Raw genomic sequence first — 87,686 nt, forward strand, 5'->3', positions numbered from 1 at the left:
CGCCTCCGGTTGCCGACCCCGCGGTCTGCCTGGATATTGAGGCTCGTGGGAGCTGGGTCGGGCACCGAAGAACCCACCCTGCCGGTGGCCTCGGTCGCCCGCCGGCTCGGGGTCGCGCCGTCCACCCTCCGAACCTGGGACCGCCGCTACGGGCTCGGCCCGAGCAGGCACACCGACGGCCGCCACCGCCGCTACGGCACCTCCGACATCGGCCGGCTCGAACTGATGCAGCGCGCGTTGCTGAGCGGCGCGTCGACGGCCGAGGCGGCGCGCTACGCGCTGGAGCAGATGCCGCGCTCGGGGCCGCCGCAGCCGGCGGAGCCATCGGAGCCCACCGACTCCTCGGCGGCCGACGACGGCCTGGAAGTCCGCTCCCGGCTGGCCCGTCGGCTGAGCACGGCCGCGCTGGCCATGGACGTCGGCGCGGTCCAGCGCATGCTCGCGGACACGATCGACGAGCTGGGCGTCCTCCCGGCGTGGACGGGCGTGATCGAGCCGGTCCTGTCGGCACTGGGGGCGCGCTGGCGCGGCGCGAGCGCGGGCGCGGAGGTCGAGTACCTGCTGGCGGAGTGCGTGTTCGCCGCGCTGGTCCGCGCGACGCCGGTGCTCGACGAGCCGCGCAACACGCGCCCGGTGCTGCTGGGCTGCGTCCCGGAGGAGCGGGACAGCATGCCGATGTACGCGCTGGCGGCATCGCTGGCCGGCCGGCGCATCGGGGCGCAGCTGTTCGGGGTCCCGCTGCCGGCGGAGGTGCTGGCGGTGGCGGTCCGCCGAAGCGCGCCGGCGGCGGTGGTGCTGTGGGCGCACCGGCGGGGGGTGGCGGACACGCGGCTGTTCGCGCGGGTGTCGCGGGGGCGGCAGCGGAGCCGGTTGTTCGCGTGCGGGCCGGGCTGGGACCCGGCGGGGTTGCCGGACAAGGTGGAGTTGCTGACGGACCTGCCGGGCGCGGCGGACCGCATCGAGCACGTCCTGGTCGGCGCACGGCAGTAACTGGGGACGGCGGTTGTCCACAGCCCGGGGCCCGATGTGGACAACTGCGGCACCCGGAGCCGTTGTCCGCCGGTTTTGTCCGGCCTCGCCGATAGACTGGACCGGGGTCAGCCCCCAGGGATGGGTGGGGCGTGGTCGTCCGGGGCGGTGTGCGGGGCCGTCGGCGGTGACCACGACATCGGCGAGGTCGAGGTGTCGCCCCGGAGGCTGCAGCGAGCTGATTTGCCGGTCCCGGCGGATGGTCTGCCAGCCGCTGTGTTCGTGCTGGCCAGCGGCCGACCGCGGAGTCGAGGTCGTCGCCTTCGAAGCCGGAGAGCTTCCGCCGCTGCGGTCGGCGCCAAACCGATCCCAGCGAATGCCGCGCTCCCTGATCGAGGCTGGTGAAGCCAGCCGGGTCAGCGCGCGACTTTGCCGGAGTCCTGAGGGACGGGTGGGGCGTGGTCGTCCGGGGCGGCAGGCGCGACCCCGGCCACGTCGATCATGTTTCTGTCGGTGGGACCCGCTAGAAAGAACGCGTGCACGAACCCGCCCTGAGGGCCGCCGCGTTCGGGAGTGATCCGCTGCCCGATCCCGCCGTCACGCGCGGGCCCGGCACCCCGCGGGAACGGCTGCTCTCGGCCATCGTGCTGGGCGCCCAGGGCCGGTACGCCGCCGCGGCCGCCCTCCTCGACCCTCTCCGGCGCGCCACCGACCCCGTCCTGGCCTCCCTCGCCGCCAGCACCCTCGCTGCCCACCGGCGGCAGCTGGGCGGCCACCGCCAGGCCCGCGCCCTCGACGGCGAGGCCTTCGCCAAGGCCGCCTCCCTGCGCACCGAGCCCGACCCCGACGGCCTCGACGCCGTCGGCGCGCGGGCCGATGCCCTGCTCGGCCTGGCCGCCGACAACCTCGCGCTGGGGCGCCAGCGGGCCGCGCGGAGGCTGGCCGCCCGGGCCGCGGGCCAGCACGCCGGGTGGCGGGCCTGCGTCCGCGGGGGCTGGGTCGGCGCGGAGATCGAACTCGCCGCAGGTCAGGGCGCCGCCGCCGTGCCGCACGCCGAACGGGCTTTCGAAACCGCCGTCGCGCGGGGTGCGCGGCGGCACGCCGTGAAATCCGGGATTGTGCTGGCCGTCGCACTGGGGGCCGCCGGTCGTCCCGATCACCGGAAGATTTCGGACGGTCTTGTCGGAAACGCAATGGCGACCGCCGAGGAATGCGAACTGCTTTCACTTTTGTGGCCGGCCGCGCTCGTCATGGCCGATCTGCGCCCAGGACACGCCGAGGAGTATCGATTCAGAGTGGCAGAGGTGTTGCACGCAGTGTTACGAAGCGCAGATCCTTGCGGGAGGAGGATCGCGGGGGAATCGCCATGGGTGCCCGCCCCGGGTGGTTGAGCCGTCGGAATGGGCTGTTCCGGCATCCGGGCTAAGAAACTTCAAAAAAAGCCACCGGATCGTGTCAAGGTTCGGGCTAAAGCGTCCGATAGGGGAAGTGGAATGTCACCCGGCTGCAGGAAGGAAACCCCGTGACGACGGTCTTGATCTGCGACGACCGACGCAGTGTCCGTGAAGGGCTCACCCGAGTGATGTCCGCGGTCCCTGGGGTCAGTCGCATCGACTGCGTAGCGCACGGTGACGAGCTGCTGGCCCGGTACTCCCGTCAGCCCGTCGACGTCGTGCTGGTCGGGACGCAACGCGCGGTCCCGACGGGTGTCGAAGCCACCCGGCGGCTCGTCTCGGCCAACCCCCAGGCGAACGTCATCGTCTTCGGCGCCCCGGACGACGCGGGCAGCATCGCCGCCGCGATCGCCGGCGGTGCCCGCGGCTACCTCCGCTGGGACGCGTCCCGGCCGGAGCTGGTCGCCGCGCTGGCCCACACCCTGGCGAGCACCTCGGTGCCCGCGCCCCGTCAGCCGTCCGACCCGGGCGTCCAGCTGACCGAGCGCGAGCTTCAGGTGCTCCGCGGGATGAGCCAGGGCAAGAGCAACGGCCAGATCGGCCGCGAGCTCTACCTGTCCGAGGACACGGTGAAGACCCACGCCCGGCGGCTGTTCCGCAAGCTCGGCGTGCGCGACCGCGCGCAGGCCGTGGCCCACGGCTTCCGCCGCGGCCTGGTCAGCTGACCCGTCGCTCTCCCCGTTCCTGACACGGCCGGTTTACAGGTGACGACGGGCCAGGGCGCACCGCCCTGGCCCGTACCTCTGTGGTCCCCATCACACTCCGGCGCCCCTTCGGGCAGCCCCCGGGGCGGATCCCCGCTCCGGTCACCGTCCCTCCGACGGATCTCGTACCCGTGACGCCGCTCGCTCGTTGAATCGGCGAAGATGACCGCGGGTCAGCACGATAATCCGTATTTCCGCGCCTCACGGGGCCGCGGCACGCCCGGGAGCACCGCGCGCGCCGCCCCGCCGGGGGCCGCAGGTACGGTAGCGGTCTCCGGTGCGCGGTGGAGGCGACCACGGGCCGGGTTCTTTGCACACCTACACGTAACACTGGGACTGTTGTCTGCGATGGCCAATGTGGGGGATGGACTGGATGAGCCGGTCGCCGCTGCTGTCGAGGGAGATCCCCAGGCAGTGGAGCGGCTGCTGGCTGCTATCCGTCCACTGGTAGTGCGGTATTGCCGCGCCCGGGTTGGCAGGCAGGAGCGATCGTTCGCTTCGGCGGACGACGTTGCGCAGGAGGTGTGTCTCGCGGTGCTAACGGCATTGCCCTCGTACCGCGATCAAGGCCGCCCTTTCCTGGCGTTCGTCTACGGGATCGCCCAGCACAAGGTGGCCGACGCGCACCGCGCGGCGGCGCGCAACCGAGCCGAGCCGGTGGCCGAGATCCCCGACGAGGTCGAAGGCGGGGTCGGCCCCGAGCAGCGGGCGCTGCAAGGTGAGCTGAACGAGCGGATGTCCCAGTTGTTGCAGGTGCTGCCGGACAAGCAGCGGGAGATCGTGGTGCTGCGCGTGGTCGTCGGCCTGTCGGCGGAGGAGACCGCGGACGCGGTCGGCTCCACGCCCGGCGCCGTCCGCGTCGCCCAGCACCGCGCCCTCGCGCGGCTGAGAAAGGTCCTGGCCGCGGAGGAGGTGATCTGAGTGACCGGTCACGAGAAGGGTTACGAGCCCGACGACGTGTTCGGTAGTGGCTTGTCCTCGTCGGAGGCGGAGTTCGCCGCCGATCTGTCGGCCGTCCAAGCGGACGACGCGCTGCTCGACGCCCTCGGCGGGTCCGACCCGGCGCTGGCCGACGGTCTCGGCGACCAGGAGCTCAACGCGTTGCTGGTGGCGTGGCGAAGAGACATCGACAGCGAGCCACTGGCCGAGCTGGTCGACGTCGACACGGCAGTGCGGACCGTCACCACCGCGAACCTCGCGAAGCAGCACGCCTCGAGCGGACGCCGCCGCAGGCTGCTCGTCCCGGTCGCCGTCGCCGCCGCCGTGCTGGCGATCGCGTTCACCGGCACCGGGCTGGCCGCGCGCTCCGCGCAACCGGGCGACACCCTCTGGGGCCTCGCGAAGGTCCTGTACTCCGATCACACGCGCTCGGTCGAGGCCGCCGCGAACGCGAAGCTCGACCTCGAGAAGGCGAACCTGGCCATCGCCGGCGGCAACCTCGACGCCGCGCGCCAGGCCCTCGACGCGGCGCAGGCCGCGCTGTCGCAGGTCAGCGACGAGGACAACCGCGACCAGCTAATGGAGCAGCACCGGCAGCTCGCCGCCCAGCTCCAGAACCCGGACGCACCGGTGCAGGGCCCGACCCAGACCACCCCGACGCAGGTGCCGCCGGGTGCCACGTCGGTGCAGGTCCCGCCGGCCGGCTCGGCGACGTCCATCCCGGGCAGCGGCAGCGGCACCACCAGCCTGCCGGGCACCGCGACGCCGACCCCGACGCCCCCGCCGCCGACCACCACCCCGCAGCCGCCGACCACCGAGGTCCCGCCGACCACGACGGCCGCGAGCGGCAACGACCCGGGCACGAACACCGGGCGCAGCGAGTCCTCCGTCGGCGGTCAGAGCGTCGGCGAAGGCCAGTAGGAACGCAGCGAAAGGCCCTGGTGAGGAAACTCACCAGGGCCTTTTTTCAGTGGTTCAGTAGGCGCTTTCGTTGGCCGTCACGCCGTCGGCGAAGCCCCGGCAGTAGTCCCAGCTCACGTAGTCGCCGGGGTTCGGGTCGTAGGCCGGCTCGTGCGGGCGCATCCGCCCGTCGGCCAGCAGCTGCTCCAGGCTGGCCCGCAGCAGGTGCCAGTCGTGGTAGTGCGGTTCGTCGCACTCACCGCAGTCGACGACGATCCCGCGGACCCCGCGGGGCTCGAGGAGCGCCTGGTAGACGGCCAGATCGGAGAGGTCGGCCAGCAGCTCGGTGCGTTCGGAGTCACTGATCGGCTCGTCCAGCCGGTCCTCGGGGTCTCCGAAAGCGCGGGCCGGGTCGTCCGGGTCGTCCGCGAACGGGTCTGGAGGCAGGACATCGTGCGCCACGGCCTGCACGCTACCGGGCGCTCCCGGCGGCTCGCCCACCACCCGGGGCGGGGGTGCGCGCCGGATATCATGAGGAGAAGGCTCCGAGTCGCCAGTTGATCTTGATCGAACACAGCGACCCCGCTCATCCCGCGCCAGGAAGGCCCTTCACCCGCTATGACCAGCGACGGCATCACCGCCCCCGTTCCGGCCAAGTTCGCCATGCTCGGCCTGACCTTCGACGACGTGCTGCTGCTGCCGGCGGAATCGGACGTGGTTCCCAGCGCGGTCGACACGAGCACCCGGCTGACCCGGAACATCACGCTCGGCATCCCGCTCGTGTCCGCCGCGATGGACACCGTCACCGAGGCGCGGATGGCGATCGCCATGGCCCGCCAGGGCGGCATCGGCGTTCTCCAGCGCAACCTGCCGATCGACGAGCAGGCCGCCGCGGTCGAGGTGGTCAAGCGGTCCGAGGCGGGCATGGTCACCGATCCGGTCACCTGCTCGCCCGACGCCACGCTGGCCGAGGTCGACGCGCTGTGCGCCAAGTTCCGCATCTCCGGTGTCCCGGTCACCGACGCGTCCGGCGCGCTGGTGGGCATCATCACCAACCGCGACATGCGGTTCGAGGTCGACCACAGCCGCCCGGTGTCCGAGGTCATGACGAAGGCGCCGCTGGTCACCGCGCAGGTGGGCGTCTCGGCGGACGCCGCGCTGGGCCTGCTGCGCCGGCACAAGATCGAGAAGCTGCCGATCGTCGACGGCGCGGGCAAGCTGCGCGGGCTGATCACGGTCAAGGACTTCGTGAAGACCGAGCAGTACCCGAAGGCGACGAAGGACCCGGACGGCCGGCTCATCGTCGGTGCCGCGGTCGGCGTCGGCCCGGACGGCCACAAGCGCGCGATGGCGCTGGCCGACGCCGGCGTGGACGTCCTGATGGTCGACACCGCGCACGGGCACTCCCGCGCGGTCGTCGACACGGTCTCGCTGCTGAAGAAGGAGCTCGGCGAGTCGGTCGACATCGTCGGCGGCAACGTCGCCACCCGCGCGGGCGCGCAGGCGCTGGTCGACGCGGGCGCCGACGGCGTCAAGGTCGGCGTCGGCCCGGGCTCGATCTGCACCACCCGGATCGTCGCGGGCGTCGGCGTCCCTCAGATCTCCGCGATCTACGAGGCCGACCAGGCGTGCCGCCCGGCCGGCGTCCCGGTGATCGGCGACGGCGGCATCCAGTACTCCGGCGACATCGCGAAGGCGATCGCGTCCGGCGCGTCGACGGTGATGCTGGGCAGCCTGCTGGCCGGCACCGCCGAGTCGCCCGGCGACCTGATCCTGGTCAACGGCAAGCAGTTCAAGGTCTACCGCGGCATGGGCTCGCTCGGCGCGATGCAGTCGCGGGGCCAGGCGAAGTCGTACTCGAAGGACCGCTACGCCCAGGACGACGTGCTGAGCGAGGACAAGCTGGTCCCCGAGGGCATCGAGGGCCGGATCCCGTTCCGGGGGCCGCTGGCCAACGTCGTGCACCAGCTCGTCGGCGGCCTGCGCTCGGGCATGGGCTACGCGGGCGCGAACACGATCGCGGAGCTGCAGGAGGCCCAGCTGGTCCGGATCACCGCGGCCGGCCTCAAGGAGAGCCACCCGCACGACATCACGATGACCGTCGAGGCACCGAACTACACCACTCGCTGACCCATCGCGGCGGAACCCGCACCCCGGACCCGTCCGAAGTGCGGGTTTCCCGCTGAGTCACCGTGACCTAGCGTGCTTACGGTAATCGGTCTATCGCCTTGCGTGCCCGTTGTGGTGTGCACTGAAGGGCATGACGGTCGGCCGCTTCACGCAGGTGCTGCGCAAGGTCTTCTTCACGGCCGTCGCGCTCGTGTCGCTGTTCCTCGGCGGCGTCGTCTGCCTGATGTGCCAGGTACTGGCCGGCCGCGACGCGCCCACCTACCGCGCCGAGGGGCACGTCGTGTCCCACGAGCGGGGTGCGCTCCCGGTCGGCGGCGACGAGGACGCCGTCAGCCACACCATCGCGGTCGACGCGGGGAACCGGCTCTACCGGATCACGGCCGTCGGCCCCGGCCTCGACCTGCCCGCCGGGCAGCCGGTGGCGCTCGACGTCTCGACCGCGGACGGCGGCATCGCCTACCTCCTCGCCGGCGGCGCGGTGATCGACCTGCGGCCGGGCGTGGTGCGGCCGGTACTGCTGATCTGCGCGGCCCTGCTCGCGCTGGGCGCCGTGTACTTCGGCGCGGTCCGGCTGAACGTGTACCCACCGGTGGCGACCTGGCTGGCCCTCGCCCTGGGCGCCCTGCTGGCGCCGGTCGCCGTGTTCGTGCGGGTGTAGCCGTGGCCGCGAGACTCGTCGTTTCGGCGGTGAGCGCGGCCGTCGGCGGGGCCGCGCTGGCGTTCGGGACGTTCGGGGTCCTCGACGCGGGTGGACCGGCGGAGCGGGAAGAAGCCACCGTCGAGACCCGTGGCCAGCACGAGTCGAGCTCGACCGGCCACCAGTACGACCTCGCCCTCCGCACGGCGTCCGGCGAGCGCTTCGAAGTCAGCTCCGCCGACGCGGGCCTCGACCTGGAGCCGGGGTCGCCGGTCCGGCTGGAGATCTCCGAGGTCGGGCGATCGGTGCAGGCCGTGGAGGCCGCCGGCCACCGGGTGGAGACCGGGAATTCGCCCGTCGGCCTCGGCGTCGCCGCGGCGCTGGTCGCGGTCGTGCCGCTGCTCTTCGCGCTGATCTGCGCCGCGACGGCGGACCGGCCCGCGCGGGCCGCGCTGAGCGCGGCGGCCGGGTTCCTGGTGGGCGCCCTGCCCGTGGTCCTGCTGGTCTGACCCCCGTGCGTAAGTCACCCACGCGGACTAGCGACAATGGGGCACGGCAGATTGTCGTCGTCGGAGGAGGCTTCACGTGCGGGACCTGGTCGAGATCGGGATGGGCCGCACCGCGCGGCGGGCGTATGACCTCGACGACGTCGAGATCGTGCCGTCGCGGCGGACCCGGTCGTCGTCGGTGGTGTCCACCTCGTGGCAGATCGACGCCTACCGCTTCGACCTGCCGCTCGTCACGCACCCGACGGACGCGATCGTCTCGCCCGGCACCGCGGTCGCCGTCGGCGAGCTGGGTGGCCTGGGCGTGCTCAACGCCGAGGGCCTCTGGGCGCGGCACGCGAACGTCGAGGACGCCATCTTCCAGCTGGTCCGCGCGGCCGAGGACCTCGAGGACCCGACCGCGGTCGGCCGCGTGCTGCAGGAGCTGCACGCCGCGCCGATCCGGCTCGACCTGCTGTCCGAGGCCATCAAGACCGTCCGCGAGTCCGGCGTCACCGTCGCCGCGCGCGTCAGCCCGCAGCACGCCGCCGAGCTGACCCCGGACCTGATCGCGGCCGGCGTCGAGATCCTCGTCGTGCAGGGCACGATCATCTCCGCCGAGCACGTCCAGCGCGACGCCGAGCCGCTGAACCTCAAGGAGTTCATCGGCCGCCTCGACGTCCCCGTCATCGCCGGCGGTGTCAGCGACTACCGCACGGCGATGCACCTCATGCGCACCGGCGCGGCCGGGGTCATCGTCGGCCACGGCTACACGCCGGGCGTGACGAGCACCGACCGCGTGCTCGGCATCGGCGTCCCGATGGCCACGGCCATCATCGACGCCGCGGCCGCCCGCCGCGACTACCTCGACGAGACGGGCGGCCGGTACGTCCACGTCCTCGCCGACGGTGGCATGACCACCTCGGGCGACATCGCCAAGGCCATCGCGTGCGGCGCGGACGCCGTCATGCTCGGCTCCCCGCTGGCCGCCGCGTCGGACGCGCCCGGGCAGGGCCTGTACTGGACGGCGGCGGCCGCGCACCCGTCGCTGCCGCGCTCGCGCGTGGCGGCCGGGCCGGACTACGCCGTCGACCTCAAGACCCTGCTGTTCGGGCCGTCGTCCGACGCGGAAGGCGTCGTGAACCTCTTCGGGGCGCTTCGCCGGGCGATGGCGAAGACGGGCTACTCGGACCTCAAGGAGTTCCAGCGGGTGGGCCTCACCGTCCGGCGGTGAGGTGGTCGAGGAACGCGGCGAACGCGGTCGCGGAGTAGACGAGGATCGGGCGGGGCACCGGCTGCTTGGTGTCCCGCACCCCGACGACGCCGGGACCGGCGCCGATCTCGACGCAGGCGTTCTCCTCGAAGTGGCTGTGGCTCGACTTGCGCCAACCGGTGAGCTGCTGGGGGATCATCGTGGTCCCTCCCGGAAATCGTGTCCCGCCGACGGGTCTCGCCGACGTGAACATCGAGCACTTCGATAATTACCCACGATCATCTCCGGCGATGCGCCAAAACGGGTGACTGGTCGGTAACTTACCTCTGGTCAGAACCTGGACCCCGGGTTACGCTCAAGGTGTGACTGCCAGTAACACCACCACCAGTGCGGGTGGCCCCGACTACGACGTCGTCGTGGTGGGGTCGGGGTTCGGCGGCAGCGTCGCGGCGCTGCGGCTCACCGAGAAGGGCTACCGGGTAGCCGTCGTCGAGGCCGGGCGGAGGTTCGCCGACGACGAGTTCGCGAAGACGTCGTGGGACCTCAAGCGCTACCTGTGGGCACCGCAGGTCGGCTGCTACGGGATCCAGCGCATCCACATGCTCAACGACGTCATGGTGCTGGCGGGCGCGGGTGTCGGCGGCGGTTCGCTCGTCTACGCGAACACGCTGTACCGGCCGCTGAAGCCGTTCTACCGCGACCGGCAGTGGTCGCACATCACCGACTGGGAAGCCGAGCTCGCGCCGCACTACGACCAGGCGAGCCGGATGCTGGGCGTCGTCACGAACCCGACGATCACGCCGTCGGACGTCGTGATGCGCGACGTCGCGAAGGACATGGGCGTCGCCGATTCGTTCCACCCGACCCCGGTCGGCGTGTACTTCGGCAAGCCGGGGGAGAAGGCGCAGGACCCGTACTTCGGCGGGGCCGGGCCCGAGCGCGTCGGCTGCACCGAGTGCGGCTCCTGCATGACCGGCTGCCGCGTCGGGGCGAAGAACACACTGGTCAAGAACTACCTGTACCTGGCCGAGCAGGACGGCGCGAAGGTCATCCCGCTGACGACCGTGACGTCGGTGAAGCCGATCGACGGCGGCTACGAGGTCTCCCTCAAGAAGACCGGGACGACGTCGAAGCGGTTCCGGACCACGATCACGGCCGAGAAGGTCGTCTTCGCCGCGGGCACCTGGGGCACGCAGAACCTGCTGCACAAGATGAAGGACACCGGCACGCTGCCCAAGCTGTCGCGCCGGCTGGGCGAGCTGACCCGGACGAACTCCGAGGCGATCATCGGCGCGGCCCGGACCGAGGTCGACGAGAGCCGCAACTTCAGCCGCGGGGTCGCGATCACGTCGTCGATCCACCCGGACGAGAACACCCACATCGAGCCGGTGCGCTACGGCAAGGGCAGCAACGCGATGAGCCTGCTGCAGACGATCGCGACCGACGGCGCCTCGCCGGTCCCGCGGTGGCGGCAGGCGGTCACGTTCATGCTCAAGCACCCGGTCCAGGCGGCGAAGCTGCTCAACGGCTACCGCTGGAGCGAGCGCACGGTGATCCTGCTGGTGATGCAGAGCCTGGACAACTCGATCACGACGTACACGCGGCCCGGGCTGTTCGGCCGCCGCAAGTACACGTCGAAGCAGGGCCACGGCGAGCCGAACCCGAGCTTCATCCCGGCGGGTCACGAGGCCAACGAGCGCACGGCCGAGCGCATCGGCGGCATCGCGGGCGGCACGTGGGGCGAGATCTTCGACATCCCGCTGACGGCCCACTTCATCGGCGGCGTCCCGATCGGCGCGACGGCGGAGGAGGGCGTGATCGACCCGTACCACCGGGTGTTCGGCTACCCGGGCCTGTCGGTGGTGGACGGCGCGGCGATCACGGCCAACCTGGGCGTGAACCCGTCGCTGACGATCACGGCCCAGGCCGAGCGGGCGTTCTCGTTCTGGCCGAACAAGGGCGAGCCGGACCAGCGCCCGGCACAGGAGGCGTCGTACGTCCGGCTGGAGCCGGTGGCGCCGAAGAACCCGGCGGTCCCCGCGGACGCCCCGGCGGCGCTGCGGCGGTCCTAAGATCGGGGCCGTGACGACGGCATCGGAGAAGGCGCACGCGCTGCTCGACGGGGTACGGAAGCTCGACGACGAATGGGCTCGGGTCATCGGTGGCCTCGGAGAGCCCGAACTGCGCGCCCCCAGCGCGTTGCCCGGGTGGTCGCGCGCCCACGTCCTCGCGCACCTCGCCCGCAACGCCGATGGGCTGCAGAACCTGCTGACCTGGGCGAACACCGGGGTCGAGACCCCGATGTACGCCAGCCCCGAAGCCCGGGACGCCGACATCGAAGCCGGGGCCCAGCGGGGCGCGGCCGACATCCTCGCCGACTTCGTCGCCTCGGCCGGGCGGTTCGAGCAGTACGCCGCGGGGATGCCCGACGACGCCTGGGGCCGGGAAGCCCGCAACCGGCAGGGCCAGCCCGTGACCGGAGCCGTCGTGGTGCGGATGCGGCTGTCCGAGCTGACCATCCACCTCGCCGACCTCGACCGGGGCTACGACCTCGACCGCGTGCTCGGCCTGCTCGGGCCGCTCGCCGACGACGTCGTGCGGCACGCGATCAGCTCCCGGGCCGCGCACCTCCCGGCGTTGCGCCTGGTCGCCGAGGGAACCGGGGAGTGGACGATGGGGGCCGCGCCCGGCGCCACCGTCCGCGGCACCGGCGGGCAGCTGCTGGCCTGGCTCAGCGGCCGCTCCGGCGGCGAGGCCCTCGACGGAGACGTCCCGCGGATTCCCGCCTGGGGCTGAACTGACCGCGCCTGACCGCCGTGTACCGATCGGGGGCGCGGAGGCTCGTGTCCGGCCCTAAACTGGGCGTCCCCGGCAGCGAGGAGTCCGATGTGGACAGGGTGAACCGCAGGGCGTTCCTCCGGATCACGGGCGTCTCGGCTGCGGGTGCCGTCGCCGCCGCCTGCGGGCCGGGCGGTCCCACGGAGCCCGCCGCTTCGACGAGTGCTCAGCCGCCGGCGACGTCCGGGCCGCCCACGACACGGCTGCCCACCGGCCCGCCGAACTGGGACGACCTGCGCGGCAAGCTGACCGGCGCCCTCCTGCGCCCGGGCACCGACGGCTACGCCACCGCCAAGCGCGCGTTCAACCCGCTCTTCGACGGCAACAACCCGGTCGCCGTGGCGACGGCGGCCAACGCCAAGGACGTGCAGACCTGCGTCCAGGCCGCCGCCGGGCGGCTCACGCTCGCCGCGCGCAGCGGCGGCCACAGCTACGCCGGCTACTCCGTCCCCGAGAGCGGCCTGGTCATCGACGTCTCCGCGATGAACAAGGTGGAGGTCCAGGGCAGCCAGGCCGTCATCGGCGCGGGCGCGAAGCTGAAGGACGTCTACGCCGGCCTGGCGGCGGCCGGGCGCGCGCTGCCCGCCGGCTCCTGCCCGACGGTCGGGATCGCCGGGCTGACCCTCGGCGGCGGCATCGGCGTGCTGTCCCGCAAGTACGGCCTGACCTGCGACCACCTGAGCTCCGCGCAGGTCGTCACGGCCGACGGGAAGCTGCTGACGGCGTCCGCGAGCTCCGAGCCCGACCTGTTCTGGGCGCTGCGCGGTGGGGGCGGCGGCAACTTCGGCATCGTCACCGAGTTCACCTTCGACACCGATCCCGCGCCGAACCTGACGGTGTTCTCGCTGCACTTCCCGGCCGGTTCGGCGACCGGCGTGCTCGGCGCGTGGCAGCAGTGGATCGCCGCGATGCCGCCGGAGCTGTGGGCGAACATCGTCCTCTCCGGTGGCTCGCCGGTGCAGTGCCGCGTCGGCGGCTGCTACGTCGGCGCCCCCTCCGGGCTCAACACCCTGCTCAACAACCTCACCGCCAACGCCGGCGCGCGGCCGACCCAGCGCACGGTGAAGGCCCTCGACTACCTCGGCGCGATGAACTACTTCTCCGGCAGCTCGGCCCGGCAGTCGTTCGTCGCGTCGTCGCGGATCATCACCACCCCGGTCGACCCGGCGAAGGTCGTCGCGCTCGCCGACGGCCGCGCGGGCATGGACCTGCTCATCGACGGCCTCGGCGGCAAGGTGGCCGAGCCGGCGAAGGACGCGACGGCGTTCTGGCACCGCGACGCGCTGGCGAGCGTCCAGATCTACGCGCCCGCGACGGCGAAAAGCCGCGCGAAGGTCGAGCAGTCGGTCGCCGACGTCGTCGCGGGCCTGGCGGCGGCCGGTGCGGGCGGCGGGTACGTCAACTACATCGACCCCACCCTGCCCGACTGGAAAGCCGCCTACTACGGCGACAACGCGAAACGGCTCGGGGACGTCGCGAGGAAGTACGACCCCTACAACGTCTTCCGGTTCGGGCAGGGCCTGGTCGCCTAGAGGTCGATGCCGGTGAAGACCGTGACGCGTTCCTCCGTCAGGTCGTGCATCGCCGCGAGGACGCCTTCGCGGCCGACGCCGGAGCCCTTCACGCCGCCGTAGGGCATCTGGTCGGCGCGGTAGGACGGGACGTCGCCGATGATCACCCCGCCCACCTCCAGCTCGGCCGACGCGTGGAAGGCCAGCTGGACGTCGGTGGTGAAGACGCCGGCCTGCAGGCCGTACGCGGACTCGTTGACCGCGCGGAAGGCGTCGTCCACACCGTCCACAACGGACACCGCGAGCACCGGCCCGAAGATCTCCTCGGCCCACGCCTTGGTGTCCGGCGGGACGTCGGTGAGCAGCGTCGGGGCGACGGTCGCGCCCTCGCGCGTGCCGCCGGTGAGCACCTTCGCGCCCGCCGCGACGGCCTCGTCGATCCACGCCACGATCCGCTCGGCCGCGGCTTCGTCGACCACCGGGCCGACGTCGGTGTTGCGGTCGTACGGGTCGCCCGTCCGCTGCGCCTCGACGGCTTCCACGAGCGCGGGCACGAACTCGTCCGCGACGGCGGAGTCCACGATCACCCGTTGCACGGCGATGCAGGACTGGCCGGCCTGGTAGTTGCCGAAGGTGGCGATGCGGTGCGCGGCACCTTCGGGGTCGGGCCAGTCGCGCAGGACGACGGCCGCCGCGTTGCCGCCGAGCTCGAGCACGACGTGCTTGCGCGGTGCGGCGTCCTTCAGCGACCAGCCGACCGGTCCCGAGCCGGTGAACGAGACGACGGGCAGCCGGGGGTCGGCGACGAGCTTCCGCGTCTCCTCGTTCCCCAGCGGCAGCACGGAAAACGCGCCTTCCGGCAGGTCCGTCTCGGCCAGGATCTCACCGAGGATCAGCGCCGACAACGGCGTCCGCGGCGCGGGCTTGACGATGATCGGCGCGCCGATCGCCAGCGACGGCGCCACCTTGTGCGCCACCAGGTTGAGCGGGAAGTTGAACGGCGCGATGCCGAGCACCGGCCCGCGCGGGACACGGCGGGTGAGCGCCAGCCGCGCCTCGCCCGCCGGGTCGGTGTCGAGGCGCTGGACGTCGCCGCTGAACCGGCGGGCCTCCTCGGCGGCGATCCGGAACACCGACACCGCGCGCTTCACCTCGGCCTCGGCCCACTTCAGCGGCTTGCCGTTCTCGGCCGTGATGACCTCGGCGATCTCCTCGGCACGGGCGGCGAGCACGCGGGAGACGTGCTCGAGCGCACCGGCGCGGACGTGTGCCGGGGTGCCGCGGAACTCGCGAGCGACCGAAACGGCGGCGGTGACCGCGCGTTCGACCTGCTCCGGCCCCGGCACGGCGACCGTCGCGACCTCGCTGCCGTCGTACGGGTGGTGCACGACGAGGGTGGTGGCGCCCGGCTCCGGGCGGCCGGCGATCCAGGCGGGGCGCGGCTCGGGGGTGATCATGTCCATGCCCACCAACGTAATCCGGGTGGGAACCCTCGAAAGAACATCCCCACCCGGACGGGTCACGGCTTGATGAGCACCTTCAGCGCCTCGCGGTCCGCCATCGCGCGGTAGCCGTCCGGCACGCCCTCGACGTCGATCGTGCGGTCGAAGACGCGACCCGGCCGGACCCTGCCGTCGAGGACGTCCGGCAGCAGCTCCGGGATGTAGTGCCGCGCGGGGGCGACCCCGCCGGTGACGGTGACGTTGCGGCGGAACACGCCCACACCGATCGGGCCGTCTTCGTACTGCGGGAGGCCGACCCGGCTGACCGCGCCGCCCGCGCGCACGGCTCCGACGCCCATCTCGAAGGCGCCCAGCGTGCCGACGCACTCGAGGACGGCGTGCGTGCCCTGGCCGTTCGTCAGCTCGCGCACCTTCTCGACGCCCTCTTCGCCGCGCTCGGCGACGACGTCGGTCGCGCCGAACTCGCGCCCGAGGTCGGTGCGCACCTGGTGCCGTCCCATCAGGATGATCCGCGCGGCCCCCAGCCGCTTCGCCGCGAGGACGGCGGAAAGGCCGACTGCGCCGTCGCCGATGACGGTGACGTTCTGGCCTTCGGTGACCCGGGCCTTCACGGCCGCGTGGTGGCCGGTGGAGAAGACGTCCGAGAGCGTCAGCAGGGACGCGAGCAGGTCGGCGTCCTCGGTGTGCGGGACCTTGACGAGGGTGCCGTCGGCCTGCGGGACGCGCACGGCCTCGCCTTGGCCGCCGTCGACGCCCTTCGCGCCCCAGCCGCCGCCGTGCAGGCAGGACGTCTGGAGCCCTTCGCGGCAGAACTCGCAGGTGTTGTCCGACCAGACGAAGGGGGCGATGGCGAGGTCGCCCTTCTTCAGCGTGGTGACGTCGGCGCCGGTCTCCTCGACGATCCCGAGGAACTCGTGCCCGATCCGGCGCCCGTGCTCGCGCGGCGGCATGTCGGCGTACGGCCAGAGGTCGCTGCCGCAGATGCACGACCGCACGACCCGCAGGACGACGTCGGTCGGCTCCACCAGCTTCGGGTCCGGGACGGTCTCGACCCGCACGTCGCCGGCGCCGTAGATGACTGTCGCTCGCATGCTGGGGCCTTCCCGTGGAGGTTCGTGACAAACGTCGGGGGTGCGACGGCGGTGGCGCGCCTAGATTTTCGTCCATGACCACGCGCACCGCATCCCGCAACCCGTTCGCGGCCCTCGCCCCGGTGGCCCGCCGGCCGTACCTGACCGCGGCGGTCTTCGTGGTGACGCTGGCGTGCGGGATCGCGCAACTGGTGCACCCGCCGCTGTACGACGCGATGCACCGCGACGCGGCCCGCATCGACGCGGGCGAGTGGTACCGCCTGGTGACGGGCATGTTCTTCCAGGACGGCCGGGCCTTCGGGCTGACGTCGAACCTGGTCTGGCTGGCGGTCTTCGGCACGCTCGCCGAGCGGGTGTTCGGCCGCGCCCGCTGGCTCGTCCTGTACTTCGGCTGCGGCCTGTTCGGCCAGGTCATGAGCTACCTGTGGCTCAACCCGGTCGGGGCGGGCAACTCGATGTGCGTGGCGGGGTTGATCGGGGGGCTCGCCGCGGTGGTGATGGTGGCTTCGCGCCGTTATGCCGTGGCGCTGCCGGTGCAGTTCCGGGTCATCGCCTTCGCGGCGCCGGTGCTGGCCGTGGTCGACACGCTGTTCCACGACAACCACGGCCTGCCCCTGCTGCTGGGCCTGGCGCTGGGCTTCCTGCTCCTCCCGCGAGCCGGTCAGTCGGGGTAGTGGCCGCCGAGCCGGCACCAGTGCGCGACCAGGTGCGGCTGCGGCGGCGCCGCGAGGAGGGCCGCGAGATCCGCTTCGGCCTGGCGGGCCGCTTCCTCGGTGCGTTCCCAGCCTCCGTCGTCGACGCCGTCGCCCTGTTCCGCGGCGGCGATCCGGTCGCAGCGCAGCTCGTCGGCCTTGCCCAGGTCCTCGGTGTGCCGGGCGTCGAGGACGATCCCGCTGCCCGACCGCGCGCCGTAGCGGACGGCGATCCGCAGCAGGTCGTTGCTGAACTCGCGGGTTTCGGCGCGCACCCACGACAGCCGTTCCCAGTCGGGCGGTGGCTGGTCGTCGGCGCGCGTGACCACGTACCCGGGCACGTCGCACCAGGTCAGCGCGCCTTGCGGGCGGAGTCGGTAGAGCATGCGCGGGTCCCCCTCGAACGGCGTCCTCGACACCCGGTGAATCGGACCGGCGGTGACTCCGCGTTACAGATCACCGGTTGCGGTAGAGGTCGCGCAGCAGCAGGACTTCGGCGCAGTGGTGGATCATCTCGCGGTGGATGTGCAGCACCAGCGTCGCCATCGGGTACTCCGCGTACGGACCCTCGGCCGGGCCGCACGGCCGCGCCAGCGCCTCTTCGTCGAGGGACTTCACCCCTTCGACCCACCGCGCGTAGTACTCGTCGAGCAGCGACATCGCCTCGGCGGCCGTGCCCGGGTACGGGTAGTCGTCGTAGGTCATCGGCGGGCCGCCGAAGTGCGACGCCGCCCGCATCCCCAGCACCCCGACGAGGATGTGGCCGAGCCGCCACGCGATCGTCGTGACCGGCGGCGGAACCGGCTCGGGGAAGGCGAAGTCGATGGTGAACGGGCCCGTGCCGGGCTCGTCGTCCGACCGGCGCGGCCGCACGGTCCAGCAGTCCGGCACGGGCTGCCAGAGGTACTCGTCGTCGGTGAGGCCCTCGAGCTTCGGGCGCGTGTGGACGTTCCAGTGGAAGTCGAGCTGGTCGGTCAGTTCCTTGGTCCAGTTCACAGCCATACCGGGGACCGTAGGCCCGATCGCGGACAGGGACGGCCCTGAATCCCGGGTGACCGGGCCCACCTGGGACGATGGAGGGGAATCCCGCTTCTCGCCAGGAGGTCGCCAGGTGCCCAACCCCACCGGTCCGGTTCTCGTCGTGGACTTCGGGGCGCAGTACGCGCAGCTGATCGCCCGGCGCGTCCGCGAGGCGCAGATCTACTCCGAGGTCGTCCCGCACAGCGCGTCGACCGAAGAGATCCTCGCGAAGAACCCCGCGGCCATCATCCTTTCGGGCGGCCCGTCGAGCGTGTACGCCGAAGGCGCCCCCGGCATGGACCCGAAGCTCACCGAAGCGGGCGTGCCGATCTTCGGCATCTGCTACGGCCACCAGCTGCTGGCCAGCGCGCTCGGCGGCGTCGTCGAGCCGACCGGCGTGCGCGAGTTCGGCCGCACCGAGGTCCGCGTCACCGGCGACGGCGGCGTCCTGCACGCCGGCCTGCCCGCCCACCAGCCCGCGTGGATGAGCCACAACGACAGCGTCACCAAGGCCCCGGAGGGTTCGGTCGTCACTGCGTCCTCCGACGGCGCCGAGGTCGCCGGCTTCGAGGACGTCGAGCGGCGCTTCGCGGGCGTCCAGTACCACCCGGAGGTCGCGCACTCGCCGCACGGCCAGGAGGTGCTGCGCCGGTTCCTGCACGACATCGCGGGCATCAAGCCGCAGTGGACGACGTCGTCGATCGTCGAGGAGCAGGTCCAGCGGATCAGCGACCAGATCGGCGACGGCCGCGCGATCTGCGGCCTGTCCGGTGGCGTCGACTCCGCCGTCGCGGCCGCTCTGGTCCAGCGCGCCATCGGCGACCGGCTCACCTGCGTGTTCGTCGACCACGGCCTGCTGCGGGCGGGGGAGCGCACCCAGGTCGAGCGCGACTTCGTCGCCGCCACGGGCGTCAACCTGGTGACCGTGGACGCGCGCGAGCGCTTCCTCGACGCGCTCGCCGGCGTCACCGACCCGGAGCAGAAGCGCAAGATCATCGGCCGCGAGTTCATCCGCGTCTTCGAGCAGGCCGAGCGCGACCTGAAGGCCCAGGGCGACTACAAGTTCCTGGTCCAGGGCACGCTGTACCCGGACGTCGTCGAGTCCGGCGGCGGCGAGGGCACGGCCAACATCAAGAGCCACCACAACGTCGGCGGCCTGCCGGAGGACCTCGAGTTCGAGCTGGTCGAGCCGCTGCGGCTGCTGTTCAAGGACGAGGTCCGCCGGGTCGGCCTGGAGCTGGGCCTGCCCGAGACGATCGTGCAGCGCCAGCCGTTCCCCGGCCCCGGCCTGGGCATCCGGATCATCGGCGCGGTCGACCAGGAGCGTCTCGACACTCTGCGCGCGGCGGACCTGATCGCCCGCGAGGAGCTGACGGCGGCGGGGCTGGACCGCAGCATCTGGCAGTGCCCGGTGGTGCTGCTGGCGGACGTCCGCAGCGTCGGCGTCCAGGGTGACGGCCGGACGTACGGGCACCCGGTGGTGCTGCGGCCGGTGTCGTCGGAGGACGCGATGACCGCGGACTGGACGCGCCTGCCCTACGACGTCCTCGAGCGGATCTCCACGCGGATCACCAACGAGGTCGCGGAGGTCAACCGGGTGGTCCTGGACGTGACGTCCAAGCCGCCGGGCACCATCGAGTGGGAGTGAGTCCACTGTAGACAAGGCTCGAGGCCCCGGCGTGGGATCCGGGGCCTCGAGGGATTTCGGTGCTAGCGGCGGCGTTTGCCGAAAGACGCGCCGAGGAGCAGCAGCCCCACGAGCACCGCGCCGCCGGCGACCACCCACCGGAAGTCGAACTGCGGCAGCCAGCTCGCGCCGTCCGAGAGGACGTAGGCGGAGATCAGCAGCGTCGCGATCCCGACGATCAGGGTGAAGACGTCCACGCCGCGCTTCGCGGGCTGGGTCTCCGCCGGGTTGTCGTAGGCGTAGGGGTTCTGGTCAGCCACGGCGCACCTCCACGTTGCCCACGCTGTTCTTGACGTGCAGGGTGATCTGCTGGCCACCCGGGCCGTCGGTGCCGTAGTCGACGCCGGTCAGCGCGTCCTGGCTGATGCCGTCGGTCTCGTGGCCGAAGCACTCGGCGTTGCCGGCCCCGGTGCGGCAGTCGTAGGTGACGTCCGCGTTGTCCGGCACGACGACCGTGGTGTTGCCCGCACCGTTGACCACGCTGGTGGTGATCGGCGAGCCGGCGGGCAGCTCGGTCAGGTCGAGGTCGATGTCGCCCGCGGCGTGCTGGTAGAGCGGCTTCACGTCGGTCACCGCCTGCGGGGTCTCCCGGAGGTTGCCCGCACCGCCGCGGAAGTCGAAGTTCTCGAACGGCACGGTCGTCAGCACCATCCCGGCGATCGCCAGCGGCACGGCGAGCCCGATCAGGCCGCGCCCGCCACGGGCGAACGCGCCGGTGACCAGGCCGATCCCGACGACACCGAGCACCAGGCCGATGATGTGCTGCGCGGAGAACCAGCTCGCGCCGTTGAGGTTGGCGAGCACGCCACCGCCGGCGGTCAGCACGGCGAGCGCAAAGGTCGCCGAGCCCACCTTGGAGTTGCGGCGCCGTTCCGGCCGCTGGTAGGTCGGCGGCGCGGGAGGAGGCGGCGGCTGCGTGGACGGCGCGTCGGGCAGGTCCCAGCCGGCCGGATCGGCGGCGAGCGGGTCCCAGCCCGCCTTGGCCTCGGGGGCGGCCGTGGCCGTGTCGGTCATGGTGAAGGCTCCGTTCCCGGTGAAAGCTTGGGTCCGCGGGACGACCGGCGCGGGCCGGTTCTCCTGGCCGCGGTTGCGGTGCAGCAGGTAGAGCGCGATGGCGATGAGCGCGAAGCTGATGAGGGCCCCGCCGTCGAACCACGAGCCGCTGAAGGCGCCCCCGACGCTGATGACGGTGAGCACGCAGAGCACGACGGCGAAGGCGGGCGACACCGACGACCGGCCGCGCCCGATCAGGCTCTCGAAGCCGGAGACCTCGTCGCTCTCGCCCGGCAGGAACAGCCACCCCAGCAGGTAGAAGGGAACGCCGAAGCCCCCGAAGATCGTGGCCACCACCAGGGCGACCCGCACGACGACGGGGTCGATCCCGTACCGGTACCCGATGGCCGCGGCAACCCCGGCGACCTTCCGCCCGGCATGCGGCCGCCGGGGCCGGCTGACCCAGAAGTCCTTGACGGTCTCCTCGAAGCCGTTCAACGGACTCGGCTTCGGTGCCCGCGTCTCACTCGCACCACTCATACCGAAGAGCATGCGCGATCCGCGGCCGGCGAACATCCGGGATGGTCCCTGAGGTTTCCCGGAGGCGCGGGCCCCCGGGACCGGATCAGGGGCTTCCCTGATGGAAGCCCACGCCCGCGCGTGTGACCATGGACCACGTGCAAGAAGCCCTCGACCACGTCACCACCGACCAGGTGACCGTCCCGGAGAAGCCCAAGATGTTTCGGCGCCGGTCCGGGCGGGCGATCGCCGGGGTCGCCGGTGGGCTCGCCGACCACCTCGGCGTCCCGGTCGTCTGGGTGCGGACCGCCTTCGCGCTGCTCGCCGCCCTCAACGGGGCCGGCCTGCTCGCCTACGGCCTGCTCTGGGTGTTCGTCCAGCAGCAGACCGAAGAAACCGCGAAGGCGCCGACGTCGAAGGAGCGTCAGCAGGCGTTCGGCCTGATCGCGCTGGGTGTCGGCCTCGCCGTCGCCAGCGGGACGCTCACCGGGTTCATCAGCGGCTGGGTCGCCGTGCCGCTCGCCGTCGCCATGATCGGTCTCGCGGTCGTCTGGCGGGAGGCCGACGAGTCGCAGCGGCGCCGCTGGCGGGTCGGGGCCAAGGACGGCTTCGCGGGCGCCTTCCTCGGCGGGGGCGGCTGGTCGGCCGCGATCCGGATCGTCGCCGGCGTCGCGCTCGTGATCACCGGCATCACTGTCGTCGTGCTGCGCAGCGGCACCCTCGACCAGGTCCAGTTCGCCCTGATCGCCGTCCTCGCGACGCTGATCGGGGTCGCCGTGCTGACCATCCCGTTCTGGCTGCGCCTGGTCCGTGACCTGTCCGACGAGCGCAAGGCCCGCATCCGCACCGACGAACGCGCCGAGATCGCCGCCCACCTGCACGACTCGGTCCTGCAGACGCTGGCCCTCATCCAGAAGCAGAGCGAACAGCCCCGCGAGGTCGCCCGGCTGGCGCGCAGCCAGGAACGCGAGCTGCGCGGCTGGCTCTACGGCCCGAACGGCTACGGCAAGCCCGTCGAGACCGCCGAGGAAGCGACCGGCCAGCTGTCCGAAGCCCTCGCGACGGCGTGCGGCGAGGTCGAGGACACCTTCGCGATCTCCGTCGGCCAGGTCGTCGTCGGCGACGCCGAGCTGGACGACTCGCTGGTGGCGCTGGTCCAGGCCGCCCGGGAGGCGATCGTCAACGCGGCCAAGCACGCGGGCGTCGAGGAGGTCAGCGTCTTCGCCGAGGTCGAGCCGACGTCGGTGACGGTGTTCGTCCGCGACCGCGGCAAGGGCTTCGACCCCGACCTCGTCCCGGACGACCGCCACGGCCTGGCCGACTCGATCCGCGGCCGGATGACCCGCCACGGCGGCACGTGCAAGGTCCGCACCGCGCCGGGGGAGGGCACCGAAGTGCAGCTCGCCATGCCGGTGAAAGCGGGCAAGGGGGCAGCGTGAGGCCGCTATGCTCGACGACGTGACTGACACCCAGCGCGAACCGGTCAAGGTGTTCCTCGTCGACGACCACGCGCTGTTCCGCGCGGGCGTGCGCACCGAGCTCGACTCGATCACCGACGAGGTCCGCGTGGTCGGCGAGGCCGGCTCGGTGGCCGAAGCGGTGGCCGGGATCGCCCGGACCAAGCCCCAGGTGGTGCTGCTCGACGTCCACATGCCCGACGGCGGCGGCGCCGAGGTCCTGCGCCGGGTGCGCCCGGAGCTGCCGGACGTGGTGTTCCTCGCGCTGTCGGTGTCCGACGCGGCAGAGGACGTCATCGCGGTCATCCGCGCGGGTGCGCGCGGGTACGTGACGAAGACGATCTCGTCGAAGGAGCTGGTCCGCGCGGTGGTCCGGGTGGCCGACGGCGACGCGGTGTTCTCCCCGCGGCTGGCCGGGTTCGTCCTGGACGCGTTCGCCGACCGCCCCGGTTCGGCGCCGATCAACGACCCGGAGCTGGACCTGCTGACGCCCCGGGAGCGGGACGTCCTGCGGTTGCTGGCGCGGGGCTACGCGTACAAGGAAATCGCGTCCGAGCTGTTCATCTCGGTGAAGACGGTCGAGACGCACGTGTCGAGCGTCCTGCGGAAGACCCAGCTCTCGAACCGCTACGAGCTCTCGCGCTGGGCCTCCGACCGCCGCCTCGTCTAGTCCGCCAGAGGAGCAAGCGGCCGCGCGCGCCCGGCGGTGTCGTCACCAAGCCCATCCGCCTGGTCACCGGGCACTTCCGCGGCCACTCGCTCCGGCCTCTGGAGGCGGGTCAGCGCGACCCCGGCGAGGACGACGACCATCCCCGCGATCACCCTCAGGTTCAGCTGCTCGCCCAGGAACACCGCGCCGAGCAGCACCGAAACCACCGGCAGCAGGTACCCGACCACCGAAGCCGCCACCGCGCCTTCGCTCGCCAGCAGCTGGTAGTTCAGCGCGAACGCGATCCCCGTCGACCCGATCCCCAGCACGAGCACGGCCAGCAGCGGCCCGGGCGAGACGTGCACCGGCGTCAGCCCGCCCACCGGCAGCGCCAGCACCAGCATCCCGCTGGCCAGCAGCATCTGCCCGGCCGAGACCGCGTACGGCGAGGACGTCGGGGACGACAGGTACTTGCCTTCGTAGACGAACGCGAAGCCGTAGCTCGCCGCCGCCGCGAGGCACGCCAGCGCGCCCCAGCTGAGCAGGCCCGACGCCTGCCACGGCGCGAAGATCAGCAGGATCCCGCCGAGACCCACCAAGAGCCCGGCCAGCCGCGTCCCCGTCATCCGCGACGACGTCCCCATCAGCGGCGCCGCCAGCAGCACCCACAGCGGCGTCGTCGAGTTCAGCACCCCGGTGATGCCCGAGTCGACCGTCGTCTCGCCGATCGCGAACAGCAGGAACGGCAGCGCGTTGTGGAAGAACGCCGCGACGGCCAGGTGCCCCCACATCCGCCGGTCGCGCGGCAGCCGGGCGCGCTGCAGCCGGCACAGCACCAGCAGCATCGCCGCGCCGAGCACGAGCCGCGCCAGCACCAGCTGCACCGGCGAGAACATCCCCAGCCCCAGCTTGATCCAGAAGAAGCTCGAACCCCACATCAACGCCAGCGCGCCGATCCTCAGCAGGGTCTTCGTTTCGCCCACCCCAGTCCTCCTTCTCCGATCAAGCGTCAGCTTCGCGCCACGAAGACGTAAGGACAAGCGAAAATAACTGCAGGGACGCTTAAGCCCAGCTGTACGATCGGAGCATGCTCGACGTCCGCCGCATGCAGGTCCTCCGCGCCGTCATCACCAGCGGGTCGATCACCGCCGCGGCCCGCAACCTCGGCTACACGCCGTCCGCGATCAGCCAGCAGCTCTCGGCCCTGGAACGCGAAGCCGGCACCGAACTGCTCGAACGCGTCGGCCGCGGCGTCCGGCCGACGCCGGCGGGCGCGCTGCTGTCCGAGCACGCCGAGAAGCTGAGCACCGAGCTCGCGAAGGCCGAGGCGGCGCTGACCGAGCTCAAGGAGGGCCGCACCGGCCGCGTCGCCATCCGCTACTTCGCGACGGCGGGCGCGTCACTGGTCCCGCCCGCCATCGCCGCCGTCCGCCGCGAGCACCCCGGCGTCCGCCTCGACCTCAAGCTGGTCGAGCCGGACGACCCGATGGCCGACGTCGAAGCGGGCGACGCCGACGTCGCGATCACCGTCTTCCCGCGCAAGAAGCCGCCCGGCAAGGGCGTCGAGCTGGTGCACCTGCTCGACGACCCGTACCGCGCGGTGCTGCCGAAGACCCACCCGCTGGCCCGCAAGCGCGTGCTCGACCTGACGGAGTTCGCCGAAGAGCCGTGGGTCGGCGTCGACGGCCTGCCCGGCATCTGCCGCGACATCCTCGACGGCGCCTGCGCGTCGGCCGGGTTCTCGCCGAACGTGGTGGTCGAGTCCGAGGACTACCAGACGGCGCAGGGGTTCGTCGCCGCCGGCATCGGCGTCGGGCTCATCCCCGAGCTGGGGCTCGGCGCCCAGCACCCCGGCGTGGTCGTCCGCAAGATCCGCAACCCGGAGCCGGTCCGCGCAATCCACGCGGCGGTCGCGTCCCGCGCCTGGGGCCAGCCGGCCGTGCGCACGTTCCTGGAGGCCATGCGCGCGGCGACCGCCAAGGTGGCCTAGACGAAAAACAGCTCCGAGACGAGGATGCCGACCAGCACCGCCGCGAGGATCGCGGCCACGGTGATCAGCGTCTTCTTCGACACCGGCAGGTTCCACGTCCCGGCCTGCGGCTGGGGCGGCGGTCCCGGCACGTACTGCGTCGCCGGCGGGACCGGCTGCATCCGCTGGGTCGCCTCCGCCGCGGAGTAGCCGGGCGCGGCGACCGGGATCTGCTGCTGGAACTGCGGTCCCGACGGCGGCATCGGCGGTCCCGCGGGCGCCGCCGCCGGGTTGAACGGCGGGGCCGGCGGCGGCTGGAGCCCGGGTGCGGTCGGCGGGATGAACGCCGTCTCGCGGCCCTCGGTGATCGCGCTCAGCGAACGGACGGTGTCGGCCATGGTCGGCCGCGTCGTCGGGTCGGCGCGCAGCATCTTGCGCAGCGCCGCCGTCAGCACGCCCGCGTTCTGCGCCGGGCGCTCGGACGACTGCCCGTCCTCGCCGAACGGCGGCACGCCCTCCACGGACGTGTACAGCGTCGCGCCGAGGGAGAAGACGTCGGCCGCCGGCGTCGGGGGCAGCCCCCGCGCGACCTCGGGCGCCACGTACGCCGCGTGCGGCCCGCCGCCGCTGATGCCGATGTCGGTGAGCTTGACGCCGCCGTCGTCGGCCAGCAGCACCGTGCCCGGCTCGAGCGTGCGATGCACGAACCCGGCCGCGTGGATCGCGGTGAGCGCGTTGCCGAGCTGGATGCCCAGGTGGGCGGCCTGGTCGGGGGTGAGCCTGCCGTGCTCGGCGAGGAACGTCGCCATGCTGCGCGACGGGATGTACTCCATCACCAGCCAGACGTCCTGGCCGTCGGGCAGCACGTCGAACACCTTGATCGCGCACGGGTGCTCGATCCGGGCGGCGTCCTTGCCCTCCTGCATGGCGGCGGCGCGCGCCTGCTCGGCGCGGTCGCCCGCCCCGACCGGGAGGTACATCCGCTTCATCGCGACGGTGCGGAACAGCCGCGTGTCGAACGCCAGCCACACGATGCCCGCGCGGCCACGGCCGATCGGCTGGTCCAGCCGGAACCGGCCGCCGACGATGGTGCCTTCGGAACTCAACACAAACCTCGGAGCATCAGGAGTTGGTGCCACCAGTCGTGGTGGTTGTCGGCGGAGGAGGAGGGGGCTGGCTGCTCGACGTTTCCTCCGAGGTCGTCGGTTTGGGTGTCGTCGTGCGCGGAGTGGTCGTCTTCTCCGGCTCGGTCGTCCGCGGCGTCGTCGTGCGCTTCGCCGAGGTCGTCTCCGACGGGGACGTCAGATCCACCGTGGTGGTCGGCTCCTCCGTCGTCGACGGCAGCGACTCCGACGTCGCGACCGGCGCGGGCTTGCTGCTCGACACGGGCGCCGCGGGCGCCTCCGGGTTGTTCGGGCTCAGCAGCCAGACGGCGAGCGCGACCAGGCCCACGACCACGACGCCGCCGATGATCGCCGGGCGCTTCCACGCGCCGGGCTTCTCGTCGTCGTCATCGACCGGGCTGGCCTGCGGACGCCGCGGCGGGGGCGGCGGGGCCGGCTCGTCTTCGTAGTCGTCGTACGGGTCGTCCGCGTACGGACCCTGCTCGTGCGGGGGCACCGGCACCGCGCGGGTAGCGGCCAGGCCCGGCGGGACACCGCCGGCGTACTGCTGGCGTTCGTCGGGGTAGCGGTCGTACCCGTCGTAGTCGTCCTCCGGGTAGCCGGTGGCCTCCGGGTAGTCGTCCTCGTCGTAGTACGGCACGGCCTGCGTCGGCGCCTGGCCGCCGTCGAGCAGGCTGCCGGAGTGGCCCGCCGGGACCTCGTCGAACATCTGCGTGGCGTTCGGGTCGGCGACGGCGGCAGCACCGAGCACGCCCGCCGAGGGGGCCATCATCGTCTCGTCCGCCGGGGCGCCGAGCGGCGTCTCGCCGCGCGCGACGGCCGCGAGCAGCTCCTCGCACTCCTCGGCGGTCGGCCGGTGCTGGACGTCCGGGTGCAGCAGCACCGCCAGCACGCTCGCCAGCGGCCCGGACTGGCGCGGTGGGATGATCTGCCCGGCCGCGACCGCGTGCAGCAGGCTCAGCGTGTTCTCCGACAGCCCGAACGGCGGCTGGCCCTCGCAGGCCGCGTACAGCGTCGAGCCGAGCGAGAAGACGTCGGACTCCGGGCCGGGGTCGCCGCCGATGGCGACCTCGGGGGCCAGGTAGGCGGGGGTGCCGGCGATCATCCCGGTCTTGGTGACCGTGACGTCGTCCTTGGCGCGGGAAATGCCGAAGTCGGTGATCTTCACGGTGCCGTTGCCGGCGAGCAGGATGTTGCCCGGCTTGATGTCGCGGTGCACGATGCCGACCGCGTGCGCCTCGCGCAGCGCCGCGGCGACCTGGGCGCCGATGCGCGCGACCTCGGTCGGCGGCAGCGTGCGGCGTTCCTGCAGCACGGCGGCCAGGCTGGTGGAGTTGAGGTACTCCATGATCAGGCACGGCTGCCCGTTGTCGTCGGTGACGACGTCGAACACCGAGATCGCGTTCGGGTGGTGCAGGCGGGCGGCGATCCGGCCCTCGCGCATCGTCCGCTGGCGCGCGTCCTCGGCGTCGTGCTCGTCCAGGTGCGGCTGGAGGAGCAGCTGCTTGATGGCGACCGTGCGGCCCAGGACCTCGTCGTGCGCCTGCCAGACGGCCCCCATCGCGCCCGTGCCGATCCGGCCGACGATGCGGTACCGACCGGCGACCAGACGACCCTCGTCGCTCACGCGACCTCCCTTTGGGCTCCCACTTCACCAGGGCGTGAGGATCGGTGCCTGGTGACGCGGCCACGCGCACGCCGCTTCGCTGGAGCGTATGCACATGTCGTGGGCTGTGTGCCGGCTTCACTGAGACCGGCCCGTGACAAGGCTAGGCGCTCACTCTGCGCACACGAATCCGGTACGGGCACTTGAACCACGGGTGAAGGGGTGATCGCCGAGGGCTACATGTACTGGGCCGAGACGAGCTCGGCTTCGGTGATCAGCCCGCCGGTGTCGGCCACCCGGAACAGCTGGGTCACGCGGACCAGCGCGCCGTCCGGCCGGTGCAGCGTCGCCACCGCGAGGATCGAGCCGTCCGGCTTGATCTGCGTGTCGGCCTCCTGGACGTCGATGGCGTCCATCGAGCTCCACGTGCGGACCAGCTCGCCGGCCGCGCCGTCGGCCAGCGTCGGGCTCAGCAGTGCCAGAGCGCCCGTCGAGTCCTTCGCGATGGCGGCGTAGAAGTCCTTGACGGCCTGGATCTTCCGGGCGGCGCTGCGCGCGTCGGCGGCCGTGTCCGGCACCGCCTGCGCGGTGGCGGGCGCGGCTTCGGTGTGCGGGCTCCCGCCGGTCGACTCCGACGCCGACGGCGCGCCACCGGAGTGCGCGCCCGGCGCGGGGGTGCTGGGCTGCTCCGGCGCGCCGCCACCGGCCTGGTGCTGCGGGACGGCGAGGCCGCCGAGCTCCGCGGCACCGCTGAAGCCGGCGGGCGTGGACTGGCCGCCTTCGGAGACCGCGCGGTGCGCGCTGGTCAGCATCGGCGCGGCGACCACCGCGCCGGCGACGAGCGCACCGGCGGCGACGAGCCCGGCCAGCTTGGCGCGGCGGACGAACCGGCTCTCGGGATCGCCGTCGTCCTCGGCCCGCTCCGGCTCGCGGACGGGTTCCGGGCGCGGCGGCAGGAACTTCTGCGGATCGCGGAAGACCTGCTCGAGATAGTCGCGGTCGGCGTCGCCGACGCCGTCGAGTATCTCGGCCGGGATCACGTCCTCGACGCGGACGGCGTTGGGTACCTCACGCCGTGTGCGCTGCCGATCAAGCACGAATGTCCTCGCTCTGGGGTTCCGGGGACGGCCACTCGGCCGTTCGGCCGGGTTTCCGTTGGTCCGGTTGGCCGACTCGTGGCCGGTTCCGGATCCGCTGTCGTCAGGTAACCCTGTGCGGACGGGCACCACCAGGCTCTGTCGCCGGAATGCCGTCGCGATACGACGAGCGGCAGCATATGTCACCCACCCGGACCAGGGGTAACCGTTCGGCGCACCGCACGTGCATCGGAACGGGCGAGCCGCACGTGCAGGCTTCGTTACTGGCCGTCAGCCGCGATCTTGTCGCCGTCCCCGAACGTCAGAGTGCGGTTTTCGATCGTCTTGGAACCGTCGGTGTGGGTGATCTCGACGGTGTTGACGGTGACGCCGCGCTGCTGGTCGATGCTGATCTTGCGGACCTCGAAGTACGCGATGCCGGCGTAGCGCTCGGCGAGGGCCTGCGGGCCCTGGTCGTGCAGCTCGCCGGTGGTCACCGCGGCCGCCGCGGCGGGGTCGGTCGTGACGGTGTTGAAGAACTTCTCCGTGTTGTCGCCCATGGTCTGGGCGTCCGGCGGGAAGGAGTACCACCACGGCGGCTTGACCGGGGTTTCGCGCTGGGCGGGCGTGACCGGGGGCTTCTGCGGCCGCGCGCTCGGCGTGGCGGTGCCGGTCGTCCCCGGCACGGCGCTGCTGTCGTCGGCGGGCGGCGGGACGGCGCCGTCGACGGGGCCGGCGCCACCGCCGCTGGTCCGCCCGGCCGGCTGGTCCGGCCGGGACGAGGTGTCCGGGCCCGCCGCGGAACCGCCCTCCCGGGACGTCGGCGCGGCTTCGCCGGTGGGGTCGATGACGGTGGGCGCACCCTGGTAGCCCGGCCACGCGCCCTGCACGGCCTGGTCCACCGGCGGTTTCCCGACCAGGTAGGACCCGGCGAACAGGAGCCCGACGACCACGGCCCCGGACGCGCCGGTGGCGAACCACGCCGCCTTCTTCCACGTCTTGGGCGGGGTCACGGACGCGGGCACCGAGCCGATGGTGAAGCCGCCGAGCCCGTCCAACGGGGGCGCTGCGTAGATGCGGACGTCGTCGTCCTCCGGCTCGACGTGGCGCGGCTGCGGGGAGGCCAGCGAGACGCGGGTGCGCCGGGCGGCCTGGTCGGCGCGGGACTCGGCGACGGGCTCGAGGTCGTCGTCGAGGGGGAGGTCGCCGTGCGCCGCGGGGAAGAGCGGGGGCGCGGGCCGCCGGTCGCGCGGCTGGGGCAGCGACGGCGGGGTCAGCGTGCCGGACACCGGCTGCTCGAAGGGCAGGGACCCGGAAACGTGGTCGGGGAGCGTGCCGGAGACCGGCCGCTCGAAAGACGCGGGCCGGGGGAGCGGTCCGGACCTCGCGAAGGAGCCGGACATCGGCTGCGGCAGGGGGACCCCGCCCGGCCTCGGCGGCGCGAGGGGGAGCGACCCGGACACGGGCGGGTCGACCGGCGCGTGGCCGGCCGCGTGCCGCCGTCCCGCGCGGTTGGGGGGCAGCGGCGGCGTCCAGCTTTCCGTGCCGCCGAGCCGGTGCCGCCCGGGATGCGCGGGCGCGCCGCCGCGTCCGTGGAACTCCGTGCCGTGGGTCATGTCGGTTCGACCACCCGGCCGCCGGGGTCTGATGCCGTTGGGGGGCAACGGAACCCGAAAGGAGCATCCTCACGCGCGGAATCCTGCGCAGATGCACGCGCATGCGAGACTGGGCGCGCGGGGCCAGTGCCCCCGCGCGTCCTCCGGGCTCCGCCCGACCCGAACGCAAGGGTCCTCACGGCGTCAACCCTAGGAGCATCCGGCGTAGAAAGTCCCGCCCAAACCTGCAAGTTGCACAGGTTTCACTCGGTCGGGCGCGACCGATCGGGGGAGGGTGACGCTGCGGAGTTTCACCGAGCGCCATCGACCCTGCTCGGGGGAATTCAGCCTCCCGTGCGGTAACGGTCGCGCGTGGACTGCAGCGCCTTCGTCGCCACGACACCGCTACCGGCCGCGACGAGGATCGCCACGATGTCGAGCGTCGGTCCCCCGGCCGTGAGCAACCAGGCGAACAGCGAAGCGGCGGTGGTACCGCCGGCAACGGCCCACCGGCTGCGGACGTACTGCGCGACCGGCGCGCCGCCGGCCCGCTTACCCGCCGCGTTGTTCAGCAGCGCCAGATACCCCACATGGCCCAGCGCGGCCAGCACGCTCGCGAGCGCGACGATGACGGCGATGAGGTTAACGAGCCAGTCCATGGCTCCAGTCTGCCCGCACCGGGGGCGCGGGTGCCTCCGGGAAGACCCGGAATTCGGGCAACCGTTACCGGCCGAGCCTGCCCCGGCCGAGGTTGAGCAGTGCCATGGCGAGCTGGCGGCCTTCCGGACCCAGCTCGCGGTAGCGCGCGAGCACGTCCATCTCGCGGTTGTAGACGATCCGCGTGCCGCCGGCGGCCATCCGCGCGGCCCCGATCGTCTTGGACACCTCGATCCGGCGCTTCACCAGCCGCAGGATCTCCTTGTCCAGCCAGTCGATCTCCTCCCGGAGCGACGCGATGTCGTCCCCGGCGGGCGTGTGCTCGGCGGGCTGGCCGTCGGCGTTCGTCGCTTGTGCGTTCATCGGGACCTCTCCCTCGGTGCCCGGACCCGGCCCCTGGGACGGCGACAGCCCCGGGTCCGTGGACTCCGGGGCTGGCGGTGATGGCGGTTCGGGCACTACGCGATCACGGGAGCCGGAGTCCGGGTCCCGTAAAAAAATCGCTCTGCGTGGTGCCGCATGGGCTCAGTATGGCACAGGCGCGCCGGGGCGCTCCCGGAACGAGCGCACCCGCGCATGAACGAAGACGCTCACCGCGAGCCAGAACAGCGGGAAAGCGGGCCAGAAGAACCCGGCGCCCAGCACCGCCCAGCGGACGATCACCAGCACGGCGACCGCCACCACGACGGCGAGGTGCAGGCGCAGCGCCGGGTGCCGCCGCAGCGCGGCACGGGTGAGCGGGAAGCCGGGCCGGGGCGGCGCGGGCCGCGGCAGGTCGGTGGTGAGCGCGGCCAGCTCGTCGGTGAACTTGGCGGCGTAGACACGGGTGAGGCGCTCTTCGACCTCTTCGAGGGTGAGCCGGCCTTCGGCGCCGGCGGTCTGGACGGTGGCGGCGACGCGGTCACGATCGGCGTCGGCGGCGCGGATGCGGTGGTCTTCCATGTCCACCGATGCTCCGCGCGGACGGGCCGCACCGCGTCGGACGGCAGGCGACACCTCCCGCTACGCCCGGCGCGGTACCCGGGACCGCCCGCCCCGGCACGCTTCTGCCGCCCTCCCACCCGCCCGGGGTAGCGTGGACAGACGATGGACACCCTCTTCGATCTCCCCGCCGAGACCCCCGCGCGCAAGCCCGCTTCCGGCGGGCAGGCCGATCTGCTCGACGACCTGAACCCCGCTCAGCGCGAAGCCGTCACCCACGCCGGTGGCCCGCTGCTGGTGGTGGCGGGCGCGGGATCGGGCAAGACCCGGGTGCTGACCCGCCGCATCGCCTACCTGCTCGGCCAGCGCCGCGTGCACCCCGGCGAAATCATGGCGATCACGTTCACCAACAAGGCCGCCGCGGAGATGCGCGAGCGCGTCGCGGCGCTCGTCGGGCGGCGCGCGAACGCCATGTGGGTGTCGACGTTCCACTCGATGTGCGTGCGGATCCTGCGCCGCGAGGCCAAGACCCTCGGCATGTCGTCGAACTTCTCCATCTACGACTCCGACGACACCAAGCGGCTCATCACGCTCGTGGCGCGGGACCTCGACATCGACCCGAAGCGCTACGCGGCCCGCACGCTCGCGGTGCACATCTCGAACCTCAAGAACGAGCTGACCGACCCGGAGACCGCGGCGGCGAACGCGGCCAACGACCTGGAGCGGCGCGTCGCCGAGGTCTACGTCGAGTACCAGCGGCGGCTTTCGCTGGCCAACGCCTTCGACTTCGACGACCTCATCATGCGCACGGTGTCGCTGCTGCAGGCGTTCCCGGACGTCGCCGAGTACTACCGGCGGCGGTTCCGCCACGTGCTGGTCGACGAGTACCAGGACACGAACCACGCCCAGTACACGCTGGTGCGCGAGCTGGCCGGGACCGCGCCGAACGAAGCGGGCGTCGAGCCGGCCGAGCTGTGCGTCGTGGGTGACGCGGACCAGTCGATCTACGCCTTCCGCGGCGCGACGATCCGCAACATCGAGGAGTTCGAGCGGGACTTCCCCAACGCCCACACCATCCTGCTGGAGCAGAACTACCGCTCCACGCAGACGATCCTGTCCGCGGCCAACGCCGTGATCGAGCGGAACCCGAACCGCCGCGCCAAAAGGCTGTGGACGGATTCGGGCGACGGCGAGAAGATCGTCGGCTACGTCGCGGACAACGACCACGACGAGGCCGCGTTCGTCGCGGGCGAAATCGACGCGCTGGCGGAGAAGGGCGAGGCCGACTACTCCGACGTCGCCGTCTTCTACCGCACCAACAACCAGTCCCGCGTCTTCGAAGAGATCTTCATCCGGCTCGGCCTGCCGTACAAGGTCGTCGGCGGCGTGCGGTTCTACGAGCGGCGCGAAGTCCGCGACATGATCGCGTACCTGCGCGTGCTGGCGAACCCGGAGGACACGGTCAGCCTGCGGCGCGTGCTGAACGTGCCCAAGCGCGGCATCGGCGACCGCGCCGAAGCCGTCGTGGCGACGCACGCCGAGCGCGAGCGGATCTCGTTCGCGCAGGCGCTGCGGGACGCCGTCGACGGCAAGGTGGCGCTGCTGAACCCGCGCTCGGTCAAGGCGATCGGCGGGTTCGTGGCGCTGCTCGACGAGCTGGGCACGCTGGTTTCCGAAGGCGCCGAGGTGCACGACGTCCTCGAAGCCGTGCTGGACAAGACCGGCTACCGCGTCGAGCTCGAAGAGTCCGACGACCCGCAGGACCACACGCGCGTGGAGAACCTCGACGAGCTCGTCACGGTCGCGCGCGAGTTCACCGAGATCACCGCCGAGGTCGTCGCGGACGAGAACGCCGAGCTGGTCGTGGAACCCGGTGTCCCGGCACCGGGTTCGCTGCCCGCGTTCCTCGAGCGCGTGTCACTGGTGGCGGACGCCGACTCGGTGCCTTCGCCCGACGGCGGCGAAGAAGGCGACGGCGGCGCGGGCGTGGTCACGCTGATGACCGTGCACACCGCGAAGGGCCTGGAGTACCCGGTGGTGTTCTGCACCGGTTGGGAGGACGGCGTTTTCCCGCACATGCGCGCGCTGGGCGACCCGACCGAGCTGGCCGAGGAACGGCGGCTCGCGTACGTCGCGATCACGCGGGCGCGGCAGCGGCTGTACGTCTCGCGCGCGATCACGCGCTCGGCGTGGGGCCAGCCTTCGATGAACCCGGCTTCGCGGTTCCTGGACGAGCTGCCGGGCGACCTCGTCGACTGGCGGCGGCTGGAGCCCTCCAGCGCGGGCTTCGGGTTCGGTTCCGGTTCGCGTGGCGGCGGGACGCCGCGGGCGGCGACCACGTGGGGCGGCAGGCGGACGTCGTCGCCGTCGTCCTCGGGCACGCCGTCGTTCGGCAAGGGCTGGAAGGACACGGTGGCGCTGAAGCTGGACGTCGGCGACCGCGTCAGCCACGACAAGTACGGCCTGGGCACGGTGATCTCGTGCGACGGCGTCGGCCCGCGCGCCACGGCGACGATCGACTTCGGCGCGGCCGGCAAGGTCCGCCTGATGCTGATCGGCAGCGTGCCGATGGTGAAGCTGTAACACCCGTCCGAGTGAACCCGGCCCCGATCCCGCCGATCGCCCCCGAAATCGTCGTACCCCGCCGGTAGAACGGACCCCGTCATCGAACACGAGTTCGACGGAGGGGGAGACCGGTGTGGACGCGGTGCTGTTTGGCCTGCTGGCCGAAGGGGTACAGAAATACCTGCGAGGAGTCCTGGGGTCGAGGGTTCCGGATCGGGGTCCGGGCCTTTCGGGGGCTTCAGGAAATCCTTCGCGCGCGGGAGCGGAGGCGTGCCGGCTGGCCGCCGCCTGGCGAGCGCTGCTCAGGCAGCACGAGCTGGGAGCCGACGGCCGATGTGTCACCTGCGGCCGGGGACGCCGCTGGACGACGCGTCGTGCCGCGCGTGTCCGCTCCGCGGGGGCGCGGTGCCTTGGGGCTGGGTGCCGGTGCGCAGACCCGCGGAGCTGTGCACGGTGTGGCAGGTCGCGGTCGCGTACTTCATCCGGCGGTTGCCGGGCGGCCAGCGGTAGCCGATTCCGGGCGCTCAGGGCGTTTCTCGCGGCTTCGGCGGGGTTTCGCGTGTTCTCGGGTACCCGCGGGGTGCCGGAGGGGCCTGTGGCGGTTGCGGCCCGTTCTCGTCGGGCGGTGGCCTGGACCATTGACCGCTGTCCGGCGTTCCGGTGTGGGCTCACGGCTTTGCGGCGCGTCGTCGCTCGGTGCGCCGGTGTTCTTCGCGGGGTGCCGTCCGGAGCGGGCGTTCGCCCGGCTGAGGGGCGTCGTCGACCCTCAGGGTCTGGCTCTGCAGCGGGCTTTCCGCGGTTCTTCGGGGCGTGTGGGGCGGACGGATCAGATCACGATGCCGCGGGCGGCGAGCCACGGGCGCGGGTCGATCTTCTTCGTGCCGTTCTGCCAGACCTCGAAGTGCAGGTGCGGGCCGGTGCTCTGGCCGCGGTTGCCGATCTCGGCGATCTGCTGGCCGCACTTGACCTTCTGGCCCTCCTTGACGGAGAAGCTGTTCATGTGGCCGTAGACCTGGATCGTCCCGTCGTCGAGCTGGATCCGGACCCAGAGGCCGAAGCCGCTGGCCGGGCCGGCCTCGATCACGGTGCCGTCGGAGGCGGCGTAGATCGGGGTGCCGATCGAGTTGGCGATGTCGATGCCGAGGTGGCTCGTGCCCCACCGGGCACCGAAGCCCGAGGTGAAGGTCCCGTGGGCCGGGAGGCAGGTCTTGGGGCGAGCGGCTTCTTCGGCGGCCTTGCGGGCGGCGTCGGCTTCGCGCTGCTCACGGGCCTGGGTGACGGAGGCGCTGTCGGAGAGCTTCGCGGCCTCGGCGGAGGCGTCGACGGCGTGTCCGGTCGGCAGGAGCTCGGGGGCGCCCCCGGAGCCCGCACCTCCCGCGGTGAGCGATGCGCTGGCGTCCTGGCTGTTGGCCAGGGGGGTGACGGCGGTGTTCGAGTCGGTGACCGTCTTGAGGGTCGAGCCCGCAGCGGCGGCGGCGAACGCACCAGCCGCGACAGCGGCAACCACGACACGGCCGCGAAGGGCCGAAGAGGGCGGGGCGATGCGGTGCGCACCCCGGACACGGACGACCGCGCCTTCGAGCGCGTCCTTCAGTGCCGGGGAAGGAGCTTGGCCGCCGGGGGAGCGGTGTGAAGCCAAGACAGGGCCTTCCATCGTCGGGGAGCCGGGTCGAGGACTGCGGGCGGGGGAACCCGGTGAGCCAACCTCGGGGGTGGTTCGCTCGTCGTCCTACTTCGTGACCTGACTGTAATGGGGACCGGGGGACAGTAACGAAGGGGCACCGCTGTAAGCAAGATCTGCCCTCGGCGTGGGCCGATCGGGTGGACGAGATCTTGCCTCCACCTGTGGAAATTACCCAAAGTTAGAGAGGGTTTACTGCTTTAGTTGTGACTTGCCTTACAGCCCTTGCGGGCGGTTATGGACCTACCGCGGGCCCGGCGGCCCGAGGGGGCCGGAATAAGGGTTTGCCAGGGGATGTTTAAGCATCTTCGACGCGTGGATCGGACTCGCTGCGGCCTGCCGCCTCGTCGGGCGGCGGTGCTTGAGGACGCGAGCGGAGCGGATACCCGACCGTTCATCGACGCAAGCGAACCGTTCACCGACTGGCGCGTGTAAACGCCCCGGCGGCGCCGGTTTTGTCCGAATTGACGAGGGGTCAGCCGCCAGTTCCCGAGATCTCGCTCCGCAACGAGCGGCCCACTGAGCGCCTCGCAACTGCCGACCTCTGCGATCGGCACGGCGCCCGACCACTCGGCGCCCCGGTTCCCCGCCTCGGCCGCTCACCCAGACGACTCGCGTCTGGAGTTCCGCCGCCTCCGCACCCCGCACCGCCGCCAACCCGGGCCACTCGGCGACTCGCGCCCCGCCTGGGCGTCCCTCGCCGCCCGGGCTTGCTAGCGTCGCGGGCAATGCCCCCACGCTCAGAGCCCCCCGCCGAGAACGCCCCCGGCTCCCCGGCCACCCCGCAGGACCCCGCGGCCGCCCGTCCCACCGGCAAGCGGAAGCCCCCTCGCGCACAGACTTCCCGGCAGGCCGCCACCGAAACCCCCGGTCCCCCCAAAGTGCAGTCCACCCCCGAAGGCACCGACCCGGCGACCTCGGCCCACGCCGCGAGTAATGCCTCACCTTCCGCGGGAAGCCGCCAGGCAGCCGCCGAGCCGGCCGACACCTCAACCGGCCCTGCGGACGCCGAGCCGGCCGCCGCCGGCCGCCCGGCCGCCGCCGACGAGGCCGCCACTGGAGCCCGTCCGGCAAGCGCCGCCGCGGCCACCACCCGAGCCCGCCCCACAGCCCCCACCCCGGCGAGCAACCACCCCGAACCCACCCCCACCTGGGCCGACGACGACACCCCCAAACCCACAATCCCCCTAACCCTCACCGCCCTGGGCGCCGTCGCCCTCACCGTCGCGGCCATCGTCCACATCTCTCCGGCCGCCGCCCCCGGCTTCACCAGCTGGCCGTGGCTCGCCCTCCTCGCCCTCGCCCCCGTCGCGGTCGCCGCCGGCTTCGCCTCCAAGAGACCCGGCCTCGCCACCGGCCTGATCCTCGGCCTCGCCGCCCTCGCCCCCGGGCGGCTGGTCCTCGACCTGCAATTCACCGTCAACGGCCCCCTCACCATCCGCCCGGAGCTCTACTTCCCCGCCCACTTCATCGGCGGCTCCGCCGTCGGTGCCGGGTTCTGGCTGCTCGTCGCCGGGCACCTGCTCACCGTGGCCGGCGGCTTCGCGGCCCTCAGGGCGAGCCGGAACGACGACGAACCCGAACGGCGACGGTGGCGCCTCCTCGTTCCCCTCCTCGCCGTCGCCGCCTCCGTCGGGCTGCTCACCGCGCCCGTCCGGTCCGACAACGGCTTCCTCCTCGCCCGCGCCGCCTTCGAAGGGCCCTGGCCCGCCCTCGGCGGCTACCTCCTCCTCGCCGCCGCCCTGCCTCTCGCCGCCGCGCTCGCTCTCGCCGCTCCCTCCGAAAGCACCGCGCGGGGCATGCTCCTCGGCCTCGCCGCCGGTGCCTGGGGCGTCGCCGTGCCGCCGGTTCTCAGCGGCCTGATGAGAACCGACCTCCACGTCACCTGGGGACCCGTCCTCGCGCTCGCCGCGGCCGCCCTCGTCGGCGGCCTCGCCTTCACCCGGCTGAGCGAAACGCCGCGAGCCGAACGGGACGTGCGGATCCCCGGCGTCTTCTGGTGGCGGCTGACGACCGGGCTGCTCGGCCTCGCCACCGCGGGCGCCGCCCTCGTCGGGACCTTCGCGCCGCAGGTCGCCGTCAGTGCCCTCAACCCAGGGGCCACCGTTCCCAGCACCGCCGCCGCCGAAAGCCCCGCGCGGTGGTTCCTGCTCGTCGCCGCCCTCCTCGTCGCCGTGACCGCCGCCCTCACTCTTCTCCCGGCGACCGCCGCGAAAGCCCGGCCCGTGCTCGGCGTGGCCTGGGCCGGGATCGTCCTGGCCGGGACCGCCGTCCTCAACACCGCCCTCACCGCCACCCAGGCCGGCAACCTCGCCGGCTTCGGCGGCTCGGACGTCGGCGCCACCCCCGTCTTCACCTACGACCTCGGCGCCGGCGCGGCCTGGACGTTCGTCGCGCTCGTGCTCGCCGCCCTGACCGCGCTCGCCGCCGTCGGGACCGGGGTCGTCGAACGCGAAGACGTCGGCGACGGAGCCGCCAACGCGGGCGTGCTCACCCCCGTCGTCGCCGGTGCCGTGCTGGCCGTCGCCGGGTTCGGGCTACCGGTCTTCAGCGTGCCCGGCTACGTCGCTCCGGGCCTCTGGTCGAACCTCGACACGCCTTCGTGGGGCCTGTGGACCACCGTCGTGGTCGTCGTCGGCGCGGCCGCGCTCGCACTGCGGTCGCGACCGCAGCCCGCGGCCGCTCTGCTGACCGGTGCCGCCCTGCTCGCCGCGCTGCACGCCGCGGAACTGCCGCTCGTCGGCGGCGCACTCGGCGGCGCGAGCCCGTCGACCGGCTTCTGGGTCACCCTCGCCGCCGCGGCCGCGCTGCTCGTCGCCGCCGGCATGTCGGCCGCGGGCGGACGCCGTGGGGCGTGAGCGCCTGCGGGTGCTCCTCGTCGAGTTCGGGAAACCCGACCCGGCCGCCGTCGCGCTGGCCCGCGTCCTGCGCGACGAAGGCATGGAGGTCGTCCACGCCGGTCCGCTGGACACCCTCGAACAGCTCCGGAGCACCGCCGAACAGGAGGACCCGGACGCCGTCGGGGTGCTCGGCGACGGCCCGCCGCCCGGACTGGCCGAAGCGTTGAACGGCGTTCGCGTCTTCACCGGCGAGACCGGCGGAGACCCCGGAAAAGCCGTGGAATGGTTGCGCGGTGGGCGGTCTCACACCGCGGACGCACCGTCTGACCGCGCACGGTGACCGACTTCACCAGGTGCGGAGTCCCCTGCGTCTGCGCAGGTCGCTAACCTCGACTGGTCCGACAGCGCGGTCCGGCAACGGACCACCACAGTGGCGTGTCGTCAGGAGACTGGAGTAGTGGACCTCTACGAGTACCAGGCGAGGGATCTCTTCGCCGCCCACGGAGTACCGGTTCTGCCGGGCTCGGTGGCTAGCACCCCCGAAGAAGCCAAGACCGCCGCGGAGCAGATCGGCAACCAGGTCGTCGTCAAGGCGCAGGTGAAGGTCGGCGGCCGCGGGAAGGCGGGCGGCGTCAAGCTGGCCCAGACGCCCGACGAGGCGAAGGAGAAGGCGGAAGCCATCCTCGGCCTCGACATCAAGGGCCACATCACGCGTCGCGTGCTGGTGGCCGAAGCTTCGGACATCGCGTCCGAGTACTACTTCTCCTTCCTGCTGGACCGCGCGAACCGCACGTTCCTGGCGATGGCGTCCGCCGAGGGCGGCATGGAGATCGAGCAGCTCGCGGTCGAGCGGCCCGACGCGCTCGCGAAGATCCCGGTCGACGCGATCGCCGGGGTCGACAAGGCGAAGGCGCTCGAGATCCTGAAGGCCGGCAACTTCCCGGCCGAGATCATCGACGAAGCCGCCGACGTCGTCGTGAAGCTCTGGGAGACCTTCGTCTCCGAGGACGCCACCCTCGTCGAGGTCAACCCGCTGGTCCGCGACCCGCAGGACAAGATCATCGCCCTCGACGGCAAGGTCACCCTCGACGAGAACGCGGACTTCCGCCAGCCGGGCCACGAGGCACTGGTGGACAAGGACGCGGAGAACCCGCTCGAGGCGAAGGCCAAGGCCAAGAACCTCAACTACGTCAAGCTCGACGGCCAGGTCGGCATCATCGGCAACGGCGCGGGCCTCGTCATGTCCACTTTGGACGTCGTGGCGTACGCGGGCGAGAAGCACGGCGGCGTGAAGCCGGCGAACTTCCTAGACATCGGCGGCGGCGCGTCGGCCGAGGTCATGGCGGCCGGGCTGGACGTCATCCTCAACGACACCGACGTGAAGAGCGTCTTCGTCAACGTCTTCGGCGGCATCACCGCCTGCGACGCGGTCGCGAACGGCATCGTCGAGGCCCTGAAGATCCTGGGCGACGAGGCCACCAAGCCGCTGGTCGTCCGCCTGGACGGCAACAACGTCGTGGAGGGTCGCAAGATCCTGGCGGACGCGAACCACCCGCTGGTCACCGTGGTGGACACAATGGACAACGCGGCCGACAAGGCTGCCGAGCTCGCCGCGGCAGGTGCGTGAGATGTCGATCTTCATCAACGAGAACAGCAAGGTCATCGTCCAGGGGCTCACCGGCTCCGAGGGCATGAAGCACGCGACCAAGATGCTGAAGTCCGGCACGAACATCGTGGGCGGCGTCAACGCCCGCAAGGCCGGCCAGACCGTCACCATCGAGGGCAAGGACCTCACCGTGTTCGGCACGGTCGAGGAGGCCATCAAGGAGACCGGCGCCGACGTCTCGGTCATCTTCGTGCCGCCGAAGTTCGCCAAGGACGCGGTCCTCGAGGCGATCGACGCCGAGATCCCGCTGGCCGTCGTCATCACCGAGGGCATCCCGGTGCACGACTCGGCCTACTTCTGGGCGCACGCCGTCGCGAAGGGCAACAAGACCCGGATCATCGGCCCGAACTGCCCCGGCGTGATCAGCCCCGGCAAGTCGAACGCCGGCATCATCCCGGCCGACATCACCGAGGCCGGCGCCATCGGCCTCGTGTCGAAGTCCGGCACGCTGACCTACCAGATGATGTACGAGCTGCGCGACATCGGCTTCTCCACCGCCGTCGGCATCGGCGGTGACCCCATCATCGGGACCACCCACATCGACGCCCTCGCGGCGTTCGAGCAGGACCCCGAGACCAAGGTCATCGTCATGATCGGCGAGATCGGCGGCGACGCCGAAGAGCGCGCCGCGGCGTACATCAAGGAGAACGTGACGAAGCCGGTCGTCGGCTACGTCGCGGGCTTCACCGCGCCCGAGGGCAAGACCATGGGCCACGCGGGCGCCATCGTGTCGGGCTCCTCCGGTACGGCCGCCGCGAAGAAGGAAGCCCTCGAGGCCGCCGGCGTCAAGGTCGGCAAGACCCCGAGCGAGACCGCCGTCCTCGCGCGTGAGCTGTACAACAACCTCGGCTGAGGTTGACGCATCACTCCTGGTGAGGCCGGGCACCCACACGGGTGCCCGGCCTTCCCTCGTTCGGGGACGAAACCTCCCGAGGTATTCACGCGTCTGATGGGTCGGCGGCTCCGGAGTGCGCTAGCGTTCTGCGCACGCAAGCCGCCTTGTCTTCCCCCGGGTGTCCTGGTACCCCGGAGTGCCGGTCGAACCGACAGGAGTGCATCCGATGACCTTCCCCAGCGGCGGGCCTGGCTACCCCCAGCAGGGTGGCGGCCAGCAGCCCCCCGGACCGCCGTCCAGTGGCTTCCCGGCGCAGCAGCCGCCGCCCCACTCGCACCAGGCGCAGTCGGGGGGTGTCGCGAACCTGACGCACAACCTGCCGCTGATGCTCGCGCTCGGCGTCGCGGTCTTCGGCATCGTCCAGTACTTCCTCGGCTTCTCCGACTCCGGCGACGTCGGCCTCGGCGGCGTGTTCCTGCTGGCCGGCGGCCTGCTCGCCGCGATGCACGCGCTGCCGAAGGGTCCGAAGACGCTGCCGTTCGCGGCGCTGCTGAGCGTCCTCGGCGCGCTCTACGTCCTGGACACGCTGATCGGGATGCAGACCTCGCCCGGCATCGTCACCGTCATCCTGATCCTGGGCATCCTGCAGATGGCCGCCGCGGTCGCCGCGCTGCTGATCGACCAGGAGGTGCTCAAGCCGCCGGCGCCGAAGCCCGCCGCCGCGCCCTACAGCGGCCAGTTCGGCCAGCCCGGCCAGCAGCAGTACGGCCAGCAGGGGCAGCCAGGTCAGCAGGGCCAGCCCGGTCAGCAGTTCGGCCAGCCGGGTCACGGGCCGGTCGCCCCGGGCGGAGACGCCCCGTTCGGGCAGGGCCAGTACGGCTCGCCGAACCCGCCGTCGACCACGCCCCCGCCGGGGCAGCAGGCCACGACGTACGCCCCGCAGCAGGGCTCGTTCTTCCAGCAGCCGCCGCCGGACAACCCGGGCACCCCGCCCGGCGGGTTCGGCAAGTCGAACTGACGCACCACCCGCTGTGACACCGCGTGTCACGGCGGGTGTTTTGCACTCCGGGGGTTACTCGACCGGGTGGGTTAACTTCGCCACGCCCGCCGGCGGCGGCGTGGCTCACCCGGTCGGACCAGCCCGGATGTCAGGGTGCGGATCATGGACCTGCTCACCGACTCCCGCGAGGAGCCGGTGGGCGACCTCGGACCCGACGTCGAACTCTCCCGGGCGGCGCGGGTGCGGGTGTTGCTCGCCGCCGCCCTCGGCCCGCTGGTCACCGGCTACGCCGCCGTCGCGACGGTGCTGACGCTGGTCACCCTCACCGCCGAACGCACCGTCTTCTCCGGCACCGGCGTGCTGCTCGCCGCCGGCCCCGGCTGGCTGGCCGCGCACCAGGTGCGCCTCGACCTCGGCGGTCACCCGATCGGCGTGCTGCCGCTGTTGCCGACGCTGGGCGCGCTCGCGCTGGCCGCGCGGACGGCGTCCGGCGCCGCGACCCGCCTCGGCTGCCGCTCGCCCCGCGAAGCGCTGCCGGTGTTCGTCACGATCACCGTCGCGCACGGCCTGTTCGGGCTGGTCGTCGCGCTCGGCGCGCAGGGCTCGCCGGTGACGGCCAACCCGCTGGTCGCGTTCGCCGTGCCCGCCTCGCTGGCCGCGCTGGCCGCCGGCGCGGGCGTCGTCCGGTGCTGCGGGCTGCCGGACGTCGTCGCCGAGCGCCTCGACCCGCTGGCCCTGCGCGGGGTCCGGGCCGGCGCGCTCGGGCTCGCGGTGCTGGTGGCCTGCGGCGGCGCCGTGTTCACCGTCGCGACCGCGGTGTCCTGGCGGACGGTCGCCGACATGTACGAGCCCGCGTTCGGCAGCAGCTTCGGGATGTTCCTGCTCTCCGTCCTGTACCTGCCCAACGCCGTGGCCGCGACGCTCTCGTTCGTCACCGGGCCGGGGTTCTCGATCGGCGACCTGACCGCCGGGATGTTCGGCTACCGCGGCGGCGCCGTGCCCGGCGTCCCGCTGCTCGGCGGCCTGCCCGAGCACCACGCCGCGTGGTGGCCCGCCCTGCTGGTGCTGCCCGCGGCGGCCGGAGCGCTGGTCGGCTGGTCGCTGCGCAAGGTGGACGCGGACCCGGCGCAGCGCATCCGCGCGGTCGCCGTGGCCGGCGCGGTGGTCGCGCTCGGCTGCGTCCTGCTGGGCACCCTGTCCGGCGGACGGCTCGGCGACGGCCCGTTCGACCCGGTGAGCGTGCCGGTCGGGGTCGCGTCGGTCGTCGCGTTCTGCTGGATCGTCATCCCGGGTGCGTTCGTCGCGTTCTTCACCGGCGAGCACGAACCGCCGGCGCCGCCGCCGGAGGCCCTCGAGGACAACGAAGCCTTCGAGGACGCCGACGAGGTCGACGCCGAAGAAGCGGCTGAGGCCGTCGAGGAACTCGAAGCGTCCGAAGAGGACGAAGAAGCCGAAGAGCCCGAAGAAGAACCCGGCGAGGACACGGAGTTCGAAGCCGAAGCGGACGCCGAACTCGGCCTCGACGACGTCCCGGCCGAGGACGAAGCTGTGACCGGAGGCACCGAGACCTGCGGCGACGTCGAGCCGGACGAGACCGACCGTTAGGGTTGACGTGACCTGGTGAAGCGCCGTGCGCCCGGCTGCGCACCGCCCGCGGCAAGGAGCCCGCTCTGTCTCAACGGTTGGAGCTGCCCACCCCGGTGAAGCTCGTCGTGCTCGCGTCGGGCTCCGGCACCCTCCTGCAGGCGGTGCTGGACGCCACCGCGCGGTCCGGCTTCCCGGCCAAGGTCGTCGCCGTCGGCGCCGACCGCACCGGCATCGAGGCGCTGACCCGCGCCGAGCGCGTGAGCATCCCGTCGTTCACGGTCCGCGTCGCCGACCACCCCGACCGCGCCGCCTGGGACAAGGCGCTGAGCGAAGCCGTCGCGGCCTACGAGCCCGACCTCGTCGTCTCCGCGGGGTTCATGAAGATCCTCGGGAGCGAGTTCCTCAGCCGCTTCACGGTGATCAACACGCACCCGGCGCTGCTCCCGTCGTTCCCCGGGATGCACGCGGTCCGCGACGCCCTCGAGGCCGGCGTCAAGGTCACCGGCTCGACCGTGCACTTCGCGGACGCCGGGGTCGACACCGGGCCGATCATCGCCCAGGAGGCGGTCGTCGTGGAGCACGACGACACCGAAGACGTCCTGCACGAACGGATCAAGGCCGTCGAACGCAGGCTGCTGGTGGAAACGATCGAGCGACTCGGCCGCGGTGGCTGCACCGTGGACGGACGAAAGGTGACATTTCGTGAGCACTGACCTGGGACGGCGCCCGGTCCGCCGGGCGCTGATCGGCGTCTCGGACAAGGCGGGCCTGCTGGACCTCGCGACCGGCCTGCACGCGGCCGGCGTCGAGATCGTCTCCACGGGCGGCACGGCGAAGGTCATCGCCGACGCCGGTGTCCCGGTCACGCCGGTCGAAGACGTCACCGGCTTCCCCGAGTCGCTCGACGGCCGCGTCAAGACGCTGCACCCGCGCGTGCACGCCGGCCTGCTCGCCGACCAGGGCAACCCCGACCACGTCGAGCAGCTGCGCAAGCTGGAGATCGCGGCGTTCGACCTGCTGGTCGTGAACCTGTACCCGTTCGAGCAGACGGTCGCGTCCGGCGCGAGCCCCGAGGACTGCGTCGAGAACATCGACATCGGCGGCCCGGCCATGGTCCGCGCGGCGGCGAAGAACCACGGCAGCGTCGCGGTCGTCGTCGACCCGGCCCGCTACGGCTGGGTGCTCGAGCGCGTCGCCGACGGTGGCTTCGACCTCGACGACCGCAAGCGCCTCGCGGCCCAGGCGTACGCGCACACGGCGTCGTACGACATCGCCGTCGCGTCCTGGTTCTCCAACGTGTACGCGCCCGCGGACGACTCCGGCTTCCCCGAGTTCTCGGGCATCAGCTGGGAACGCGGTGAGGTGCTGCGCTACGGCGAGAACCCGCACCAGAAGGCCGCGCTGTACAAGGGACACCGGGCCGGCCTCGCGCACGCCGAGCAGCTGCACGGCAAGGCCATGTCCTACAACAACTACGTCGACACCGACGCCGCCCGCCGCGCCGCGTTCGACTTCGCCGAGCCCGCCGTCGCGATCATCAAGCACGCCAACCCGTGCGGCATCGCGGTCGGCGCGGACATCGCCGAGGCGCACCGCAAGGCGCACGCGTGCGACCCGGTCTCGGCCTACGGCGGCGTCATCGCGACGAACCGCCCGGTCAGCCGCGAGGCCGCCGAGCAGATCGCCGAGGTCTTCACCGAGGTCGTGCTGGCACCGGACTTCGACGCCGAGGCACTGGAGATCCTGCAGCGCAAGAAGAACATCCGGCTGCTGAAGCTGCCGGTGATCGAGCACCCCGCGCCGATCGAGTTCCGCCAGATCTCCGGCGGCGTGCTCGTGCAGACCGTCGACGCGATCGACGCGCCCGGTGACGACCCGGCCTCGTGGACGCTGGCGACCGGCACCCCGGCCGACGAGCAGACCCTGCGCGACCTCGAGTTCGCGTGGCGCTCGCTGCGCGCGGTCAAGTCGAACGCGATCCTGCTCGCCGCGGACGGCGCGACCGTCGGCGTCGGCATGGGCCAGGTCAACCGCGTCGACTCGTCGCGGCTGGCGGTCTCGCGGGCGGGCGACCGGGCGAAGGGCTCGGTCGGCGCGTCGGACGCGTTCTTCCCGTTCCCGGACGGCCTGGAGGTGCTGATCGAGGCGGGCGTCCGCGCGGTCGTGCAGCCCGGCGGCTCGGTCCGCGACCCCGAGGTGATCGCGGCCGCGGAGAAGGCGGGCGTCACGATGTACCTGACGGGAACGCGCCACTTCGCGCACTGATCCCGCGCGCTTCGAGAGGGAGGGCTCGATGCAGCAACCACCACCACCGCCGTACGGGCAGGGACAGCCGGGCTACGGGCAGCAGGGGCCGTACCCCCAGCAGCCCGGCTACCCGCCGCCGGGGTATCCACCGCGGGGCCACCCCGGTTACGGCCCCGGCTACGGCGCGCCGATGCCGCCGCCGAAGAAGAAGCGGACCGGGCTGATCCTCGGGATCGCCGGCGCGGTGGTGGTGCTGCTCGGCGTGGGCATCCCGGGTGCGATCTTCGCGGGCGACTACTTCGCGAGCACCGGCGCGGCACCGTCGTCGTCGCCGGTGCCCGCCGAGTGCCAGGTGCCGGCCCAGACGCTGGAGAAGGCGGGTTTCCCGAGCTTCGCGGTGGGCGGCCCGGGCGCCGCGAACCTGCCCGGCCTGAAGCAGGTCAACTGCAGCTGGAAGCCCGGCCCCGACGAGAACGTCCGCGACGCGACGCTGAGCGTCCGGCTCACGGCGTACTCGGGGGAGGGCGCGCGCGAGGGGGCGAACCGCCTTTACCAGCCGATCGCCCCGGCGGTCCCGCCGACGGAGGTGAAGGGCCTCGGCGACAAGGCGACCCTGGTCCGGCTGGTGACGCAGAGCGCGTTCAGCGGGTCGGAACTGCACATCCTGAAGGGCACGACGGTCGTCATCGTCGAGGTGTCCGGCTGGGACAAGGGCTTCTTCTCGAACTCGCCGATGCCGCAGCAGGAGACCGACGACGCGGTGAAGGCGGTCGGCGCGGAGGTCGTCAAGAAGCTGGGGCGCTAGGCGGGCACGGGCAGCGTCTTGCAGAGCGCGACCGGGAACTTCGGCTCCGCCGCCCGGATGTCCGCGCAGCCGGCCGTCTTGACCTGCGCGAACGACGTCCAGCCCGTGCCGCCCCAGCGGAAGACCGCGCGGGCGGGCGGGTCGGTCTGGCGCAGCAGGAGGTCGAGGACCAGCCAGTCCGGGTCGCAGGCGCGGGTGGTGCCCGCGCTCTCGGCGCCCGTCGCGGACACCGCGGCGCCGATCCACGCCGGGTCGCAGTGGTCGGCGGGCGGGGCGCAGGTGCCCTGGGGCGCGCAGTGGCCCCAGCCGGCGCCGAGCTTGTGCCAGGCGTTGCCGTTGTCGCCGTTGAGGATCACCGTGCGGTCCGCGACCGGCGCCGACGTGGTCAGCCGCAGCTCCGCGGGCACCTTGTCCTGGCAGCCGCCCGCCGCGGGCCGCGTCGAGTAGACGACGTCGGCGCGGACGTCGGTCTTGGTCTCCACGACCTGCTCGATCCGCGGCTCCCGGACGCAGCCGGGGTCCTTGCCGGGCAACGCGACCTGCACGAACAGGCTGACGTCGTCCTGGCCGGGGCGGATCCCGGTGACGTCGGCGCGGAAGGAGCGCCACTCCGCGCCCATCGTCGTCGGCCCGGGTGCCGCGGCCCCGGCACCGGGGACACCGCCGCCCGCCGTCAGCACGACGGCTGCCACCGCACCGGCCGCGACCAGCGCGCCGGCGGCCCACAGAACCGGCCGTTTGGTCATCGCCCACCCCCAGAAGTCCACCGGGCAATCTAGCCGACGCCGCAGCGTCAGGCGGGCGGACCGGGTTATTAGCGGTGTGTGACGTCCTTCTCGAGGTACACCGCGCCGCTGATGTGCCCGCCGGCCGCGGGCGCGTCGGTGAGCCGGTAGCCCGCGCGCTGGTAGAGCGTGATGTTGCGGGTGCTGCGGGCCCCGGTGAAGAGGGCGAACCGCCGCGCTTCGGCGGGCGCCTGCGCTTCGGCGTGCTCGAGCAGCCGGCGGCCGAGCCCGCGCCCGGCCAGGTCCGGCGCGACCATCAGCCTGCCCAGCTCCCAGCGGTCGCCTTCGAGCCGGGCCCGCACGGCGCCGACCAGCCGGTGGTCCTCGCGCAGCACCCACACCGACCAGGTCTTCGTCCAGTCGCGGACGTCTTCGAGGGTCTCGTGCAGCGCGGGGATGTCGAGGGTGTCGTTGAGGACGGCCTCCTGGACCCAGCAGCAGCGTTGCAGGACGAGCAGTTCCGGGCAGTCTTCGGGCCGGGCTTCGGTGAGCTCCACGGGAGTGTGTCTAGCGAGCGGGGTCCGGCGCGGGCAACTTCATTACCGTGGCGGGGTGATCGATCTGCTGCGCGCCGCGCTGGACGCCCCGGGTTTCGCGCCGCTGCCCCCGCGGGCGCGTGAACTGCTGGAGACGCTGGACGCGCCGCCGCGGCTGGGGGCGCACCTGCGCGTGGTGCACGACGTCGCCGTCGCGCTGACCGCGTGGGCCGCGGACCGCGTCGCGTTCGACGCCGGCGCCGTGCTGTTCGGGGCGGCCACACACGACATCGGGAAGGTCCGGCACCCCGAAGAGCTGTCCGGGCCGGGGTCGGCGCACGGGCCGGCGGGGTACGCGTTGCTGCTGTCGCACGGCGTTCCCGAGGGCCTGGCCCGGTTCGCCGGGACGCACGGGTCCTGGTCCGCGCCGGACGCGACGGTCGAAGACCTGCTTGTGAGCTTGGCGGACAAGGTGTGGAAGGGGAAACGGGTGCCGGACCTGGAGTCGCGGGTCGCGGGGCTCTTGGCGGGCGAGCCGTGGGAAGCGTTCCTGGTGCTGGACGACGAGCTGTCCCGGATCGCTTCGGAGGCCGACGCGCGTCTCGCGTTCCAAGGTGCCTACCCCACCAGTGGGTGACTTGACACCTCGGGCGGTTAGCGGTTGACTTGTTCACGTCGAACACCTGTTCGACGTGGAACCGCCGCCTTCCCCGCGGCGAACCAGTGCCGTCGGTCGTGTTTTTGGGAGAGGCCCGACCGCCGGCCTAGTCCGTGGTGGGGAGGTGCGTGCGGTGACCGCTGTGGTGGAGCCGCCGGTGGCCCGGCTGGCGGCCCTGCCCGGGGTCAGCACGGCGAGCCGGGTCGCGGTCCAGGCCGAGCGTGCGCGGGTGACGGGAAGGGTGCTCCCGGTCGCCCCGGCGCTGGCCGGGCTGCTGCCCGCCGCCGGGCTCCGGCGCGGGAGCACGGTCGCGGTCCACGGGGGGACGTCGCTGCTGCTCGCGCTGCTCGCCGAAGCCACCGCCACCGGGTCGTGGGCGGCCGTGGTCGGCATGCCGTCGCTGGGGCTGGCGGCGGCGGCCGAGTACGGCGTCGACCTCCGCCGGGTGGCGCTGGTCCCGCGGCCGGGAGCCGAGCTCCCGGCGGTGGCGGCCGCGCTGCTCGACGGGGTCGACCTGGTGGCGATCCATTCGGAGACGGTCCAGGCAGCCGTGGCGCGGCGGTTGTCTGCCCGGGCGAGGCACCGAGGGGCGGTGCTGCTGACGTTCGGTGCGTGGCCGGGGGCCGACGTCGAGCTGTCGTGCCGGTTTTCGGCGTGGGCCGGGCTCGAGGACGGCTACGGGCACCTGCGCGAGCGGGAGGTGACGGTGCGGGCGCGCGGCCGGGGGGCCGCGGCTCGCCCGATGACGGCTTCGGTGGCGCTGCCCGGGCCGGGCGGGTCGCTCGCTCCTTCCTCCGCACCGGTCGCCGTTCCCCTTCGCGACGAGGCGACGGCATGACGGCCGTTCGTCCACTGTGGACTGGCTGCGCCGGTTCTCCCGGGGAGGTCGGATGACTGTCCCGTCGCCGCGGCGGTCCGGGGAGCTCGCCACCCGGATGCTCGTCCTCTGGTGCCCGGACTGGCCCGTCGTCGCCGCGGCGGCCGTCGGTGGGGTTTCCGTCACCGCGCCCGCCGCCGTCTTCAGTGCCAACCGGGTCGTCGCGAGCAATGCCGGGGCCCGGCGCAACGGTGTCCGGCGGGGGATGCGGCGGCGGGAGGCCCAGTCGAACTGCCCGGACCTGGCCGTCTTCGCCGCCGACGACGGCCGGGACGCCCGGCTCTTCGAATCCGTCGCGCGGGCGGTCGAAGGCCTCGTCGTCGGGGTCGAAGTCGTGCGGCCGGGGCTCGTCGCGGTCCCCGTCGACGGCGCCGCCGCGTACTTCGGCGGCGAGCACGCCCTCGTCGAACGGCTCGTCGACGAAGTGTCCGCCGCGGCCGGCGTCGAGTGCCAGGTCGGCGTCGCCGAAGGGCTCTTCGCCGCGACGCTCGCCGCGCGGTGCGGGGAGTTCGTCGAACCCGGGCGCGTCGCCGAGTTCCTCGCCCCGCTGCCCATCACCGAGCTCGACCAGCCCGGCGCCGACCGCGCGGAGCTCGTCGACCTGTTGCGGCGCCTCGGGTTGCGCACCCTCGGCGCCTTCGCGGCACTGCCGGAACGCGACGTCGTCAACCGGTTCGGCGCGGCCGGCGTGCTGGCCCACCGGCTGGCGCGGGGCCGGTCCGAACGCCCGCCGCTGCGGCGGAGCCCGCCACCGGAGCTGACGCTGACCGAGGAGTTCGACCCGGTCGTCGAGCGGGTCGACGTCGCCGCGTTCCTCGCCAAGGGCCTCGCGTCGCGGTTCTGCGCCGCGCTCGCCGGCCACGGCCTCGCCTGCACGCGGCTCGGCATCTACGCGGTCACCGAAGAAGGCGAACACCTCGGCCGCGCGTGGCGGTGCGCGGAACCGCTGACGCCCGCCGGGGTCGCCGACCGCGTGCGCTGGCAGTTCGAAGGCTGGCTGCGCGCGGCACCGGGGCAGCGCCCGACGTCCGGCGTGGTGCGGCTGCGGCTGGAACCCGAGGAGGTCGTCGAGGGCCGGTCGCTGCAGCTCGACCTGTGGCAGAACGGCGGAACCGAGGAGGACGACGAGCGCGCGGCGCGGGCGTTCGTCCGGGTCCAGGGCCTGCTGGGGCCGGAGGGCGTGGTGACACCGCTGCTCGACGGCGGCCGCGACCCGGCGGGCCGCGTCCGGCTGGTGCCGTGGGGCGACCCGCGCGAGCCGTCGACGCCCCCGGACGCGACCTGGCCCGGACGGCTGCCGGCCCCGTCCCCGGCGACTGTCCTCGACCGCCCGGTGCCGGCCCAGGTGGTCGACGCCGAGGGCAACCCGATCGGCATTTCGGCACGCGACCGGCTGACGGCGACCCCGCACGCCCTGAGCATCACCGGCGGCCCGCGGCGGGAGGTCGTGGGCTGGGCGGGGCCGTGGCCCCTGGCGGGCGACCGCCGAAGAACGGGCCCCCGCCGCGCGCGGCTGCAGCTGCTGCTCGCGGGCGAACCGGACGACCCGCCCGAGGCGGTGCTGCTGCACTGCGCGGGCACGGAAAATCCACTGTGGACGGTCGAGGGAGTGTACGACTGAGCATGGACGAGGACTACGCACGCAAGCTCCGGGCCTGGTTGAGCGCCGAGCCGGAGGCAACCCCGCGCCACCCGGAGGAGGAGCGCGAGTGGCTGCGCGAGGTACCGGCACCGCAGGCGGATCCGGAGAGGTGGACGGTTCGCGGCCGGCTGCCGAGGGAGCCGGTCGATGAACTCGAGGAAGAGTGGGTGTGCCCGGTCATCGCGCTGCCGGTCCCGCGAGCCTCGGAAGAGAATGGCTGCCGCATGAGCGGGCCCGGCGAAGCGACCGCCGACCAGTCCGGCGCCAGTGAACCCGCCGAGCGTGGGCAAATCCGCCACCTGCCCACCAACCCACCAGGCATGAGCGAAGCCGAAGCCCGCAGCCGCTGGAACCACCCCAGCAACTGGCACCGTCGCCGCCGGGAAGCGCCGATCGATCCCGACCAGCCCGGGAGCCGCTGAATGGGCTGGAACAACCCACCCGTCCCCTGGAAGGACCTCGCCCGCACCCTCGCCGGCGGGGTCCCTCCCGGTGACCACGGCGACAGCCCCGCCTGGGGCCGCCGGCGGGAGGCCTACCGGCGGCCCGGCGACCTCCCCACCCGGCGCAACGACGATGGCGGCGAAACCGTCCGCGTCCCCTACGCCGAACTGCACTGCCACTCCAACTTCAGCTTCCTCGACGGCGCCAGCCATCCCGAAGAGCTCGTCGAAGAAGCCGCGCGCCTCCAGCTCGATGCCATCGCCCTCACCGACCACGACGGCATGTACGGCGTCGTGCGCTTCGCCGAGGCCGCGCGGGAACTCGGCGTCAACACCGTCTTCGGCACCGAGCTCAGCTTCGGCCTCACCAATCCCCAGAACGGCGTCGCCGACCCCGAAGGCGAACACCTCCTGCTCCTCGCCCGCGGGGACCAGGGCTACCGGGCCCTCTGCCGGGCCATCACCGCCGGCCAGATCCACGAAAAGGCCGAAAAGGGACGGCCGATCTACGACCTCGGCGCCGTCGCCGAAGAGGTCGCCGGGCAGTGTGTCGTGCTCACCGGCTGCCGCAAGGGTGCCGTACGTTCCGCTCTCGTCACGGACGGCCCGAGAGCCGCCGCGGAGAAACTGAAGGAACTGACCGATCTCTTCGGCCACGACAACGTCTACGTCGAGCTCACCGACCACCGCCAGCCGCTCGACAGCACGCACAACGACGTCCTGACGCAGCTCGCCGGAGAACTGCACCTCCCCACCGTCGCCACCACCGCCGCGCACTACGCCCGCCCGGAACGCGCCCCGCTCGCCGACGCCCTCGCCGCGATCCGCGCCCGGCGCGGCATCGACGAGCTGGAGGGCTGGCTGCCCGCGGCCGGCACGGCGTTCCTGCGCAGCGGCGCCGAAATGGACGTCCTCTTCCGGCGCTACCCCGGGGCCGTCCGGCGCTCGGCGCTCCTCGGCATGGAATGCGCGTTCCCGCTCAAGCTGATCGCGCCGAAGCTGCCGCCGTTCGACGTCCCGGAAAACGAAACCGAAGCGACCTACCTCCGGAAGCTCACCGAGAAAGGCGCGGAGGAACGCTTCAAGGGCAAGCCCCACGAGAAAAAGGCGAAGCAGCAGATCGAGCACGAACTGGCGATCATCGAGAAGCTCGGCTTCCCCGGGTACTTCCTGATCGTCTGGGACATCGTCCGGTTCTGCAACGACCACAACATCCTCTGCCAAGGCCGGGGCTCGGCCGCGAACTCGGCCGTCTGCTACGCGCTCGGCATCACGAAGGTCGACTCGGTGGCCAACGAGCTGCTCTTCGAGCGCTTCCTCGCCCCGGACCGCGACGGCTACCCGGACATCGACCTCGACATCGAGTCCGACCGCCGCGAGGAGGCCATCCAGTACGTCTTCGAAAAGCACGGCCGCCTCAGAACCGCCCAGGTCGCGAACGTCATCACCTACCGCGCCCGGTCCGCCGTCCGCGACGCCGCCCGCGCCCTCGGCTACTCGCCGGGCCAGCAGGACGCCTGGAGCAAGCAGATCGACCGCTGGGGTTCGTTGCGCAGCACCGAAAAGGACCACGACCACGACATCCCGGACGAGGTCGTGCAGCTCGCGTTCGCCCTCGAGGACTTCCCGCGCCACCTCGGCATCCACTCCGGCGGCATGGTCATGTGCCACGAGCCGGTGAGCCAGGTCGTTCCGGTCGAGTGGGCGCGGATGGAGAACCGCAGCGTCATCCAGTGGGAGAAGGAGGACTGCGCGGCCGCCGGGCTCGTCAAGTTCGACCTGCTCGGCCTCGGCATGCTCTCCGCGCTGCACTACATGCTCGACCTCGTCGAGGAGCACAAGGGCGAGAAGATCGACCTCGCCGAGCTCGACCTCACCGACCAGAAGGTCTACGACATGCTCTGCCGCGCCGACGCGATCGGCGTGTTCCAGGTGGAGAGCCGGGCCCAGCTGGCGACCTTGCCGCGCCTGCGACCCCGGGAGTTCTACGACCTCGCCGTCGAGGTCGCGCTGATCCGGCCGGGCCCGATCCAGGGCGGCTCGGTGCACCCGTACATCCGCCGCAAGCAGGGCCGCGAGGAGTGGAGCTACGACCACCCGCTGCTGAAGAAGGCGCTGCACAAGACCAAGGGCGTGCCGCTGTTCCAGGAGCAGATGATGCAGATCGCGCTGGACGTCGCGAACTTCACCGCGGCGGAGGCCGACCAGCTGCGGCACGCGATGGGCTCGAAGCGGTCGGACCGGAAGATGGAACGGCTGCGGCAACGGTTCCTCGAAGGCGCCGCCGCGAACGGCGTCGAAGACGAGCTCGCGCAGAAGATCTTCCTGAAGCTCAAGGCGTTCGCGAACTTCGGCTTCCCGGAGAGCCACGCGCTGAGCTTCGCGCACCTGGTGTTTTCCAGCGCCTACTTCAAGCTCTACCACCCGGACGCGTTCCTGGCCGGCCTGCTGCGCGCGCAGCCGATGGGCTTCTACTCACCGCAGTCGCTGGTCGCCGACGCGCGGCGCCACGGCGTCACCGTGCACGGTCCCGACATCAACCGCAGCCTCCCGCACGCCACCCTCGAAGCCGGCACCGGGAAGTTCCACGATGTGCGCACCGGGCTGAGCACCGTCCGGATGATCGGCGAAGACGTCGCGAAGCGGATCGTGGCCGAGCGGCTCACGAACGGCGACTACACCGACATGGCCGACGTCGCCCGCCGCGTGCGGCTGACGACCCCGCAGATCGAGGCCCTCGCCACGGCCGGTGCGTTCGCCGGGTTCGGCGGCGACCGGCGGCAGGCGCTGTGGACCGCGGGCGCCGTCGCGGGGGAGCGTCCGGAGAAACTGCCGGGCCTGGTCGGCGCGCACGCCCCGACGCTGCCCGGGATGGACGGGCTCGACCTCGCGGCGGCCGACGTCTGGGCGACCGGGGTATCGCCGGACAGCTACCCGACCGAGTTCATCCGCGACCGCCTCGACGCGCTCGGCGTCGTCCCGGCGAGCGGCCTGGCCGACCTCGACGACGGCGCGCGCGTGCTGATCGGCGGCGCCGTCACCCACCGCCAGCGCCCGGCGACCGCGGGCGGGGTCACCTTCCTCAACATCGAGGACGAGACGGGGATGGTCAACGTGATCTGCACGCTCGGGCTGTGGCAGCGCTACCACCGCGTCGCGCGCGCCAGCCCGGCGCTGCTGATCCGCGGGGTGGTGGAGAAGGCCGACGGTGTCGTGAGCGTGCTCGCCGACCGCGTCGAGGCGCTGCCGATGCGGATCAAGGCGAAGTCGCGCGACTTCAGGTGAGGGGCCGCCGGGCGATCGTGATGATTTCCGGGCTCGTGCCGGTCACCGGTGTCCGGTCCCAGTAGCCGTACTGCTCGTCGACGACCAGCCCGGCTTCCTCGACGAACCTGTTCAGGGAAGGGACATCGAGGAAGCGCAACGTGCTTTCGCTGTACTGCGGCGCGTCCCACTGAGGGCTTTCGTACGTCGTCGTGAAGCTGACGTACCCGTTTTCGAACGGCCCGGCGTCGTTCCAGGACCGCACCTCGCCGGCTTCCCAGACGTGGTCGGGCGTCCAGCGTTCCCAGCCGCGGGCGGCCGGGTTGCGCGTCTCGAAACCGAACCGGCCGCCCGGCTTCAGCGCCCGGTGGACCGCCGCGAACGCCGTGCGTAACTCGTCGTCGGTGAGCAGCACCTGGAACGCGTGCCCGGTCATCACGGCGAAGTCGAACTCGCCGTCCCAGGAAACCCCGGACAAATCGCCGTGCACCCACTCGATGTCGTCGCGTCGGCGGGCCTGGATGAGCATGCCCTCGGCGGGGTCGAGCCCGACGAGCCGGCCTTCGTGGCCGGACTCGCGCGCCCAGTGCAGCAGGGACCCGGTGCCGCACCCGACGTCCAGCACCGAGTCCGCCGCCATGATCATCGGCAGGTAGAACGCGAAGTCGCCGCTGCTCTCCCGCGGGTTCAGCGCGTCGTAGAGCGAGGCGAGGTACGGGTCGACGTAGTCGTGGTCGGGCACGGCGCCACCGTAGTCAGCGGGCCGGAAAAGATCACGCGGTTTTCGGCTTCAGGCCGAGCAATTCCGGGTGAGCCGCCAGCTCCTGCCAGTACGCGCCGGGGTTCGGCAGCAGCCGTCGCCGGTCGAGGTCCAGCAGTCCCGACACCGACGACACCGAGGCGACGAGCGTGCCGTCCGGCGCGTGGAACTCCTGCGTCACCCGCGAGGTTTTGCCTTCACCGTAGGAGAATTCGCAGCCGACCGTGACCTCGCTGCCGGGGACGAGCTCGCGGTGGAACCGCACGGTCGTCTCCAGGTTCACCGGGCCGATCCGGCGCGCGGCCAGCTCGGCCGGGTCGATGCCCGCGGCCTGGACGCACACCCAGCGCGCGTGGTCGGCGTAGGCGAGGTAGGCCGGGCCGCGGACGTGGCCGTTGACGTCGAGGTCGTCAGCGCGCACCGCGATGGTGACTCGGAACATGCGCCCGATCGTTGCGCGCGTCCGCCGCCCGCGTCTGGAACTTTTCGGCCACCCGCACGAGCGCGGCGGGGGAGGAGCCGGACAGGCGGCGGCATTCGCGGCCGAGGTGCGACTGGTCGGCGTAGCCGAGCCCGGCGGCGACGCCGGCCAGCGACGCCCGCCCGGCCGCGAGGGGCTCCAGGAGACGCAGGAACCGCTGGAACCGCCGGACCCGGTGCAGCTGCTTCGGTCCGGCACCGACGGCGTGGACGAAGTGCCGCCGCAACGAGCGTTCGCTGATCCCCACGGCGAGGTCGGACGTCCGCGCGGCTGTACCCAGGGATCGGACGGCGGCCAGCACCCGCGGGTCCGGCGTCGCGCCGCGGCGGGCGACGAGCGACTCCAGGATTCCGCGTTGTGCCTGGGGATCAGCCGCCGCGAGCTGCTCTTCGGCGAGCCGGGCGGCCGCGCCCCAGAGGTCGCTCAGCCTGGTCACCGCGGCCAGTTCCGGCATGGCCGTGCCGAGCACGGCGGCCGCGGCGCCGCACCGCAGCCGCACGCCGACGCGCGCCGCCGCTGCCGGGACCCACAACCGCAGGGGCGCCCCGACGGTGACGACCACCGTGAGCGCCTCGCCGTCCCAGACGAGGTCCGCGCAGCCGTCGGGCAGCACGCGCAACGGCCGCGCCCAACCGGTGCTCCCGTGCCAGCCGCAGGCCACGACGTCGGCCAGCGCGGCGGGGGGCGCGTGTTCGCGGTACACCGACCGCGCCGCCACCGGCCGCAGCGGAACTCCCATGAGCCCAGTATGCAGCGGTCAGGAACTGTCCTATTTCGATCTTAGGGTCGGGGCCACACCCGAACTGGAGGAGGAAATCATGGTTCCCGAGGGCTACACGACGGTCACGCCGTGGATCATCGGCCGCGACACCGCGGGCCTGCTCGACTTCCTGAAGCAGGCGTTCGACGCCGAAGAACTCGCCAGGGTCGTCGGTGAAGACGGCAAGATCGGCCACGCCGAGGTCCGCATCGGCGACGCGGTCGTGATGGCCTTCGACTCGCCGGACGGCTGGGCCGAGACCCCGGCGTTCCTGCGGCTTTACGTGCCGGACAGCGAAGAAACCCAGCGGCGCGCGATCGCGGCCGGCGCCACCGAGGTCACCCGCCAGACGGTGCTGTTCTTCGGCGACCGCGTCGGCCGCGTGCGCGACCCGTTCGGCAACCTGTGGTGGATCCAGACCCGCTTGGAGAACCTGGACGAGGCCGAGATGGCACGCCGCGCGCAGCTGCCCGAGTACGTCGAGGCGATGAACTACGTCCAAGGCATGCGGCCCTGACCGGTGTGGCACCCTGGGGCCGTGCTGGAGACGGGGGAGGACTACCGCGAAGCGGTGTTGTCCGGGCAGTGGTGGGAAAAGCGGCGGTTCACCGGCTGCGACTTCACCGGGGCGGACCTGAGCGGGCTGCGGACGCGTGGCTGCACGTTCGACGACTGCGTGTTCAGCCGCGCCGACCTTTCCCGCTCGCGGCACGACGCCTCCGCGTTCCGCTCGTGCACCTTCGACCGCACGGTGCTCGTCGAAAGCCGCTGGACGTCGTGCTCGCTGCTCGGCTCGTCGTTCGCCGACAGCGGGTTCGGCGGCATCGCGATCACCGAGTGCGACCTCTCGCTGGCGTCGCTCGCGAAGGCGCGGCTGCGTCGGCTGGGCCTGTCCGGCCTGCGGTTGCGCGAAGCCAACCTGACCGAAGCGGACCTCACCGGCGCCGACCTGCGCGGCAGCGACCTGACCGGCGCGCGGCTGCAGGGCGCCAAGTTCGACGGCGCGGACCTGCGCGGTGCGCGGCTCGACGCGAACGCCCTGGTGCAGGCCGATCTGCGGGGCGCCGACGTCGACGTCGAGACCGCGATCGCCTTCGCCGCCGCGCACGGGCTCGTCATCCGCTGAAACCACGAAGGCCCCGGCAGCGCCGGGGCCTTCGAAGCGGACTCAGTCGATCGGGGGTTCGCCCGGGTCGAGCTCGATGAGGTCGCCCTCGGCGAGCAGCTCCTCGATCGACGCCGGGAGCAGGTACGCCGACCCGCCGCCCGGCTGGTTGAACCACGGGATCGCGACGCCGGCCAGCGTCTCCAGCGGCCGCTGCACGCGGTAGACGTGGTACGGCCGGTTCACCCACTCGGGCACCAGCGACCGCTCGGCGAACGGCGTGCCCGCAGCGTACGTCAGGTTGCCGTTCGGGCCGCCGAAGCGGTCCAGCTCACTGCCCGCGGGCAGCTCGCGCAGCTCCTTGCCGCGGAAGAGCGTCAGCGGCGGCTCGCCGGCCAGTGGCCCGATCGGCCACTGCTGCTGGCCACCGCCACCCCCGCCGTTGACGGCCGGGCGGGCCGGCTCCTCACGGCGCGGCGGAGCGGGCGGGGCGGCCGGCGGCACCGGCGGGACACCCGGCTGCACCGGAGGGGCCAGCACGGTCGGCGCCGACGGCGGCTCGCGCCGGGGCGGCGGGGGAGCCACGGGCGGCGGACCGGCCTGCTGCTGCGCCAGGGGCGGCGGCCCGGCCGGGACCGGCGCGGGCGGAGCGGGCTGGCGCGGCGGGGCCGGCGGTTCGTCGTCCTCGAGGTCGCCGAAGAGCTCCTCGGCGCTCGTGAACGCGGTCTGCTCCTGCGGGGGCACCGGGTCCGGCTTGCGGACCGGGTACGACCCGGTCGCGACCTCCGGCGACAGCGTCGCGACGACCCGCTGCGGCGCCGGTTCCGGCTCGGGCTCGGGTTCCGGTTCGGGCTCCGGCTCGGGCACGTGGCCCTCCGGGTTGAGCAGCAGCTTGCCGAGCATGAACGCGGCCGCGTCCTCGGCGTCGCCGAACACCGCGGGGTTGCTGAGCTTGCCGTCGTACCAGCCGACGCGCCAGCCCTCGTCGACCTGCTCGACGCTCCAGCCGTGCTCGGCGGGTTCGCCCAGCTTGTAGCCGCTTTCCGGGACCTCGAGCTCGTCCAGCTTGGCCTGCAGCCCGGCGAGCACGGGGTGGTCCGGGGTCTCGCGGCGCAGCGCGCGGCGGCCCGAGCGGGGCGCCGCCGCCGCGGGCGGCTGCGCGGGCTCGGGCTGGGCCTGGGGCTGCGGGGCCGGCGGCTCCGGCACCGGCAGCACGCCGGGCACCTCGGGCTGGGTGATCATGGTCGGCGGGCCGGGGTCGAACGCCGGCTGCTCCTCGCGCCGCGGCGGCTGGAACCCGGCGTGCGCGGGCTCCTCCTGCCGGGGCCGGCCGGGTTCGAAGGCGGCGTGGGCGGGTTCTTCTTGCCGCGGCTGGCCGGGTTCGAAGGCGGCGTGGGCGGGTTCTTCTTGTCGCGGTTGGCCGGGTTCGAAGGCGGCGTGGGCGGGTTCTTCTTGTCGCGGTTGGCCGGGTTCGAAGGCCGCGTGCGCGGGTTCGTCCTGCCGAGGCTGGAACCCGGGCGGCTCCTCGTCCGCATGGCCCTGGAAGCCAGGCGGCTCCTCCTCGCGGGCCTGGAACCCCTGGGGTTGCTCCGCTCCGCGGCCCGGGAAGCCGGGCTGCTCTTCCTCGTGGCCCTGGAACCCGTGCGACGTCTCGTCGTGGCCCTGGAACCCGTGCGGCGCATCGTCGCGGCCCTGGAACCCGCGCGGTGGCTCGTCGTGGCGTGGCTGGAACCCGCCGTGTTCCTCGTCCCGCTGCGGCTGGAACCCCGCGTGCTCCTCGTCCCCGTGCTGCTGGAAGGCGGCCTGCTCGTCGGCTTCGCGGTGCGCGGAGTGCTCGTCGTCCGGGTGCGGGCCGTCGTGCTCCTCGTCCTCCGGCTCGCCCGCCCGCGGGGCGTCGAACGCGGCGCCGTCGCGCGGCTGCTCCTCGTGCCCGATCGGCTGGTCGGGGACGTACTCCGCGGTCTCCTCGAGGTCGGGCACCCGGCCCGGCTCCGGCGACGTGCCGTTCGAGCCCGCCGCGTGCTCGTACTCGCCCTCGCCGTAGGAGTCCTCCTCGGCGAAGCGGTCGTCGAACTCCCGGTCGTCGTAGGCCTCTTCGGCGAACTCGGCCTCTTCGGCGTAGCCCTGCTCCTCGGCCGGGGGAGCCGCCGGCGCGGGCGGCTCCTGGTGCTGCTGCGGCGGCGCGACGGGCGGCGTCGCGACCATGGTCGGCGGCGGGCCCTGCGGCGCCTGCTGCTGCGGCGGCGGGCCCTGGGGCGGCGGCCCGGCCGGGCGCTGCTGCTGGGGCGGTGGCTGGTTGCCCCGGGTCAGGTACGCGCCGGCGGCCTGCAGCGTCGGCTCGTCGACCGGAGGCAGCGTGAACCCGACCGCCCGGACGTGCTCGACCAGGTCCAGTTCGGGCGAAACGCCGTACTTGCGCAGGTAGAAGTTGACGGCGGCGGGCCAGATCCACTGGCCGTCGCTGTGGAAGGCGACCGGCACGGTGGCCTCGGGCGTCGCGGCGAGGCGGTCGATGTCGTACCCGCGCTCGGTGACGACCAGCGGCGCGTGATCGAGGTACTCCAGCAGCCGGTCCTGCTCCTCGACCTCGAGGTCGGGGCGGTTGATCACCGGACGGCCCGCCGGGCCGATCGTGTCGAAGATCCGCGCGATCCGGAAGTGCGGCCCCGGCTGCTCCGGGCCGAGCCCGGACATCCGCCGGATCAGCCACTCGGGCACGTTCTCCTCGGTGCGCGGGAACATCCGCAGCTCGTCGGAGTAGGCCTGCGGCGGCGGCGCGAGGTTCCACACCGGCTCGTCGCGGTTGTACTCGAGGTTGTAGCTGGACGGGTGGTCCAGCTGGTAGCGCGCGTTGAACCACGTTCCGCGGCCGTCGCGGTACATACCGCCGCGCAGCCTGCCGAACAGGGTGGCGATGTCGTGGGTGGCGAGCCACTCGTGGACGGTGCCGTCCTCGGTGACGATCTCGCCGGTCAGCTCGTGGTACCTCCCGACGGCTCGGTACTCCGCGGTGACCTTGCGCCAGTCGCGCGGGGCGGCACGGAGCAGGGCAAGGCCGATCTGCTTGACCAGGGTGTCCTGCTCGGTCGCGTTCAGCTGCGTCGTCGGTTGTGCCACCCGCACATTTTGACTGTTCGCGCGCGCGTGTGCACCCCGCATGTGGGTTTTGCCGCTCGGCGACCCGGCGGCACCCGTTCTGACCTCGCGTGATGCGAAGTGCGGTAGATCACAGCTTGATCGCGGCGAGCGTCGCGAATGGACCGTGTGGGGTAGCGGCCAGTCTACGGGCAGCGACCACCCACGCCTGGAAGCGACGCGCGGGGGTCGCTTTGCCAGAATGGGGCCCGTGACGGCGAAGATTCTCGACGGCAAGGCCACCAAGAACGCGATTTTCGCGGAGCTCGAGCCGCGCGTCGCGGCGCTGGCCGCGAAGGGGGTGACGCCGGGCCTGGGCACCGTCCTGGTCGGCGACGACCCCGGCTCCCACTCGTACGTGCGGATGAAGCACGCCGACAGCGGCAAGATCGGGATCAACTCGATCCGCCGCGACCTGCCGGCCGACATCTCCCAGGAGAAGCTCGAAGCCGTCATCGACGAGCTGAACGCCGACCCGGCCTGCCACGGCTACATCGTGCAGCTGCCGCTGCCGAAGCACCTCGACGCGAACCGCGTGCTCGAGCGGATCGACCCGGAGAAGGACGCCGACGGCCTCGCGCCGGTCAGCCTCGGCCGGCTCGTGCTGGGCCAGCGGGGCGCGCTGCCGTGCACGCCGTACGGGATCATCGAACTGCTCAAGCGCCACGGCGTCGAGCTGAACGGCGCGCGCGTCACCGTGGTCGGCCGCGGCATCACCGTCGGCCGCACGCTGGGCCTGCTGCTGACCCGCCGCAGCGAGAACGCCACCGTGACCCTGTGCCACACCGGCACCCGCGACCTGGCCGCCGAGGTCCGCCGCGCCGACATCGTGGTCGCCGCCGCGGGCGTGCCGGGGATCATCACGCCGGACATGGTCGCGCCGGGCGCCGCGGTGCTCGACGTCGGCGTGTCCCACGTGGACGGCAAGCTCACCGGCGACGTCCACCCGGGAGTCGCCGAGGTCGCCGGCTGGATCTCGCCGAACCCCGGCGGCGTCGGCCCGATGACCCGGGCGATGCTCGTGAGCAACGTCGTCGAAGCGGCGGAGCGCTCGGTCCAGGGCCTTCAGGGCCGATGACGATGACCGAGGACCGGCGGGACGTCCACGACCGCCGGAGCAGGCAGTCCCGGTTCACCCAGCTCCCGTTCACGGCGGTGCTGCTGGTGGTGGCCGTGGCCGCGCTGCGGATCGTCCAGTACCACTGGCGGGAGGGCGCGGCGCTGATCGGCGCCGCGCTCCTCCTCGCCGCGGTGCTGCGGGCGGTGCTGCCGACCGCCAGGGCCGGGCTGCTCGCGATCCGCGGCAAGGTCGTGGACATCGTGACCTACACCGGTCTCGCGGCTGCGGTGCTGTACGTGGCCCTGACGATCATCGGCGGCCCGTTCGCGTCCTCTTAGGACGCCATCGCGAGTTCACGCCGTTCGGCTTTAGCCTCGCGACGGTCGAGCGTGCCGGAGACGATCGCCAGGGACAGGCCGAACACGGCCAGCAGGGCGCCGACCCAGTTGGGGGCGACCAGGCCGAGCCCGCCGGCGATCACCAGCCCGCCGAGGTACGCCCCGATCGAGTTGGCGATGTTGAACGCGGACTGGACGGCGGCCGACACCAGGGACGGAGTGCCGCCCGCCTTCTCCATGATCCGCGCCTGCATCATCGGGCCGATCATGAACCCGGCGACGCCGACGAAGAAGATCGTGATCGCGGCGCCGACCTTGCCCTGCGCCGTGATCGTGAAGATCCCGAGCACGCAGGCCAGCGCCAGCAGCGCCGCGTACAGGCCCGGCATCAGCGCGCGGTCGGCCAGGCGGCCGCCGAGCAGGTTGCCGATCGTCATGCCGACGCCGGCCAGGGACAGCAGCAGCGTGACGTTCGACGGCGAGTAGCCGGCGACGTCGGTCAGCATCGGCGTGATGTAGGACAGGCAGGCGAACACGCCGCCGAGGCCGAACGTGACGATCGCCAGCGCGAGGTGCACCTGCGGCCGCTTGAACGCACCCAGCTCGCCCCGCAGCGACGCGTCGGTGGGCTTGCCCTGGTGCGGGACCAGCTTCCAGATGGCCGCCGCGGCGATCAGGCCGATGACAGCGACGACGCCGAAGGTGGCGCGCCAGCCGACCTGCTGGCCCAGCAGCGTCCCGAGCGGCACGCCGATGACGTTCGCCAGGGTCAGGCCGAGGAACATCATCGACACGGCCTTCGCGCGCTGGCCGGGGCCGACCAAGCCGGACGCGACGACCGCGCCGGCGCCGAAGAACGCGCCGTGCGGCAGGCCGGCGAGGAACCGGAACGCGACGCCGAACTCGTGGTTGGGCGACAGTGCGAACAGGCCGTTGCCCAGCGTGAACAGGCCCATCATGGCCAGCAGCATGGTCTTGCGCGGCAGCCGGACGGCGACCGCGGTGAGCAGCGGGGCGCCGACGACGACGCCGAGGGCGTAGGCGGAGATCAGGTAGCCGGCGGTCGGGATGTCGACGCCGAAGTCGGCGGCCGCCTGGGGCAGCACGCCCATCATGACGAACTCGGTGGTCCCGATGCCGAAAGCTCCGATGGCGAGCGCGAGCAGCGCGACGGGCACGGCACTCCTTCCAGGTGGGTAAACGATTACTCTGCCGATCTCTGGATCGGTTCAGTACAGGGGCATAAATAAAGACAGCCAATCGGCCCCAGCGCCGTGAGCTGCCTATGCCCAGTTCAACAAGCGAGGGGGGCGGTTGTCATCCCGATATCGGGTGACGATCCACACCGTAACGGGCGGGCTCAGCGCTGGGCGGCCAGAACGCCGTCGAGCAGGCCGGGGAACAGCGCGTCGAGGTCGTTGCGGCGCAACGAGTTGAACCGGGTCGTCCCCTCCTGGCGGCCGGCCACGACCCCGGCCTGGCGCAGGATGCTCAGGTGGTGGGTGATTGTGGACTTGGTCACCGGCACAGTCAGCGCGCCGCAGGAGACCTCCGTGCCGCTCGCCGCGAGCTGGCGCACGATCGCCAGCCGCACGGGGTCGGCGAGGGCGCGGAGCACGCCTTCGACGGTGATCTCCTCCCGCGTGGGCATGACGATCGGCGGCAGGGTGACGGACTTGGCCATGAGCTCATTGTACGACGCCGATCGAAATTGTCGGAGGGACGTAGTACGGTAGTTGTCGAACTACGACGTTCATCGAACCAATCCCGCTCCGCTTGGGGGACCCACCCATGTCCGCACCCTCGTCCTCGAGGATCTCGGTGCTGGCCTTCGGCGCGTTCGGCGTCGGGACCAGCGGTTACATCGTCGCCGGGCTGCTGCCCGCGCTGACCGGCGAGCTGCACGTCTCGGCGACCGCCGCGGCGCAGCTCGTCACGGCCTTCGCCATCGCGTACGCGGTCGGCTCGCCGCTCTTCGCCGCCGTCACCGGCACCTGGGAGCGCCGGACGCTGCTGGTCGCCGCGCTCGCCGTCACCGCGGCCGGCAACCTGTTCGCCGCGCTCGCGCCCGGGTACGCCACGCTCCTGCTGGCCCGCGTGGTGACGGCGATCGGCGCCGCGGTCTTCACACCCTCGGCGAGCGCCGTCGCGGCCCAGCTGACCAGCCCGGACCGCCGCGGCCGCGCGATCGCGCTCGTGTTCGGCGGCCTGACCGTCGCGCTCATCTTCGGGGTGCCGCTGGGCAGCCTCATTTCGCAGCACCTCGGCTACCGGACGGCGTTCGCGCTGGTCGCCGTGTTCTCGCTGGCGAGCGCGCTGGCCGTGCGGCTGGCGCTGCCGTCGGTCGCCGCCCCGCCGCGGGTGAGCCTGGCCGAGCGGTTCGCCGCGGGCCGCGACCCGCGCGTGCTCGTCATGCTGGCCGTGACGGTCCTCGGCTGCCTCGCCGCGTTCATGGTCTACACGTTCGTGTCGCCGCTGCTGGCCGCGACCGCGGGCCTGCACGGCACGGCGGTCACGGTGCTGCTCTTCTGCTACGGCGTCGGCGGCGCGGTCGGCAACTTCGCCGGCGGCCGGGCGGCCGACCGCTGGGGTTCGCGTGCGCCGCTGCTCGTCGTGACGGCCGCGATCACCGTCGTCATGGCACTGCTGCCGATCGCGACGACGACCCCGATCGCGGCCGGCGTCGCGCTGTTCGTGTGGGGCATGGCGACGTGGTCGTTCAGCCCGCCGGTGCAGCACCGGCTGATCGAGCTGGCCCCGGGCCACGCCGGCCTGGTGCTCTCGCTCAACGCGTCGGCGATCTACCTCGGCGTCGGCCTGTCCGGCGTGGTCGGGGGCGCGGTGCTCTCGTCCGGCGGGCCGCTGGTCCTGCCGGAGGTCGCGGCCGCCCTGACGCTGCTCGCGCTGCTGCTCGTCGGAGCGGCGTGGGGGCGGGTCCGCGAGCCGGTCGCCGCTTAGTCGGCGTGGGCCTGGACTTCGCAGTCGGGCCCGGGGTAGACGAGTGCTTCGTGCCCGTCGGCGAACCGCACCAGGTAGGGCGGGGCGCCGTCGGGCCCGCGGACTTCGAGGATCTCGCCGCGCTGCTCGGCCGATCCGACGGTACGGCCGTGTACCTGGATTTCGTCTCCCACTCCTGCGTGCATGGCCTTCACCTCCGTGTCCAGGGTAAGAGCGCGAATCGCCCGGTGGACCCGGCGAACGGGTTAGAATCCCGGCATGATCGAGCGAATCGGAGGCGCCGCGCCTCGGCGCCGGTGAGCCCCGCGGTCCGGGTCCGCACGCCGAGGGAGCTGCGGAAGTCCCGGCGGAGCAAGGCACATCCCTGCTGGGGCCACCTGGTGGCCGCCCCGCTCTGGCCCTTGCACGGCGCGAACCTCGGCACGCTGCTGCGCACGTGCGACGCGGTCGGCGCGTGCCTCGCGGTACCGCGGTTCCCGTGGGTGCCGGAGGCGTTGCGGCGCGGGAACACGTTGCGGCGCCCCGGCTGCGTCCACTGGGTGCACGACCCGCCGGGCTGGCTGGCGCGGGAACGCGCGGCGGGCACCCGGGTGGTCGGCGTCGAGCTGGCGGAGGAAGCGGTCCGGCTGGGCGACCTCCCGGCCGCCCGCGGCCGCACGATCGCCGTGCTCGGCCACGAGCAGACCGGCATCCCGCCGGAGGTGCTCGACCTGCTCGACACCGTCGTCGAAATCCCGATGGTGGGGACCGGGGCGAGCCTCAACGTCGCGGTCGCGGGGAGCCTGGTGCTGTACAAGCTCGCCGGCCTGCTGTGAGAAGGTCGGACCGTGGTCGAAGTGGTGGAGACGGTCGCGGGCCGCGGCGGCGAACTGGTCCTGCGGCGCGACGGCGAAGCGTTCGAAGTGATCGAGAACGGCGTGTTCCTGATGGACACGCGCAACGGCGAGTCCGAGCGCCTCCTGGTGACGGGCGCGCTGACCCCGGGAGCCTCGGTCCTGATCGGCGGCCTGGGCGTCGGGTTTTCCCTCCGCGCGGCCCTCGACGCGGGCGCGGGTTCGGTGGTGGTGGTCGAACGCGAGCCGGCGGTGATCGCGTGGAACCGTTCGGGTCCACTTCGGACAGTGCACGGCGACGCCCTGGCCGATCCCCGCGTGACGGTGGTGGAGGCCGATCTTCTCGCGTGGCTGGCTTCGACGTCCGACCGCTTCGACGCGTTGTGCCTCGACATCGACAACGGTCCGGAGTGGACGGTAACGGAAGGCAACGCGCGGCTGTATTCGTCTTCGGGCCTGACGCGCCTGGCGTCGTTGCTGAACCCGGGCGGCGTGCTGGCGGTGTGGAGCGCGGGCGCGGCACCGTCGTTCGCGGCGCGGCTGCGGGAGCACTTCGCTTCGGTGCGTGAGGTGCCGGTGGAGGTGCCGCGCGGGGAGCCGGACGTGCTGTGGTTCGCGCGGAACTAACCCGTCTTGGCCGCGGCCTTCGCCGCCTTCTTGAACGCCCGCACCTCGGCGAGCGTCTCGGCACTCGTGACATCGGCGATCGACCGGCGTGACCCGCGGTCGCCGTACGCGCCCGCCGCCTCGCGCCAGCCCTTCGGCTGGACGCCGCGCTGCTTGCCCAGCAGCGCCAAGAAGATCTTGGCCTTCTGCTCGCCGAACCCGGGCAGCGCCTTCAGCCGCTTGAGGACCTCGGGGCCGTCCGGCTTCGGGCGCCCGTCGAGCCAGATGCCTTCGGTGCGGCCGTCGTAGTTTTCGATGATGTGCTGCGCGAGCGCGTGGACGCGGCGGGCCATCGAGCCGCCGTAGCGGTGGATGGCCGGCGGCACCACGCACATCTCGACGAACGTCTCCACATCGGTCGCGGCGATCTTCGCGAGGGAGAAGCCGTCCATGCGGTCGGCGATCTTCCGCGGCCCGGCGAAGGCGTGCTCCATCGGGTACTGCTGGTCGAGGAGCATGCCGACGAGCAGGGCGAACGGGTCGTCGTTGAGCAGCTTGTCGGCGGCCGGGTCGCCGGTCAGGTGCAGTTCGCGCAGCATGCGGTCATCTTGACACAACCAGGCTCAGCGAGCCTTCGCGTACCGTGACGGCGTCGTCCCCAGGTAGCGCTTGAAGTGCCGGGTCAGATGAGCCTGGTCGGTGAACCCCGCCGCGGCGGCGACCTCCGCGGCCGGCGACCCGTCGAGCAGCAGGCGGCGCGCGCGGTCGACGCGGCGGCCCGTCAGGTAGCGGTGCGGCGGCAACCCGAACTTCGCCCCGAAGCAGCGGACCAAGTGAGCCGGATGCGCCCCCAGCGTCGACGCCGCTTCGGCGAGGGTCAGGGCGTCCGGCAGGCGGGCGTCGAGGAGGTCCCGCAGGTCGTCGGCCAGTCCGCGCTTCGGTTCGTGGCGGGACGGCCGGCCCAGGTGCGTGTGCAGCCGGTCGGCGACCAGCGCGAGCCGGCTCTCGGACTCCAGCGCTTCGCCGGGGTGGGCGAGCGACTCGTGCAGCTGGTGGATCCGGGTGCGCAGCAGGCCGTCGGCGACGCTCGGCCGGTCGACCGCCGCGCCGATCAGGTCCTCGCCCAGCACCGACGTGTCCAGGTACAGCACGCGCTTGCGGAAGCCGTGGCTGGTGGCGGCCCGCCCGTCGTGCGCGACGTTCGGCGGCAGCAGCGTCACGGCCGGGCCGAGCGCGCCGTGGTGGTGGCGGTCGAGGTCGTAGCGGATGACGCCGTCGTCGACGATCAGCAGCGTCCACGTGTCGTGTGTGTGGAGCGGGTAGGCGTGGGTGGTGAAGCGCGCGTGGAAGACCTCGGCGATCCCCGGGACCGCCGGCCGCCAAGCTTCGACCTGCGCCATGTCAAGAACGTACAAGACGCGCGGGTGGCGCGGCGGCGAGTCTGTCCGGCATGAGTTCCTTCGACACGAAGATCGCCGTCCTGCTCCGCGACGACCTGGCGTCCTGGCAGCGGCTCAACGTCACCGCGTTCCTGGTGAGCGGTATCGCCCACGTGACGCCGGAGCTGATGGGCGAGCCGTACTTCGACGCCGACGAGACCGAGTACCTGCCGATGTTCGGCCAGCCGGTGATGGTGTTCAGCGGTACCGGGGACGTCCTGACGGCGGCGCACGCCCGGGCGCTGGGCCGCGGACTGCGGTTCTCGATCTTCACCGACGAGCTGTTCCACACGGGCAACGACGCCGACAACCGGGCGGCGGTCCGCGCGGTGCCGGGCGAGAAGCTGGCGCTGGCCGGGCTCGCGGTGCACGGCCCGAAGAACGCGGTGGACAAGATCCTCAAGGGCGCGTCGCTGCACCACTGAGTAGAACTGCTCTATCCCTCGCTCGGGTGATGCTGCCAGCATGATCGTCAGTGCCGCGAAGGGCGGCCCGGGATGGGGAGGTTCCGTGAACTCACTTCGTCGTGCGTGCGTGGTCCTGACGGCGGCGGCCGGGCTGGGCGCGGTGCTCGTGCCGGTCGCCTCGGCGGACCCGCTGCAGACGGTGGACTACACCTCGGAGGAGGGCGCCTGGCCGCTTGAGGGCAGCGCCCACTACGCGGCTCCGGGCGACGAGATCGCCGTCTTCGAGTCCACCAGCGGCAGACTCTGGATCGACGTCTCGTCGGGGCTGAAGTACCTGACCGTCGAGCTGAGCGCACCGGCGGGGGAGACCCTGCACACCGGCACGTACACCGGCGCGCGGTTCCGCGGGCAGAGCGATGAGGCGCAGACCACGCCGGGGATCTTCGTCTACACCATGGGCAACGTCTGCAGCGACGCGTACGCGGACTTCACGATCGACCGGCTGGACAAGGACGCCGACGGCCACACGACCGACGTCGACCTGACGTTCGTCCAGCACTGCGGCAGCCCGGACGGCCCCGCCACCCGCGGCGAGGTCCACTTCCACGCCTGAGTCACGGAGCCGTGGCGTGCACCAGGAACACACTCCGGACCCGGTCACCGCCGTCGACGGTGAACGTCCGGGCCGACACGTCCACGAACCCCGCCGACGAGGCCAGGGCGCCCGCCCCGGTCTCGTCGAGCGGGAACGCCAGGTCCTGCGGTACGAACTCCGCGAACGGGCCCGAAGGCTTGAACCGCGCGCCCGAAACCACCGAGAACGCCAGCCGTCCACCCGGCCGCAGCACCCGCAGCCAGTCCGCGAAGGCGACGGCGCCGAGGAAGTGCAGCGAGGACGCGCACAGCACGATGTCGGCCGAGTGGTCCGCGGCCGGCATCGGCACGGCGGGCCCGACGCGCCACTCGATCTGCCCGTCCGGATCCTGCGTGGCCGCCTTCGCCGTCGCCCGGGCGACCATCGCCGGCGACAAGTCGACAGCCAGCACGCGCGCGGGCTTCAGCCGCAGCGCTGCGTACGCCGCGAAGCCCGTCCCCGTGGCGACGTCGAGAACGAGTCCCGGCGCGGACGGCAACGGCGAAACCAGCTCGTCGGCCACCAACGAGTGAAACTCGTCTTCGTCGTAGTGCTCGGCCGTGCTGTCGAAGAGGGCTGCCCTCGAGTCGTGGTCCACGGACCCAACCTAGCCGGGCAGACCAGCGATTTTCAGCGGACGGCGGCCGGCGAAGCCCAGGTCGGCGCGGTGGTACCAGCACAGCTCGCGATCACCTTCGAGCCAGCAGAGCAGCACGTCGGTGCCGTCGAGCTCGGCCGGGAAGTCGACCAGCAGCGGCGCGAACCCCTTGAGCTCGGCGCCGGTGTGCTGGACCGTCGTCATCAGGTCGTCGAGCCGCGCCTGGGCGGCCTTCCATTCGGGCAGCCCGCCCAGCTCGGTGGCCCGGCCGCCGGGGCGCAGCGACGCCGCGAGCTCGGCCGCGTCGGCCCGGACGCGCACCAGTTCGTCGAGGACCGGCCGCAGCCGCGCCAGTTCGTCGCGTGCCTCCGCGACGGTGAACAAACCCATCGGCCGATGATCCCACCGGCCCGGTTCAGGCCTCGCGGCGCCGCCGGACCAGCGCGTTGGCCAGCCCGCTGCCGACCAGCAGGAAGCCGACGCCGAGCAGGCCGCCGATGAAGAGGAAGTCCATGACGCCGTACGCGATGTCGCTCTTCGGCATCAGGTTGACCAGCTTGAACCCCCACTCGGGCACGGCCATCGCGGCCACCCCGGGCAGCACGCCGTAGATCAGCCCGCCGAGGATCGGGCCCGCCGCCGACAGCGCCCCGAGCGCGGCGACGACCAGCAGCAGGATCGCCCCGCCGGCCAGCAGCGCGATGCCCAGCGGGTCGCGGTTGGTGCTCAGCGTCGCCTGGATCAGCTGCTGCTGGCGCAGCCCGCCCCAGCTCAGCAGCCCCAGCGCGACCGGGGTGAGCAGCAGCCCGCCCAGCGCGCTGACCAGGTGGGCGACCCCGCGGCGCGGCCGTTCGTCGAGCGCTTCCGTCGTGTTGTCGTAGTCCTCGTAGTCGTCTTCGTACTCGGCGTACCGATGGGTCGACATGGCCGTCACCTCCCGCATGATGAGTTCACGGGTGGCATCGTGCCTTGGTTCACCCCTTCGCTCGGCGAGCGGTCGAATCGGGCGAACGGCGGTACCCGCCCGGTGACCACCACCACAAACAGCCGGGGGAGACTTGATACCGGCCACTACTGGAACCATCCAGCTCGGTCAAGCAGTACGCTTGTACCGCTACCGGCGAGACTTAAAGAAGAACGCGAAGATCCGCGGAAGGAGCACCGCTGCTCATGGCCAAGATCAAGGTCCAGGGCACCGTCGTCGAACTCGACGGCGATGAGATGACCCGCATCATCTGGCAGTTCATCAAGGACAAGCTGATCCACCCGTACCTGGACGTGAACCTGGACTACTACGACCTGGGCATCGAGGAGCGGGACCGCACCGACGACCAGGTCACCATCGACTCCGCGAACGCCATCAAGAAGCACGGCGTCGGCGTCAAGTGCGCCACGATCACCCCGGACGAGGCGCGCGTCGAGGAGTTCGGCCTCAAGAAGATGTGGCTGTCCCCGAACGGGACCATCCGCAACATCCTCGGCGGCGTGATCTTCCGCGAGCCCATCGTCATCCAGAACATCCCGCGGCTGGTGCCGACGTGGACGAAGCCGATCATCATCGGCCGCCACGCCCACGGCGACCAGTACCGCGCGACGAACTTCAAGGTGCCGGGCCCGGGCAAGCTGACCGTCACCTACACCCCGGACGACGGCTCCGAGCCGATGGAGTTCCAGGTCGCGCAGTTCCCCGAGGGCGGCGGCGTCGCCATGGGGATGTACAACTTCAAGAAGTCCATCGAGGACTTCGCGCGCGCTTCGCTGCAGTACGGCCTCGACCGCGAGCTCCCGGTCTACCTCTCCACCAAGAACACCATCCTCAAGGCCTACGACGGCCAGTTCAAGGACGTGTTCGAGGAGATCTACCAGAACGAGTTCAAGGCCGACTTCGACGCCAAGGGCATCTCCTACGAGCACCGCCTGATCGACGACATGGTCGCCGCGGCGATGAAGTGGGAGGGCGGCTACGTCTGGGCGTGCAAGAACTACGACGGTGACGTCCAGTCCGACACGGTCGCGCAGGGCTTCGGCTCGCTCGGCCTGATGACGTCGGTGCTGCGCACGCCGGACGGCAAGACCGTCGAGGCCGAGGCCGCGCACGGCACGGTCACCCGGCACTACCGCCAGCACCAGCAGGGCAAGCCGACGTCGACCAACCCGATCGCGTCGATCTACGCCTGGACCCGCGGCCTCGAGCACCGCGGCAAGCTGGACGGCAACCAGGAGCTGATCGGCTTCGCGAACAAGCTGGAGCAGGTCGTCGTCGAGACCGTCGAGAGCGGCAAGATGACGAAGGACCTCGCGCTGCTCATCAGCAAGGACCAGCCGTGGCAGACGACCGAGGAGTTCCTCGCGACGCTGGACGAGAACCTGGCGAAGAAGATCGCCCAGGGCTGAGTGCTTTTCCGAAGGGGCCCTCTTCCCGGTTCGCCGGGGAGAGGGCCTTTTTCGTACACCGTGCGTCACCGGTGGGTGATGCGGGCTGGCGCCTCCGGGTGGTTGCTGCGTCCGGCGCTGTCGGTGCGGGTAAAGGATTGCCTACCCTTGGCGGAGGACGGGGCTCGCGGTTGGAGGAAGGCATGTCGAAGAAGACTCTGATCATCTTGGGCGCCATCGTCCTGGTCGTCATCGTCTACGTGATGAACACGGACAAGCAGGCTTCGGGGGCTTCGGCCACGGGCTGCAAGGTGACCGTGACCGCGGACGTCCTCAACGCCCGCGAGACGGCCGACGGCAACGCGAAGATCGTCGGCAAGTACCTGCGCGACGCCCAGTTCGACGCGCTGCCGGGCGTGCAGAACGGCTTCCGGAAGGTGGCCGACGACAAGTGGGTGGCCGCCGCGTTCACCGAACCGGTCGCCGGTTCCGCCTGCTGAGTCCCGTCACACGCCGAGCAGGTCGGCCGCGAGCGTCACGACGCCGAAGGCCGCGGCCGACAGGCCGAGCGTCCGGGCGCGCTTCGGGTCGCGTTTCGCGGCGGCCCGCCAGTAGAGGCCGATGCCGATCGCCAGCATGAGCAGTTCGACGACGGCCGAGACGGCGGGCAGCCGCCACAGCCCGAAGCCGAACGTGGGCAGGTCGCCGGCGTTGCCCGGCAGAATCGGCAGGTCGGCGCGGTGCACGACGAGGTCGAGCAGCCAGTGCGAGAAGGCGACCCCGCCGAGGACCAGCCCGGCTTCGCGGCCCAGCCACTTGCTCGCGACGGCTCCGAAGAGCGCGGAAAGGACGAGCGCGCCGACGAGGGAGTGCGTGTAGTCGGCGTGGATGACGCCGCCGCCGTAGCCCGCGCCGTCGACGGTTTCGATGCCGCTGAGGTAGAGCGGCACGAAGACGACGTCGAGCCAGGCGGTGGCGAGCATGAGCGTCCACACGGGAATGGCGGGGCGGCCGGCCTTGACGGCGGCGGCGAGCCCGAAGTGCCCGGCGATCATCTGCGTGCCTCCGTCCAGGGGAAGCGGGCGTCGAGCACGCCGAGCCCGACGGTGAAGAGGAGGACGGCCAAGAGGAAGCTCATTTCTTCTCCTGCTCCGAGTAGGTGGTCAGGCCTTGGACGAGCATGGTTTTGAGGACTTCGAAGCTCTGGTCGACGTCTTCGGGGCGCCCGAAGCCCCCGGAGGCTTCGAGGCCGGCGAACCCGTGGACGGCGGCGCGGAGGCACCGGGTGGCGTGCACGGCCTGGGCGTGGTCGAAGCCGTAGGGGCGCAGGACGGCGAAGACGACCTCGGCGACGGCGTGGGTGGCTTTGCTGAGCTCGGTGTCGGATTCGTCGGGGGCGGTGGTGAGCGCGCCGGTGCGGTGCGGGTGACGCCGGAGGTAGTCCCGGTAGGCGTCGGCGACGGCCCGGACGGCGTCCGCGCCTTCGCGTCCGGTGGCGGCTTGCGTCAGGGTCTCGGCCATTTCCTGCACGACCCGGAGGTCGATCAGGCGCCGCAGGTCGGCGAGGTTCTTGACGTGCTTGTAGAGGGAGGGCGCGGCGACTTTGGCGCGTTCGGCGACCTTGGCGAGGGTGAGGGCGTCGGGACCGGCTTGGTCGACGATCTTGAGGGCGAGATCGACCACCGCGCCGGTGGTCAGGCCGGCTCTAGGGGACATCGGGTTGGCTACTTGGCATAGCTTTAAAGCTAATGAACGTAGCTTTGGCGGTCAAGGGCCGGTTTTTGTCGGTGGTGGGTGTTAGAACTTCCGTGGGTCGAAGATCGAAGATCGGAGGTGGACCAACGCCCGGGGGCGGGCGACAACTGAATGCGGCATGGGTTTGGGGGTGACGTGTCCGCGGGGTCTCCAGGGGGAGTTCCGCGGGCAGGGGCTTCGGGGGCCGTGCGGCGGGCCGGAGGGATCGAGCCTGGGGAACGCGCTTGGACGGGGGTCCGGGCGCGGGGTGAAAGGTTCCTCCGGACCCGCTGGGCGGCGGGTCGAGGGTTCGTGCCGGCCTCTTCTTGCCGGCGCTCGAGCAGGCACTGGGGTGGCGCCTGCGCATCTCGAGGCGCGTGCTCTGCGCGGCGAAGGGGTGGCCCCAACGGGCGCGGGTGCTGCGAGGCCCTACCTGGCCGCGGCCGAGCCAGCCGGCCGGGCCAGGCTGGCCGGGCGGGGTCGAATCGGGGCCGGGCTGGCCGGGTCGGGCGGAATCGGGGCCGGGCTGGCCGGGCCGGGCGGAATCGGGGCCGGGCTGGCCGGGCGGGGCCGAATCGGGGCCGGGCTGGCCGGGCGGGGCCGAATCGGGGCCAGGCTGGCCGGGCCGGGCCGAGTCCGGGCCAGGCCGAACCCGGGCCGAGCCGAGCGTCAAAGCTCGATCGTGAGGCCTTCCTCCGCGACCAGCACCTCGCCGCCGAACTCCGCGCGTGCCTCCTCGGCCGCTGCCGAGCGGTCGGTGCCCGGCCAAAAGTGCGTCAGCATCAGCCGGCGGGCGCCCGCCGCGGCTGCGCACGAACCCGCCTCCGCGGCCGTCATCAAGTACCGCGGCTCGTCCCCCGGGGGCGGCGTCCGGTAGGTCGCGTCGCAGATCAGCAGGTCCGCGTCGCGCCCCAGCTCGGCCAGCACCGGCGAAGGGCCCGTGTCACCCGTGTACGCCACGGTGAGCCCGGGCGCCGCCAGCCGCACGCCGAAGTTCGGCACGTGGTGCGGCAGCCGGTAAGCCGTGAGCCGGAACGGCCCGACCGAGGTCGCCGACTCGAGGTCGTGCACCGAGAACACCTCCGTCGGGTGCGGCCGCGGCTCCATCGCCGCGAGCCGGCCGACCGTGCCGGGCGTGCAGAACAACGGCAGCCGCGGCCCGTCGCCGTAGTACGACGCGCGCCCGAGTGCGCTCACGTCCGCGCAGTGGTCCGGGTGCTCGTGCGTCACCACCACCGCGTCCGGCAACCCGTGGCCGAACAGGCGCGACGCCGCGCCGTACCCGAGGTCGAGCACGACGCGGAACCCGTTGTGCGACAACAGGAATCCGGCGCACGCCCGTCCGGGTTCGGGGAACGCGCCGCAGCTGCCGAGCACCGTCAGCTCACCCATGCCCGGCAGTCTGGCAGACCGAACCGGTAGCGTGCGGGACGTGCTGACCGTCTCCACCGTGAACGTCAACGGACTCCGTGCCGCCGCCAAGAAGGGCTTCGTCGAGTGGCTCGCCACCACGAAGGCCGACGTCGTCGCCTGCCAGGAGGTGCGCGCCGAGGCGAGCCAGCTCCCCGCGAGCGTCGTCGAGCCCGAAGGCTGGTTCTCGGTGCACGCCCCCTCGGCCGTGAAGGGGCGCAACGGCGTCGCCGTCTACAGCCGCGAAGAGCCCGAAGAAGTCCGGATCGGCTTCGGCGAACCCGAGTTCGAAGACAGCGGCCGCTACCTCGAAGTCCACTTCGCGAAGGTCGTCGTCGCCAGTCTCTACCTCCCGAGCGGCGACGTCGGCACCGAACGCCAGGACGAGAAGGAACGCTTCATGGCCGCGTTCCTGCCCTACCTCGTCGAGCTCCGCGCCAAGGCCGCCGCGGCCGGGCGCGAGGTCGTCGTCGTGGGGGACTGGAACATCGCCTACGACACCGTCGACCTCAAGAACTGGCGCGGCAACCGCAAGAACTCGGGCTTTCTGCCCGAGGAACGGGCCTGGCTCGGCCGCGTCTACACCGAGGCCGGCTACACCGACGTCCAGCGCCGCCTCGACCCCGAAGGCCCCGGCCCGTACACCTGGTGGTCCTACCGCGGCCAGGCCTTCGACAACGACTCCGGCTGGCGCATCGACTGCCAGCTCGCGACCCCGGGCCTCGCCGAGAAGGTCGTCGAGGTCGTCGTCGAGCGCGCCGCCTCCTACGACCAGCGCTGGTCCGACCACGCGCCGGTCACCGCCACCTACGACATCTAGGCCGCGCGGGCGGCGCGCCAGACCGCGCTGTCGACGAAGTGGTTGTCGAACCGGTCCTGCGACGCCAGGATCTCCGCCGGTGACGCCTCGCCGCGGCGGATCCGGTCGATCATCCGGAAGTACTCGAAGCGCTCGACACCGGGCGTGAACACGATCAGCACGTCCGCGCCGGATCGCGAAGTCGCACCGAACGCGTGATTCGTGTGCGGTGGCACGAACAGCATGTCACCCGTCCGGACCGTCACGACCTCCTCGCCGTTCAGGACCTCGAGTTCGCCGTCCAGCATGAAGAACATCTCGGCCGACGAAGTGTGGAAGTGCGGGGTCGCGCCGTCGCGCCCGCGGCCCAGCGACGCGCGGTTCGTGCTCAGGTGCCCGCCGGTCTGGGAGACGTCCGCGAGCAGGGTCATCGTGTCGGGGGTCGAGCCGAGCTGCTCGGCTTCGTCGTGGCGTACCAGCAATGTCGTCATGCCAGTGATGGTTCCACGCCTGATAGTTAGCTGTCAAACTATCAGTCAGCGAATAATTCTGGCGTCGAATAGAGTGGGCGGCGTGACTGACGAAGACGCCGTCGACGCCGTCGTGTCGGCGTGGCACCGCGAACGCCCCGACCTCGACCTGACCGCCATCGGCGTGGCCGGCCGGATGGGCAGGCTGGCGCTCGTGCTCGGCCCGGCGCAGGAGCGCGTGTTCGGCAAGTTCGGCCTGCAACGCGGGGAGTTCGACGTCCTGGCCGCGCTCCGCCGGTCCGGGCGGCCCTACACGCTGATCCCGTCGGAGCTGTCCGCGACGCTGATGATGTCCCGCGCCGGCATGACGAGCCGCCTCGACCGGCTGGAGAAGGCGGGGTTCGTCGAGCGCGCGCTGGACCCGAACGACCGCCGCAGCTTCCGCATCCGCCTGACGGCCAGTGGGTTCGACGCCGTCGACGCCGCCATGACCGAGCACACCGCCAACGTCTCGGGGCTCCTTTCCGGACTGTCCAAAAAGGAACTGAACCTGCTCGACGACGTCCTGCGCAAGCTGCTCGGGTACCTCGATCCCCAAGCCTGACAACGAAGAAGGGCCTCCCCGAGTGGCCGGGGAGGCCCTTCTCGCCGCGCCCGGCTCAGCAGGACAGGTTGTCCCCGGTGGGGACCCCGAGGATCCCGGTGATCTGCGTGTACTTGTCGATCCGGCTCTGGACCTGGGCGGGGTTGCCGCCGTTGCACTCGATCGAGCCGTTGATGCTGCGGATGGTCTCACCGAAGCCGCGCTGGTTGACCATCGCGTCGTGCGGCGTCATCGTGCCCGGTCCGCTCTGGGTGTTCCAGTACCAGAGGCCGGTCTTCCACGCGACGGCCGCGTTCTGCTCGACCTGGTAGGGGTTGCCGAGCAGGTCGATGCCCAGTGCGTCACCGGCGGCCTTGTAGTTGAAGTTCCAGCTGAGCTGGATCGGGCCGCGGCCGTAGTAGGCGGCCTGGCCGGCGGGGCAGCCGTAGGGCTGGCTCGCGTCGCAGTAGTGCGGGTAGTTCGCGGTGTTCTGCTCGACGATGTAGACGAGCCCGCCGGTTTCGTGGTCGACGTTCGCCAGGAACGCGGCGGCTTCCTGCTTCTTGACGGTGTCGTCGCCGGTGTTCGCGAAGCCGGGGTACGCGGAGAGGGCGTCGGTCAGGCCGCTGTAGGTGTAGAAGCTGTTGCGGCCGGGGAAGATCTGGTTGAACTGGGCCTCGCTGACGACGAACGAGGCCTCCGCCGCGGCGGACGCGGTGGTGGCCGGGAGCACGACGGCGGCGCTCGCCGCGGCGAGCGCGCTCACCGCCACTCCGGCGCGCTTCAGGAACCGGGTAATCGACATTCGGGACTCCTCTTGATCACGCCGGTCGTGCGCGGTCCGACCGAGCCGAATGGGCTACTCCAAGAGGTATAGACCAATCACTATCGAGTGAAAAGTTTTCCGAATAAGACGACGCGATCGGACCAGTCCTCACTGCGGCGAATGGCAGAGTGTGAGCCGTTTTTGGGACGAACGGGTGATGACCGGCCGGACATGGACAGGTCAAGCTCTACTTTCGGTATGAGCGTTCCGCCCTCCGCAACACCCGCTTGGGCGGTTGGAGTGAACCGTGGGGGTGGCCGGACCGTGTTCCCGGTTGGGCGCTAGTCTCGGCCCCCGAGCCGGTCGGCACCGACAGGTCTTGACACGCTCGGTAGTTTTTTGACCAGCAGCACGCAGCGTCTCACTCGGATGGGTGAGTCACAGCGCTCGTCAATCGCGGGAGGCACTCCGGTGCGCAACCCAGGTCAAAGCCTGATGCGGTCCACGCTGCGCGGACTCCGCGCTGCCGCGGTGGTCGCGCTCGTCCCGGCCGCACTGCTGGCGGCGGGCGGCGGAAGCGCGTTCGCCGACGTGACGACCGCGCAGGCCGACACGAACGCGGAGAGCTTCGGCGTGCTCGGCCCGGTCGGGCTGGTCGCGGTGGCGCTCGGCATCGTCGGGATGACGCTGGGGGTGCTGCGCCAGCGCCGCAAGGCCCGGGTGGCGGAGGCGGCCCCGGCGGTCCCCGAGGCCCCGGGCCCGGTGACGGCGATGGCCGAGGCGGTGCTCGGCGAGCCCGACGCCACGCCGACCCGCCCGTTCCTGACGCAGCACCCGCACGCCTGACGCGCGGTCAGCGCGATGCGCGCAAGCCCCCTCACGCCGATGAGGAGCCCGGCGCCCGCCTGAACCCGCGCCCCGCGGTCGCGAGAAGCCCCAATCCCTCGCGCGCTACCGCCCGGTGCGCCACGGTCGGAAAGTCCCGGCATCGCGGGCCCGACCCGCTCCGGCGCCGCACGCCCGAGTGAGGCGTCGCCGGCCCTCGGCCTGGAAGAATCCCCAGCTCGAACCCCCTCCGCGCCCGCCACCAGCCTTCGCCTGGAAGAATCCTCCCGTGTCCGAAGAGCAGACCGTTGCCGCCGAACGTCGTCCGCGGGTCCTTTCCGGGATCCAGCCCACCGCCGACTCCTTCCACCTCGGCAACTACCTCGGTGCGCTGCGCCAGTGGGTGCGGCTGCAGGACACGCACGAGCCGTTCTACTGCGTCGTCGACCTGCACGCCATCACCGTCGAGCAGGACCCGAAGGTGCTCCGCCAGCGCACCCGCGTCTCGGCCGCTCAGCTGCTCGCCATCGGCATCGACCCCGCGCGCAGCGCCCTCTTCGTGCAGAGCCACGTTCCGGAGCACGCCCAGCTGAGCTGGGTCCTCGAATGCCAGACCGGCTTCGGCGAGGCCGGCCGGATGACGCAGTTCAAGGACAAGTCGGCCAAGCAGGGCTCCGACCGCTCCAGCGTCGGCCTCTTCACCTACCCGATCCTGCAGGCCGCGGACATCCTGCTGTACCGGGCGGACGCCGTCCCCGTCGGCGAGGACCAGCGCCAGCACCTGGAGCTCACGCGCGACCTCGCGCAGCGCTTCAACAACCGGCTGGGCAAGACGTTCGTCGTGCCCGAGCCGTACATCATCAAGGACACCGCGAAGATCTACGACCTGCAGGAACCGACGGCCAAGATGAGCAAGTCTGCCTCCAGCGCCAACGGCATCGTCGAACTGCTCGAAGACCCGAAGCGCTCGGCGAAGAAGATCCGCTCGGCGGTCACCGACACGGGCCGCGAGGTCAAGTTCGACGCCGAAAACAAGGCCGGCGTCTCGAACCTGCTGACCATCTACTCGGCCCTGACCGAACGCACCATCGCCGACCTCGAAGCGGCGTACGAGGGCAAGGGCTACGGCGACCTGAAGAAGGACCTCGGCGAGGTGTTCGTCGAGTGGGTCACGCCGATCCAGGAGCGGGCCAAGTCCTATTTGGACGACGTCGCCGAGCTGGACAAGATCCTCGCCGCGGGTGCGGAGCGGGCCCGCGAGGTGGCGTCGAAGACGCTGGCCAAGACCTACCAGCGGATCGGGTTCCTGCCGCCGGTGCGGTGAAGCTGATCCTGCTGAACGGGCCGCCGGGCAGCGGCAAGTCGACGCTGGCCCGGCGCTACGCCGACGACCACCCGCCGGCGCTGGCCCTGGACGTCGACCGCGTCCGGGCGATGATCGGCGGCTGGCGAACGGAGCCGGGCCGGGCGGGGTTGCTGGCGCGAGAGCTGGCGCTGGCGGCAGCGCGTACCCACCTGTCGGCGGGACATGACGTCGTCGTGCCGCAGCTCCTGGCCCGCCCCGGCTTCGCCGAGCGCCTCGAAGCGCTGGCCGGCGAGACCGGCGCGAGCTTCCACGAGATCGTGCTGCTGCCGGGACTGGAGGAGACGCGACGGCGCTTCGCCGGACGCGGGCGATCGGAAGTCGAGACGGCGCGACCGCTCACCGAGGAAGACCTGGCCACGGCGTACGACCGGGTCGCCGAGTACGCGGCGACGCGGCCCCGGGCGTCGATCCTCGGCGGGGCCGCCGCTTACCAGGACTTCCTCGCCTCCCTCACCTGAGCCGCTCGCGTTGCGGGAGTCACTGGGCGTGGTTAGCGTTTCACGGTGGCGAACGAAGAAACGAAGGAAAAGCTCCTGCCGCGGCTGCGGCGGAAGTACCCGTGGCTCGATCACCTGATCCGCGCCAACGACGCCTTCACCGAGCGGTACGGCAACCACTACGCCGCCGCCATCACCTACTTCAGCGTGCTGTCGGTCTTCCCGCTCTTCATGGTCGCGTTCGCCGTGGTCGGGCTCGTCGTCAACCACGACCAGACGATCATCCACAAGATCACCGACGGCATCAACAACTCCGTGCCCGAGGGGCTGAAAGACCTCGTCAACGGCATCGTCAAGGGGGCGCTCGACTCCGGGGGCGGCATCGGGGTCTTCGGCCTGCTCATCGCCCTCTACTCCGGCATCGGCTGGATGTCGAACCTCCGCGACGCGCTCACCGCCCAGTGGGGCCAGGAAAAGCAGCCGCAGCCGATCGTCAAGCAGACGCTCAAGGACCTCGTCGCGCTGATCGGGCTCGGTGTCGCCCTCGTCGTCTCCTTCGCGCTGACCGCCGTCGGCGGCGGGGTCGGGCAGTTCCTGCTCGAACTCGTCGGGCTCGAACACGAGACCTGGGCCATCGTCCTGCTGCGCGGGGCGACGATCATCCTCGGGCTGGCCGCGAACACGCTCGTCTTCGTCTGGGTCATCGCGCGGCTGCCGCGGGAACGGGTCGCGCTGCGCAGCGCCGTCAAGGGCGCCGTGGTCGCGGCCGTCGGGTTCGTCATCCTGCAGCAGGTCGGCTCGATCTACCTCGCCAGCGTCACGAAGTCGCCGTCGGCCGCGCTGTTCGGGCCGGTCATCGGTCTGCTCGTCTTCGCGAACCTCGTCTCGCGCTTCCTGCTGCTCATCACGGCGTGGACCGCGACGGCCAAGGAAAACCAGCGCACGGTCGTCGCGCCCCCGCCGCCGGTGCTGCTCGAGCAGAGCGTCACGGTGCAGCGCGGGCCCGGGCTCGGCGCCGTCGCGGGAGCCTTCAGCGCCGGGGCGCTGCTCGCGTGGCTCGGGGGCCGCCGCAAGTCTTGACACCCATCCGCCCGGTAAAGAAACTGAACCGGTAAGAAATCTGAACCGGAGGTTTCATGCTGGACGCCGCCCGCGAGTGCGCCGGCCTCGCCAAGTCCCTCGCGCCCGTCACCGAGCAGCGGCGCGCGTTGCCGGCCGAGCTCGTCGCCAAGCTGACCGACGCCCAGCTCCTGCGCAGCGGCGTCCCCGGCCACCTGGGCGGCCCCGAAGCGCCGCCCGCGCTCAGCCTCGAAACCGCGGAGACGGTCGCGCGCGGGGACGCTTCGGCCGGCTGGTGCGTCTCGATCGCCGTGACGAGCAGCCTGCTCTCGGCCTATGCCCCGCGGAAGTGCGCCGAAGAGGTCTTCGGCGACCCCAAGACCGTCGCGGCCGGCGTCTGGGCGCCGCGCGGCACCGGGCGGAAGGTCGACGGAGGCTACGTCGTGTCCGGCCGGTGGGCGTTCTGCAGCGGCATTCCGCACTGCGACTGGCTTTTCGCCGGGTTCGTGCACGAAAACGCGCTCTACGTGGGAGCGTTCCCCAAGGCCGAGATCGAGGTCCTCGACACCTGGCACACGACCGGCCTGCGCGGCACCGGCAGCCACGACTGCGTGGCCGACGAGCTGTTCGTCCCCGAGCACCGCGTCTTCTCGGTCATGGGCGGCCCGCCCGCGGACGCCGTCGCGCTGCACCGCTTCCCGCTCTTCGGCTACTTCGCGTTGTCGGTCGCGGCCGCCGCGCTCGGCAACGCCCGTGGCGCGATCGACGACCTCGTCGAACTCGCCTCGACGCGCAGGCCGCTCGGCTCCAGCCGGTCGCTGGCCGAGCGGTCGGCGACGCAGGCCGCCGTCGCGGAAGCCGAAGCCGCGCTGCGTGCCGCGCGGCTGCTCTACTACACGAGCATCGACGACGCCTGGCAGGCCGCGCAGGGCACCGAACCGGTGCCGGACGCGCTCAAGCTGGGCCTGCGGCTGGCCGCCACGCACGTCACGCGCACGGCCGCGAAGGTCGCCGAAAGCATGTACGACCTGGGCGGCGGCGCGGCGATCTACGAGACGTCGCCGCTGCAGCGCCGGTTCCGCGACGCCCACACCGCGACCGCGCACTTCCAGGTCAACCCGGCCAGTTTCGAACTGCCCGGCAAGCTGCTGCTCGGCGTCCCGGCCCGCACGGAGCAGCTGTGACCGACCTGTCGCACCGGTTCACGCACGACTCGGTCGGGCGCGCGCTCGACCTGGTCGGGGAGCGGTGGAGCCTGCTCATCCTGCGTGAAGCGTTCTTCGGCGTGCGCCGCTACGGCGAGTTCGCGCGCACCCTCTCGATCCCGCGCCCGACGTTGTCCGCGCGGCTCAAGACCCTCGTCGACGCGGGCGTGCTCGACCGCGTCGACCCGGTGCCCGAGTACGTGCTGACCCAGGCCGGCCGGGACCTCTTCGGCGCCGTCGTCACGCTCATGCAGTGGGGCGACGAGCACCTCGCCGGGCCGGACGGGCCGCCGTTCCGGTTGCGGCACAACGACTGCGGCGAGATCGCCGGCACGTATGTCGCTTGTGGACACTGCGGTGGCGCGATCGCCACCGGCAACGTGACCCCGGAGCCCGGCCCCGGGTTCGGCTAGCCCGCGGCCTTCTTGCGCTGGTGCCCGACGACGAACCCGCCGACGATGACGAGGAACACCACCAGCGTGATGATCCAGCCGGTGACGCCGAACGGGTCCTCCTTGGCGGCGGCCGCGGCCGAGGACGTCCCGCTGTTGCCGGTGCCGCCGTCGGCGAGCACGGACGGGTCGGTGCCCGTCGGCGTGGCCGCCGGCGCCTGGTAGGTGATCTGGCCGACCGGCGCCGCGCGGTCGGCTTCCAGCGCGAAGCCGTAGTCGAGCAGCTTCGCGGCCTGGTCGACGACCTTCGTCGGCTTCTGCTCGGCGCGCAGCATCACGACCGCGAGCCGCTTGCCCTTCTGCTGCGCCGCGCCGACGTAGGTGTGGCGGGCGTCGTCGGTGAAGCCGGTCTTGCCGCCGAGGAAGCCCGGGTAAACGCCGAGCAGCTTGTTGTCGTTGAAGATCGGGATGGCCGGCTTGCCGCCGGTCGCCGGGATCTCGAAGTTCTTCGTCGAGACGACCCGCGCGAACTCCGGCTGCTTCATCGCGTAGTGGAAGATCAGGCTGAGGTCGTAGGCCGAGGTCGACATGCCCGGCCCGTCGAGCCCCGACGGCGTCGCGGCGCGGGTGTCTTCGGCCCCGATGCGGGCGGCCAGGGTGTTCATCTTGGCCACCGCGGCGTCGACCCCGCCGAGCGCCGTGGCGAACGCGTGCGCGACGTCGTTGCCCGAGTGCATCAGCAGGCCGTGCAGCAGCTGGTCGACGGTGTACTGGCCGCCGGCGACGAGGCCGACGCAGGTGCACTCCTGCTCGGCGTCCTCCTTCGTCGCGACGATCACCTGCTGCGGGTTCAGCTGGGTGACGACGACGAGCGCCAGCAGCGTCTTGATCAGCGACGCGGGCCGCTGCCGGGCGTGCGGGTCCTTCGCCGCGATCACCGCGCCGGTGTCGAGGTCCTGCACCAGCCACGACGCCGCGGTGTTGCCCTCCGGCGGGTTGAGCGCGCCGTCCGGGGTGATCAGGCCGCACTCGGCCATCCGCGGGCCGCCGACCGGGTCGGCGGGCACGGCCAGCGGCGGCGGGGCCTGCTTGCCGGGGGCGGGCTTCTCCGACGTGTCGACCGGGGCCGGCGGGGCCTGGTGGTTCGCGCACTGGCCCTGCTGGGGCGCCGCGGCCGCGAGGGCCGGGGTGCTCAGGGCCAGGAGGGCGGCGGCGAGCGTCGTCGTGAAGACCTTGAGCGACCGGGAGACAGCGGAGTGCACCCACGCAATCTAGCGCCGAGGCGCGCGTCGCATACTCAGGGGCATGCGCATTTCGCGAGGCACCTCGCTGTTCCTGCTGGCCTTCGGCGTGTGGTCGTGGATCATCTGGATCACGTTCGCCAAGAACCTGTGGGACAGCGACCGGTCCTGGACCCCGGACGGCTCGCCCACGGCGTACTTCGTCGTGCACGCGGTGCTGACGGTCGTGTCGTTCGTGCTGGGCACGATCATCGGCGTGCTGGGGTGGCGCGGGGTGCGGTCGCGGGTCTCCTCCTGACTTTGGTCGGTGGCGCGGTCTCCGGGGCCGGTTTAGGTTGACGCCACCGACTCTGGAGGTGGAATGTCCCGTTTACGCCGAATGGTGGCCCCGCTCGTGCTGGCCGTCGGGGGCGGCCTGTTCGCCGCGGCCCCGGCCGCCGAGGCCGCGCCGGTCACGTGCGACACGACGAGCACGCCGTACACGTACGTGGTGACGTACCAGCCGGGCACGCGCGCGTCGGCCGTCGACCGCGAGCTGGCGGCCAAGTGCGGCACCAAGGTGGCGTACTACGGCGAGATCGGCGTCGCGATCGCCAGTTCGCGCAATGCGGACTTCCAGCAGAAGATCGGCGTCTACCGGGCGTATTCGGGCGGCAAGGACGTGGCTTCCGCGGCGTCGGCCCGTTCTTCGCTGGGTGCCGTGCGGACGCTGGAGGACACGCGGACGTTCGCCGCTTCCGGTGATCTTTCGGCGCAGCAGTGGGACATGAAGGCGATCCACGCGCCCGAAGCGAACAAGGTGTACCAGGGCAGCTCGTCGGTGACGGTCGGCGTGCTCGACTCGGGCATCGACGCGACGCACCCGGCCCTTCGCTCGGCCGTCTCAGCTTCGGCTTCGGCCGGGTGCGTGAGCGGAGCACCGGACCGCACGCCGGCGTCGTGGGCGCCGACGACGTCGGACCACGGAACGCACGTGGCGGGCACGATCGCGGGCAAGGACCCGGCGGCGGGCTTCACGGGCATCGCCCCGGGCGTGCGCCTGGCGTCGGTGAAGGTCGTGAACGACGACGGCTACATCTTCCCGGAGTCGGCGGTGTGCGGCTTCGTGTGGGCGGCCAAGCACGGCTTCCAGGTGACGAACAACAGCTACTACATCGACCCGGGGATGTTCTTCTGCTCGAAGGAGCCGGGCGACGCGGCGGCTTACGAAGCGGTCCGCCGCGCGATCGAGTTCTCGACCCACCACGGGGTCCTGAACGTATCGGCGGCGGGCAACTCGGGCTTCGACACGACAAAGCAGACAACGGACCCGAACCGGCCACACCCGGTGGACTCGTCGTGCGGAATCCTGCCGAAGGCGATCGACGGAGTGGTAACGGTGTCGTCGGTGGGGTATGCGGGCACGAAGTCGTCGTTCAGCAACTACGCCGAGATCGACGTGACGGCCCCGGGCGGCGACTTCTCGCAGACGCCGCCCGAGGGAGCGGGCCCGTCTTGCCCGCTGTCGACAACGGTGTTCGGCGGGCCGTACGGCTCGAAGTGCGGAACGTCGATGGCTTCACCGCACGCGGCGGGTGTGGCGGCACTGCTGGCGTCGAAGTTCCGGGGAGCACCGCCGTCGTTCATCGCCCGCCTGCTCGAAGGCGAGGCGGACGTGGTGAAGTGCGCATCGACGGAGACGGAGTGCACGGGCCCGGCGAAGAACAACTCGTACTACGGCCACGGCCTGGTGAACGCCCTGGACGCGGTGCGCTGACAGCCGGGCGCAACGCCCAATAGAAGGAGCTGGGTGGTCATCCCGTCGCCTGAGGCCGTTAAATCACTTTGAGCCGGGCCCGCAACCAAAAGACCAAGGCGAGAGAGCATGCCAGGCTTGCGGGCCCGGCTCAAAGTGATAGGCCTCAATCAGGCGACGGGATGACCACCCAGCGACCCACCTCGAAAAGGGGAGACAACAGCAAAACCCCGGCCATCCCGGAGCCTGCCCGTCCGGCGAGGACAGTCTTTTGTCTTTTCCTGCGGCAGGGGCAAAAGCCCCTCTGCCGCGGCTGAAGCCCCGCCCCCGGTAAGCGGGTCCGACCTCCCCCGCCCCTCCGTTTGGATTGTCAGTCGCCGCTCGGGTTTGTCAAGGCGGGAAAGCGTGCCTTGACATGCACTCTGGCAGTCCATAGTGGACCAGGGCGCCACGCCGTATGGCACCGAGACCATGCACGTCCTGCGCGCCGAGAAGGGCTACCCGATC

At 72.2% G+C, this 87,686-nt stretch carries 90 protein-coding genes; 53 read left to right on the forward strand and 37 right to left on the reverse strand.

All coding sequences use genetic code 11. From position 1 onward, the window contains the following. The first annotated feature begins 45 nt into the window (after window positions 1-45). From AB0J40_RS35890 to AB0J40_RS35910, 5 genes are all read left to right on the forward strand, one after another. The gene (locus tag AB0J40_RS35890; protein WP_364462319.1) at window positions 46-990 is read left to right on the forward strand and encodes a MerR family transcriptional regulator; all 945 of its coding nucleotides are present in this window, start codon (window positions 46-48) and stop codon (window positions 988-990) included. 515 nt (window positions 991-1,505) lie between these two features. After that, window positions 1,506-2,360 (forward strand): hypothetical protein, encoded by an 855-nt coding sequence (locus tag AB0J40_RS35895; RefSeq protein ID WP_364462322.1) that lies wholly within the window; start codon window positions 1,506-1,508, stop codon window positions 2,358-2,360. Window positions 2,361-2,491: 131 nt separating this feature from the next. After that, a complete protein-coding gene (locus AB0J40_RS35900; RefSeq protein ID WP_003073605.1) occupies window positions 2,492-3,088 on the forward strand; it encodes a response regulator transcription factor in 597 nt (198 codons plus the stop codon). A gap of 387 nt (window positions 3,089-3,475) precedes the next feature. Then, window positions 3,476-4,048, forward strand: a complete 573-nt coding sequence (locus AB0J40_RS35905; RefSeq protein WP_026468912.1) for a sigma-70 family RNA polymerase sigma factor — start codon at window positions 3,476-3,478, stop codon at window positions 4,046-4,048. After that, complete coding sequence (locus AB0J40_RS35910; RefSeq protein ID WP_364462325.1) at window positions 4,049-4,987, forward strand: anti-sigma-D factor RsdA; 939 nt, start codon at window positions 4,049-4,051, stop codon at window positions 4,985-4,987. A gap of 54 nt (window positions 4,988-5,041) precedes the next feature. Here the strand turns inward: AB0J40_RS35910 and AB0J40_RS35915 are convergent, their stop codons facing one another. Further along, entirely contained in the window at window positions 5,042-5,437 is a 396-nt protein-coding gene (locus tag AB0J40_RS35915) for a DUF5319 domain-containing protein (protein ID WP_003073549.1), read from the reverse strand. Window positions 5,438-5,584: 147 nt separating this feature from the next. On the opposite strand from AB0J40_RS35915, the gene guaB reads away from it, so the two are divergent. The 4 genes from guaB to AB0J40_RS35935 all read left to right on the forward strand — a co-directional run bounded on the left by guaB (window position 5,585) and on the right by AB0J40_RS35935 (window position 9,452). Continuing rightward, on the forward strand, window positions 5,585-7,096 hold the full coding sequence (guaB, locus tag AB0J40_RS35920) for an IMP dehydrogenase (RefSeq protein WP_364462328.1): 1,512 nt from the start codon (window positions 5,585-5,587) through the stop codon (window positions 7,094-7,096). Window positions 7,097-7,226: 130 nt separating this feature from the next. Continuing rightward, window positions 7,227-7,754, forward strand: a complete 528-nt coding sequence (locus AB0J40_RS35925) for a hypothetical protein (protein WP_364462331.1) — start codon at window positions 7,227-7,229, stop codon at window positions 7,752-7,754. Window positions 7,755-7,756: 2 nt separating this feature from the next. Continuing rightward, window positions 7,757-8,242 carry a hypothetical protein gene (locus AB0J40_RS35930; protein WP_364462334.1) on the forward strand — a complete coding sequence of 162 codons (486 nt, stop codon included), beginning with the start codon at window positions 7,757-7,759 and terminating at the stop codon, window positions 8,240-8,242. Window positions 8,243-8,318: 76 nt separating this feature from the next. After that, complete coding sequence (locus AB0J40_RS35935; RefSeq protein WP_364462336.1) at window positions 8,319-9,452, forward strand: GuaB3 family IMP dehydrogenase-related protein; 1,134 nt, start codon at window positions 8,319-8,321, stop codon at window positions 9,450-9,452. Here AB0J40_RS35935 and AB0J40_RS35940 read toward each other — a convergent pair. Beyond that, window positions 9,436-9,630 (reverse strand): DUF397 domain-containing protein, encoded by a 195-nt coding sequence (locus AB0J40_RS35940; protein WP_364462339.1) that lies wholly within the window; start codon window positions 9,628-9,630, stop codon window positions 9,436-9,438. The genes AB0J40_RS35935 and AB0J40_RS35940 overlap by 17 nt on opposite strands. Window positions 9,631-9,793: 163 nt before the next feature. Here AB0J40_RS35940 and AB0J40_RS35945 point away from each other — a divergent pair, with 163 nt between their 5' ends. From AB0J40_RS35945 to AB0J40_RS35955, 3 genes are all read left to right on the forward strand, one after another. Further along, on the forward strand, window positions 9,794-11,503 hold the full coding sequence (locus AB0J40_RS35945; protein ID WP_364462342.1) for a GMC family oxidoreductase: 1,710 nt from the start codon (window positions 9,794-9,796) through the stop codon (window positions 11,501-11,503). A 10-nt stretch (window positions 11,504-11,513) separates the two neighbouring features. After that, complete coding sequence (locus AB0J40_RS35950) at window positions 11,514-12,227, forward strand: maleylpyruvate isomerase family mycothiol-dependent enzyme (RefSeq protein WP_364462345.1); 714 nt, start codon at window positions 11,514-11,516, stop codon at window positions 12,225-12,227. Window positions 12,228-12,319: 92 nt separating this feature from the next. Next, window positions 12,320-13,801 carry an FAD-dependent oxidoreductase gene (locus tag AB0J40_RS35955; RefSeq protein WP_364462348.1) on the forward strand — a complete coding sequence of 494 codons (1,482 nt, stop codon included), beginning with the start codon at window positions 12,320-12,322 and terminating at the stop codon, window positions 13,799-13,801. On the opposite strand, the gene AB0J40_RS35960 is transcribed toward AB0J40_RS35955, so the two are convergent. Both AB0J40_RS35960 and AB0J40_RS35965 read right to left on the reverse strand, forming a co-directional pair. After that, window positions 13,798-15,243, reverse strand: a complete 1,446-nt coding sequence (locus AB0J40_RS35960) for an aldehyde dehydrogenase family protein (protein WP_364462351.1) — start codon at window positions 15,241-15,243, stop codon at window positions 13,798-13,800. The genes AB0J40_RS35955 and AB0J40_RS35960 overlap by 4 nt on opposite strands. 56 nt (window positions 15,244-15,299) lie before the next feature. Next, on the reverse strand, window positions 15,300-16,334 hold the full coding sequence (locus AB0J40_RS35965) for a zinc-dependent alcohol dehydrogenase family protein (RefSeq protein WP_364462354.1): 1,035 nt from the start codon (window positions 16,332-16,334) through the stop codon (window positions 15,300-15,302). Window positions 16,335-16,408: 74 nt separating this feature from the next. Here AB0J40_RS35965 and AB0J40_RS35970 point away from each other — a divergent pair, with 74 nt between their 5' ends. Continuing rightward, a complete protein-coding gene (locus tag AB0J40_RS35970) occupies window positions 16,409-17,008 on the forward strand; it encodes a rhomboid family intramembrane serine protease (RefSeq protein ID WP_364462357.1) in 600 nt (199 codons plus the stop codon). On the opposite strand, the gene AB0J40_RS35975 is transcribed toward AB0J40_RS35970, so the two are convergent. Next, complete coding sequence (locus AB0J40_RS35975; RefSeq protein ID WP_364462359.1) at window positions 16,996-17,412, reverse strand: hypothetical protein; 417 nt, start codon at window positions 17,410-17,412, stop codon at window positions 16,996-16,998. The genes AB0J40_RS35970 and AB0J40_RS35975 overlap by 13 nt on opposite strands. 70 nt (window positions 17,413-17,482) lie before the next feature. Further along, window positions 17,483-18,028, reverse strand: a complete 546-nt coding sequence (locus AB0J40_RS35980) for a DinB family protein (RefSeq protein ID WP_364462362.1) — start codon at window positions 18,026-18,028, stop codon at window positions 17,483-17,485. Between the two features lie 109 nt (window positions 18,029-18,137). Here AB0J40_RS35980 and guaA point away from each other — a divergent pair, with 109 nt between their 5' ends. Next, window positions 18,138-19,694, forward strand: coding sequence for a glutamine-hydrolyzing GMP synthase (gene guaA / locus AB0J40_RS35985; RefSeq protein ID WP_364462365.1), 1,557 nt, complete (start codon window positions 18,138-18,140; stop codon window positions 19,692-19,694). Between the two features lie 62 nt (window positions 19,695-19,756). Here the strand turns inward: guaA and AB0J40_RS35990 are convergent, their stop codons facing one another. Both AB0J40_RS35990 and AB0J40_RS35995 read right to left on the reverse strand, forming a co-directional pair. Continuing rightward, window positions 19,757-19,993 (reverse strand): hypothetical protein, encoded by a 237-nt coding sequence (locus AB0J40_RS35990; RefSeq protein ID WP_364462367.1) that lies wholly within the window; start codon window positions 19,991-19,993, stop codon window positions 19,757-19,759. Continuing rightward, on the reverse strand, window positions 19,986-21,266 hold the full coding sequence (locus tag AB0J40_RS35995; protein WP_364462370.1) for a PspC domain-containing protein: 1,281 nt from the start codon (window positions 21,264-21,266) through the stop codon (window positions 19,986-19,988). Before AB0J40_RS35995 ends, AB0J40_RS35990 begins: the two co-directional genes overlap by 8 nt. Window positions 21,267-21,394: 128 nt before the next feature. Between AB0J40_RS35995 and AB0J40_RS36000 the strand changes: the two genes are divergently transcribed. Next, window positions 21,395-22,684 carry a PspC domain-containing protein gene (locus AB0J40_RS36000; protein WP_364462373.1) on the forward strand — a complete coding sequence of 430 codons (1,290 nt, stop codon included), beginning with the start codon at window positions 21,395-21,397 and terminating at the stop codon, window positions 22,682-22,684. Window positions 22,685-22,691: 7 nt separating this feature from the next. Continuing rightward, window positions 22,692-23,372, forward strand: coding sequence for a response regulator transcription factor (locus tag AB0J40_RS36005; protein WP_176173206.1), 681 nt, complete (start codon window positions 22,692-22,694; stop codon window positions 23,370-23,372). On the opposite strand, the gene AB0J40_RS36010 is transcribed toward AB0J40_RS36005, so the two are convergent. Beyond that, the gene (locus AB0J40_RS36010) at window positions 23,369-24,334 is read right to left on the reverse strand and encodes a DMT family transporter (RefSeq protein WP_364462376.1); all 966 of its coding nucleotides are present in this window, start codon (window positions 24,332-24,334) and stop codon (window positions 23,369-23,371) included. The genes AB0J40_RS36005 and AB0J40_RS36010 overlap by 4 nt on opposite strands. 104 nt (window positions 24,335-24,438) lie before the next feature. On the opposite strand from AB0J40_RS36010, the gene AB0J40_RS36015 reads away from it, so the two are divergent. Continuing rightward, the gene (locus AB0J40_RS36015) at window positions 24,439-25,341 is read left to right on the forward strand and encodes a LysR family transcriptional regulator (RefSeq protein ID WP_364462379.1); all 903 of its coding nucleotides are present in this window, start codon (window positions 24,439-24,441) and stop codon (window positions 25,339-25,341) included. Here the strand turns inward: AB0J40_RS36015 and AB0J40_RS36020 are convergent. From AB0J40_RS36020 to AB0J40_RS36050, 7 genes are all read right to left on the reverse strand, one after another. After that, entirely contained in the window at window positions 25,338-26,426 is a 1,089-nt protein-coding gene (locus tag AB0J40_RS36020) for a serine/threonine-protein kinase (RefSeq protein WP_364462382.1), read from the reverse strand. The two genes, AB0J40_RS36015 and AB0J40_RS36020, sit on opposite strands and share 4 nt — an antisense overlap. Window positions 26,427-26,442: 16 nt before the next feature. Continuing rightward, complete coding sequence (locus tag AB0J40_RS36025) at window positions 26,443-28,071, reverse strand: serine/threonine-protein kinase (RefSeq protein ID WP_364462385.1); 1,629 nt, start codon at window positions 28,069-28,071, stop codon at window positions 26,443-26,445. A 215-nt stretch (window positions 28,072-28,286) separates the two neighbouring features. Continuing rightward, window positions 28,287-29,147, reverse strand: coding sequence for a hypothetical protein (locus AB0J40_RS36030; protein ID WP_364462388.1), 861 nt, complete (start codon window positions 29,145-29,147; stop codon window positions 28,287-28,289). Between the two features lie 260 nt (window positions 29,148-29,407). Then, entirely contained in the window at window positions 29,408-30,742 is a 1,335-nt protein-coding gene (locus tag AB0J40_RS36035) for a hypothetical protein (protein ID WP_364462391.1), read from the reverse strand. Window positions 30,743-31,065: 323 nt separating this feature from the next. After that, window positions 31,066-31,380: a hypothetical protein gene (locus AB0J40_RS36040; RefSeq protein WP_364462394.1), complete on the reverse strand. Its 315-nt coding sequence runs from the start codon at window positions 31,378-31,380 to the stop codon at window positions 31,066-31,068. A gap of 64 nt (window positions 31,381-31,444) precedes the next feature. Continuing rightward, window positions 31,445-31,741, reverse strand: a complete 297-nt coding sequence (locus tag AB0J40_RS36045; RefSeq protein ID WP_364462397.1) for a chorismate mutase — start codon at window positions 31,739-31,741, stop codon at window positions 31,445-31,447. A gap of 162 nt (window positions 31,742-31,903) precedes the next feature. After that, window positions 31,904-32,320 (reverse strand): DUF1707 domain-containing protein, encoded by a 417-nt coding sequence (locus AB0J40_RS36050; RefSeq protein WP_364462575.1) that lies wholly within the window; start codon window positions 32,318-32,320, stop codon window positions 31,904-31,906. Window positions 32,321-32,464: 144 nt separating this feature from the next. On the opposite strand from AB0J40_RS36050, the gene pcrA reads away from it, so the two are divergent. Further along, window positions 32,465-34,882, forward strand: coding sequence for a DNA helicase PcrA (pcrA, locus tag AB0J40_RS36055; protein ID WP_364462400.1), 2,418 nt, complete (start codon window positions 32,465-32,467; stop codon window positions 34,880-34,882). 808 nt (window positions 34,883-35,690) lie between these two features. On the opposite strand, the gene AB0J40_RS36060 is transcribed toward pcrA, so the two are convergent. Beyond that, a complete protein-coding gene (locus tag AB0J40_RS36060) occupies window positions 35,691-36,371 on the reverse strand; it encodes a M23 family metallopeptidase (RefSeq protein ID WP_364462403.1) in 681 nt (226 codons plus the stop codon). A gap of 1,055 nt (window positions 36,372-37,426) precedes the next feature. Between AB0J40_RS36060 and AB0J40_RS36065 the strand changes: the two genes are divergently transcribed. From AB0J40_RS36065 to AB0J40_RS36105, 9 genes are all read left to right on the forward strand, one after another. After that, the gene (locus tag AB0J40_RS36065) at window positions 37,427-39,403 is read left to right on the forward strand and encodes a hypothetical protein (protein ID WP_364462406.1); all 1,977 of its coding nucleotides are present in this window, start codon (window positions 37,427-37,429) and stop codon (window positions 39,401-39,403) included. Further along, window positions 39,393-39,725, forward strand: a complete 333-nt coding sequence (locus AB0J40_RS36070) for a hypothetical protein (protein WP_364462409.1) — start codon at window positions 39,393-39,395, stop codon at window positions 39,723-39,725. Before AB0J40_RS36065 ends, AB0J40_RS36070 begins: the two co-directional genes overlap by 11 nt. A 117-nt stretch (window positions 39,726-39,842) precedes the next feature. After that, on the forward strand, window positions 39,843-41,012 hold the full coding sequence (sucC, locus tag AB0J40_RS36075) for an ADP-forming succinate--CoA ligase subunit beta (protein ID WP_364462412.1): 1,170 nt from the start codon (window positions 39,843-39,845) through the stop codon (window positions 41,010-41,012). 1 nt (window position 41,013) lies between these two features. After that, complete coding sequence (sucD, locus tag AB0J40_RS36080; RefSeq protein WP_364462415.1) at window positions 41,014-41,904, forward strand: succinate--CoA ligase subunit alpha; 891 nt, start codon at window positions 41,014-41,016, stop codon at window positions 41,902-41,904. Window positions 41,905-42,112: 208 nt separating this feature from the next. Further along, the gene (locus AB0J40_RS36085; RefSeq protein WP_364462418.1) at window positions 42,113-42,904 is read left to right on the forward strand and encodes a DUF5336 domain-containing protein; all 792 of its coding nucleotides are present in this window, start codon (window positions 42,113-42,115) and stop codon (window positions 42,902-42,904) included. Window positions 42,905-43,039: 135 nt separating this feature from the next. Then, window positions 43,040-44,491, forward strand: a complete 1,452-nt coding sequence (locus AB0J40_RS36090) for a DUF6350 family protein (RefSeq protein ID WP_364462421.1) — start codon at window positions 43,040-43,042, stop codon at window positions 44,489-44,491. Between the two features lie 77 nt (window positions 44,492-44,568). Continuing rightward, window positions 44,569-45,186: a phosphoribosylglycinamide formyltransferase gene (gene purN, locus AB0J40_RS36095; RefSeq protein ID WP_364462424.1), complete on the forward strand. Its 618-nt coding sequence runs from the start codon at window positions 44,569-44,571 to the stop codon at window positions 45,184-45,186. Next, window positions 45,176-46,738, forward strand: coding sequence for a bifunctional phosphoribosylaminoimidazolecarboxamide formyltransferase/IMP cyclohydrolase (purH, locus tag AB0J40_RS36100; protein ID WP_364462427.1), 1,563 nt, complete (start codon window positions 45,176-45,178; stop codon window positions 46,736-46,738). Before purN ends, purH begins: the two co-directional genes overlap by 11 nt. A 28-nt stretch (window positions 46,739-46,766) precedes the next feature. Beyond that, window positions 46,767-47,525: a hypothetical protein gene (locus tag AB0J40_RS36105; protein WP_364462429.1), complete on the forward strand. Its 759-nt coding sequence runs from the start codon at window positions 46,767-46,769 to the stop codon at window positions 47,523-47,525. On the opposite strand, the gene AB0J40_RS36110 is transcribed toward AB0J40_RS36105, so the two are convergent. Both AB0J40_RS36110 and AB0J40_RS36115 read right to left on the reverse strand, forming a co-directional pair. Next, entirely contained in the window at window positions 47,522-48,271 is a 750-nt protein-coding gene (locus AB0J40_RS36110; RefSeq protein WP_364462432.1) for a hypothetical protein, read from the reverse strand. The two genes, AB0J40_RS36105 and AB0J40_RS36110, sit on opposite strands and share 4 nt — an antisense overlap. Window positions 48,272-48,339: 68 nt before the next feature. Then, window positions 48,340-48,807 carry a GNAT family N-acetyltransferase gene (locus tag AB0J40_RS36115; protein WP_364462434.1) on the reverse strand — a complete coding sequence of 156 codons (468 nt, stop codon included), beginning with the start codon at window positions 48,805-48,807 and terminating at the stop codon, window positions 48,340-48,342. A gap of 55 nt (window positions 48,808-48,862) precedes the next feature. Here AB0J40_RS36115 and AB0J40_RS36120 point away from each other — a divergent pair, with 55 nt between their 5' ends. The 5 genes from AB0J40_RS36120 (at window position 48,863) to AB0J40_RS36140 (ending at window position 55,691) form a co-directional block, all read left to right on the forward strand. Beyond that, window positions 48,863-49,423: an HD domain-containing protein gene (locus AB0J40_RS36120; protein ID WP_364462437.1), complete on the forward strand. Its 561-nt coding sequence runs from the start codon at window positions 48,863-48,865 to the stop codon at window positions 49,421-49,423. A gap of 154 nt (window positions 49,424-49,577) precedes the next feature. Continuing rightward, window positions 49,578-50,282 carry a hypothetical protein gene (locus tag AB0J40_RS36125; protein WP_364462440.1) on the forward strand — a complete coding sequence of 235 codons (705 nt, stop codon included), beginning with the start codon at window positions 49,578-49,580 and terminating at the stop codon, window positions 50,280-50,282. A gap of 97 nt (window positions 50,283-50,379) precedes the next feature. Beyond that, window positions 50,380-51,942 carry a DNA polymerase Y family protein gene (locus AB0J40_RS36130; RefSeq protein WP_364462577.1) on the forward strand — a complete coding sequence of 521 codons (1,563 nt, stop codon included), beginning with the start codon at window positions 50,380-50,382 and terminating at the stop codon, window positions 51,940-51,942. 2 nt (window positions 51,943-51,944) lie between these two features. Next, window positions 51,945-52,385, forward strand: a complete 441-nt coding sequence (locus AB0J40_RS36135) for a hypothetical protein (protein ID WP_364462443.1) — start codon at window positions 51,945-51,947, stop codon at window positions 52,383-52,385. Next, on the forward strand, window positions 52,386-55,691 hold the full coding sequence (locus AB0J40_RS36140; protein WP_364462446.1) for an error-prone DNA polymerase: 3,306 nt from the start codon (window positions 52,386-52,388) through the stop codon (window positions 55,689-55,691). On the opposite strand, the gene AB0J40_RS36145 is transcribed toward AB0J40_RS36140, so the two are convergent. The 3 genes from AB0J40_RS36145 to AB0J40_RS36155 are packed head-to-tail and all read right to left on the reverse strand — an operon-like array spanning window position 55,684 to window position 57,650. Then, window positions 55,684-56,412: a methyltransferase domain-containing protein gene (locus AB0J40_RS36145; RefSeq protein ID WP_364462449.1), complete on the reverse strand. Its 729-nt coding sequence runs from the start codon at window positions 56,410-56,412 to the stop codon at window positions 55,684-55,686. The two genes, AB0J40_RS36140 and AB0J40_RS36145, sit on opposite strands and share 8 nt — an antisense overlap. A gap of 31 nt (window positions 56,413-56,443) precedes the next feature. Continuing rightward, entirely contained in the window at window positions 56,444-56,872 is a 429-nt protein-coding gene (locus tag AB0J40_RS36150; protein WP_364462452.1) for an acyl-CoA thioesterase, read from the reverse strand. Beyond that, window positions 56,841-57,650: a helix-turn-helix domain-containing protein gene (locus AB0J40_RS36155; RefSeq protein ID WP_364462454.1), complete on the reverse strand. Its 810-nt coding sequence runs from the start codon at window positions 57,648-57,650 to the stop codon at window positions 56,841-56,843. Before AB0J40_RS36155 ends, AB0J40_RS36150 begins: the two co-directional genes overlap by 32 nt. A gap of 79 nt (window positions 57,651-57,729) precedes the next feature. Here AB0J40_RS36155 and AB0J40_RS36160 point away from each other — a divergent pair, with 79 nt between their 5' ends. Both AB0J40_RS36160 and AB0J40_RS36165 read left to right on the forward strand, forming a co-directional pair. Beyond that, window positions 57,730-58,188, forward strand: a complete 459-nt coding sequence (locus tag AB0J40_RS36160; RefSeq protein WP_364462457.1) for a VOC family protein — start codon at window positions 57,730-57,732, stop codon at window positions 58,186-58,188. 21 nt (window positions 58,189-58,209) lie between these two features. Next, window positions 58,210-58,797: a pentapeptide repeat-containing protein gene (locus AB0J40_RS36165; RefSeq protein ID WP_364462459.1), complete on the forward strand. Its 588-nt coding sequence runs from the start codon at window positions 58,210-58,212 to the stop codon at window positions 58,795-58,797. Window positions 58,798-58,839: 42 nt separating this feature from the next. Here the strand turns inward: AB0J40_RS36165 and AB0J40_RS36170 are convergent, their stop codons facing one another. Further along, entirely contained in the window at window positions 58,840-61,899 is a 3,060-nt protein-coding gene (locus AB0J40_RS36170) for a glycohydrolase toxin TNT-related protein (RefSeq protein WP_364462462.1), read from the reverse strand. Between the two features lie 223 nt (window positions 61,900-62,122). On the opposite strand from AB0J40_RS36170, the gene AB0J40_RS36175 reads away from it, so the two are divergent. Together AB0J40_RS36175 and AB0J40_RS36180 are read left to right on the forward strand one after the other, a co-directional pair. After that, entirely contained in the window at window positions 62,123-62,989 is an 867-nt protein-coding gene (locus AB0J40_RS36175; protein WP_364462465.1) for a bifunctional methylenetetrahydrofolate dehydrogenase/methenyltetrahydrofolate cyclohydrolase, read from the forward strand. Next, on the forward strand, window positions 62,986-63,309 hold the full coding sequence (locus tag AB0J40_RS36180) for a DUF3017 domain-containing protein (protein ID WP_364462468.1): 324 nt from the start codon (window positions 62,986-62,988) through the stop codon (window positions 63,307-63,309). Before AB0J40_RS36175 ends, AB0J40_RS36180 begins: the two co-directional genes overlap by 4 nt. Here the strand turns inward: AB0J40_RS36180 and AB0J40_RS36185 are convergent. Next, window positions 63,306-64,487 carry an MFS transporter gene (locus AB0J40_RS36185; protein WP_364462471.1) on the reverse strand — a complete coding sequence of 394 codons (1,182 nt, stop codon included), beginning with the start codon at window positions 64,485-64,487 and terminating at the stop codon, window positions 63,306-63,308. The genes AB0J40_RS36180 and AB0J40_RS36185 overlap by 4 nt on opposite strands. A 182-nt stretch (window positions 64,488-64,669) precedes the next feature. Beyond that, entirely contained in the window at window positions 64,670-64,993 is a 324-nt protein-coding gene (locus AB0J40_RS36190) for a metalloregulator ArsR/SmtB family transcription factor (RefSeq protein ID WP_364462474.1), read from the reverse strand. 107 nt (window positions 64,994-65,100) lie between these two features. Here AB0J40_RS36190 and AB0J40_RS36195 point away from each other — a divergent pair, with 107 nt between their 5' ends. Beyond that, window positions 65,101-66,267, forward strand: a complete 1,167-nt coding sequence (locus tag AB0J40_RS36195; RefSeq protein WP_364462477.1) for an MFS transporter — start codon at window positions 65,101-65,103, stop codon at window positions 66,265-66,267. Here AB0J40_RS36195 and AB0J40_RS36200 read toward each other — a convergent pair. Beyond that, complete coding sequence (locus tag AB0J40_RS36200; protein ID WP_284745509.1) at window positions 66,264-66,452, reverse strand: DUF1918 domain-containing protein; 189 nt, start codon at window positions 66,450-66,452, stop codon at window positions 66,264-66,266. The genes AB0J40_RS36195 and AB0J40_RS36200 overlap by 4 nt on opposite strands. Before the next feature lie 111 nt (window positions 66,453-66,563). Here AB0J40_RS36200 and AB0J40_RS36205 point away from each other — a divergent pair, with 111 nt between their 5' ends. Together AB0J40_RS36205 and AB0J40_RS36210 are read left to right on the forward strand one after the other, a co-directional pair. After that, complete coding sequence (locus AB0J40_RS36205; protein ID WP_364462480.1) at window positions 66,564-67,082, forward strand: TrmH family RNA methyltransferase; 519 nt, start codon at window positions 66,564-66,566, stop codon at window positions 67,080-67,082. Between the two features lie 12 nt (window positions 67,083-67,094). Then, the gene (locus AB0J40_RS36210; RefSeq protein ID WP_364462483.1) at window positions 67,095-67,727 is read left to right on the forward strand and encodes a spermidine synthase; all 633 of its coding nucleotides are present in this window, start codon (window positions 67,095-67,097) and stop codon (window positions 67,725-67,727) included. On the opposite strand, the gene AB0J40_RS36215 is transcribed toward AB0J40_RS36210, so the two are convergent. Both AB0J40_RS36215 and AB0J40_RS36220 read right to left on the reverse strand, forming a co-directional pair. Then, window positions 67,724-68,305 (reverse strand): HhH-GPD-type base excision DNA repair protein, encoded by a 582-nt coding sequence (locus AB0J40_RS36215; protein ID WP_364462486.1) that lies wholly within the window; start codon window positions 68,303-68,305, stop codon window positions 67,724-67,726. The two genes, AB0J40_RS36210 and AB0J40_RS36215, sit on opposite strands and share 4 nt — an antisense overlap. Before the next feature lie 24 nt (window positions 68,306-68,329). Next, window positions 68,330-69,106: an AraC family transcriptional regulator gene (locus AB0J40_RS36220; protein ID WP_364462489.1), complete on the reverse strand. Its 777-nt coding sequence runs from the start codon at window positions 69,104-69,106 to the stop codon at window positions 68,330-68,332. A gap of 50 nt (window positions 69,107-69,156) precedes the next feature. Between AB0J40_RS36220 and AB0J40_RS36225 the strand changes: the two genes are divergently transcribed. Continuing rightward, complete coding sequence (locus AB0J40_RS36225; RefSeq protein ID WP_364462492.1) at window positions 69,157-69,570, forward strand: DUF2000 domain-containing protein; 414 nt, start codon at window positions 69,157-69,159, stop codon at window positions 69,568-69,570. An 85-nt stretch (window positions 69,571-69,655) separates the two neighbouring features. Further along, window positions 69,656-70,165: a hypothetical protein gene (locus AB0J40_RS36230; RefSeq protein ID WP_364462495.1), complete on the forward strand. Its 510-nt coding sequence runs from the start codon at window positions 69,656-69,658 to the stop codon at window positions 70,163-70,165. Between the two features lies 1 nt (window position 70,166). Here AB0J40_RS36230 and AB0J40_RS36235 read toward each other — a convergent pair whose 3' ends face one another. From AB0J40_RS36235 to AB0J40_RS36245, 3 genes are read right to left on the reverse strand one after another with little or no spacing between them, the layout of a single operon-like run. Next, complete coding sequence (locus AB0J40_RS36235) at window positions 70,167-70,784, reverse strand: class I SAM-dependent methyltransferase (protein ID WP_364462498.1); 618 nt, start codon at window positions 70,782-70,784, stop codon at window positions 70,167-70,169. A 9-nt stretch (window positions 70,785-70,793) separates the two neighbouring features. Further along, window positions 70,794-71,174: a DUF2203 domain-containing protein gene (locus tag AB0J40_RS36240; protein ID WP_364462501.1), complete on the reverse strand. Its 381-nt coding sequence runs from the start codon at window positions 71,172-71,174 to the stop codon at window positions 70,794-70,796. Between the two features lie 25 nt (window positions 71,175-71,199). Further along, the gene (locus AB0J40_RS36245) at window positions 71,200-71,709 is read right to left on the reverse strand and encodes a hypothetical protein (protein WP_364462504.1); all 510 of its coding nucleotides are present in this window, start codon (window positions 71,707-71,709) and stop codon (window positions 71,200-71,202) included. Between the two features lie 245 nt (window positions 71,710-71,954). Between AB0J40_RS36245 and AB0J40_RS36250 the strand changes: the two genes are divergently transcribed. Together AB0J40_RS36250 and AB0J40_RS36255 are read left to right on the forward strand one after the other, a co-directional pair. After that, the gene (locus AB0J40_RS36250; RefSeq protein ID WP_364462507.1) at window positions 71,955-73,178 is read left to right on the forward strand and encodes an NADP-dependent isocitrate dehydrogenase; all 1,224 of its coding nucleotides are present in this window, start codon (window positions 71,955-71,957) and stop codon (window positions 73,176-73,178) included. A gap of 182 nt (window positions 73,179-73,360) precedes the next feature. Continuing rightward, window positions 73,361-73,657 carry an SH3 domain-containing protein gene (locus AB0J40_RS36255; RefSeq protein WP_257925207.1) on the forward strand — a complete coding sequence of 99 codons (297 nt, stop codon included), beginning with the start codon at window positions 73,361-73,363 and terminating at the stop codon, window positions 73,655-73,657. Window positions 73,658-73,663: 6 nt separating this feature from the next. Here the strand turns inward: AB0J40_RS36255 and AB0J40_RS36260 are convergent, their stop codons facing one another. The 3 genes from AB0J40_RS36260 to AB0J40_RS36270 all read right to left on the reverse strand — a co-directional run bounded on the left by AB0J40_RS36260 (window position 73,664) and on the right by AB0J40_RS36270 (window position 76,283). Then, window positions 73,664-74,212, reverse strand: a complete 549-nt coding sequence (locus AB0J40_RS36260; protein WP_364462509.1) for a permease — start codon at window positions 74,210-74,212, stop codon at window positions 73,664-73,666. A gap of 79 nt (window positions 74,213-74,291) precedes the next feature. Then, window positions 74,292-74,873: a TetR/AcrR family transcriptional regulator gene (locus tag AB0J40_RS36265; RefSeq protein WP_364462512.1), complete on the reverse strand. Its 582-nt coding sequence runs from the start codon at window positions 74,871-74,873 to the stop codon at window positions 74,292-74,294. Window positions 74,874-75,560: 687 nt separating this feature from the next. After that, window positions 75,561-76,283 (reverse strand): MBL fold metallo-hydrolase, encoded by a 723-nt coding sequence (locus tag AB0J40_RS36270; protein ID WP_364462515.1) that lies wholly within the window; start codon window positions 76,281-76,283, stop codon window positions 75,561-75,563. A gap of 31 nt (window positions 76,284-76,314) precedes the next feature. Here AB0J40_RS36270 and AB0J40_RS36275 point away from each other — a divergent pair, with 31 nt between their 5' ends. Continuing rightward, entirely contained in the window at window positions 76,315-77,121 is an 807-nt protein-coding gene (locus AB0J40_RS36275; protein ID WP_364462518.1) for an exodeoxyribonuclease III, read from the forward strand. Here AB0J40_RS36275 and AB0J40_RS36280 read toward each other — a convergent pair. Beyond that, a complete protein-coding gene (locus AB0J40_RS36280) occupies window positions 77,118-77,591 on the reverse strand; it encodes a cupin domain-containing protein (RefSeq protein ID WP_364462521.1) in 474 nt (157 codons plus the stop codon). The two genes, AB0J40_RS36275 and AB0J40_RS36280, sit on opposite strands and share 4 nt — an antisense overlap. 82 nt (window positions 77,592-77,673) lie before the next feature. Here AB0J40_RS36280 and AB0J40_RS36285 point away from each other — a divergent pair, with 82 nt between their 5' ends. Next, a complete protein-coding gene (locus AB0J40_RS36285; protein ID WP_364462524.1) occupies window positions 77,674-78,174 on the forward strand; it encodes a MarR family transcriptional regulator in 501 nt (166 codons plus the stop codon). A 55-nt stretch (window positions 78,175-78,229) separates the two neighbouring features. Here the strand turns inward: AB0J40_RS36285 and AB0J40_RS36290 are convergent, their stop codons facing one another. Then, window positions 78,230-78,958: a chitinase gene (locus tag AB0J40_RS36290; protein ID WP_364462527.1), complete on the reverse strand. Its 729-nt coding sequence runs from the start codon at window positions 78,956-78,958 to the stop codon at window positions 78,230-78,232. A 456-nt stretch (window positions 78,959-79,414) separates the two neighbouring features. On the opposite strand from AB0J40_RS36290, the gene AB0J40_RS36295 reads away from it, so the two are divergent. From AB0J40_RS36295 to AB0J40_RS36320, 6 genes are all read left to right on the forward strand, one after another. Then, a complete protein-coding gene (locus AB0J40_RS36295; RefSeq protein ID WP_364462530.1) occupies window positions 79,415-79,765 on the forward strand; it encodes a hypothetical protein in 351 nt (116 codons plus the stop codon). A 268-nt stretch (window positions 79,766-80,033) separates the two neighbouring features. Further along, window positions 80,034-81,068 carry a tryptophan--tRNA ligase gene (trpS, locus tag AB0J40_RS36300; protein ID WP_364462533.1) on the forward strand — a complete coding sequence of 345 codons (1,035 nt, stop codon included), beginning with the start codon at window positions 80,034-80,036 and terminating at the stop codon, window positions 81,066-81,068. Beyond that, window positions 81,065-81,568, forward strand: a complete 504-nt coding sequence (locus AB0J40_RS36305) for an AAA family ATPase (protein WP_364462536.1) — start codon at window positions 81,065-81,067, stop codon at window positions 81,566-81,568. Before trpS ends, AB0J40_RS36305 begins: the two co-directional genes overlap by 4 nt. Before the next feature lie 45 nt (window positions 81,569-81,613). Further along, entirely contained in the window at window positions 81,614-82,627 is a 1,014-nt protein-coding gene (gene yhjD / locus AB0J40_RS36310; protein WP_364462539.1) for an inner membrane protein YhjD, read from the forward strand. Window positions 82,628-82,683: 56 nt separating this feature from the next. Continuing rightward, window positions 82,684-83,790 carry an acyl-CoA dehydrogenase family protein gene (locus AB0J40_RS36315; RefSeq protein WP_364462542.1) on the forward strand — a complete coding sequence of 369 codons (1,107 nt, stop codon included), beginning with the start codon at window positions 82,684-82,686 and terminating at the stop codon, window positions 83,788-83,790. Beyond that, window positions 83,787-84,224, forward strand: a complete 438-nt coding sequence (locus AB0J40_RS36320; protein ID WP_364462545.1) for a helix-turn-helix domain-containing protein — start codon at window positions 83,787-83,789, stop codon at window positions 84,222-84,224. The genes AB0J40_RS36315 and AB0J40_RS36320 overlap by 4 nt, the downstream gene beginning before the upstream one ends. Here AB0J40_RS36320 and AB0J40_RS36325 read toward each other — a convergent pair. Continuing rightward, window positions 84,221-85,465, reverse strand: a complete 1,245-nt coding sequence (locus tag AB0J40_RS36325; RefSeq protein ID WP_364462548.1) for a D-alanyl-D-alanine carboxypeptidase family protein — start codon at window positions 85,463-85,465, stop codon at window positions 84,221-84,223. The two genes, AB0J40_RS36320 and AB0J40_RS36325, sit on opposite strands and share 4 nt — an antisense overlap. 43 nt (window positions 85,466-85,508) lie before the next feature. Here AB0J40_RS36325 and AB0J40_RS36330 point away from each other — a divergent pair, with 43 nt between their 5' ends. Continuing rightward, window positions 85,509-85,742: an SCO4848 family membrane protein gene (locus AB0J40_RS36330; RefSeq protein ID WP_285999995.1), complete on the forward strand. Its 234-nt coding sequence runs from the start codon at window positions 85,509-85,511 to the stop codon at window positions 85,740-85,742. A gap of 63 nt (window positions 85,743-85,805) precedes the next feature. Next, window positions 85,806-87,200, forward strand: coding sequence for a S8 family serine peptidase (locus AB0J40_RS36335; RefSeq protein WP_364462551.1), 1,395 nt, complete (start codon window positions 85,806-85,808; stop codon window positions 87,198-87,200). The last annotated feature ends 486 nt before the right edge of the window (window positions 87,201-87,686 follow it).

The sequence above is a fragment of the Amycolatopsis sp. NPDC049691 genome (assembly GCF_040675005.1).
In the GTDB taxonomy this organism is placed as follows: domain Bacteria; phylum Actinomycetota; class Actinomycetes; order Mycobacteriales; family Pseudonocardiaceae; genus Amycolatopsis.

Coding starts and splice junctions, on each gene's coding strand:
- AB0J40_RS35905 (WP_026468912.1), top strand. CDS start 3,476: ATGGCCAATGTGGGGGATGGACTGGATGAGCCGGTCGCCGCTGCTGTC.
- guaB (WP_364462328.1), top strand. CDS start 5,585: ATGACCAGCGACGGCATCACCGCCCCCGTTCCGGCCAAGTTCGCCATG.
- AB0J40_RS35925 (WP_364462331.1), top strand. CDS start 7,227: ATGACGGTCGGCCGCTTCACGCAGGTGCTGCGCAAGGTCTTCTTCACG.
- AB0J40_RS35940 (WP_364462339.1), bottom strand. CDS start 9,630: ATGATCCCCCAGCAGCTCACCGGTTGGCGCAAGTCGAGCCACAGCCAC.
- AB0J40_RS35960 (WP_364462351.1), bottom strand. CDS start 15,243: ATGGACATGATCACCCCCGAGCCGCGCCCCGCCTGGATCGCCGGCCGC.
- AB0J40_RS35965 (WP_364462354.1), bottom strand. CDS start 16,334: ATGCGAGCGACAGTCATCTACGGCGCCGGCGACGTGCGGGTCGAGACC.
- AB0J40_RS35970 (WP_364462357.1), top strand. CDS start 16,409: ATGACCACGCGCACCGCATCCCGCAACCCGTTCGCGGCCCTCGCCCCG.
- AB0J40_RS35975 (WP_364462359.1), bottom strand. CDS start 17,412: ATGCTCTACCGACTCCGCCCGCAAGGCGCGCTGACCTGGTGCGACGTG.
- AB0J40_RS35980 (WP_364462362.1), bottom strand. CDS start 18,028: ATGGCTGTGAACTGGACCAAGGAACTGACCGACCAGCTCGACTTCCAC.
- AB0J40_RS35995 (WP_364462370.1), bottom strand. CDS start 21,266: ATGAGTGGTGCGAGTGAGACGCGGGCACCGAAGCCGAGTCCGTTGAAC.
- AB0J40_RS36000 (WP_364462373.1), top strand. CDS start 21,395: ATGGACCACGTGCAAGAAGCCCTCGACCACGTCACCACCGACCAGGTG.
- AB0J40_RS36005 (WP_176173206.1), top strand. CDS start 22,692: ATGCTCGACGACGTGACTGACACCCAGCGCGAACCGGTCAAGGTGTTC.
- AB0J40_RS36015 (WP_364462379.1), top strand. CDS start 24,439: ATGCTCGACGTCCGCCGCATGCAGGTCCTCCGCGCCGTCATCACCAGC.
- AB0J40_RS36035 (WP_364462391.1), bottom strand. CDS start 30,742: ATGACCCACGGCACGGAGTTCCACGGACGCGGCGGCGCGCCCGCGCAT.
- AB0J40_RS36040 (WP_364462394.1), bottom strand. CDS start 31,380: ATGGACTGGCTCGTTAACCTCATCGCCGTCATCGTCGCGCTCGCGAGC.
- AB0J40_RS36045 (WP_364462397.1), bottom strand. CDS start 31,741: ATGAACGCACAAGCGACGAACGCCGACGGCCAGCCCGCCGAGCACACG.
- AB0J40_RS36050 (WP_364462575.1), bottom strand. CDS start 32,320: ATGGAAGACCACCGCATCCGCGCCGCCGACGCCGATCGTGACCGCGTC.
- pcrA (WP_364462400.1), top strand. CDS start 32,465: ATGGACACCCTCTTCGATCTCCCCGCCGAGACCCCCGCGCGCAAGCCC.
- sucD (WP_364462415.1), top strand. CDS start 41,014: ATGTCGATCTTCATCAACGAGAACAGCAAGGTCATCGTCCAGGGGCTC.
- AB0J40_RS36085 (WP_364462418.1), top strand. CDS start 42,113: ATGACCTTCCCCAGCGGCGGGCCTGGCTACCCCCAGCAGGGTGGCGGC.
- AB0J40_RS36105 (WP_364462429.1), top strand. CDS start 46,767: ATGCAGCAACCACCACCACCGCCGTACGGGCAGGGACAGCCGGGCTAC.
- AB0J40_RS36110 (WP_364462432.1), bottom strand. CDS start 48,271: ATGACCAAACGGCCGGTTCTGTGGGCCGCCGGCGCGCTGGTCGCGGCC.
- AB0J40_RS36130 (WP_364462577.1), top strand. CDS start 50,380: ATGCTCGTCCTCTGGTGCCCGGACTGGCCCGTCGTCGCCGCGGCGGCC.
- AB0J40_RS36135 (WP_364462443.1), top strand. CDS start 51,945: ATGGACGAGGACTACGCACGCAAGCTCCGGGCCTGGTTGAGCGCCGAG.
- AB0J40_RS36140 (WP_364462446.1), top strand. CDS start 52,386: ATGGGCTGGAACAACCCACCCGTCCCCTGGAAGGACCTCGCCCGCACC.
- AB0J40_RS36150 (WP_364462452.1), bottom strand. CDS start 56,872: ATGTTCCGAGTCACCATCGCGGTGCGCGCTGACGACCTCGACGTCAAC.
- AB0J40_RS36155 (WP_364462454.1), bottom strand. CDS start 57,650: ATGGGAGTTCCGCTGCGGCCGGTGGCGGCGCGGTCGGTGTACCGCGAA.
- AB0J40_RS36160 (WP_364462457.1), top strand. CDS start 57,730: ATGGTTCCCGAGGGCTACACGACGGTCACGCCGTGGATCATCGGCCGC.
- AB0J40_RS36180 (WP_364462468.1), top strand. CDS start 62,986: ATGACGATGACCGAGGACCGGCGGGACGTCCACGACCGCCGGAGCAGG.
- AB0J40_RS36190 (WP_364462474.1), bottom strand. CDS start 64,993: ATGGCCAAGTCCGTCACCCTGCCGCCGATCGTCATGCCCACGCGGGAG.
- AB0J40_RS36195 (WP_364462477.1), top strand. CDS start 65,101: ATGTCCGCACCCTCGTCCTCGAGGATCTCGGTGCTGGCCTTCGGCGCG.
- AB0J40_RS36200 (WP_284745509.1), bottom strand. CDS start 66,452: ATGCACGCAGGAGTGGGAGACGAAATCCAGGTACACGGCCGTACCGTC.
- AB0J40_RS36215 (WP_364462486.1), bottom strand. CDS start 68,305: ATGCTGCGCGAACTGCACCTGACCGGCGACCCGGCCGCCGACAAGCTG.
- AB0J40_RS36220 (WP_364462489.1), bottom strand. CDS start 69,106: ATGGCGCAGGTCGAAGCTTGGCGGCCGGCGGTCCCGGGGATCGCCGAG.
- AB0J40_RS36225 (WP_364462492.1), top strand. CDS start 69,157: ATGAGTTCCTTCGACACGAAGATCGCCGTCCTGCTCCGCGACGACCTG.
- AB0J40_RS36240 (WP_364462501.1), bottom strand. CDS start 71,174: ATGGGTTTGTTCACCGTCGCGGAGGCACGCGACGAACTGGCGCGGCTG.
- AB0J40_RS36245 (WP_364462504.1), bottom strand. CDS start 71,709: ATGTCGACCCATCGGTACGCCGAGTACGAAGACGACTACGAGGACTAC.
- AB0J40_RS36250 (WP_364462507.1), top strand. CDS start 71,955: ATGGCCAAGATCAAGGTCCAGGGCACCGTCGTCGAACTCGACGGCGAT.
- AB0J40_RS36255 (WP_257925207.1), top strand. CDS start 73,361: ATGTCGAAGAAGACTCTGATCATCTTGGGCGCCATCGTCCTGGTCGTC.
- AB0J40_RS36260 (WP_364462509.1), bottom strand. CDS start 74,212: ATGATCGCCGGGCACTTCGGGCTCGCCGCCGCCGTCAAGGCCGGCCGC.
- AB0J40_RS36265 (WP_364462512.1), bottom strand. CDS start 74,873: ATGTCCCCTAGAGCCGGCCTGACCACCGGCGCGGTGGTCGATCTCGCC.
- AB0J40_RS36270 (WP_364462515.1), bottom strand. CDS start 76,283: ATGGGTGAGCTGACGGTGCTCGGCAGCTGCGGCGCGTTCCCCGAACCC.
- AB0J40_RS36280 (WP_364462521.1), bottom strand. CDS start 77,591: ATGACGACATTGCTGGTACGCCACGACGAAGCCGAGCAGCTCGGCTCG.
- AB0J40_RS36290 (WP_364462527.1), bottom strand. CDS start 78,958: ATGTCGATTACCCGGTTCCTGAAGCGCGCCGGAGTGGCGGTGAGCGCG.
- AB0J40_RS36295 (WP_364462530.1), top strand. CDS start 79,415: ATGCGGTCCACGCTGCGCGGACTCCGCGCTGCCGCGGTGGTCGCGCTC.
- AB0J40_RS36315 (WP_364462542.1), top strand. CDS start 82,684: ATGCTGGACGCCGCCCGCGAGTGCGCCGGCCTCGCCAAGTCCCTCGCG.
- AB0J40_RS36330 (WP_285999995.1), top strand. CDS start 85,509: ATGCGCATTTCGCGAGGCACCTCGCTGTTCCTGCTGGCCTTCGGCGTG.
- AB0J40_RS36335 (WP_364462551.1), top strand. CDS start 85,806: ATGTCCCGTTTACGCCGAATGGTGGCCCCGCTCGTGCTGGCCGTCGGG.